Below are 114,113 nucleotides of genomic sequence, written 5' to 3'. Positions count from 1 at the left end.
CACGTCGCACACGTCGAGTCCCGGGTTGGAGGGCGTCTCGATCCACAGCAGGCGCGCCCCCTCCAGCAGTGCTGCCTGGGCGTCGCCGCCGGTCGGCGCCGTGCGTACCTCGATGCCGAACGCGCGCAGCTGCTCGTGCACCAGAGGCAGGGCCTGATAGCCGTCGTCGGGCATGACGACGACGTCCCCCGCCTTCAGCTGCGACATGAGCACGGCGGAGATCGCCGCCATGCCGGAGGCGAAGGTGACGGTCTCGACGGCCTCTCCGGGCGCCTCGAGCTCACCGATGGCCCGCTCCAGATGGGTCCAGGTCGGGTTCTCGTCGCGGCCGTAGGTGTAGGGGCCCGTCGGCTCACCGGGCAGATGGAAGTGAGCCGCGAAGACGGGCCCGGGCAGGGTCGGTTCGTACTTCACCGGTTCGGGCAGCCCCGCCCGTACCGCCGTGGTGCCGTCCCCCTGGGTCGTGCCTGTCATGCCGCTCGCTCCTCAAGTGCAGTTCTCACGGCGTCGAGCAGTGCCTTGCCCGCCGCCTCCACCATCTCCAGGCAGTCCTCGAAACCGTCCATGCCGCCGTAGTAAGGGTCGGGGACATCGAGGTCCTCCGGCTGCGCGGGGTCGTACGCGCGCAGCATCCGTACCTTGGCGGCGTCCGCCGGCGTCGGTGCCAGCCTCCGCAGCGCCCGCAGATGTCCTTCGTCCAGCGCGATGACCAAATCCAGGCCGTCGAACCACTCCGCCCGGAACTGCCGGGCGGAGTGGTTCGAGGGGTAGCCGTTCGCCTCCAGCACCGAGACGGTACGCGGGTCGGCGCCGTCCCCCTCGTGCCACCCACCGGTGCCGGCGCTGTCGACACGCACGACGGGGCCGAGCCCGGCGTCCTCGACGAAGGCGCGGAAGACCGCCTCGGCCATCGGCGACCGGCAGATGTTGCCCGTGCAGACGAAGCAGACGCGATAAGGGGAGTTCATGCGCCGATCAGTCCTTGTCGGGCAGGGCGAGGTTCAGCGCCCAGGAGACGACGGAGATGATCAGGCCGCCGAGCACCGCCGTCCAGAAGCCGTCGACGTGGAACCCGAGCTCCAGCGTGTCGGCGAGCCACGAGGTGAGGAGCAGCATCAGAGCGTTGATCACCAGGGTGATCAGACCGAGGGTGAGGATGAACAACGGCAGGGTCAGCAGCTTCACCACGGGCTTGACGACGAAGTTCACCAGGCCGAAGAGAAGGGCGACCAGGACCAGGGTCCAGGCCTTCTTGCCGGTGCTGTCACCGGTCAGTGTTATGTCCTGCAGCAACCACACGGCCACCCAGAGGGCACCGGCGTTCGCGATCGTCTTGACTAGGAAATTCATCATGTGTCTGATCGTGACAGACGTGATCGGACCGAGTGCAGGGGCGGGACAGGCATGAAGGCATTCCGGCTGGACGAACTCGAGGCGGAGCGCGCCGCGAACGACGGGGCATACCTGCAGTTCCTGCGGGAACGGAACATGTCGGTCGGCCTGTACGCGCTCGACGCCGGTGAGATCGACCCCCAGCTGCCCCACAAACAGGACGAGGTCTACTTCGTGGTCAGCGGCCGCGCGGCGATCACCGTGGGCATGGAGACCACGCAGGTCGGTCGCGGGAGCGTCGTCTACGTGCCGGCGGGGGTCCCGCACAAGTTCCACCACATCACCGAGGACCTGCGGGTCATGGTGGTCTTCTCTCCGCCTGAGAGCTGACGGCCGACCCTGCCGGTCCCTAGGGGTTCGGTCAGGGGAGTTCAAGGGCTCGCGGGCCCCGTTCCACGCTTCCGCCCGCCTAGCATCGAAGGCAGGCAAACCGGAGAAACGAGGTAGGGACGATGGCTGTGCGGGAGATGCTCACGGGGATGCCGTGGTGGGTGAAGTGGGTGGCGATCCCTGTGATCGCGCTGGTCGTGTTCGGTGGACTCATCGCGAGCGTCGTCGGGTTCGTGATCGGGCTGCTCTTCAAGCTGCTGGTCTTCGTCGCCCTCGTCGGCGGACTCGTCTTCGTCGTAAGGAAGTTCATGTCGTCAGCCGGCTCACGCGGTGACTGGTAGCCGCACGGCCCACCAGGGGTGCCGCCGTTAGCCCGGCCGGGGGAACGGCCGGGCAATCGGCGTACGCGGTCAGGCCCTCCCGTTTAATGTGGCTGCCCTCTGCCGCCCCTTGGGAACACCGGCGTTCCCAACAGCACCTGTAGGTGTCCCGGGGTCGATGCTTGTCGAGGGCTCGGGGCTGCGGCGGCCGCGCGGGGGCGGCCCCCTCGCGGGTGGGCGTGCTGCCCGCCACCATGCCTGGGGGTGACCTGTGGCCGGGACGACGAAAGCCGCTGCACCTACCCTGATCAGCTCCGTGCAGCGTGCCTTGAGACTGCTGGAAGCGGCCGGCGCACATCCGGACGGGGCTCCCGCGAAGCAGCTCGCACGCGAGGCCGGGATCCCTCTGCCGACCGCCTACCACCTGCTGCGGACCTTGACCCACGACGGCTACCTGCGGCGGCGGAGCGGTGTGTACACGCTCGGGGACGCCGTCGAACGTCTGGTCGGCGGTACGCCGGAGGATCGACGCACCACCCTCGAGGACTCCCTCGCGCACTGGCGGGACGCGATCGGTGTCCCCGTCTATTTCGCCGTCTACCGCGAGGGCGAGATCGACATCGTCGCGGTCTCCGACACGCCGTACGCCCCCGCCGTGCCCGAGTTGGCCGACTTCCGGGAGACCGGACACGCACATGCGCTGGGCCAGTGCCTGCTCGGACAACTCGACGAATCGTCCCGCCGCGACCACCTGAGCCGCCATCCCGTGCAGCCCGTGACGCCGTACACGGTGCGTGACGGGCGCACGATGCTCGAGCGACTCGCCGCGCGAGGGTCCATGGAGCCCGTCGTGGAACGGCAGGAATATGCACTCGGCACGGTCTGTGCCGCCATTCCGATCACTGTGGGTCGCCATGCCGCAACGATGGCCATTTCCCTCCCGTTGGACCAGGAGGCCAGGCTGCTTCCGGCAGTTGAGCAGTTGCGCAGCCGAATCGGTGGGCTGTTGGGGTCACTTGCCTTCTCTATCAGTATCTGAAATATCACTCCTTGTGATCTGCTAGGCCTTCGACCACGATGGCGTCAAGAGGGTCTAGGGGGATCGTTCCTGGTCGTTTCCTTCTGCTTTGTCGGTGCGGGTTCATTCATTGCTTCATCTGCTGCGGGGTATGTGATGTGCGAGTCGGTCCAGGCCGAGGTTCTGATGAGGTTCCTCGTCTCCGAGGAACTCTCCTTCCGGATTCCGGTGGGACTGGATTACGAGACAGGAGATCCGTATGCGGTGCGGATGACCTTCCACCTGCCCGGTGACGCGCCTGTGACCTGGGCATTCGGGCGGGAGCTGCTGCTCGACGGGATCAACGGGCCGAGCGGGGACGGTGATGTGCACATCGCGCCCGTGGGACCGGAAAGCCTGTCGGACGTCATGATCAGGCTTCGCGTCGGCGCGGATTCCGCACTGTTCAGGGCGGGAGCGGCGCCGCTGGTCGCCTTCCTCGACCGCACGGACAAGCTGTTGCCGATGGGGCAGGAGCTCACGCTGGGTGACCTTGAGCTCAGCCTGGAGGAAGCGCTCGGCCGCATCCTCGCCGAGGAGAACGCCGGCTGACGCGCCTGCCCCCGCCACACGCCGTCCGCTCACGCCTTGCGCCGCCGCCCCCTGCCCGTCCGCACCGGCGCCCCGTTCTCCTTGCCCGGCCCCGCCGGACCGGAGCGGTCCGCGGAGACCACCAGGGCGGCGAGGGCGGTGGTCACCGGCACCGACGCGACCAGGCCGATCGACCCCACCAGCGTCCGTACGATCTCCTCGGCCACCAACTCGCTGTTGGCTACGGTGCCCACGCTGGACTGCGCGATGGAGAAGAGCAGCAACAGCGGCAGAGCGGCGCCCGCATAGGCGAGCACCAGCGTGTTGACGACGGAAGCGATGTGGTCGCGGCCGATACGGATGGCCGAGCGGTAGAGCGCCCGGGGCCCCATGTCGGGGTCCGCCTGATGCAGCTCCCACACGGCCGAGGTCTGCGTCACCGTCACGTCGTCCAGAACGCCGAGCGAGCCGATGATGACGCCGGCCAGCAGCAGGCCGCTCATGTCGATCTCGGGATACAGGCCGTGGATCAGACCGGTGTTGTCGTCGGTGTTCCCACTGAGGCTGGCCCAGCCGATGAACAGTGAGCCGAGCAGCCCGATCAGCAGCAAGGAGATCAGTGTGCCGAGCACCGCGACGGAGGTCCGCGCGGTCACCCCGTGGCACAGGTAGAGCGCGATCAGCATGATGGCGCTCGCCCCGACCACGGCCACGACCAGGGGATTGGACCCCTGCAGAATCGCGGGCAGGATGAAGAGCGTCAACACGGCGAACGAGGCGGCGAGCGAGATCAGGGCCATGACGCCGCGCATCCGACCGACGAGCACCACGACGAGTGCGAAGATCCCGGCCAGCAGCGCCATGGGGAATCCCCGGTCGATGTCCGTCACCGAGTACTGGAGATCGCGGGGCGCGTCAGGGGCGTACGCGACGACCACACCCTGACCCTCCTTCAACTGCCGCGGCGCGTCCGGCTGGACGATCTCGACGAAGGTGCGGCCCTTGTCCTTGCCCGTGGTCACTTCGACGGTCGCCCTGGCGCACTGGCCCTGCTGCGAGTTGACCGCCTCGCGGCCCTCCGGCGTGGAGGTGTCGCCGGTCGGCGGGACCTGGGCGGCGTTGACGTCCTTGCAGTCGACCCTCTCGAGGGAGACCACCTCGCCCTGCTCCGTCTGGCGGTCGAAGCCGACACCGGTGCGCTCATGGCCGGGTGCGCCCCCCGGCCACAGTACGGCGAGCCCGACGAGGACAGCCGTCGCGAAGGGGATCAGAACAGCGGCGATGACCTTGCGAAGGTGCTTGGAGACTGGCGCGGCGGGCCCATGACTGTGCGCATGACTGTGGGCCTGGCCGTGCGGTTCTGGGGGCTGCGGCGATGAGGTCACGGACCGATCATCGCAAGAGCAGGAGGGGCCCTCTGTTCAGCGCGCCAGATATGACGCTAGCGTGGTGGCACCTTTGCACACGCGGGAGCTCGGAGCACCGGGCTGAGAGGGCGCTGACCTTCGTACATCCGTACGGGACAGCTGCGCCGACCGCCGAACCTGTTACCGGGTAATGCCGGCGTAGGGAGTAGGTCTCATGACCGTATCGGACGCACGCACGCCTGCCTCGGACCAGAACGACGAGGCCGAGAAGTCCATCGGCTGGCACAAGGGATACGTCGAGGGTTCGCGCCCCGACCTCCGTGTGCCGGTCCGCAAGGTGCACCTCACCAACGGCAAGGACGTGACCCTGTACGACACGTCCGGTCCGTACACCGACCCGAACGTCGAGACCGATGTACGCCGCGGCCTGCCGCCGCTGCGGGAGAACTGGATCATCGGCCGCGGCGACACCGAGGAGTACGCGGGGCGGCCGGTCAGGCCCGAGGACGACGGAATCAAGCACACATCGCCGCGCGGCGGGCTGCGCAACCTCGACGCGGTGTTCCCCGGCCGCCCGCGCCAGCCCCGCCGCGGACGTGACGGCCAGGCGGTCACCCAGCTCGCGTACGCCCGCCGGGGCGAGATCACGCCGGAGATGGAGTACGTCGCCATCCGCGAGAACGTCTCCCCCGAGGTGGTGCGGGAGGAGATCGCGGCCGGCCGGGCCGTTCTGCCGGCGAACGTGAACCACCCGGAGATCGAGCCGATGATCATCGGCAAGCGGTTCCTGGTGAAGGTCAACGCCAACATCGGCAACTCCGCGGTCACCTCCTCCATCGAGGAGGAGGTGGAGAAGATGACCTGGGCGACCCGCTGGGGCGCCGACACGGTCATGGACCTGTCCACGGGGCGCAACATCCACACCACCCGTGAGTGGGTGCTGCGCAACTCCCCCGTGCCGATCGGTACCGTGCCGCTGTACCAGGCACTGGAGAAGGTCGACGGCAAGGCCGAGGAGCTGACCTGGGACGTCTACAAGGACACCGTCATCGAACAGGCCGAGCAGGGCGTGGACTACATGACGGTCCACGCGGGGGTACTGCTGCGCTACGTGCCGCTGACGGCGCGCCGCAAGACCGGCATCGTCTCGCGCGGCGGCTCGATCATGGCGGCGTGGTGCCTCGCGCACCACAAGGAGTCCTTCCTGTACGAGCACTTCGAGGAGCTCTGCGAGATCCTCGCCGCGTACGACGTGACGTACTCCCTCGGTGACGGCCTGCGGCCCGGCTCGATCGCGGACGCCAACGACGAAGCGCAGTTCGCCGAGTTGAAGACGCTCGGGGAGCTCAACTCGATCGCCAAGCGTTTCAATGTTCAGACGATGATCGAAGGCCCCGGTCACGTCCCGATGCACAAGATCAAGGAGAACATCGACCTCCAGCAGGAGATCTGCGAGGAGGCGCCGTTCTACACCCTCGGTCCGCTCACCACCGATGTGGCCCCCGCCTACGACCACATCACCTCCGGCATCGGAGCGGCCATGATCGCCTGGTGGGGCACGGCCATGCTCTGCTACGTGACACCCAAGGAGCACTTGGGCCTTCCGAACCGTGACGACGTGAAGACCGGCGTCATCACCTACAAGATCGCCGCGCATGCGGCGGACCTCGCCAAGGGGCACCCGGGTGCCCAGGAGTGGGACGACGCACTCTCCGACGCGCGCTTCGAGTTCCGGTGGGAGGACCAGTTCAATCTGGCCCTCGACCCGGACACGGCCAGGGAGTTCCACGACGAGACGCTGCCGGCCGAACCGGCGAAGACCGCGCACTTCTGCTCGATGTGCGGTCCCAAGTTCTGCTCGATGAAGATCAGTAGAAGCATCACAGAGCGGTTCGCCCCGGATCTCGCCATGACCAGTGACGATGAGGTCGAAGCGGGCATGCTCGCCAAGTCGAAGGAGTTCGCGGAGGCCGGCCACCGCGTCTACCTGCCTATCGCGACCTGATCTTCTGACGTTCAGCGTCCCTCGGCATACGCTCCGGGGGACGCTGTCGTCTTTGAACCGCGCTGCGGCAGGACACACTCTGGTGGCACGAACCGGGCGGCGACCTCTTATGGGCCATTGTGACCGGCGCAGGCCGACGCGTTCGCGGGACCGGGGAGTCGCCGAGCTTCAGGGTCACCGTCCATGAACCGCCGATCAATTCAGGCACGACGAACGTGTTGGCTCGCCCCGATCGTTCAGCGAGTTTGGCCTGTTACCTCGCAAGTTCCGGTGCTCTGAGGACCCGTTCGGACTGCGGGCCTGCGCGCATCGGCTCCTTCAACGATGGGGCGGCTGTCGGCTCACTCCAGGATGGCGAGGTGGTCGGCGGCGCCCCCTCGCCACTCGATGAGGAACAGGGTCGCGTCGTCACTGGTGCTCCCGCCCCGTTCCTCCTTCAGGGCGTGGGAGAGCGAGCGCACCACCGCCCGCACTCCCTCCCCGGTCTGCTCGATGCGGTTGACCCCGTGGATGAGCTGTTCCTCGCCGAACTCCTCTCCGCCGGCTTCGTGCTCCTCGATCAGGCCGTCGGTGAAGCACAGCACCCGGTCGCCGCGCAGGAGCATCTCCTCGCTGACCTGGGGCTTCTCACCTCCGAAACCGACCGGGAAGGTGGTGGGGCCATCCAGCCGGCGCAGGACCTGGTGGTTGCGGATCAGCAGTGGTGCGGGGTGACCCGCGTTGACCCACTGCAGGTGGCCCGTTGCGATGTTCAGACGCATCATCTGCGCGGTGACGAAGTGTTCGGGGCCGAACTGCTCGGCGATGGCCCGGTCCATGAACGCATAGATCTCCGACAGGCCGATACCGGCCCGTCTGGAGTGCCGGTAGGCGCCGATGGCGACGGTGGCCATCGTGGCGGCGTTGAGGCCGTGGCCCATCGCATCGAGCACGGCCACGTGCAGGATGTCGTCGTTGAGTGCGTAGTCGAAGCTGTCGCCGGCGACGTTGTAGGCGGGCTCCAGGATTCCGGCCACCGCGACCTGGGGGACGGACATCGCCAGCGGCGGGAGCAGAGACCACTGGATCTCCGCGGCCACGCTCATGGGTTCACGGCGCCGGGTGAGGAAGAACTGGTCGGTGTAGCTGTGCTTGGTGACCAGCATGTCGGCGATCAGCCCGGCGAGCCTGCGCAGCAGACGCCGGTCGTCGTCATCGACGGTCACCAGGGTGAGGACCAACACTCCCACCTGGTCGCTGCCGTCCAGCAACGGCAGATACATCCGAACGCCATCGGCCTGCGGTACCTCGACAGGGGCCGCGTTCAGGAAGGCCATGCCGGCATGGGAGTCACCGATCGGCTCAGGCTCACCGACGCTCAGCCCCCTGCCCGGCAGCGGCATGAGCAGGAGCTGTGCATAGTCCTGCAGGAGGATCGAGATGTCCCGGCCACCGACCCGGGCCACCTCTTCCGCGATCAGCGGGGCGATCAGCTGCGGCGGCATCTCGTGTGCCCGGTCCAGCAGCACCCCCAACAGCCGCTCACCGAACCCCTCCGACCGGTCCACCCTGTCCTTGCCGGGCTGCCGATCGCCCTCCGCCATAGAAGCGCCCTTTCACGTCACCAGCCCTGCTTTCACGTTCGCCTGCCGCGCCGGCTGTCTCCAACGAGTGGGTCGCCCGGGGTAGCCGTGTGCTGGGCTTCGATGCCTTGCTGCCAGGATCCGCTCGATCACTACCGTCGCGTCGACCGTGCGCAACGGCCCCGGCGTTTTGCACACCGGGGCCGCTCATCCAGGCCGGTCGCACGTGAGAAGTGCGCCGACCCATGCACAATGCTATGCCTATGCCGTGTCTCCGGCATAAGGGACTCTTCAGGCAATGCATTCCTTCGTCGGGAAAGGCTCGGCGCCGTGTCGGCCGCGTTCCTCCTCATCGGCCTGAGCGGGATTCCGTGTTGCGTCAGCGTGACCATGCAGTCGACCGTGGTGAGCCCGTCGCCCGCGAGATACGCGCAGGCTGCGGCCAGGTCCTGCCTTTCCTCAGACTTCGTCCGTCTGTGTGCGGTCCTGCGCGGAGGGTCGACTGGTTTCCAGCCAGGGCTGTGCCCGCTTTGCCGTGTGCGTCGTGTCCACCGTGAGGTGGAGGCGGGTTCCGCCGTCGCTCCCCGCGGGGTAGCTGCGCTGTTCGGTGGCGGCGAAGCGTTGACGGAGTGCCTCTGCGACCTGACGGGCGGCCTCGGGGGATGCCGCGACGATCCGCACCTCGGCCCGCCCGTCCGAGGGGGGTTGTTCCGTTGGCTTCAAGTTGGCTTCTTTCATCGGGACGACGTGCCGGTGGACGGACGCTTGGCGCCACGCCCACCGGCACGGCCCCGGTCAGGAGACAGGTCAGGCGCCATCGGCGGCCCCGTCTCGGTGTTCGCCTTGAGTGGTGACGAGCGGGTTGGCGGGGACGGCGGGCGACCCGGCATGTTCTTCCGGTGTGGGGTATTCCGGCTCCGTCGGCCGATTCCCGGCAGGGCGTCGCCGTAGTGGAATGCTGCGATCCGTTCGTCGTGCCGGCCGTTGAGCCGATGGATGAGCAGCACCCCGATGATGATCATGGCGATGATCGCGGACACGGTGATGGCGATTTCCATGTCCTCACCTCCCTCGGGCGGAGCTTATGGATCCGGGCGGGTTCGGGTTCGGGTTCTCGGCCGCTCCTGAGGCGTGCCCGCCTTCGGTCTCCCACTCCTCTTCCCGGTCGAGCGACTCCCTCGCCTCACGGGAGGTGTTCTCGTTCGTCATCAGAGCGCTGGCGCTGGCGAGCCCGCCGGGGGTGGTTGCGGTGGCCATCAGCCGGGCGGCGGCAGCCGCGTCGGTCTCCGGCGGGATCACCAGTAGGTCCCAGCGGCCGGTGGTGTAGGAGAGGAGGATCAGCTTGTGCGGGTCCTGCTCGTCGGCGAACCAGCCCACGTGCACCGTATGCCCGGCCACGGGCACCTTGCGCGGGATCTTGGGCCAGTGGGTCGGGTTCACCGTGACACGCGTGATCCGGCCCCAGCGTGCGTCCAGCACGTCGATGAGAGCGGGGAGTTCACGGGAAAGATCGCGAGAGCGAGGCCACCAGGCACCATCCAGCAGACCTGGAACCGACCCCGTCGGGGTCAGAGACAGGCGGGCCGGTGGTGAGGTCACGCGCTCACTGATGGGCATACGGTCGATCGTCGCGGTCATGGCGCGGACCTGTCCCCGGGGCTTGTCTTTGACGTCCCGGTGTTAGTTGCCCGCCGAGAACGACACCGACCTGGGAGCCGGTGTGCGAAGTACTCCCGGTTTCTCCACTGTACTCCGGCCACGGTCGGGTGAACCCGCACCTGACCAGCGACTTCCATCGGAACCCGGGTGCGCATCCGCAGCGCCCGGGTAGGCCTGGGCGTGGGCTCACGGAGTACGTTGAAACCGGAAGGCGCGCCGACGTTGCCCCAGGCGATCAGCGAACGCTTACCGAGTCCCGCAGACGGGTGAGCCCACCATGTCCGACGCCGAAACCCCGCGTGAACCGAAGCTTCTGCCGGACGCGATCCACAAAGACGTCAAACCTGGAACCGCCCTCCTGCGGCTGGAGACGACACATGCCCGCGAGGGAATCCTCGACGGCGCATGGTGGCCGCGTTCCCGCGACATCGGTGCTGAGCTTCCCGTGCTGATCACCGCGTTGACCGAGCATCTCGGAGCTGTCACCCGCGTCGGTCTGGACGCCAGCGCCTGGGAGGAGCTACCGACACGTCTGATCATCGGCGACCGGGTCGTCCACATCGACTCCTTCCCGGTCGGCGACGACACCGTCCTCATTACCCGAGGCGATCGAGACCACTTCTCCCTGTTGGTGATCCCACCGGACACGACGCCCGACGCGGCACGCGCCGCGATGGCCAGAGCTGTCGGCGCCGACAACGCCACGGCCGAGCAGATCCTCATCGACACCGGCACCGGCGGGACACACCCGATCGTCATGGAGGACCCGCAGACGGGCCAGAACACCGCGACATGAGGCGATACGGATGGCTCTCTTTCTCCTACTGATCATCGTGGATGACCGAGGGACTGTTCTACCTGCTGATCATCGGGGTGATGCTGCTCGTCGCCGACCTCGTCTTCCTCCGCATACGCCTGGGCCGCCGGCGCGCAGGAAAGCGCCGCGTCCGGTAACCGGTGGCTGAAGGCTCCACGACAGGGCGGCGGACCTTGCCGTATCCGGACCGGCTGCGGTGCCCAAGTCCCGTATGCAGTACCGCGAGGGCCGCTGAGGGCCGGGAAGGGGTCGGCGGCGACGACCCGCTGACCAGCGACGCTGAGGCGCGGGCCGGGATGCCGGCGAAGTCGGCGGAGTTCGCGGCGCAGGACAACTGGCTGTACCCGCCGATTGCGGACTGATCTACGTATTCGACGTCGCGTCGGTGAGCGCCGTCCTGTTCCCCCTGGTGGTCTAAGCGTCTGCTGCTCGGCGGGAGGGTCCGCTGGCGCGCCGCCCCCGTTCCCGGTGCCGTGGCCACGGTGATCGGGCTGCTTGGCCTGCGGGTCTTCTCCAGTCTCGTCCATCAGTCCGGTCGGTGTTCCGGGCCGCCGAAGTCGGGGCTCGTGAAGTCCGGGCTGGTGAAGGTCGGCCGCTGCCCGGCGGTCGACCCCTCCGCCGGGCTGGAGAACTCCGGTCCGCTGAACCCGATCTTGGGGATCCGGCTGACCGGCCGCGGTGGTGCGGTGGACGCCGGATCGGCGCTCGGGTCGGCAAGGGCTGCCCGCAGGAACGGCAGGATGCCACGCTCCAGGAGGGCGTGGCGCCAGGCTTCCTTCGCTCTGGAAACCTCGTCCGGCAACTCTCCGGCGGGCACCTCTTCCGCCACTTGGGCGGCACCGTTGCGCAGGGCCGTCAGGAGCAGCCCCACCGCGGCGACCAGGATGGCGGCGGCCGTGAGGGCGCCGAAGAACCACCCGGCCGTCAGCAGGGCGTCGGCGAACGACGGCGTAGGGCTGAGCATCTTCAGGATGTAGCCGACGAGCAGGAAGATCGCCGCGGCCGTCCCGGCGAGGACGGGGGCGAGCACCGCGATGACGGCGGCGAAGCCGGCGCCGCCGCCGTCGGCGCTCTGCCCGACGGCGGGGGACAGCACGGAGCCGCTTGCCGAGGCGGCCGCCGACGTGCGCATCTCCCGGCGCACTTTCACGTAATGCTCGTACTCGGCAGCGGCGGAGGCCGCTATCAGTGCCGTCGCGTTGAGCGCCATGGTGCGCAACTGTTCGGCGTTGAGGCGTAGTCCCACGGCTGCGAGGTCAGGGCGTTCATGGGCGTTGCGCAGTGCTTCGTCGAGGACCCGCTGGTACTCGGCGCGGTCCTCGTTCAGCAGGTGCGGAGCGCTTTTCATGTGCATCCCCCGATGCTCCGTAGGGCCGGACGGCCCGTATGACGGGCGGTCGAGCGGAAACGGAGGAGAGTCTGCTACGGATACGCCGATGGTAGAGCGGTTACGGCACAGGGTGACAGGGGGTTTCCGTAAATCGCCCGCCGCAGTCGGCTCAGTCCGTCAGGGGGAGCTGCTGGACAAGAAGCTTTCCGGCCATGGTCACGCCGCCGTCCATGGCGATGGCGAGCCCGTCCGCGTAGACGTGCGGACCCTCGACCACCGGGCGGTCGCCGTCCTCGCCGTCCTCGGTGCCCACCTCGCCCAGCAGGTACGGGATGGGGCTGTGACCATGGACGATGCGCCGGCCGCCATAGGCGGAGAGCAGCTCGCGCGCCGCCTGCGGTCCGCCCTCGTCGCGGAAGGCGAAGCGCTTGGTGAACTTGCGGAACAGGTCCCAGCATTCGTCCGCGTCGCCCCGGGTGAGGACCGCGTGCACGGTGTCGTTGACGTCCGCGATGGTGGATCCGTAATCGAGGTACGCGGTCGTGTCGGAGTGCAGCAGGAGGTGGCTGTCCTCCTCGACGATCGCGTCGAGCCTGGCCATCCACTGCAGATGGACCTCCTGCAGCCGGTCCATGTCCGTCTTCTGGCCGCCGTTGAGGAGCCACGCGGCCTGGAAGGTGGCGGTGCCGGCACCGGAGTTGACGGGCGTGTCCCCGAAGCGTTTGGCGCCGATCAGCAGCAGTTCGTGGTTGCCCATCAGGGCCTTGCAGTAGCCGCCGGCAGCGGCGGCCTCCGCGGAAAGGCGCATGACCAGGTCGATGACGCCGATCCCGTCGGGACCGCGGTCGGTGAAGTCGCCGAGGAACCACAGCCGGGCGTTGCCCGCGGCCCAGTGACCTTCGGTGTCGATGAGGCCCTTCGCCGCCAGGGCGGCGACGAGCTCGTCGAGGTAGCCGTGGACGTCGCCGACGACGTACAGCGGGCCCCGACCGTCGGGAGCGGGCGCCTCGTCCGGGTCGACATGGATCTGCACGGTGTCGCCCGGGCCGCCGCGGCCGATGACGGGAAGGTCGCGCGCGGTGGGGGTGTAGCCCTCCGGCGGTTCACCCTCGGGGAAGGCGTTGCCAGGATGGCCCGAATGGATCGGGTCCGCTGTGTGTGACTGCACGGGAACCTGCGCGTACGGCGGTACGCGGAAATCGCGCAACGTCGCCGTCCGGACCACGGGTCCTTGACCGGCCCCCTGAGTCATCGACCCCTCCACCACCGTCGCGCCGCCGTTCACCTCTCGGCCCAGCCTGGTCGGGGTGGTCCGCGGTGTCGTTCGCCCATCATAGGAATGAGCCAGGCGGTGTGTGACGCACCAGGGGTGGTGAAATCCTTGCGCACCCCTGGTTCGCAGGTTGTTTCGTCCCAATTGGGAAGGTCCAGTCCTTTGTGGGGACGGTTCAGTTCTTCGAGGGAGACCGTGGTGGGCTCACGGTTGTCCGCGGAGGACGGCGCTGCGACGAGGTCCTGACGATCAGTTCGGTCGGTATCACCTGCTCGACCGGCCGGTCCTCGTCGATTCCCTCGATCGCGTCGATCAGCAACTGGACGACCGCCGTGCCGATTCTGCGCGGCTTGAGCGAGAGCGTGGTGATCGGGGGCTCCGTGGTGGCGTACACGGTGGACTCGCTGCAGCACACGAGGAGCAGATCGTCGGGGACGCGCAGGCCGTACCTGCGGGCGGCGGCCAGCAGATCGGTGCCGTTGGGGTCGAAGAGCCCGTACACGGCGTCGGGCCGGTCCGGCCGGGCGAGCAGCCGGTCGGCGGCGACGGCGCCGGCGCACGGATCGTGCGCGGGGTAGGACTCGTAGACGGGGTCCTGGCCGACGCGTTCGCACCAGTTGAGGTAGGCGGTCGTGGACAGCCGGGTGTACGTGTCGGTGGTCGTGCCGGTCAGCAGGCCGATGCGGCGGGCCCCGGCGGCGGCGAGATGGTCGAGCAGATCGAGTACGGCGGCTTCGTGGTCGTTGTCCACCCAGGCGGTGACCGGGAGGGTGCCTGCGGGGCGGCCGTCGGAGACGACGGGCAGTCCTTGGCGTACCAGCTCGGTGACGACCGGGTCGTGGTCGGAGGGGTCGATGACGACCGTGCCGTCGAGGGCGACGTTCGACCAGACGTCGTGTCGTGAGGTGGCGGGCAGAATGACGAGTGCGTAGCCGCGGGCGAGCGCGGCCGAGGTCGCGGCTCTGGCCATCTCGGCGAAGTACGCGAACTCCGTGAAGGTGAAAGGTTCATCCCCGTACGTCGTCACGGTCAGGCCGATTAAGCCCGACTTTCCGGTACGGAGGGTGCGGGCCGCGGCGGAAGGGCGGTAGCCCAGCCGGTCTGCGACCTCGCGGACGTGTCGGCGGGTGGCGTCCGGGAGCCGGCCCTTGCCGTTGAGGGCGTCGGAGACGGTCGTGATGGAGACCCCGGCCGCGGCGGCCACGTCCCTGATGCCTGCCCGGCCTTGCCTACCGCTCCGGCGGGATGTGTCCGTCCGGCTCACCTGATGCTTCCCTGCTGCTGTCATGGCGTGCCGATAGTAGGGCTCGCGCAGGTGGGACGGCCGGTCGCATATGCGCACGTTGACAGGCACGTTTCTGCATGATCATTTAGAGTCGACTCCCTTGGAAAGTGCGGGAGTTGAAGGTCAGCACAATGGAGTGTCGGGTGCCAGGCCGCCGGGGCCTGGCGAAGGCTCCATGTCTCGAAGAGGTCTCAACTCATCACTACGGGGGATGCGCGCCACGGCGCGAGCCACCGGCGCGCGCCACGGTCGCGAGCGCTCCCCCCGGATCGGTCCTCGGAAAGCCCACCCCGAGAGGTTCGCGAGGTTCCGTGCCTCCGGCCATTCGCAGCGGAGGTGAATCCTCATAAGGTGAGCAGTATTGGTTGAGTACCGATGTGCACGGACGGTCGAGGAGGACCTGCGGTGAGCGAGACGAGCCCCAAGCTGCGCGCCGAGCTGGACGGCATCCCCACATACAAGCCGGGCAGGCCCGCGGCGGCCGGCGGCCCGGTCGCCTACAAGCTGTCCTCCAACGAGAACCCGTATCCGCCGCTGCCCGGCGTGATGGAGAGCGCGATCGCCGCGGCGCAGAACTTCAACCGCTACCCCGACATGGCCTGCACCGGGCTGATGAATGAGCTCGCGGACCGGTTCGGCGTGCCGGTGACCCACCTGGCGACGGGCACCGGCTCCGTCGGTGTGGCGCAGTCGCTGCTGCAGTCCACCTCCGGACCCGGCGACGAAGTGATCTACGCCTGGCGCTCCTTCGAGGCGTACCCGATCATCACGCAGATCAGCGGAGCGACCTCCGTGCAGGTCCCGCTGACCGAGGGGGAGGTGCACGACCTCGACGCCATGGCGGAGGCGATCACCGACCGGACCCGCCTCATCTTCGTCTGCAACCCGAACAACCCGACCGGCACCGTCGTGCGGCGGGCCGAGCTGGAGCGGTTCCTGGACCGCGTGCCCTCGGACGTACTGGTGGTGCTCGACGAGGCGTACCGGGAGTTCATCCGCGACGCCGACGTCCCCGACGGACTCGAGATCTACCGTGAGCGGCCGAACGTCGCGGTGCTGCGCACCTTCTCCAAGGCGTACGGGCTGGCGGGGCTGCGGGTCGGCTTCGCGGTCGCCCATGAGCCGGTGGCCGCGGCGCTGCGCAAGACGGCGGTCCCCTTCGGTGTCAGCCAGCTCGCGCAGGACGCGGCGGTGGCCTCGCTCCGCGCCGAGGACGAGCTGCTGGGGCGGGTCGGCAGCCTGGTCACGGAGCGGGCCCGGGTGCACCATGCCCTGGTCGAGCAGGGCTGGACGGTGCCCGAGACGCAGGCGAACTTCGTCTGGATGCGCCTCGGCGACCGCACGCTCGAGTTCGCCGCCGCGTGCGAGAAGGCCGGCGTGGTCGTCCGGCCGTTCGCGGGCGAGGGTGTGCGCGTGACCATCGGTGAGTGCGAGGCGAACGATGTGTTTCTGCACACGGCGGAGATGTTCCGCAAGGACTCCTGACGCCGGGCCGCCCGACGCCCCTGGAGGGCGGCAGGCGGTCTGACCAGGCAAGATCTTCGGGCCCCCGCGAGCGCTCTGCTCGCGGGGGTTCTCTGCGCAAGGGGCACCCCCGGTCAAAGTGTCCGAATGGCTGTGCGCAATAATGCTTGTGAATGTGAACGCGTTCACAAGCGCGTCCCGGTTGCTCCCGGAATCAGCCGAAGGGAGGGGACGGCTCCCGCTGTGACCACGGCGACGTAAGGAGAGACGACGTGGACCTCGCTCTGGCGCCAGAGACCTTGGCGCGATGGCAGTTCGGCATCACCACCGTCTACCACTTCCTGTTCGTCCCCCTCACGATCTCGCTCGCGGCACTCACCGCCGGCCTGCAGACCGCATGGGTGCGCACGGGTAAGGAGAAGTACCTCAGGGCCACCAAGTTCTGGGGAAAGCTCTTCCTGATCAACATCGCCATGGGCGTCGTCACGGGCATCGTCCAGGAGTTCCAGTTCGGGATGAACTGGTCCGACTACTCGCGCTTCGTCGGTGACGTCTTCGGTGCCCCGCTCGCCTTCGAGGCGCTGATCGCCTTCTTCTTCGAGTCCACGTTCATCGGTCTGTGGATCTTCGGCTGGGACAAGCTGCCGCAGAAGATCCACCTGGCCTGCATCTGGATGGTCTCGATCGGCACGGTCCTCTCCGCCTACTTCATCCTGGCGGCCAACTCCTGGATGCAGCACCCGGTCGGCTACCGGATCAACGAGGAGCGCGGACGGGCCGAGCTCACCGACTTCTGGCTGGTCCTGACCCAGAACACCGCGCTCACCCAGTTCTTCCACACCATGACGGCGGCCTTCCTCGTCGGAGGCGCCTTCATGGCGGGCATATCGGCCTTCCACCTGGCGCGCCGGAAGCACATCCCCGTCATGAGGTCGTCCCTGCGGGTGGGCCTGGTCACGGTCGCGGTCGCCGGTCTGATGACCGCTGTCAGCGGTGACCTGCTGGGCAAGGTCATGTACGAGCAGCAGCCCATGAAGATGGCGGCTGCCGAAGCCCTCTGGGACGGCGAGGCACCCGCGCCGTTCTCGGTCTTCGCCTACGGCGACGTCGACGAGGGCCACAACAAGGTGGCGGTCGAGATCCCGGGCCTGCTGTCCTTCCTCGCGCACAGCGACTTCGACTCCCACGTCCCCGGCATCAACGACGTCAACGAGCAGCTCCAGGAGACGTACGGGCCCGGCGACTACCGGCCCAACATCCCGGTGGCCTACTGGGGCTTCCGCTGGATGATCGGCTTCGGCATGGCCTCGCTCACCATCGGGATGATCGGGCTCTGGCTGACCCGCAGAAAGTTCCTGCTGCCCGCCGCGTTGCGCACGGGCGAGGACGAGGTCCCAAATCTGGTGCTCTTCAGGAACAAGGCGCTCAGCCCTCGTCTGGGCCGGTGGTACTGGCTCATCGCGCTGTGGACGATGGCCTTCCCCCTGATCGCCAACTCCTGGGGCTGGATCTTCACCGAGATGGGCAGGCAGCCGTGGGTCGTCTACGGCGTGCTGCGTACGCGCGACGCGGTCTCCCCCGGTGTCTCCCAGGGTGAGGTTCTCATCTCGATGACCGTCTTCACCCTGCTCTACGCCGTGCTCGCGGTGATCGAGGTCAGGCTGCTCGTGAAGTACGTCAAGGCCGGGCCGCCCGAACTCACCGAGGCCGACCTGACCCCACCCACCAAGATCGGCGGCGACGACCGTGACGCCGACCGGCCGATGGCCTTCTCGTACTGAGTCCGCTGAGGAGCTGCTGAGGCATGGAACTCCACAACGTCTGGTTCATACTCATCGCCGTCCTGTGGATCGGCTACTTCTTCCTGGAGGGCTTCGACTTCGGGATCGGTGTCCTCACCAAGCTGCTGGCGAGGGACCGCACCGAGCGCCGTGTGCTGATCAACACCATCGGCCCGGTCTGGGACGGCAACGAGGTCTGGCTGCTCACAGCGGGCGGTGCCACGTTCGCCGCGTTCCCCGAGTGGTACGCCACCCTCTTCTCGGGCTTCTATCTGCCACTGCTGCTGATCCTCGTCTGCCTGATCGTGCGAGGCGTCGCGTTCGAGTACCGGCACAAGCGGGCGGAGGAGCGCTGGCAGACCAACTGGGAGCACGCGATCTTCTGGACCTCGTTGCTGCCGGCCTTCCTGTGGGGCGTCGCCTTCGGGAACATCACGCGTGGCGTGAAGATCGACGAGAACAAGGAGTACGTCGGCGGTCTCCTCGACCTCCTCAACCCGTACGCGCTGCTCGGCGGGTTGGTGACGCTCACGCTGTTCACCTTCCACGGCGCGGTCTTCGCGGCGCTGAAGACGGTGGGGGACATCAGGACCCGCGCCAGGGCACTGGCCGTGAAGCTGGGGGTGCTCACCATGGTCCCGGCGCTCGGCTTCCTGCTGTGGACCCAGGCGGCGCGCGGGGACGGCAAGAGCCTGGTGGCACTGATCGTGGCGGTGCTGGCGCTGGCCGTAGCGGTCCTCGCGGTGAAGGCGGGCCGGGAGGGCTGGTCGTTCGCCCTCTCGGGCGTGACCATCGCCACCTCGGTGGCGATGCTGTTCCTGGCGCTCTTCCCTGACGTGATGCCTTCCTCCCTCGACGAGGCGTGGAGCCTGACCGTCACCAATGCCTCGTCCAGCCCGTACACCCTCAAGATCATGACGTGGTGCGCGGCTATTGCTGCCCCCCTGGTGGTGCTCTATCAGGGGTGGACCTACTGGGTGTTCCGCAAGCGGATCGGCACCCAGCACATCGCCGATGCGCACTAGCGGGGGATGTTTCACGTGAAACCGATCGACCCGCGGCTGCTTCGGTACGCGCACGCGACCCGCCGCTTCCTGGCCGCAGTAGTGGTGCTCGGGATCGCCGGAGCGGTCCTGGTCATCGCCCAGGCGATGCTCGTCGCCGAGGTGGTGGTGGGAGCGTTCCAGCGAGGGCTGTCCGTCTCGGAGCTGGGCACACCGCTGGCGCTGCTGGCGGCGGTGGCGGTCGGACGTGCGGCCGTTTCCTGGCTGACCGAGCTGGCCGCCCACCGCGCGAGCGCCGCCGTGAAGTCCGAGCTCCGGCGCCGGCTCCTGGAGCGGGCCGCCGAGCTGGGGCCCGGCCGGCTGAGCGGGCAGAACACGGGATCGCTCGTCGCGCTGGCGACACGAGGCGTCGATGCGCTGGACGACTACTTCTCGCGCTACCTGCCCCAACTGGGGCTCGCGGTCGTGGTGCCGGTCGCCGTGCTCGCCCGGATCGTGACGGAGGACTGGGTCTCGGCCGCGATCATCGTGGTGACGCTGCCGCTGATCCCGGCCTTCATGGTGCTGATCGGCTGGGCGACCCAGTCGAGCATGGACCGCCAGTGGCGGCTGCTGTCCCGGCTCTCCGGCCACTTCCTGGACGTGGTCGCGGGGCTGCCGACACTGAAGGTGTTCGGACGGGCAAAGGCGCAGGCCGAGTCCATCCGGGCCATCACCACCCAGTACCGCCGGGCGACCATGCGGACACTGCGGATCGCCTTCCTGTCGTCCTTCGCGCTGGAGCTGCTGTCGACGCTGTCGGTTGCCCTGGTGGCCGTCGGGATCGGTATGCGGCTGGTCCACGGCGATCTGGATCTGTACACGGGACTGGTGATCCTCATCCTCGCGCCGGAGGCGTATCTGCCGATCCGGCAGGTGGGGGCCCAGTTCCACGCCGCCGCAGAGGGACTCTCCGCGGCGGAGGAGATCTTCGACGTGCTCGAGACCGCACCGCGGCGGTCCGGCGGAGCTCCCGTCCCGGCCGCACTCCGGCTGGAGGTAGACGGGGTGACGGTTCGCCACCAAGGCCGTGGCGAAGCATCGTTGTGCCGTACGTCGCTCGTGGTCGAGCCGGGTGAGACGGTCGCCATTGTCGGGGAGAGCGGCGTCGGAAAATCCACCCTGCTCGACGTGCTGCTGGGCTTCGTGGACCCGGCAGAAGGGCGCGTACGCGTCGGTGGCACGGATCTGGCCGATCTGGACATGGAGGGGTGGAGGCGGCAGATCGCGTGGGTTCCCCAGCTGCCGTACCTCTTCGCCGGAACGATCGCGGAGAACGTGCGGCTCGCGAGGCCGGACGCGGACGACGCGGCCGTCATGGGGGCGCTGCGGGAGGCGGGGGCCTACGAATTCGTCGCCGCCCTTCCCCAAGGGGCGGACACGCTGATCGGCGAGGACGGTGCCGGTCTCTCCGCCGGCCAGCGGCAACGGCTGGCGCTGGCAAGGGCCTTCCTCGCGGACAGGCCGCTGCTGCTGCTCGACGAGCCGACGGCCGCGCTGGACGGGGCCACGGAGGAAGGCATCGTCGAGGCGGTGGGGCGGCTGGCCGAGGGGCGGACCGTGCTGCTCGTCGTACACCGCCCGGCGCTCCTGGCGGTGGCGGACCGGGTCGTCACACTCTCCCGGCCGGCAGCCCCGCAGGACGCGGAACCCGGTGCACCGGCGGTGCCGGCCGGCAGGGGGGCGGCGGCATCGAGTGCGGCTGATCCGACGTCGTCGGAAGGTCCGGCCCCGGCCCGGGCTCCGGGCACGCAGGCACGTCAGCCGCTGGTACGCGTACGGGAGGCCGCGCGTCACCTGCGCGGACGGCTCGTACTGGCCCTGCTGCTGGGCAGTCTCGCTCTCGGCTCGGCGGTCGGGCTCATGGCCGTGTCGGGATGGCTCATCTCCCGTGCGTCCGAACAGCCTCCGGTGCTTCACCTGATGGTGGCCGTGACGGCCACCCGGGCCTTCGGCATCGGTCGGGCCGTCTTCCGCTACGCGGAGCGGCTCGTGTCCCACGACGCCGTACTGCGGATGCTGGCCGAGATGCGCGTCGCGGTGTACCGCAGGCTCGAACGGATCGCGCCCGCCGGACTCGGCCGGACCAGGCGCGGTGACCTGCTGTCCCGGCTCGTCGCCGACGTGGACGCGCTGCAGGACTACTGGCTGCGATGGCTGCTGCCTGCCGGAACGGCCGTAATGGTCGGCGCGGGATCGGTCGGTTTCACCACCTGGCTGCTGCCCGAGGCCGGCCTGGTCCTCGCCGTCGGGCTGCTCGTGGCCGGAGTGGGCGTCCCGCTGATCAGCGGAACGATCGCCCGGCGTGCCGAACGGCAACTCGCCCCGGCCCGCGGCCTACTGGCGACCAGGGTCGTCGATCTGCTGCGGGGAACGGCCGAACTGACCGTCGCCGGCGCGTTGCCGCGGCGTCTCTCGGCGGCGCGCGACGCCGACCGGGCACTGACCCGCATCGCGGCACGCCAGTCCGCCGCCACCGCGCTCGGAGGTGGGCTCTCCGCCCTCGTCTGCTCCCTGACCGTGGTGGGTGCCGCACTCGTCGGTGTACAGGCGGTGGTGGCGGGGCGTCTCGACGGGACCAGCCTGGCGGTCGTCGTGCTCACACCGCTTGCCGCCTTCGAAGCGGTCTCCGTCCTGCCTGTCGCGGTGCAGTACCGGCGGCGGGTCGCACGCAGCGCGGAACGGGTGTACGAGGTCATCGACACGCCCGTTCCCGTACGGGAGCCCGCCGAGCCGGCCGCCCCGCCCGCCACGGCCTTCCCGCTGGAGCTCCGCGGGATCGGCGCCCGGTACGCGGGCCGGCGGCGGGACGCGCTGAGCGGGTTCGACCTGACGCTGACCCCCGGGAAGCGCGTCGCCGTCGTCGGTGTCTCCGGTTCGGGGAAGACGACGCTCGCGCAGGTGCTGCTCCGGTTCCTGGACGCCGGATCGGGGACGTACACCCTCGGCGGTGTGCCCGCCGGTGAGATGGAAGGCGACGCCGTGCGGCGGTTCGTGGGGCTGTGCGCCCAGGACGCCCACCTCTTCGACAGTTCCGTACGCGAGAACCTCAGGCTCGCCCGCCCCGACGCGACGGAGGAGGAGCTGAGGAGAGCGCTCGACGACGCCCGCCTGCTGGAGTGGGTCGATGCCCTCCCCGACGGACTCGACACCCTCGTCGGAGAGCACGGCGCCCGGCTCTCCGGAGGTCAGCGTCAGAGGCTGGCCCTGGCGCGGGCGCTCCTCGCCGCCTTCCCCGTACTCGTACTGGACGAGCCCGCCGAGCATCTCGACCTGGCGACGGCCGACGCGCTCACCGCCGACCTGCTGGCGGCGACGGAAAGGCACGCGACGCGTCCGGGAGGCATCCAAGGGGCGACAGCCGCCCCGGCCGAGGACGGGACGGGGCCGGCGGCCGCCACCGCGACGGCGCCGGCGGCCGTACTCATCACCCATCGGCTGCGCGGCCTGGAGGCAGTCGACGAGATCGTGGTGCTGGAGTCCGGACGTGCGGTGCAGCGAGGGACGTACGAGGACCTTGCCGCGATCGAAGGACCGCTGCGGACGATGCTCGAACGCGAGCAGGCCACCGACCGGATCGGTACCCGACTTTCTCTGTCAAATAGGACTAATTAGTCTCGGGTCATGACCGCCTCCGAACCGCAGGGCCCATCCGATGCCGCGGCCCGGGAGGCCCCTGTCCGTCCGGTGCTGTCCGCGGAGGTCACCGCCCGGGTGCCGCAGCTCCTGGCGGCCATGCGGTCGGTCGGCACCGGATTGGAACTGCACGGGACGCTCGACCGGATCTGCCGGACCGCCGCCGGGCTGGCGGACGCCCGCTACGCGGCGATCGGCGTCTTCGACGCGCAGGGGCAGGGCCTCGCCGACTTCGTGACGTGCGGCGTGGACGAGGAGGTGGCGCGGCGCATCGGGCACCGGCCCGACGGCCGGCGAGGGCTGCTGGGCGCGCTGGTCCGCGAGCCCGCACCGGTACGGCTCACCGACCTGACGGCCGACCCCAGGGCCACCGGATTTCCCCCCGGCCATCCGCCGATGCGGTCCTTCATCGGGGTACCCATCCGCGTCGGGGACGAGATCTTCGGCAATCTGTACCTGACGGAGAAGGCCGACGGAGGCTCGTTCGACATCGACGACCTCCACATGGTCAGACTGCTCGCCGCCGAGGCGGGGATCGCGATCGGCAACGCCCGGCTGTACGAGGCGGCCCGCCGGCGCGAGCGGTGGATCGACGGGTCGGTGGCCGTCACCACCGCGCTGCTCTCGGGAAGCGACGCGGACGACGCGCTCTCCGTCGTCGCCGAACAGGCGCGCCACCTCGCCGACTCGGCCGCGGGCATCGTGCTGCTGACCACCCAGGACGGCGGTCTCGAGGTCGTCGCCGTCTCCGCGGACCGGCCCGCCGCCTCGCTCGGCGTGGTGATCCCCGCGGACAGCCCCGTCGTGGCCAAGCTCCTCGCGGGCCAGGCCGTGTTCGCCACGGACGCGGCCACCGACCCACGGATGCTCACCAGAGTGGCCCACCGGTACGGACCGAGCATGATGCTGCCGCTGCAGAGCGGCGGACGCGTGCTCGGCGCGCTCGCCACACCGCGGGAGGCCGGAGCGCCCCCGTTCACCGAGGCCGAGCGCACGCTCGCCACCCGGTTCGCCTCGCAGGCCGCGCTGGCCCTGATGATGGCGGAGGCCCAGCGGGACCGGGAGCGGCTGGCGGTGCTCGAGGACCGGGACCGGATCGCCCGCGATCTGCACGACCTCGTCATCCAGCGGCTCTTCGCCACCGGCATGATGCTCGAGAGCGCACAACGCGGGTCCGCCGATCCCGCGGTGCACGACGGAATCGGCAGGGCCGTCGACGAGCTCGACGTGACCATCCAGGAGATCCGGACCGCTGTCTTCGCCCTCCAGCAGGGGGCGGCGGAAGCACCGTCGGGCCTGCGCACCCGCGTGATGCGGGAGATCAACATGGCGGCCGTGCCGCTGGGTTTCCGGCCTGGCCACAGCTTCGTCGGACCCGTCGACCGGGCGGTCGGCGAACTGACCGGGAAGAACCTGGTGGCCGCGCTGCGGGAGGCGCTCTCCAACGCCTTCCGCCATGCGCGTGCCTCCCGTATCGAGGTCGTCGTCGACGCGACCGTGCGGTTCCCCGACGGCACTGATGGCGTACGCCTGACGGTGGCCGACGACGGCGTCGGAATGCCGCCCGGCGGCAGGCGCAGCGGACTGCGCAACCTCGCGCGGCGGGCGGAATCCCTCGGCGGATCGAGCCGCTGCGGCCCCGGCATCGGCCATGACGGGGCCGGAACCACCGTCACGTGGGAGGCGCCGCTGCGTCCCGCGCCGACCGGACAGCTCCGGCCACCGCCGACCGGCGCCTGACCGGGGCCTGGTCCTGGCCTGGGACGGCCGGGCCTGGGTTCCCGGCCTTGGGTCCACCCGGGTCCGGCCCGGACTTGGACGTTCGTGTTCCTGCGCGGTCGTGGACCCGCCGGGGCCTGGGCCTGACCGCTCCGACCAGGCCTGGTCCCGCCTTGTGCCGACCGGAGCGGACACGGGCCTGAACCCGTGTGGGTCGACCCGACAGTCCTGGCCCCGGCCTGGTCCGGCCTTGGACCGACCTGGGTCCGACACGGGCCTGAACCCGTGGGGCGACCCGGCGAGGGCGACTGGTCATAAGCCGGGCTTGGTCCCGGCCTTGGATCGACCTGCGTCCGACAGGGTCCGGACCCACCTGTGCCGGGCCGGCGAGGACGGACCGGTCATGCGCCGGGCCTGGACCGAAACAAGGGACGCCTGTCCGGCGCTGCGCCGTACCGGGTCGGACCGTCCCCGTCCGGCCTGACCCCACGGGAGGGGCCGCGCCCCGGTTGTCGCCCGTGTTGCGGCTGTGACTGGGCCAGCCGGCCGTACGACACCGGTCCGGTCCCCGGTATCCCGCCCTTTCCGGGTGACGATCCGTCAATGAGCTCGAGACACCGCGACCGGTTTCTGATCGTCCCGGTGATGCTGTGCACGCTCCTCGGCACGCCGGCATCCGCAGCCGTGGCGACGCCCGACGGCCCGGCGCCACCGGTAGGCGCCGAAGTGGCACGGCTGTTCACGGAGGCGGCCAAGGCGACGGAGCAGTACGAACAGGGCAGGCGCGCCGCAGAGCGGCAGCGCGCCACGGCTGATCGGCTCGAGGACAGGGTCACCCGACAACGGGAGCGGCTCGGCGTCATCCACGACGCCATCGGCGCCGTCGCCCGGGAGCAGTACCGCACCGGCGGTTCCCTCGCCCACGCCGGCCGTCTCCTGCTCGCCGGCGACCCGGATGCGCTGCTGCGTGGCTACCGGATCGCCGCCCGGGCCGAGAAGGCCGTCAGCCGGCTCTTGGACCGTGAGCGGACGGCGGAGCGCGATCTCGTCGCCGCGGAGACGAGCGCCCGTGCCGCGTGGCAGAACCTCGACGCGCGCAACGCGCGGCTGGCAGCCGTCAAGCGCGGCATCGAGACGAAGCTGGAGTCCGCGCAGTGGCAGCTCCAGGCAGAGGCGGACCGCAGCGTGGCGGCGGGCAGGTGTGCCGGGGCCGTGCGCATCGAGCAGCCGGGCAGGGCACCGCGGGGCCCCGACTGGGTGGCACCCGTGGAGAACTACGCGCTGTCCGCCGGTTTCGGCGGCGCCGGCGAGCGATGGGCAAGCCGGCACACGGGCCAGGACTTCGCCGTCGACATCGGCGCTCCGGTGCGGTCGGTCGGTGCCGGACGGGTGGCCTCGGTGTCGTGCGGCGGGGCCTTCGGCATCGAGGTGCTGGTGCAGCATTCCGACGGCTACTACTCGCAGTACGCGCACCTGGCGGGGGTCACCGTCGACCAGGGCCAGCGGGTGGACACCGGCCAGTGGATCGGTCAGGCGGGTACGACGGGAAATTCGACGGGGCCGCACCTGCACTTCGAGGTGCGGCTCACGCCGTATCTGGGGTCCGGTGTGGATCCGGCCGTCTGGCTGCGCGAGCGCGGTGTGATCCTCTGACGGGAGTCGCGCACGACGTCCGCGTCCGCTCGGCACACCGCCGGGGGCGGCACGGCAGGGACCGTGTCAGAGCTGCTCCGAGCGCCGGGCAAGGATCTCCTCGATGACCACCGCGACACCGTCGTCGTTGTTGGCGACCGTGCGCCCGGAGGCGGCCGCGAGCACGTCGGGATGCGCGTTGCCCATGGCGTAGGAGGTCCCGGCCCAGGTCAGCATCTCCACGTCGTTCGGCATGTCACCGAACGCCACCACCTCGTCGGAGGAGATGCCCCGCTGTGCGCAGCACAGCGCCAGGGTGCTGGCCTTGCTCACGCCCGGTCCGCTGACCTCCAGGAGCGCGGTCGGGCTGGAGCGGGTGAACGACGCGACGCCACCCGCTGCCGTACGGGCCAGGGTGAGGAAGCCGTCCGGGAGGAGCTCCGGATGGTGGGCGAGCAGCTTGAGCACGGGGGCGCCCTCGCCCGGCTCCTCCTCGTGGAGCAACTTCTCCGCGGGGGCGATGGTCGCCCCGGGGTCGAGATGGAAGGGCGGATAGTCGGGCTCGTAGTGGATGCCCGTGGTCAGCTCGACCGCGAAGGACGTGCCGGGGGCGGTCGTGCGCAGCGTCCGCACCACTTCCAGGGCCGCGGCCCGGGGCAGGTCGCGGACCTCCAGCATCTTGCCGCCGGCATGCAGGTCGACCACCGCGGCGCCGTTCGCGCAGATGGCGAGACCGTGGCCGTGGACGTGGGCGCTGACGACGTCCATCCAGCGGGCGGGCCTGCCGGTGACGAAGAAGACCTCGATCCCTGCCTCCTCGGCGGCCGCGAGTGCGGCGATCGTACGGTCGGAGACCGACTTGTCGTCACGCAGCAGCGTGCCGTCGAGGTCGGTGGCGATCAGCCGGGGTGTGGTGGCGGGCAGGCGGCGGGGATCGGTAGCTGAGGTCACCGATCCATTCTCCCGTACCGGGTGCACGGGCGTGCGAGAGGGCGCACATTTGAGTGGACATCGGCAAACCGGTCCGGCCGCGTAGGCTCGGGGGCATGCGTCTGAGCACTGTGATACTCCCCGTCCGCCCCTGGCGGAGCGGTGGCCGTGACGAGTGGCTGCGCGCCGAGCAGCTCGGCTTCCACACCGCGTACACCTACGATCACCTTTCGTGGCGGACCTTCCGTGACGGTCCCTGGTACGGAGCCGTTCCGACGCTGACCGCCGCTGCCGCGGCGACCGAGCGGCTGCGCCTCGGAACGCTGGTCACCTCGCCGAACTTCCGGCATCCGGTGACCCTGGCGAAGGATCTGATCTCGCTGGACGACGTCTCGGACGGGCGGATCACCCTGGGGATCGGTGCGGGCGGAACGGGCTTCGACGCCACCGCCCTGGGGCAGGAGGCGTGGACGCCGCGGGAGCGGGCGGACCGCTTCGCCGAGTTCGTGCCGCTGCTCGACCGGCTGCTGACCGAGGGCTCCGTGACGCACGAGGGCGCCTTCTACTCGGCGGTGGAGGCCAGGAACATCCCCGGGTGCGTGCAGCGGCCCCGGCTGCCGTTCGCGATCGCCGCGACCGGTCCGCGCGGGCTGAAACTCGCGGCACGGTACGGGCAGGCATGGGTGACCACGGGAGACCCGAAGCTGTTCGAGACGGGCACCCCCGAGCAGTCCCTGGAAGCCATCGGCGGCCAGATCGACAAGCTCGCCAAGGCATGTGCCGACACCGGCAGGAACGTGGCGGAGCTGGACAAGATCCTGCTCACCGGCTTCACCCCCGACCGCGGGCGTCCGCTCGAGTCGCTGGACGCGTTCGTGGACTTCGCGGGCAAGCACATCGAGCTCGGGTTCACCGAGATCGTCGTCCACGCCCCGATCCCCGACTCGGACTTCGCCGCCGACCAGGCGGTCTTCGAGCGGATCGCGACGGAGGCGCCGGCCCAGCTGGGCGGCTGACGCGGGCGTGGGCGCCGCTGCCCTCAGGGGCGCCGGGCGTCGGGGAAGCGGATGTACCGGGGCGGTACGGAAGCGGTGAGCCAGACGCCGTTGGCGCTCACCCGGAAGACATGGCCGGCCCGGTGCATCTCTCCCGCGTGGACGGAGAGGACGACGGGGCGGCCGCGCCGGGCGCCCACCCGGGTCGCCGTTTCCCGGTCGGGCGAGAGGTGCACGTCGTGGCGGGCCATGGGCAGCAGGCCGTCCGCGCGGATCGCGTCCAGGTTGCGGGAGACGGTCCCGTGGTACAGGTACTCCGGCGGCTCCGCGGCGGGCAGGTCGAGATCGACGGCGACGGTGTGGCCCTGATTGGCGCGGATCATCGGGCCGTCGATGGTGAAGCGGCGTTTGTCGTTGACGGCGACGACATGTTCGAGCTCGGCACGGGTGAAACGGAAGCCGTGCTCGGACGCGGCCCGCATCAGCTCGTCGATCTCCACCCAGCCGTTGGCGTCAAGGGTGATGCCGATCCGGTCCGGTTGGTGACGCAGATGCTTCGAGAGGTACTTCGACACCTTGACGGTGCGTCTCTCGTCGGGCGGCTCTGACCCGCTTGTCTCAGATGTGGGGTTCATGTCGCCAGCGTGCCCGTTGGGATGTCGCTGACGCCACTGAGAAAATTTCGGCACCGAGGTTTGATCCACAACCAACTCCACTTATCCACAAGGTAATTGGCGGTTCTGTGGACAACGGGCGTGACGTTTCAGTCCATTTGGCCAACCTGCCCCTCCCTTGGGTGATTTGACGCCAATATGTCCAATGTTCTGTTGTGCAGCTCCCGTTCGGTGGCCGCGTGCACGAAGGCCGCAGCGTCGGCCGCGCCAACCAACCGCCGAACGGCCTGCATCGTGTCGGCCGGGAGGGCGACTGTCGTGTGCTCCTCCACCTTCGGCGGCGCGTCGGCCATGAGGTGCTGCCGGAGGTGGCGAGTGGCGAAAGTCCGCATGGCGCGCCCGAGTTCGGCGTCGATCGTCTGCTGGGCGAGAGGGCGCAGCCGCCGCACCAGCGCCGCTGCCTCCGTCGCATCGGCGTCGGTCGGCGGACCGTGCTCCAGGAACCGCGCGAAGACGTGTTCCGTCGTGAACTCCAGGAACCTGGAGGCGATGTGCTCGACCTGTTGCCGAACCTCCTTGAGATGCCCGGATATTGCGGTCAGCGGAACGCCCGCCGCGTGCAACTCGGCAGCGACAGCCAGTTCTTGGGGACTGGGCACGAGGAATTCATCCTCGTTGCCGGGAACCGGTTCCAGTACGCCGAGCGCCACCGCTTCCGCGAGAGCGTTCTCGTCCGGAACCCCGCCGAACCGTCGCTCCAGCTCCGCGCGGGAGATCCGCGCGACTTCCTCGTCGGTCCACGGACCCTGCACCTCGGCCACCAGACCGAGCACTCCGCCGAGACCGCGACCGGTGTCCCAGGCCTCGAGAAGCTCCTTGATGGAGGCCAGTGTGTAGCCCCGGTCGAGGAGGTCCGAGATCTGGTGCAGGCGGTCGAGGTGCGCGGGGCCGTACACGTTGGAACGGCCCCGGCGCTCCGGCCTGGGCAGCAGCCCGCGGTCCTGGTAGGCGCGGATGGTCCGGACCGTGGCCCCGCTCCGGTGCGCCAGGTCCTCGATCCGGTATTCGGCTGCTGACTGTTCCGGCAAACCCGCTCCCTCAACTACGGCCGACGGCAAGTATCAAAGCCGCGGCCTGATTCTGGCGAACGCGCGCAGCAGCCCCGGCGAGACGCGTGACAGCAGACGAGCGCCACGGGCCTCCGGGGTGACCGGCACGACGGCCTGGTTCCGCACCACCGCACGCAGGATGGCCTCCGCGACCTTCTCCGGAGGGTAGTTGCGCAGCCCGTACAGCCGAGCGGTCTTCTGCTGCCGCCGCTTCTCCTCCCTCTCGTCCACCCCCGCGAAGCGGGCGGTGGCGGTGATGTCGGTGTTGACGATCCCGGGACAGACCGCGGTGACTCCGATGTCCCGGCCGGCCAGTTCGGCGCGCAGGCACTCACTGAGCATCAGCACCGCGGCCTTCGAGGTGCTGTACGCGGGCAGCGCCCTGGACGGCAGATAGGCGGCGGCGGAGGCGGTGTTGACTATGTGACCACCCTGGCCGCGCTCGGCCATCTGACAGCCGAAGATCCGGCAACCGTGGATCACTCCCCACAAGTTGACGTCCAGGACCCTCTTCCAGTCGTCGGAGCTCGTGTCAAGGAAGGGGCCGGAGAGCCCGATCCCGGCGTTGTTGACCAGCACATCGACGGTGCCGTACTCGGCGGCCACCTTCTCGGCCAACTCCTCCATGGCATGTTCGTCGCTGACGTCCACCACCTCGGCCCAGGCGTCCGGGGCGCCCCTGAGCAGGCACGTCTCCGCCGTTCCGGCCGCTCCTGCGGCGTCCCGGTCCGCGGCCACGACGCGTGCCCCGGCCGCCGCGAAGGCGAGGGCCGTGGCCCGGCCGATGCCGCTGGCGGCCCCGGTCACCAGGACCAGCCGGCCGGCGAAGTGTTCCGCGTACGGGCCCGTTACCGGCGCCTGCCTCTGCTGCCTGCCGGGCCCCCCGGCTCCTTCCTCGTGCGCCTCGACGAAGTCGGCGATCCATGCGGCGAGTTGATCGGGTCGCGTCCGGGGCACCCAGTGCTTGGCCACGAGCGAGCGGCGGGTCAACCGCGGTACCCATTCGTCGAGATCGTCGTACAGCCGCTCGGAGAGGAACGCGTCGCCGGTCGGAGTGATCAGCTGGACCGGGGCGTGGGCGTGGGCGTCGGCGCGTGGACGGCGCAGCCGCGCGCGGACGTTGTCGCGGTAGAGCCAGGCGCCGCGTGCGGCGTCCTGCGGCAGTGACGCCGTCGGGTAGTCGCCCGCGGGCACCTTCTCGACCCGCTGCAGAATCCCCGGCCAGTACTTGCCCAGCGGGCCGCGCCAGGCGAGCTCGGGCAGTACCGGAGTGTGCAGCAGGTACACGTACCAGGACTTGGCACCCTGGCCGAGCAGCTGTCCGACCCTCCTGGGGGTCGGACGGACCGTCCGCCGTTTGATCCAGTGGCCGAAGTGGTCCAGGGACGGGCCCGACATGGAGGTGAAGGAAGCGATACGGCCCTCGGTGCGCCCGACCGTGACGAACTCCCACGCCTGGACGGATCCCCAGTCGTGTCCCACCAGGTGCACGGGCCGGTCCGGGCTCACGGCGTCGGCGACCGCCAGGAAGTCGTCCGTCAGCTTCTCCAGGGTGAACCCGCCGCGCAACGGGACCGGGGCCGTGGAGCGGCCGTGTCCACGGACGTCGTACAGCACCACATGGAAGCGCTCGGCGAGGCGGGTCGCGACCTCCGACCAGACCTCCTTGCTGTCGGGATAGCCGTGGACGAGCACCACGGTCGGCCGTGACGTGTCGCCGAGCTCGGCGACGCACAGCTCGATCCCTCCCGTACTGATCCGGCGCTCACGCGCCGTCGGCAGTCCTCGCACGCTCAACGTTCCTCTCGTCGGCACAGCCTCCGCACCCGGGCATCGTCCGGCCGGAAAGGCGCCCCGCCAGGGGCGGAGCCGTGACCGCCTCGCGGTCGACGGACCCACGGATCCCCCTGCCGCCGTCCGTCCTCCCGGTGGCACGCGCCGTAACCTGCCACTGATGAATGTGACAATGCCTCACGGCTGCGTCAAGGGGCGTGCGGCTCCTGTGGAAAACCCCCAGCACCGGCTCCCGGCCCCGAGAAGCGCGTCCACCAAGGTCGGACAGCCCCTACGGGCCTGTACCTCTTGAGTCGGAGACGGATAGAGCCGCGAGGCTGACGTCAGACGTGCCGTACGCCACTACCTTCGAAACGTGACTGTGATCGCGACCGAAAGCCTGAGCAAGCGGTTCCCCAGGGTGACCGCGCTTGACCGGCTCTCCTTGGACATCGGCCCCGGTGTGACCGGCCTGGTGGGCGCCAACGGAGCCGGCAAGTCCACGTTGATCAAGATCCTGCTGGGTCTGTCCCCCGCCACGGAGGGCCGTGCCGCCGTGCTCGGCCTGGACGTCGCCACCGACGGCGCCCGTATCCGCGAGCAGGTGGGCTACATGCCCGAGCACGACTGCCTGCCGCCGGACGTCTCCGCCACGGAGTTCGTCGTCCACATGGCGCGCATGTCCGGCCTCCCCCCGACCGCCGCACGAGAACGCACCGCGGACACGCTGCGCCACGTCGGCCTGTACGAGGAGCGGTACCGCCCCATCGGCGGTTACTCGACCGGCATGAAGCAGCGGGTGAAGCTCGCGCAGGCCCTCGTCCACGACCCGAAGCTGGTCCTGCTCGACGAGCCGACCAACGGTCTCGACCCGGTCGGCCGCGACGAGATGCTGGGCCTGATCCGGCGCGTCCACACCGACTTCGGCATCTCGGTCCTGGTCACCTCCCATCTCCTCGGAGAGCTCGAGCGCACCTGCGACCATGTCGTCGTCGTCGACGGCGGCACCCTGCTGCGCTCCAGCTCCACCAAGGAGTTCACGCAGACGACGACCACCCTCGCGGTCGAGGTCACCGACTCCGACGCACACCCCGACGGCACGGCCGCGCTCCGTGCTGCCCTCACCACAGCCGGGCTCAAGCTGCACGACCGCACGGAGGACGGGCTGCCCGGCGCCGGCCACATCCTCCTGCTCGAGGCGGCCGGCGAGGAGACGTACGACACCGTGCGCGACGCCGTCGCCGAGCTCGGCCTCGGCCTCGTGCGCATGGAACAGCGACGCCACCACATCGCGGAGGTCTTCCGCCCTGAGGCCGCCAAGGCCATGGAGGTGCAGGCCTGATGAGCACCCAGACCCACGGCGGCCAGGTCCCCGGCGCGACGCGGATCCACAACATCGGATACCGCAACTACGACGGCCCCCGCCTCGGCCGCGCCTACGCGCGCCGCTCCCTCTACTCGCAGTCGCTGCGCGGCGCCTTCGGTCTCGGCCGCTCGGCCAAGTCCAAGGTGCTGCCGATGATCCTGCTCGGCATCATGTGCATGGTCGCGGCGATCATCGTGGCGGTGGCCGTCGCCACCCCCAACATGTCCGACCTGCCACTGAAGTACACGCGGTACGCGATCATCATGCAGGCGCTGATCGCGCTGTTCCTGGCCTCGCAGGCGCCGCAGTCCGTCTCCCGCGATCTGCGTTTCAAATCCGTACCGCTGTACTTCTCACGGCCGATCGAGCGCGTCGACTACGTCCTCGCCAAGTACGCCGCCATGGCCTCCGCCGTCTTCGTGCTCACCGCCGCACCGCTGGTGATCCTCTACGCGGGCGCGCTGCTGGCGGAGTTCGACTTCGCCGACCAGACGAAGGGCTTCGCGCAGGGACTGGTCTCCGTGGCTGTGCTCTCCGTCCTCTTCGGCGGGATCGGGCTCGTGCTCGCCGCGTTCACCCCCCGCCGCGGCTTCGGCGTCGCCGCCGTGATCGCGACGCTCACGATCACCTACGGCGCGGTCTCCACCGTTCAGGCCATCGCCTGGGAGACGGGCTCCGCCGGTGTGATCCAGTGGCTGGGCCTGTTCTCACCGGTCACGCTCATCGACGGGCTGCAGACCGCCTTCCTCGGCGCGACCTCCGCCTTTCCCGGCGGCGAGGGACCCGGCGCCGGCGTCGGAGTCGTCTACCTGCTCGTCGTCCTCGCGCTCATCGCCGGTTCGTACGGCGTCCTCATGCGCCGCTACCGAAAGGTCGGGCTGTGAGCTCGGAACCGTCGCCCGCCACCACCCTTCCTAGGAATGCGCTGCGCCCATGAGCACTCTTCGCATCGACAACACCTCGCGGTGGTTCGGCAACGTCGTCGCCGTCAACGACGTGACGATGACCATCGGCCCCGGTGTCACCGGCCTCCTCGGCCCCAACGGCGCGGGAAAGTCCACCCTCATCAACATGATGGGCGGCTTCCTCGCCCCCTCGAACGGCACCGTCACCCTCGACGGGACGCAGATCTGGCGGAACGAGTCCGTGTACCGGCACATCGGGGTCGTCCCGGAGCGGGAGGCGATGTACGACTTCCTCACCGGCCGTGAGTTCGTGGTCGCCAACGCCGAACTGCACGGCCTGGGCGCGAAGGAGGCCCAAAGGGCGCTCGCCACGGTCGAGATGGAGTACGCGCAGGACCGCAAGGTCTCCACGTACAGCAAGGGCATGCGTCAGCGGGTGAAGATGGCTTCCGCCCTGGTGCACGACCCGTCGGTACTGCTGCTCGACGAACCGTTCAACGGCATGGACCCGCGCCAGCGGATGCAGCTGATGGATCTGCTGCGGCGGATGGGCGCCGAGGGCCGCACCGTTCTGTTCTCCTCGCACATCCTGGAGGAGGTGGAGCAACTCGCCTCGCACATCGAGGTGATCGTCGCCGGACGCCACGCGGCCAGCGGTGACTTCCGCCGTATCCGCCGGCTGATGACGGACCGGCCGCACCGCTACCTGGTGCGCTCCAGCGACGACCGGGCGCTCGCGGCCGCCCTGATCGCCGACCCGTCGACCGCCGGGATCGAGGTCGACCTGGCAGAGGGCGCGCTGCGCATCCAGGCGGTCGACTTCGGCCGGTTCACCGAGCTCCTTCCGAAGGTCGCCCGCGAGCACTCCATCCGGCTGCTGACGGTCTCGCCCTCCGACGAGTCCCTCGAGTCGGTCTTCTCCTACCTCGTAGCGGCCTGAAAGGAGCTGTGACGGACATGTACAACCCCACAGTCGCCCGGCTCACCTATCGGGCCGTCCTCGGCAGGCGCCGAGCCGCGATCCTGTTCGTGCTCCCCGGACTGCTGCTGCTCATCGCGGCCGCCGTACGGGGCTTCAACGGGGCGGACGACCAGGTCGCCGCAGACGTTCTCGGCGGGTTCGCCATCGCCACGATGGTGCCGCTGATCGGTGTCATCGCCGGTACGGGGTCGATCGGCCCCGAGATCGACGACGGCTCGATCGTCTACCTGCTCGCCAAGCCGGTGAAGCGGCCCACGATCATCTTCACCAAGCTCATCGTCGCGATCGCCGTGACGATGGCCTTCTCTGCGGTGCCCACGTTCATCGCAGGCTTCATCCTGAACGGCAACGGCCAGCAGGTGGCCATCGCCTACACCGTGGCGGCCCTGGTGGCGTCGATCGCCTACAGCGCGCTCTTCCTGCTGCTGGGAACGGTGAGCCGGCACGCGGTGGTCATCGGACTCGTCTATGCCCTGGTGTGGGAGACCCTCTTCGGCAGCCTGGTGCCCGGCGCCCGGACGCTGAGCGTCCAGCAGTGGTCGCTGGCGCTCGCCGAGAAGATCGGCGGCGAAGGGCTGATCGGCTCCGACGTGGGCCTGCCCGCGGCGGTGGCGCTGCTGGCGGGCGTCACGGTGGCCGCGACCTGGTACGCGGGCCAGAAGCTGCGGGTGCTCAAGCTCGCCGGCGAGGAGTGACCGCGATCGATCCCGGCCCCGGCCCCTGCCCTTCCGGCGGGGGTCGAGGCATATCGCGTAACTGTACGGTTATCGGCTCGTTGCCCACCGTGCGTGGAGGCAACTGGAGTTCGTGACGTCGAGAGTTCGTGAAGTCGGGGATTGCCGGTGCCGAGGCGGCGTTCTCGCCCGGGCCGGTCATTGAGTGGGATGCACCGTGAGCCGACCTCCGCTCCTGGGCCCGGAGAGAGGGCCGTCCCTGACGGTTTCACGTACGGAAGGCATACCCATGCCGACGGAAGTTGCTCTGCTCGAGTCGCGCGCGATGCGCGTCGAGCACGCGGGGCGGATCGAGGCGCTGGACAAGGTGAAGGCCCTCGGCCTGCTGCCCGACAGCATTCATGTATCCACAGAGGGCGTCGCGCGCTACTTCGAAGTATCCACAGAGGTCATCAGGCAGGTGACGTCACGGCATCGCGAGGAGCTCACAGAGAACGGAATGCAGGTGCTGCGCGGCTCTGACCTGCGCGAATATCAGAGTGACAAGATGTCACTCTCATCCGAGGGCGGAGCGAAAAGTTATCCACAGCGCCGCTCCAGCCTCACCCTCTTCACCCGCCGGACGGTGCTCAACGTCGCGATGCTGCTGCGTGACAGTGACATCGCGCGCCGCGTCCGCACCCACCTCCTCGACGCCGAGGAGTCCCTGCGTGAGGGCTACGCCTCGCTCGACCGGCGGGTCACCGCAGTCGAGCAGTGCCTGGCCGGGGTCGGCACGGCCCTACAGGAACTGGGTCCGGTGCTCCACCGGATGTCGGAGCGGCTCGACCGGCTCGACCACCGGCTCGACGCCACCAACCGGGTCGTCGCCGCGATGAGCAACCGGCTGTGCGAGCTGTCCGACGACATGGCCCGGATGGACGCCAGGATGGACGACTTCGCCCGTCAGCTGCGGGATCTTCGTCGTCGCCGGCACCGCTGATTAATCGGTGGCGCCGGACCGGCCGGCCCGGCACAGTTGTGGGGCCGGGACAGCACATCTGTGCGACCGGCGCCACCGACCGGGAGAGGAGCGCGGCGATGACCGAGGGTTCGAGCCCGAGTCCGTCGTGCTCCCGTCGAGGCGGCATCCGGCAGGCGGCGGAGTAGTCATCACACTCCGCACGGCCGCCGGGCGGCCGCCTCGGGGCGGCCGCTTCGAGCGCGCATCCGCGCGGGCCGCCCCCTCCCGGACACTCAGCCGGCGAGCAGATGCTCCAGCACCACCGCGATGCCGTCGTTGTCGTTCGACGCGGTGATCTCGTGGGCCACGGCCTTCAGTTCGTCATGCGCGTTCGCCATCGCCACACCGTGCGCCGCCCAGCCGAACATCGGGATGTCGTTCGGCATGTCACCGAAGGCGATGGTGTCCGCCGCACGCAGTCCCAGCCGCCGGGCGGCCAGCGACAGGCCGGTGGCCTTGCTCAGCCCCAGCGGCAGGATCTCCACGACACCCGCGCCGGCCATGACCACGTCCACCAGATTCCCGACCGTCGCCCTGGCTGCCTTCGCCAGTTCGTCGTCGCCGAGCGTCGGGTGCTGTATGTAGACCTTGTTCAGCGGTGCTGCCCACAGGTCGGCGGGGTCGTGCATGGGCACGTAGGGCAGGGGGCCCTCCAGCACCCGGTAGCCGGAGCCGACCAGCACGTCGCCCTCGAGGCCGTCGCGGCTCGCGGCGAGCAGCAGCGGCCCCACCTCGGCCTCGAGCTTGGACAGGGCGAGCCCGGCCAGCTGCCGGTCGAGCGTCACGGAGGTCAGCAGCCGGTGCTCGCCGGCGTGGTAGACCTGCGCCCCCTGCCCGCAGACCGCCAGACCGTCGTACCCGAGGTCGTCGAGGATGTGCCGGGTCCACGGCACCGCCCGACCGGTGACGATGATGTGCGCGGCGCCCGCCTCTGTGACCGCGGCGAGCGCGTCGCGCGTGCGCTGCGAGACCGTGTCGTCGCTACGCAGCAGCGTTCCGTCGAGATCGGTGGCGACGAGCTTGTACGGGAAGGGGGCGGGGCTCACTTGGAGATCGGCTCCAGCAGTTCGCGTCCACCGAGATACGGGCGCAGCACCTCGGGAACGCGCACGGAACCGTCGGCCAACTGGTGGTTCTCGAGGATCGCCACGATGGTGCGCGGCACGGCGCACAGCGTTCCGTTCAGCGTCGCCAGCGGCTGCACCTTCTTGCCTTCGCGCATACGCACGGAGAGGCGGCGCGCCTGGAAGCCGTCGCAGTTCGAGGCGGAGGTCAGCTCGCGGTACTTGCCCTGAGTCGGGATCCACGCCTCGCAGTCGAACTTGCGCGACGCGGACGCGCCCAGGTCACCGGTCGCCACGTCGATCACCTGGAACGGCAGCTCCAGGGCGGTCAGCCACTGCTTCTCCCAGTCCAGCAGCCGCTTGTGCTCGGCCTCGGCGTCCTCCGGCGCGACGTACGAGAACATCTCGACCTTGTCGAACTGGTGGACGCGGAAGATGCCGCGGGTGTCCTTGCCGTAGGTGCCGGCCTCCCGGCGGAAGCAGGGCGAGAAGCCCGCGTACCGCAGCGGCAGCTTGTCGGCGTCGAGGATCTCGTCCATGTGGTACGCGGCGAGCGGTACTTCGGACGTGCCGACCAGGTAGTAGTCGTCCTTCTCCAGGTGGTACACGTTCTCCGAGGCCTGGCCGAGGAACCCGGTGCCCTCCATGGCGCGCGGGCGGACCAGCGCGGGCGTGAGCATCGGGATGAAGCCGGCCTCCGTGGCCTGCGCGATCGCCGCGTTGACGAGGGCGAGCTCGAGAAGCGCGCCCACACCCGTGAGGTAGTAGAAGCGCGAGCCGGACACCTTGGCACCGCGCTCGACGTCGATGGCGCCGAGCGCCTCGCCGAGCTCCAGGTGGTCCTTGGGGGTGAAGCCCTCCGCGCCGAAGTCGCGGATCGTGCCGTGCGTCTCGAGGACGACGAAGTCCTCCTCGCCGCCTACCGGGACGTCCTCGTGGACGAGGTTGCCGAGCCGGAGCAGCAGGCGGCGGGTCTCTTCCTCGGCGTCGTTCTGCTCGGCCTCTGCGGCCTTGACGTCGCTCTTGAGCTGCTCGGCCTTCTTGAGCAGTTCGGCACGCTCGTCCGGGGTGGCCTTGGGGATCAGCTTGCCGAGCGACTTCTGCTCGGAGCGCAGCTCGTCGAAGCGGAGGCCCGAGGACCTTCGCCGCTCGTCGGCGGAGAGCAGGGCGTCGACGAGGCCGACGTCCTCTCCACGGGCGCGCTGGGAGGCGCGGACACGGTCAGGGTCCTCACGGAGCAGGCGAAGGTCAATCACCCCACCAGGCTACCGGTGTCGACTCGCCCCACCCCACCCGATATCTAAGTGCGTGTCGCTTTGCCCGGATTGTGAGCAGTTGCCAGAATTGATAAAGGTGCGGCGAAAACGAATCCGGCAGCGTCAAACAATCGAGGCTCTTTCGTTGAAAGGGTGCGTGGGGGTGCTTCCCGCTTTGACCCCGCGCTCCCGGCGGCCGCTCCCGGAGGGGCTTGTCCACAGGGATGCACCGGCCCGTAAAGTTATCCACAGCCTGTGTGCATGATCTGTGGATTACGGAAGTGATCATTCCGGCGGTCGTCTGCGGGGCCGGGAATTCCCATCTCAAACCGGCCTCACGCACTCATTCGGGTGGGAATTCCTCGCCCCAAAGAGTTGATCAATGGAATTTGGGTGACAGGGGCCGACCTGGTGCTCTGTGGACGGAAGTGGGCGGGTCGGCCGATTTGTCGACCCTGTGACGTTCTGTTGTCGACTTGTCCCCAGGTCGAGAAGCGTGCCTGTGGACAAGTTCTGTGGACAACGAAAATCTGCAGGTAGGACCAGCCGCTTCACGGGCAGGACGCTTCAGGCGCGGCCGTCCTGGCAGCGCGCCAGCCAGTCCGACGCGGCCGTGAACTCCACGTCCGATGTGCCGGCACGCAGCGGTCGTACGTCGTCCGCCGTCACACCGGCCCTCGGATAGGAACCGAGGAAGCGCACCTTGGGACAGATCCGCTTCAGCCCCATCAAGGCCTCGCCCACCCGCCGGTCCGCGATATGGCCTTCCGCGTCGACCGCGAAGCAGTAGTTGCCGATGCCGGCGCCCGTCGGCCGGGACTGGATCAGCATCAGATTGACCCCGCGTACCGCGAACTCCTGAAGCAGTTCCAGCAGCGCACCGGGGTGGTCGTCGCCCAGCCAGATGACGACGGACGTCTTGTCGGCACCCGTCGGCGCCGAGGGCCTCGCCGGCCGCCCCACGAGGACGAAGCGCGTCTCCGCGTTCTCCGCGTCGTGGATCTCGCTGACCAAGGGCTCCAGCCCGTACGTGGCCGCCGCGAACTCGCCGGCGAAGGCGGCGTCGTAGCGGCCTTCCTGCACCAGCCGGGCGCCGTCGGCGTTCGAGGCGGCCGACTCCCACAACGCGTCGGGGAGGTTGTTGCGCAGCCAGTTCCGCACCTGCGGCTGCGCGACGGGGTGGCCGGTCACCGTCTTCACCTCGGAGAGCTTCGTGCCCGGCCGCACCAGCAGCGCGAAGGCGATGGGCAGCAGCACCTCGCGGTAGATCATCAGCGGCTCGCCCGAGGCCAGCTCGTCGAGCGTGGCGGTGACGCCGCCCTCCACGGAGTTCTCGATCGGTACGAGAGCGGCCGCCGCCTCCCCGGCCCGTACGGCGTCGAGCGCGGCGGGGACGGAGACCATCGGGACGAGTTCCCTGGTCGCGGCTTCCGGGAGAGTACGCAGGGCGGCTTCGGTGAAGGTGCCCTCGGGACCGAGATATGTGAAGCGCGTGGCCGACATACCGTCACCCTAATGGGCCGCGGAACCGCTCCTCACGTCTCCAGCAACCGCTGCCCCACGTACTCGCCCCTCTTCGGCGCCGCCGGCACGGCGAACAGTCCGCTCGCCTCGTGCCGGATGAACGCCGACAGGGCATCGCCCCGGTCCAGCTTGCGCTGCACCGGCACGAAGCCGCGCAGCGGGTCGGCCTGCCAGCAGATGAAGAGCAGCCCGGCGTCGGGGGTCCCGTCCGGGCCGATCCCGTCGTGGAAGGAGAAGGGCCGGCGCAGCATCGCGGCGCCGCCGTTCTGCTCCGGCGCGGAGATACGGGCGTGCGCGTTCTCCGGCACGACCAGCTTTCCGTCGGGCCCGGTCTCGTCGAGGGCGAGTTCCGTGGTCTCCGTGCCGCCGGTCAGCGGGGCGCCGTCCGACTTCCGCCGTCCGATGACCCGCTCCTGCTGGTGGAGCGAGAGCTTCTCCCAGTCGTCGAGCAGCATCCGGATGCGGCGCACCACGGCGTACGACCCGCCGTCCAGCCACGGATGGTCGCTGCCGGACGGTACGAAGAGCCGCTGCTCGAAGTCGGGTTCCGACGGCTTGGGGTTTCCGGTGCCGTCGACCTGTCCCATCAGATTGCGGGCGGTCATCGGCTGCGTGGTCGCGCCGGGCGAACGGTTGAAGCCGTTCATCTGCCAGCGCACCCGGGCCGCCGCACCCGCCGCCTTCTGGATCGCGCGCAACGCGTGGAAGGCGACGAGAGCGTCGTTGGCCCCGATCTGCGCCCAGAGATCGCCGTTGGAACGTCCCGCGTCCAACTGGTCCGAGGAGAACGCCGGCAGCGGGTCGAGACCCGGCGGCCGCTGCGCCACCAGGGACGTTCGGTCGAAGAAGGAGCGGCCGAACCCGAAGGTGACGGTCAGCGAGGACGGTCCCGCGTCCAGCGCGACCCCCGTGTCGCCGTCGCCGGCGGGCCGGCCGGCCATCAGGTCGGCGGCCAGGGCCGACCAGCGCCGCATCAGCGCCGCGGCCTCCTTGCGCCCGGCACCGGGCGCAAGGTCGAAGGCGACCAGATGACCGTGCGCCTGCTGTGGTTCGGTGATGCCCGCCTGGTGCGGGCGGTCGTGGAAGGCGATGCCCGTGGACCCGACCGTGGCGAGCGCCGTGGGGCTCTCCTCGGCCACGGCGTACGCCGCGGCGCCGCCCGCCGCGCCCAGCAGGAGACCGGTCGCACCGACGGCGCCCGCCGTGCCGAGCAGTCGTCGTCTGGAGATGCCGTCGTGGCCGGAGGAGGCGCCGCTCGCGGGAGTCAGGGGTGTCACGGTGGTTCAGCCGATCTTGATGTTCTTGTCGATGGTCGTCTGGTCGATGTCCGAGGTCCGCACGGTCACCTTGACCTGCCATTCGCCCGGCATCGGGATCTGGACGGCGCTCGCGGTCCAGTGTCCCGCGGTGATGCGGTCCGGGGTGATGGGCAGCGGGCCGATCTCCTTGGCCTTCAGGGTGAAGGAGATCTTCACCTCCGGGGCGTCCAGGGCCTTGCCGTCCGGCGACTCGATCCACACGTGCATGTCGTTGGCGCCGGAGAGCGCCGGGTCCAGGCTGAGGCGCACCGTTCCCTTGCCGCTGGGGCCGCCCGTGTCGAACGGCATCCTGACCTCTGTCGGCCCCGCCGGAGCGGCGGGCGCGGCCTGTGCGGCGCCGGCCTTGGCGGTCTCCTCCGTACGGCCCGGCTCGGTGGAGGTGAGCACGGTCGTCACAGCGAGCAGGACCACCGCGACGCCTGTTTCCGCCAGCACGGAACGGCGCAGTCCGGAACGCTCGTGGTCGGCGTCCCGGTTCCGCTTGCGCTCGGCCGTCGCCACGGCGGCCCTCTGCCGGGCGAGTTGGGCCTCGCGCGCGGGATCGGCGGACGCGCCCGCGTCCTCGTCCTTCTCCGCTGTCTCTTCGGCCTCCGCGATCCCGGACACCTGCTCGGCCTCCGTGACGTCGGCGAGCCGCGCCGTCCAGCGCCGGGAGATCCACGCGACGCCGACCATGACGGCGACGAGTCCCACCTTGAGCAGCAGCAGTTGCCCGTACGTCGTCCCGGTCAGCGCCGACCACGAGCCAACCTGCCGCCACGACTGGTACAGCCCGGTCGCGGCCAGCACCACGACGCCGGTGAAGGCGACGGTGGAGAACCGCCGGACCGCGCGGCGTTCCACCGCCGCCGACCGGTAGAGAGCGGTCAGCAGCGTGGCGAGGCCGCCGAGCCAGACGGCGACGGCCAGCAGGTGCAGCACGTCGACGGGCATCGCGACGGCCGACTGGATCCCGGTCGACGCGTGCTCGGACAGCGCCCAGGTCGCGGCGATGCCGGCCGCGACGACCGTGCCGCCGATGGCGAGCCCGAAGCTCAGGTCCTTCTTCTCGGCCCCGTCCTCGCGCTTCGCGAACGCGCCGAAGAGGACGGCCACGAACAGGGCGGCCGCCCCGAGGAGCAGCAGCCGTGAGACGAGAGCCGCCCCGGTCTTGGTCTCGAGAACCGCGGGCAGCGCCCCGAGATCGAGGACGTCGCCGAGGCTGCCGGAGGCGGTGTAAGGCCCTCGCAGCAGCAGCATGGCGAGGGTGGACGCCGTCATGGCCACCCAGCCGTGCACGACCAGGCGCTGCACCGGCCGTACCGCCGCACCGCGCTGCCAGCACAGCAGCACGAAGGCCGCACCGCCGGCGAGCAGGACGAAACCGGCGTACGCGACGTAGCGTGCGACGCCGTACAGGAAGCCGACGATCCCGCCGCCGGCCTGCTCGTCGGGCAGCGCGACCGTGGTGCTGGAAGGAGCGCCGATGGAGAAGGTGAAGGCTCCGGAGACCGGATGGCTGTCGGCGGAGACGGCTTTCCAGGCGACGGTATACGTGCCGTCGGGCAGGCCGGCGTGGAGATCGACACCGTAGGCGACGGTGCCCCCGGTGCCGAGATCGCGGACCTTGGCGGTGTCGGCGCGCTTGCCGCTCGGCTCCAGGACCCGGATCGAGTCGTCGCCCATGGCGATCTGTTCGGAGAAGGTCAGGGTGACCTCCTTCGGCGCGGTGGCCACCACCGCCCCGTCCTTCGGGTTGCTCCCGGTCAGCGCGGCGTGGGCCGCCGCTGGGCTCGCGCCGGCCAGCAGCGCGCCGAGAACCGTGCCCACCAGCACGGTCACCGCGAGCAGCACCCGGACCGGGAACCGTCCGAAGCGCGGGGCGGTGGCTGTCATCATCTGATCAGTCCCTCGATGCTCAGTGCTTCTGCGGGTTGTGGGTGGTCTCCTTCACGGGGAGCTCGACCTTGATCGGGTCCGACTTCTCGAAGTGCAGCTCGACGGAGACCTTCCCGCCCTGCTTCGGCTGCTGCTTGAGGGCCATGAACATGATGTGGTTGCCACCACGTTCGAGGTCGAGCTCGCCGCCGGCCGGGATGTCGAAGGACTTCACCTCCCGCATCCTCTGGTTCTTCGTCTCGTGGATCGTGACGTCGTCGGAGATGGTGCTGGTGACCGAGGTGAGCTTGTCCGCGCTGCCGCCGTCGTTCTCGACGGTCAGGAATCCGGCGGCCATGTCACCGACGGGCTGCGGCACGAAGCCGCCACTGACCTTCAACTCGGGCCCGCTGTCGGACGAGCAGCCCGCGAGGGCCAGGCCCACGCCCAGCCCGACGGCGGCGACGGCGGTACGGACGCGTCGGGTCACGGCTTCTCGCCCTTGATCAGCTTCGGCAGGTCCGCCGCCCATTCGTCCGCCGTGGTGTCCTCGCCGTACAGCACGTAGCCCTGGTCCGTCTTCGGGGAGAAGGCGACGACCTGGGCGCCGTGCATGGACACGACGGTGCCGTTCTTCTCCTTCTTCGGGGCGTCGATGCCGATGCCGATCTGACGCGCTCCCGCCTGGATGGTCGGGAAGTCGCCGGTCAGTCCGATGAAGGACGGGTCACCCGCGCTGGGCAGCCATTTGGCGAGCTCGGCCGCGGTGTCCCGCTCCGGGTCGGTGGTGATGAAGACGACCTGGAGCTTGTCCTGGTCTGCCTTGGGCAGCTGCTTCTTGGCGATGGAGAGGTTGCTCATCGTCAGGGGGCAGACGTCGGGGCAGTGTGTGTAGCCGAAGTAGATCAGCGTCGGCCGGCCCTTGGTCCGCTCGCGCAGGTCGAACTTCTTGCCGCTGGTGTCGGTCAGCACGAGATCGGGCTTGGTGTACGGCTGCGTGAGCACCGTCGCGGCCTTCGTCTTCGCTTCCGCGGAGACCTGACTGACGGGGCTGTCGTCACCGGAGTCGTTCTGGGTGACGGCGACGCCCGCCGCCACGGCGAACGCGGCCGTGACGGCGAGCGCCGCGACCAGCGGCGCTCGCCGGCTGCGGCGGGGCTCCCCGTCGCTCTTGGGGTTGTGCATGGGGTTCTCTTTCAAAGCGGTTCGGTACGGGGCCGGTCAGGCCGAGCGGCGGCGTCCGGCGAGCACGCCGAAGGCCACGCCCGCGGCGCCGACGAGAATGCCGACGACACCCAGGATGCGGGCGGTGGAGTCACTGCTGTCGGCGGAGGTGGAAGCGGAGGACGTGGCGTCCTTCTCCTCGTGGTCCGAGGCCTTGGCGTCGTCCCCGGCGGCGGCACCGGTCGCGCCCGCGCCGTGGTGGTCGTCGCCGGCTGCCGACAACTTGAGGACGGGAGCGGGGGCCTCGGGCTCCTCGCCACCCTCCACCGGCTCCTCGATCCAGCGCACGACCTCCTTGTTGTCGTACGTCTGGATGGCCTTGAACACCATCTGGTCGGCGTCCTCGGGCAGCGGGCCGAGGGAGAGCGGGAACTGCTGGAACTGGCCCGGTCCGATCTTGCCGCCGTCGGCGGTCCAGGTGACCTTGGTGACGGCTTCGGTGATCTGCTTGCCGTGCACCTCGAGGGGCTTGTCCAGCTTCGACTTGTCGACGGTGACCTTCCAGCCCTGCACGGGCTGCGGCATCACGGACGACAGGGGGTGCTCGGCCGGCAGGTTGATCTCGACCTTCACGGTCGAGGCGTTGTCGCGCTCGTTCGGCACCTTGACGTTGACGACCGCGTAACCGCCCTTGGCGGCCTCGCCCTGCGGCTGGACGCCGACGTGCGCGAAGGCGGCGCCGGAGAACATCAGCACCGAGGTGGCGGCGACGGCGGACGCGGCGGCGATACGGGAAACGTTCATGACAGAAAGCTCCGCGGTGGAGAGAAGTGAGGTGTGCCGGCAACGCGCGGGTGTGCGCGGGCACCGCGGCACCACTCCCGTCGAGGGGCCGCGTCAGGCGCTGAGGACGAATACGGGCGGCGGCCCGCGCCTGATCACCGTGTGCTGGAGTTCCTGACCCGCAGCGGGCAGGGGAGGTCCGTCCACCGGCGGCACGAGGCCCGGCCCGGCGCCCGGTGTCTGCTGAAGACCGGCCCGCAGGGCGCGCACCAGGACCATCGCGGCCCGCAACGGGCGCAACCACGCGATCTGCACGATCTCGTGGGCCGAGTCTGCCGACAGCCGGATCAGCCGTGACAGCGCCGCGTCGCCGCGGCGCATCAGCAGTCCGGTCGCGACGGCCGCCAGCAGGTGCCCGAGCAGCATGGGCAGCGAGGGCAGCAGTTCCGGCGTGGCCACCGCCTGGGCGGTGTGCGTGTGTGCCGTGTGGGCGGCCGGATCGATGCCCGCCATGGTGACGATGCGGCGGGCTTCCGCGGGGCTCATGGCGGAGGCCCCCGCTCCGCACACCAGCTTCGCCGCCAGTCTCATCAGGGCGTCGTCGGCCGTCGGCGCCAGCCGCAGATGACCCTGGCCGGTGGCGAAGAGCGTGTGCAGGGCGAGCTGCCCGGCGGTGAGCACTCCGGCGATGGCGGGCAGCGAACGCTCCCTGCCGGTGAACGGCAGGACGACGACGAAGACCCCGATGAGGCCGAGGGCCAAAGTCCACAGGGGGACCGCCCGGCAGGCGGCGAGCACATGTCCCGTCCCGGACAGCACGACGCAGACCGCGGTGAACACCGCGGCCCTCAGCAGCCGCAGACCGGCTCCGGCGCGTGCTTGGCGTATGGACGACATGGCCGGCTCATCATCGCACTGCGGTGCCGACGCCCGTAGGGCAGGTCCGGAAGATCCCCTTTGCCGACATACACCGGTGGGCGCGGAACGCGCATCCGCCGAATGAGGGCCGTCAGCACGACGATGTGCTTACGCAGCGTGCCTTGGGGCAATACGTATCGGTATGTCGAGCCGCGGCCAGGAGGCTGGAGCATGAGCATCTGGTGGTCCCTCCATTTGCGGCGCGAGGCTGCGAGCGTGCCGCTCGCACGGCGTCTGTTGCTGGGCACCATGGAGACCGCTGGCGTCGATCCGGACATCTCCTACGACTTGTCGGTCGCGCTGACCGAGGCATGCGCCAACGCCGTCGAGCACGGCGGCGACCGGGACACCGACGAAGCGTCGGGGGACTACCGCGTGACGGCCTACCTGGACGGCGAGAAGTGCCGCATCGAGGTGGCCGATTCGGGCCCGGGCTTTCCCGTCGGCGGCGCCACCCTGCGTGGCCACAGCGCCGCGCCTGCCCCTGGCCATGCCGAGAGTGGCCGAGGTCTGTGCCTGATCGAGCAGCTCGCCGATCATGTCCACGTCCGCAACAGGCCCGGGCGCGGTGCCGTGGTCAGCTTCGACAAGATCCTCAAATGGCGTGAGGGCGCGCTGCTCGGCGTGTCATGAGCAGCGCGCCCTCACCCGGGGGTTTGCGGTCGGATCAGCTCTGCTGGAGCGAGGCCATCCAGGCCTCCACCTCGTCCGCCTGACGCGGCAGCGCGGCGGAGAGGTTCCTGTTGCCGTCCTCGGTGACGAGGATGTCGTCCTCGATGCGGACGCCGATGCCGCGGTACTCCTCGGGCACGGTCAGGTCGTCGGCCTGGAAGTACAGACCGGGCTCGACGGTGAGGCACATGCCCGGCTCGAGGGTGCCGTCGACGTACGCCTCCGTGCGCGCGGCGGCGCAGTCGTGGACGTCCATGCCGAGCATGTGGCCGGTGCCGTGGAGCGTCCAGCGCCGCTGCAGGCCCAGTTCGATCACCCGCTCGACGGGGCCCTCGACCAGACCCCACTCGACGAGCTTCTCGGCGAGCACCCGCTGCGAGGCGTCGTGGAAGTCGCGGTACTTGGCGCCGGGCCTGACGGCCGCGATACCGGCCTCCTGGGCCTCGTACACGGCGTCGTAGATCTTGCGCTGGATCTCGGTGTACCGGCCGCTGATGGGCAGCGTGCGGGTGACGTCCGCGGTGTAGAGCGTGTGGGTCTCCACGCCGGCGTCGAGCAGCAGCAGGTCGCCGGAGCGGACGGGGCCGTCGTTGCGCACCCAGTGCAGGGTGGTCGCGTGCGGGCCGGCGGCGCAGATCGAGCCGTAGCCGACGTCGTTGCCCTCGACCCGGGCGCGCAGGAAGAAGGTGCCCTCGATGTAGCGCTCGCTGGTGGCCTGAGCCTTGTCGAGGACCTTGACGACGTCCTCGAAGCCGCGGGCGGTGGAGTCGCACGCCTTCTGGAGCTCGCCGATCTCGAAGTCGTCCTTGACGGCGCGGGCTTCCGAGAGGAAGACGCGCAGCTCCTCGTCGCGCTCCTTGGTGACCTTGTCGGTCAGAGCGGCCTCGATGGAGGCGTCGTGGCCACGGACGACCCGTACCGGACCGGTGGCCTCGCTCAGCTTGGCGGCCAGCTCCCGGACATCCTCGGCGGGAATGCCCAGCAGCTGCTCGGCCTCCGCGAGGGAGTGGCGGCGGCCGACCCACAGCTCGCCCTGGCCCGACAGCCAGAACTCGCCGTTCTCACGGTTGGAGCGCGGCAGGAGGTAGATCGTGGCGACGTGGCCCTCGCCCCTGGGCTCCAGCACCAGGACGCCGTCCTCGGTCTGGTCGCCGGTCAGGTACGCGTACTCGGTCGAGGCGCGGAAGCTGTACTCGGTGTCGTTCGAGCGGGTCTTCAGGTTGCCCGCGGGGACGACCAGTCGCTCGCCCGGGAACCGTGCCGAGAGTGCGGAACGGCGGGCCGCGGTGTGCGCGGCCTGGGCGATGGGCTCGAGACCGTGCAGTTCGGTGTCGGCCCAGCCGGTGGTCATGTTCTCGGCCAGCTCGTCGGACACGCCCGGGTACAGGCCGTTCTTGCGCTGCTTGATCGGCTGCTCCTCGCCCTCCGCGCCTGCTGCGTCCGCAGCAAGATCGGTTTCCGCCGGGGTGAGCTCCTCAGCCACGTCTGCCTCCTGGGCTTGTCGGCCTTGACCGTTTACGACACCTTGCCCCCTCCGCCGGGTCGGCGAGGGGACGCTTCCATCGTATGTGTGACCGGAAGAGGCCGGAAAGCGTGTGAGAAATCAGTCAAATCGGGCAACGAGCAGGACGATGTCCTCCCCGTCGCCGGTGCTGCCCGGTCCGTCGGGGAGCACCGCCCCGAGGACGTGGTCGGCGATCGCCGCAGGGTCGCCGCGCAGCGCTCGCGGAACGCCCGCCGCGGCGGCGTGGAGCCGGGCGAAGGCGCGGTCCATGGGGTCGCCGGCGCGCCGCAGCAGTCCGTCCGTGTACAGCAGCACCGTTTCTCCCGGCTGGAGGCGGAGTTCGACGCTCGGCGCCTCCCAGCAGGCGAGCATTCCCAGCGGAGCCGACAGCGACGTCTCGACGAACTCGGTGCGCCGGTCGCCGATCACCAGTGGTGGCGTGTGCCCGGCGCCGGCCAGCACGATCTTTCGCTCGGCGGGTTCGGCGTAGGCGAAGAGAGCGGTCGCCGTGCGCGCGGGCTCGGTGAGACGCAGCAGCAGTTCGAGGTCGGAGAGGACCGCGACCGGATCCTCACCCTCCATCACCGCGTACGCCCGCAGAGAGGCCCGCAGCCTGCCCATCGCGGCGAGCGCGCTGGGACCGCAGCCGCTGACCGAGCCGACCGCGAGTCCGAGGGCTCCCTCCGGCAGCGGCAGCGCGTCGTACCAGTCGCCGCCGCCGCGAGGGCCGCTGTGATGCCGGGCGGCGAGCTGGACGCCGGGCACCCGGGGCAGTCTGCTGGGCAGCAACTCCTCGGCGACGGTCGCGACGGTCGCACGCGCCTGTTCCAGTTCGAGCAGGCGGGCCAGGTGGTCGGTGGCGGAGCGCATGTAGAGCCCGACCAGGTGGCACTGGCGCTCGACGGGTGCGGCCGGTTCGTCGTAGAGCCAGACGGCCGCGCCGAGTGTGCCGGAATCCTCTGTCGCCAGCGGCACTGTGTAACTGGCCGCATAGCCGAGGCGGACGGCGACCTCGCGGTGCAGGGGGTGGAGCGAGTCGTCGCCGAGCAGGTCGGGATGGGCGACGGGCCCCGGGACACCGGAGCGGCCGCTTTCGAGGATGCGGCCGTACGCCGTCGCGCCGCGCGGGACCGTCTCGATGTGGCCGAGGTCGGAGCGGCTGAGTCCGAGGCCCCTTGCGAGGCCGGGCCCGCGGTCGTCGTCGAGCGGGCTGTCGCGGGCGGCGTCCCGGCGCGGTTCGAGGGCGACCAGGCCGCGGCGGGCTCCGACGAGTGCGGCGCCCGCGCCGAGCAGTTCCTCGAGTGCGTCGTCGAGGGTGCCGGTTCTGATCAGCCGCTCGGTGAGTTCGTGGAGTGTGGTGAGGTCCGAGACCCAGCCGGCCAGGCGGTCCTGAAGCACCGCTCCGGCCGCGGGGGGCGCGGCGGGGACGGGGGGCAGGGTTGAGGGAGTGTGCGCGGGGGCAGGAACAGTTGAGTCGATTCCAGCCACTTTCGGCAGGTGAGGGGCGCTCATGGCAGCCGGCTTTCCGGCAGGTGCGTTTCGCTCAATAGCATCGCAAACCCCCATGTCATTCTGCGCCGCTATCAGTGCATCCACATCTACACGCACACGTAAGGTGATGTCCAGCACTGTCCCGGTGGGATTGGTGGTGTCCGGGCGATATGGGCGTACCCGTTAACTTGGCCGAAAAATGCACCCGATGGCGGCCGATTGAGGTCGACTGAGGGCGTTCGGCAGGGGGTCCCCCAGGGCGAAGGCCCGGGGGGAAAGCGTCATTGCAAGCGTGCTGGGTACGTAAACGGTGATGACCAGGGGCAGTTGAAAGCGCCCCGGAACCTGGCCGCGGGCCCCGGCGTCCTAACAGCCGGAGGCCGCGCCTCATCCCCGAGTGGCGGGGAAGAAGTACAGCGGGACAGCAAGCGCCAGGCGCGCGCCACCCCTCGCCACACGTTTAATGGACTACAGCCCACGTTCGGCCCTCGGGCGACGATCCTGTCGCCGGCGAAACCGGGGGCCCGCCCATGCCGGCGGCAAGGGGCGATGACGCCGATCAGTACGCGCACTTGTACGCACAGTAATGAGCTGCACACAGATGTGATGTGGACCCCGGCGTTCAACGGAAAGGAACGAGCGCTCATGCGCGAGATCCTCGGAAGGCGACGCAGGCTCCGGTACCGGCGCAAGAAGGGGCCTGATCAGCTTGAAGCGGCGCTGACCTTCGCCGCCGAGTGGCAATGGCCCGTGCTCCCCGGTGCAGGACTGAAATCGGCCGGTGGCGACCGGTCCGAGGGCCGTGGCAGAAACGGCGGCGACCGCGGGTGCGCCTGCCCCGATCCGGAGTGCGTCGTCCCCGGCGCCCACCCCTTCGATCCCGGCCTCCTCGCCGCGACCACCGACGAGCGGATGATCCGCTGGTGGTGGACCAACCGGCCGACCGCCCCGATCATGCTGGCCACCGGTGGCCCGTCCCGGGCCGCGGGCTCCGGCGAAGGCCGCGCGCCCTGTGCCGTGAGCCTTCCCGCGGTGGCCGCAGCGCGTGCGCTGTCGGTGCTGGACCGGATGGACATGCGACTGGGACCGGTGGTCGCCACCCCCACCCGCTGGTCGTTGCTCGTGGCCCCTTACACCCTGGAGCAACTCGGCGAGCTGCTCTTCGTCAAGGACTGCGTGCCCAGTTCACTGCGCTTCCACGGCAGTGGCGGCTATCTGGTGCTGCCCCCCTCGGAGACCGGAACCGGTCAGGTGCGGTGGGAGCGGGCGCCGCTTCCCGGTTCAGCGGCACCGTGGCTGCCCGACGTCGAGGCGGTCGTGGACGCTCTTGTCGAGGCGAGCGCGAGCAGTGCGCCCGGCAGCGGGCTCTATCCGCCGGAGGCGGGAGAGGGCAGCCGGCTCACGTACTGAACACCGGCAGCCGGCTCACCTACTGGAACACCGGCCCGCCTGCGCGGTCACGAACGGGCCGCGCAGGCGGCCGCCACGGCTGCCACGTCGGGCCCGGCTCGCACTGCCGCGTCGGGCCCGGCTCGTCACTCGTACGGGTAAGAGGTGGGCCGAACCGGCACGGACATGGGCGCGCGGCGGCCGGGTGGTCTCGGTCCGCCGATATCTTCGGGCAGTCGTGTCCGAACCTCCGCAGTCGGCTGGTGGCCCATGAATCTCCGCATGTTCGGGCTCGCCGCCGTGGTGGTGACGGCCACGCTGGTACCGATCGTCGCGTCGGCCGGACCGGCGGGGCCGCGACCGGCGAACGGAACGGGAACTGCCCCTGCCGACGACGCGAAGGACCGGCGAGCGACCGCACCCGGTCTGCTGTCGGGGCTCGAGGCGTCCGATGGCGACGACATGGGAGCGGCCGGCGCCGCCGGCGCCAGGGACGAGCCTGCCGAGGCCGCGGCGTCGGGGCGCGAAGAGACCGGCGGCGACGATGACGCGGTCCCGCGGACGGACTCCCGATGTGGGCCGGAACTCGCCTCTGCCGGCGGCGTCGAGGCGCAGACCTGTGTGCTCACGCGGGGCGGCCGGACCTGGGGCCGCACCTATTACCGCAATGCGACCGGTGAGGAATTGACGTCCGTACTCGCTCTGATGGCACCGGACGGACGCACTGTGCAGACCAACTGCAAGGTCGAGGCGGGCGATGAGCCACGTACGTGTGAAACTCCTCGTGAGCCTTCGGTCGGCAGCGCTTCCGACTACCGGGCGATCGCCGAGTTCGCCGTTCACGACGGAACGGGAGACGGGCCGCTGCTGCTCCGCTCCGGGAGCAACTCCCAAGAGTTCACGGGCCGTTGAGACGCCGGAGGCGTCCGGGAAATGGAAACGCCCGATCGCTGGCGACGGGGGATGCACCAGCGACCGGGCTTCTAGAACGGTAACAAGAGATCTGCGGTTCGCAAATTCGATCTCTCGTATTCGGACAGGGATTTACCTTCCGAATGAGTGACTTGTGACAGGTGTCACCCGGTGCGCACCGGTAATCGTCACTCTCAGCTGAGCGTCACCTGGCGGTTGGTGAGACCGCCGCGCGCCCGGCGTTCCTCGGCGGTGAGCGGGGCGTCGCTCTCCAGCGCGGCGGCCAGCCGCTCGGCGAACTCGGCGGCGGGCTTCTCGCAGTCCTCGGCGCCCATCGTGGTCGGCAGGTCCCACACCGGAACCATCAGCCCGTGCGCCCGGAAGGAGCCCACCAGACGGGTCCCTTCACCCAGCGACGAGGTGCCGGCCGCGTGCAGCCTGGCCAGTGCGTCGAGCAGCTGCTCCTCGGGGTGCGGCATGACCCAGCGGAGGTGGTTCTTCTCCGGGGTCTCGCACCAGTAGGCGGCGTCGACGCCCGAGAGCTTCACTGTCGGGATCGCTGCGGCGTTGGCGCGTTCGAGGGAGGCGGCCACCTCGGGGGAGGCCTGCTCGGCCGAGGCCGGGACCCAGAACTCGAAACCGGAGTGGACGGTCGGCTCGAAAGCGGCGTCCGGGTCGAGCAGGTCCTGCAGCCGCACGCCGTCGGCCGGTGCGGTGGCGGCGGTGACCGGGGTGCCGGGCTGGGCGGTGAGCGCCCGCTGGAGCGTTCCGGCGAGGTCGCGGCTGAGATCGCCGGAGGGGGTGTCGTTCTGCAGGCCGAGGAGGACGGAGCCGTCGTCGCGCCGCAGGGCCGGCCATGCCATGGGCAGTACCGTCGCGAGCGTCACGGAGGGCACGCCCTCGGGAAGGCCGCCCTTCAGGGTGAGTTCGACGGTCGCGGCGGGCACCAGCTCACGCAGGGCCACCCAGTCGCACTCTCCCGGCAGCCCCTCGAAGGGGCGCTGGACCAGCTCCGTCACGGCGTGGGACGCAGCCCGGCCGTGACATGCCTTGTAGCGGCGGCCGGAGCCGCAGGGGCAGGGCTCGCGGGCTCCCACCACCGGAACCGGCTCGTCGACGCCTGCGGTGCGGGCCCCGTTCCTGAGCTGAGGCTTCGTCGCCTTCGTCTGGGGGCGCTTCTTGGCCATGGTGTGGCTTTCTCCCGATTGCGGCGGTGCTGTGTCGGGCGCGAGCCTAGCCGTACGCCGCCTCCGTGGGGGAGCAGCGGGGCGAGGCGCCCCGGAAGTCCACGCCGCGGAGGTCGTCGAAGTCGCCGTTGCCGCCCAAGTTGACGAAGCTCCCGGAGCTTCCGATGGCGATGGGCCTGCCGGAGCCGTAGGTCACCGGAGCCGAAGGAGCCTTTGAAGCTGCCGGGCCGCCGACCCTTTGCCGCTGCCGGCTCCGCTGGAACTGCTCGAACGGCCGGCGTTGCCGGAACCGCAGAAGCCGTACCGGCGCGGCGCGTTCGCTCCGGCACCGGCACCGGCTGCGGGCCTCCCCCGGCCCGGCTCGCTCCGACGCGTGGACGGGCCGAAAGCCCTGCGGGAAGACGTCAGTCGAGATCGTCGAAAGCGTCCGCGAAGTCGAACGCGGGACCGCCGACGCGCGTAGCGAAATCCTCGCGGCGGTGCCCTTCCGTGACGATCACCCAGACGGTGACCTCACCGGCCGCGCTGTCACGCACTCCCCACTCCTGCGCCAGCGCCGTGATGATGTTGAGCCCGCGGCCACCCCGTGCGGTGACCGAGGGCGTGGCCGGAACAGGGCGGGTCGGACCGCCTCCGTCCGTCACCTCGACCGTGAGCCGCCCCGCCTTGTCGACACGCCACGCGGCCCGTACGTCACCGTCTCCCGCGTCCCCGTTCCCCAACGGCCTGCCGTGCCGGCAGGCGTTGCTCAGCAGCTCGGAAAGGATCAGCACTGCGTCGTCGACGACCGTTTCCGGAACACCACTGCGGTTCAGCTGTTCGCGCATCCTGTGTCGCGCCTCACCCACGCCCGCAGGGCCATGGGGTACGGCCATGCTCGACGACGTGGGCACCTCCTGTGCCACCACAAACGCCACCCCCGAGACCTCCTTTGCCCCACGCCACGGTGTGAATGCCCCAATGGACTGGACCGGAAACCGGCCAAGGGTGGAGCAGTGACGTACTCGACACGATCGCTTACGCGCCGAACGCGCCGGTGCACTCCCCGCGAGGCGCTCCGAAGGCCGAGGTCCCGAGGCCGGGCGAGCCGGATCAGAGGCGGCCCAGCTGTTCGAGCACCTGCTTGGGGCGGTTGGTGATGATGGCCTCCACGCCGAGCCGCGCACAGAGCTCGACGTCCTCCGGCTCGTTGACGGTCCAGACATGGACGGGGTGGCCCGCGCGGTGCAGCCTGGCGACGTAGCTCGGGTGGTTGCGTACGACGCGAATGCCCGGACCGGCGATCCGCGCACCGGCGGGCAGTCGTCCGTCGCGCATCCGCGGGGTCATGAACTGCATCAGGTACACGGTGGGGAGCGTCGGCGCGGCTGCGGAGATCCGGCTCAGGGAGCGGGCCGAGAAGCTCATGACCCGGACCGCGGAGTCGGTGGGCGACGCCGGCGCGGCCAGCCCGAACCGTCCAAGCAACTGGAGCAGCCGCTCCTCCACCTGTCCCGCCCAGCGTGTGGGGTGCTTGGTCTCGATGGCCAGCTCGACACGGCGTCCCGCGTCCGCCACCAGTTCCAGCAGCCGCTCCAGCGTGAGCACGGAGGTGAGGGACGGGTCCTTCCAGTCGGGGCTCTCCGCCGCGTCCTTCCACGAACCGAAGTCGAGCGCCGCGAGATCCGCGAGCTCCAGGGCCGAGACCGCACCCCGCCCGTTGGACGTGCGGTTCACCCGGCGGTCGTGGACGCACACCAGATGACCGTCGGCGGTGAGCCGTACATCGCACTCGAGGGCGTCCGCGCCGTCCTCGATCGCCTTCCGGTAGGCGGCCAGGGTGTGCTCGGGGGCGTCTTCGGAGGCACCGCGGTGTGCGACGACCTGAATGCTGTGCTGCCGTGCTTGGGTCACCGCGTCATGGTGTCATCGCCGCGGGGTAGGCGGCGTGCAGGGTGTCGGACAACGTCCGGCACCCTGTGGACGCGGTCGGCGAGGAGAGGCGGTCCGTCGGGGAGGACCCGAGGGAATGACCCGACGGAACGACCCCGGAGGGCGCCGTGGAAGTGCGCCCTTATTGTCGGAAGTAAAGGATTGCCGGAATACACACAGGTCCTGCTTACAGTGGCCTGACGTGCAGTGGTAAAAGCTGGCCGCGGACACTTGCACAGCGGAAGTCATGACGTGACGTACTGCCGGCCCGTGCGGACCCCGCCGCTCGCCGGAGACCGACGTGGAACCTGAGGAGAAAGAGCTGTGAGCACCGAGAACGAGGGCAACGCGGTCCCTGCCGCCCCGTCCGTACCTCCTGTGCCGGGCGCCGCTCCCGAGGGATCGACGTCTCCCGGGCCCGGAGAGGGGCCGCAGGACGCGGCACACGGGTCCGCCGGTTCCCCCTCTGCTTCTGTCCCCTCCCATTCCGCCCCGCCCGCCCATGAGCCGGCGGCCTCCGCGGAGCAGCCCGGGCACGCCCCGCGGCCCGAGCCCGCGGCGGCACCGGCCCACGGCCACGGCGGGGAGACACCTGCTCCTCCGGCCGCCGCTCCCGCGGGCGCGCAGCAGGCCGGCGCGGACTGGCCCCCGCCGCCGCCCACGCTCCCCTCTTACGGGGGCGGCAGCGGCGGCGGACCCGCCTGGGGTGCGCCGGTCCCGGCGCACGAGCCCCGGCGCCGGCGTGCGGGCGGGCTGGCGGCGGGGGTGCTCGCCGCGGCGCTCGTCGCCGGTGGTGTCGGCGGTGGCATCGGCTATTGGGCGGCCGAGCGCGCCGACGGCAGCTCCAGCTCCACCACGGTCTCCGCGGCCAGCCCGCAGGACCTCAAGCGCGACCCGGGGACGGTCGCCGCGGTCGCCGCGAACGCGCTGCCCAGCGTGGTCACCATCGAAGCCAAGTCGGGCGGCGGCGGTATCGAAGGCTCCGAGGGTGAGGGCGAGGGCGGAACGGGAACCGGCTTCGTCTACGACAAGGAGGGCCACATCCTCACCAACAACCATGTTGTCGCCTCCGCGGCCGAGGGCGGCACCCTGTCGGCGATCTTCTCCAACGGCAAGAAGTACGACGCCGAGGTCGTCGGCCGGGCGCAGGGCTACGACGTGGCCGTCCTCAAGCTGAAGAACGCCCCCTCCGGCGTCGACCCGCTGGCTCTCGGCGACTCGGAGAAGGTCGCGGTCGGCGACTCGACCATCGCCATCGGCGCCCCCTTCGGGCTGTCGAACACCGTCACCACCGGAATCATCAGCGCGAAGAACCGGCCGGTCGCGTCCGGCGACGGGTCGAGCGGCAACAACTCCTACATGAGCGCGCTGCAGACCGACGCGTCCATCAACCCGGGCAACTCCGGCGGCCCCCTGCTGGACTCGCGCGGCGCGGTCATCGGCATCAACTCGGCCATCCAGTCGGCGGGCAACGGCGGCTTCGGCCAGACCCAGGCCGGCTCGATCGGCCTCGGGTTCGCCATCCCGATCAACCAGGCCAAGACCGTCGCCGAGCAGCTGATCAAGACGGGCCAGCCGGTCTACCCGGTCATCGGCGCGACGGTCGACATGTCGGACCAGGGCTCCGGCGCCCGGATCACCGAGGAGGGCTCCGGCGGCACCCCGGCGGTGACCCCGGACGGACCGGCGGCGAAGGCCGGGCTCAAGCCGGGCGACGTCATCACCACGTTCAACGGCAAGCCGATCGACAGCGGCCCCACCCTGATCAGCGAGATCTGGACCAAGAAGCCGGGTGACAAGGTCACGATGACCTACGAACGCGACGGAGAGTCCCACAAGGTGGAGCTGGTTCTGGGCGAACGCAAGGGCGACAGCTGACCCCGCTCGGCCCGAACCTCCCACCGTCCTCGGAACGCTGCTGCGCCCGGGGACGCGGGCCCGGTAGTCTGTAGCCGCTCCGCAGCAGGTGAGGCGGGGCGTGGGTGGGTTGCCCGAGCGGCCTAAGGGAACGGTCTTGAAAACCGTCGTGGCGCAAGTCACCGTGGGTTCAAATCCCACACCCACCGCTTGCAGGTCAGCTTAGTTGCTGGTCAGAAGGGGTGCTCCGGTCGCCGGAGCACCCCTTTCGCGTTCGGGCTGTCTCACCCTTTCTCGCCCGTATCCCAGTTCTGACCAGTGCGTATGGGCCATCTGTGGGCCAGGATCAGGAGTCGAGCGCGCGGGAGATCAGGTCGTTGGAGTGCTGCTGACCTCCCTTGAGGATCTTCGCGTAGAAGCGGTACAGCACTGCGATGCTGTGGCCAGCGCGCGCGGCGACCTCTGCGGGGTCCACCCCTGATTTGATCCAGAGGGAGACGCCGGCGTGCCGGAGTGAGTACGGCACAGCGGCCAGTTCCGATTTCACCTCACGGGGCGACAGCACCGCCTTCCGCGCTCTCTCCCAGATGTCGCAGTACTCGGTGGAAGGGACACGACCTCCCCGCGCAGCCCGGAACAATCGGCCGTCGTCAGCCGTGCCGTATCGCGTGATGTGCTCACGGAGCAGATGCACGAGTACGGGCGGGATGGGCACGGTCCGCGTCGCACCGCGCTTACGCCTCTTCAGGCCGCGTTTCTCGTACGACGTGCCGTCATCCGTCCACCCGCTGCCCACTTCGGGACGGCTCTCTCCGAGCAGCAGTTCGCCCCACTCCTTCACGGACTCAGGTGAGTTGGGTGGCAGGGTGCAGTCCGATTCCGTGAGCGCGACGATCTCACCAGGGCGCATGGCTGCGTAGTAGAGGCACCCGAAGAACGCGTGCAGGTGTTGTCCGCGCGGCCCAGAATCGCGGACGGCTCCTAGTAGAGACCTCGCCAGACTCGGATCCGGTACGTACCGGAAGTCGATTTCGTCATCGTTCTCGGGTGGCGTCCAGTCCACACGGGGAAGCGGATTGGACGCGAGTAGCCCTTTCTCCTCGACTGTGTAGCGCAGCACGTTGCTCAGGACCATGCGCTTGCGCCGCGCCGTGTTCTCCGCGGCCTTCCCTCCGTCCAAACGGAGGGAGAGAGCTTCCAAGGCTGGACGGAGAAGGGCGGGATCATGTAGATCCTTTGCTGCTCCGAAGCAGATCACCACCCCGGTGACGCTCGCCGATGTCCCGAACATGGCGGCGGCATTCGCAACGAACGTGACGATCGGCGTGCGCTCAGTCAGCGCGCTCGATGACGTGCAGTTCCCGCATGACCACCCCGTGCTCGCAGCGCTGCGTGACGCCTACGCCGGTATCCCCGGCGAGCGTCTGTAGGCCGTGCCGCCGTCCTTCACCAGGGGCGGCGACTCACGACAGAGGTAGCCCATGCCACTCGTTACGAAATGGACCGGACGTGAGGTCAAGGCCCTGCGCGAAGCTGTGCGCATGAGCCTCATGGAGTTCGCCGAGAAGCTGGGAGTATCCGACCGCATCGTCTCCCGGTGGGAGGCGGACGGCGAGCAAGCCTCCCTGCGCATGGTGAACCAAGCGGCCTTGGATACCTTGCTCGCTAAGGCTGACCAGGATGCCCAGGGCCGGTTCGTCGGCATCCTGGCGGCGGACGACGTCCCCGCTCACGCAGTCATCGAACCCGACGAAGACCAGACGAGCAGCGGCGAGTACGTGAAGCATCCCGGTGACGGCAAGCTCATGGCGCATGTCCCTGAAGGAATCTTCCTGTCGGGAGAGGACGACGAACCCGTGTGGGTCGACGAATTCCACATAGACACTTTCCCGACGACCAACGCCGACTATGCACGATTCTGCGCGGCCACTCGGCACCCCACGCCTGAGCACTGGGAGAACGGCCGATGCCCTCGTGAGCTGTACGACCACCCCGTGGTGCACGTGACTTGGCGAGACGCGCACGCGTACGCAACGTGGGCGGGGAAGTCGCTGCCAACAGCCGAACAGTGGGAGAAAGCGGCGCGAGGCACCTCCGGCCGTACTTTCCCGTGGGGTGACCAGAAGACTGCCGCAAAGTGCAACGTCCGAGAGACCGGCGTGGAGCGCACAACGTCCGTGTCCCGGTACCACAGCGGAGTCTCGTCCTACGGGGTCTACGACATGGTGGGCAACGTGTGGGAGTGGCTCGCAACCGCGACAACGCCCGGTCGCTACGAACTCCGAGGAAGCGCGTTCACGAGCCCTCTGTTCCGGGGAGTACCTGCCATCCCCAACGATGCCAGCGACACGATGCACGATGATGACACCGGGTTCCGCTGTGTGGCGACGCCGCCGCAGATGAGTTCCCGCAAGGGGTGAAGGAATCTACAGCCCGCAGTATCAGGTGTAGTCGACCGAGTAGGCGATCGTTGCTTGGAATTTCAGAATGTCGTCACCACCCGTACTAGTGCTGTCCAGCGTAAATACTTTCTCTGGTATGCGTTCATTCCCTTCACCTAGCGGGAAGTGAAGCGGTTGCACGCTAGGTACTGTGGCGGCGGTGTCGCTTACATCGTTTACGGATCCCTCGTCATCTTCCCACGCCGTTACGCGTACGGTGACCTCCTTACGCGCATTCGGTGGGTTTATCTTGATCTCCGTAGTAGCCGGAGCGATCGGGGGAGCGAAGGAATTGCTAGCCATTGGATTCCAGCGCAGTTTCTTCTTCTGTTCGGCACCCGTGTCATCTTTGACTCGTAGCCAGAAATCCGCCTCTCCGAACGTTTCGGAATCACTGTCCTCGAAGCAGTACAGCCGGTCTATACGGGCGCGCACAACGCGATCCAGTAGCTTGATCTTTTCCGGTGTCGCCGCCGGGGCGCTACCAGTCTTGGACCAGAGCACGTCCCAGTTTCCGGCACCGTCCCAGACGAGGATCGTGTAGAACACCTCTTCGCCGCTCAGTAGCGGTGCATGATCGGTAGTTCCTGGGTCGGTCAACTCGTCCATAACCGACACGCGGTGAATCACGTCGGACTCCAGTGAAACAGCACTAGCCAACACGTCCGCAGCATGGAAGCGTGGAAATTGGGCTCCCCCTACAAGCTCGGGTGCATTGGCTCCGAGCTGAACGCGAGCCATGGTGCCCGTACTGGTCGCGAACGCGAACGATACAAACGTTCCGCCAGGCTTTATGTCGACCATAGGCTTCTCAGCGCACGCAGTGAGGTAATTTTTGCGGCCCACTCTATCCAGTACGGGCATGTCGAGCTTACCTAGCACGGGGCCATTGGGTCCATCGCTCTCGCGCCTCAAACGGGCCTGGTACAGCGATCCCTTTGGCACGGCCTTGGTCACGGGAGTGGTGGATGTGAACAGCCCACCCTTGCTATAAGCCGGTGCACTGCTAAATCCGTTTACGATTCTCTCCCAGAGCCTGTATTGAACCGGTGCCCCACTCGGGTCGACGATGAACCGAACTCCACCTGCCTGACCTATATCTTCCCCGGCACCATTGTCTGGCACGAGATTCGCCATGATGTTCTCCTTTGTAGCAGCCAGATAGCTACCACCCGGCCGCTACCTTAGATTGCGGCTTCAACTGAGGAATCTGCTATCTGGGGCCCGGAGACAGTTCCGGCTGTATGTACAGGCCAGCGTGGCTGTATGCGCAGGAACAGCATCTGAAATAAGGCTACTTCAGGACGGAGGGCTCCGCATCTGCTGCCGACCGCAGCAGAGCTTTCTCCAAGCTTTCCTTTGAGGCTGGCCGCATGGGCGATTGACGTGGGCCACGTGTTCGAGTGCGTTCCGTCAGTGCGCTTCAGAGGGACGGCAAGGGACCCTGCGGTGCCCGTGGGCCATGTGTGGGCCAACAGTACCCTCGCGGCAGTCGAAACTGCTCCTGACCAGGACGCATACACTGCACGCTTGACGCTCTTGAAAACCGTCGTGGCGCGAGTCACCGTGGGTTCAAATCCCACACCCACCGCTTGCAGGTCAGAGAAGTAGCAGGCCAGAGGGCGCGGCTCCGAATCGGAGCCGCGCCCTCTGCGTTCCCCTCTGATCCTGCGCCGACGAGACCGGCCGGTGGTGGCGGCTGAAGCGGTAGCGGAATCGCCGGCACGCCACGCGATGCCGGGACGCTTCCGGGCAGGCCGCGGTCAGCGGATGCCGCGGTTCGACGTGAGGCGGTCGGCGGAGGCGATCGTGGCGCGGGCCTCGCGTTCAGTGAGGCCTGCCCGGACCGCCGCGTCGGTGAGGGCTTCCGTCAGGGAGTCGCCGAGGCCGTTCTCGTAAGCACGGCATGCCGCCCAGAACAGTCGGGTGTTCCGCTGCCCCTCCTGCGCCGCTAGTACGAACTGGACCAGGCCGTGCCCTTGACCGTGGGGTGAACCGGCGGTGGAACGCGTGCGCGCCGGGGGCGTGATCAGGCGCAGGAGCGCGCGCGGGCACGGCGCCGGCGCGAGGTGGGCCGTACCAGGGGCGATGCGATACGCGCCGTTGGCGGTGACCGAGCCGGGGCCGACGAGATAGCCGCCCGTGCCGCGGACGTCTATGCCGGGGGCGAGCCGGCTCGCCGAGTTGGGGACGACGGTGTCGGGCGGCCCGGTCAGCCAGAGGTGACGACCGCCGCTCGGCGTGAGGACGGTGACCGTCTCCGGGATGGTGAACAGGTGGCGCAGCGCCAGGTGCTGCAGTTCCGCCATCGAGTCGGTCGAGGACTTGACGTCGAGATCGATGCCGATCAGGTGGTGCGGCGGACGACCGCAGGCGATGCCGTAGCCGGTGGCCCAGGGCGCGGCCGCGAAGAGGGCGCGTACGGCAGCGGGGTCGGTGGTGGCGTCGTGGACCCCATGGCCGGGGAGACCGCATTCGCCCCGGCACAGGACCGGTTGCGGGTCGCCGCGGTGGGGGGAGCGCAGGGCGGGGAGCTTCGTCGCGGACAGGGGGATGACGGGGAGCCCGCGCTCGGCGGCGGAGAGGGCGTGGGCGAGGGCCAGGGTGGCGGTCTGCCGGTCGGTGATGGCCATGGATCCATTTTCGTACAGACGTTCGAAGAAGGGAAGGAGGAGGTATGGCACAAAAGTTGCCGAATCGTATCGCCTCTTGGGGCGCCCGCCCCTGAAGCGGCGGTGCCAATCGGTCGATCTTCGGGCACGAAGAGGGTTTATCGACAAGTCCTCACGCTTGCGAGCGAACCGCACCTACCGGGGCGATTGGTGGTGGATCACTTGGGCAATTCTGATCTTGCGACGTCGTGATCGAGTCGGGAGCGGCAGGCCAACCGCCCTGGAATCCGAAGCACTTGTGCAGTTCCGGTACATGGAGGAAATGACATGGCAAGCATCCGTTCCACCCGCGTTCTCGCCGCAGCGGCCGCCCTGCCTCTCACCGTCGCGCTCCTCGGTGGGGTGGCCCACGCCGACAACGGCGGCTTCGGGGGCGACGGGTCGAACGTGTCGGTGGCGACCATCGCCGGCAGCGGCGTCGGGGGCGCCAACTTCGGCAACTCGTCCACCACTCAACAGGTCGCGACCGGATGGGGGGCGAGTAATCAAAGCAATACCGCCGGCGCCAACGGGCTGGGCTTCACGGTCATCGACCAGGACAACGTCACCGTGAATTTCTCGCCTCTTTGGTGACGGCCGGCCCGAGGGGAGCGTGAGCTGGGGGGCGACGACCGTCTGGGCGGCGGCGCTTGGGGGTGCCGTCGTGCAGATGGGCTCGAGATGGGGCGTGACGGCCCGCGAGCGTGGGGACGTATCCGGGCCGTCCGGCCATATGACCTTGACAGGAAAGGAGAGCTGACGGACAGTCAGATTCGGTGGTTGGCATGAATGAGGGTGGCCGGCGGAGCGCAGGGAGGAGGCAGCGGGCCATCACGGGCCGCGCAGCTCAGCACCTCGGGGCGGGGGTGAGTGAGGTGCAGCCGGGGATCGTGGCGACGATGCGACTCGCACGAAGGAGGGGGAGAGGTGACCGACGGTCTGTACGCACGGCTGAAGACGTACGAAGGGCGGGGCGCCACCCTCTCCGGCGTGGGCAAGGACCTGGTCAACGAGCCGATGATCAGGCATTGGTGCGAAGCGATGGGGGACAGGCACCCTGCCTACGCCGGGCCGGACGCCGTCGCTCCGCCGACGATGCTCCAGGCATGGACGATGGGCGGCCTGTCGGGACACACGGGCCGAAACGCGGCGCATGACGAGCTGTTCGAGCTGCTCGACGAGGCCGGGTGCACCTCGGTGGTGGCCACGGACTGCGAGCAGGAGTATCTGCGGCCGTTACGTCCGGGCGACCGGATCACCTTCGATTCGGTGATCGAGTCCGTGTCCGAGCACAAGACGACCAAGCTCGGTACCGGCTACTTCATCACCACGCGGATGGACGTGCGGGCAGGAGGGGAGCCGGCAGGGAGGCACCGCTTCCGGATCCTGAAGTACGCACCCAGGAACCGGCAACCGAAGGAAGGCCGGCCGCGTCCGGTGATCAACAGGGACAATGCCGGCTTCTGGGAGGGCGTGGCAGACCGCCGGCTGCTGATTCAGCGCTGCGGCGGATGCGGAAAGCCGCGGTTTCCCTGGTTGCCGGGATGCGGTGCCTGTGGCTCTCCGCACTGGGACACGCTGGAGGCTTGCGGCTCGGGAAGCGTCTTCTCCTATGTGGTCATGCACCACCCGCCGTTCCCGGCGTTCGACCCGCCGTACGCGGTGGGGCTGATCGAGCTGGCCGAGGGTGTGCGGATGGTCAGCAGCATCGTGGGTGTGCCCCCCGACAAGGTGCGCATCGGTATGCCGGTGGAGCTCGAATTCCTCGGTGTAGGTGGGGAGTACGAGCTTCCCGTCTTCCGCGGCGTGCCGGGTGCGTCGGCCGACACGGACTCCGCGAAGCAGGAAGTATCTCCGGAGATGGCCCCGGACCCGGTGGCCGCCCCCGGTCCGGCCCTTGCCCAAGACCCCCGCCCGGCCCCCGCCCAAGACCTCCGCCCGGTCGCCGACACAGACCCGGGCCCCGCTCCGCACCCCGCTCCGGGCCTCGCCCCGGACACCGCTCCAGCCTCCGCCACCCGCCCGGATACGCTCCCTGCCCTGCGGGTCGGCGCGGCCCTGCCTTCGCTGGCCGTTCCCGTCACCCGCACGTTGATCGTCGCGGGGGCCATCGCCTCACGCGACTTCCAGGATGTGCACCACGACGCGGAGATCGCGAAGGAGAAGGGGTCGCCGGACATCTTCATGAACATCCTGACGACCAACGGCCTGGTCGGTCGGTACATCACCGACTCCTTCGGAAGCCGCGCCGTCCTGCGGAAGGTGTCCATACGGCTCGGCGCCCCCAACCATCCCGGAGACACGATGGTGCTCAGCGGCGCGATCGGCGCGTTCGACGGAACGACCGCCGAGGTGCGGGTCGTCGGCGCCAACAGTCTCGGCAACCACGTCACCGGCACGGTGACGGTGACGATTCCGGAGGCCGCCGCATGAGCATCCGTGAGAAGGACGCCCTCGGCGGACGGGCGGCCGTCGTCGGTATCGGGGCGACGGAATTCTCGAAGAACTCCGGCCGCAGCGAGCTGAGGCTAGCCGCCGAGGCCGTGCGCGCCGCGCTGGACGACGCCGGTCTCTCCCCCGCGGATGTCGACGGCATGGTGACCTTCACGATGGACACCAACCCGGAGATCACGGTCGCGCAGGCCGCCGGCATCGGAGAGCTCTCGTTCTTCTCGCGGGTCCATTACGGCGGCGGCGCGGCCTGTGCGACCCTGCAGCAGGCGGCACTGGCGGTTGCCGCGGGCATCGCGGAGGTCGTCGTCTGCTACCGGGCGTTCAACGAGCGTTCCGGACGGCGCTTCGGCTCCGGCGTGCAGCACAGGGAGCCGACCGCGGAAGGTGCCGCGCTCGGCTGGAATCTCCCGTTCGGGCTGCTCACGCCCGCATCCTGGGTGGCGATGGCCGCCCAGCGATATCTGTACGCCTACGGGCTGACACCGGAGGCGTTCGGCCATGTCGCCGTCACCGGCCGCCGTCACGCGGCCACCAACCCGGCCGCTTACTTCTACGGCCGCCCCATCACCCTGGAGGATCACGCCGCCTCCCGCTGGACGGTCGAGCCCCTGCGGCTGCTGGACTGCTGCCAGGAGACCGACGGCGGCCAGGCGATCGTCGTCACCGGCCTCGAGCGGGCACGCGACCTGCGGCGGCCGCCGGCGGTGATCCTCGCCGCCGCCCAGGGCGCGGGCAGAGCCCAGGAGCAGATGACGAGCTTCTACCGCGACGACCTCACCGGCCTCCCCGAGATGGGCGTCGTCGCCCGGCAGTTGTGGCGGACCTCGGGGCTCGCCCCGAGGGACATCGACGTGGGGATCGTCTACGACCACTTCACACCGTTCGTTCTCATGCAGCTCGAGGAGTTCGGCTTCTGCAAGTCCGGAGAGGGGGCCGCGTTCGTGGCCTCGGACGTCCTGCCGCTCAACACGCATGGAGGGCAGCTGGGAGAGGCGTATCTGCACGGGATGAACGGCATCGCAGAGGCGGTCAGACAGCTTCGCGGCACGGCGGTGAACCAGATACCCGGTGCGGCCAGGGCTCTGGTCACCGCGGGCACGGGCGTACCCACCTCGGGACTCGTTCTCGGGGCCGACGGTGAGTAGCCCCTGAGGGTGTCCTCCACCTTCAGGAGGTGGAGCCCGAGGCGCCCCTACAACCTGAGGGGGACAACGCTTCGGGACCTGGGGCCGATCCGCGACGGCGGGGTGCGCTCCTAGCGTTGAGTCATGACCACGCCAGTCTGTACGAGCGCTTCCAAGGCCGCCGCGCCGGTGCCGTCGTACACGCCCTACGCCTCGTTCTCTTCGTACGTGCAGGCGAGGGGGCCCGTGCTGCTGCGCACCGCCCGCTCACTGACGTCGAACGTGAGCGACGCAGAGGATCTGCTGCAGACGGCGCTGACCAAGACGTACGTCGCCTGGGAGCGGATCGAGGACCACCGGGCGCTCGACGGCTACGTCCGCCGGGCTCTGCTGAACACGCGGACGTCGCAGTGGCGCAAGCGCAAGGTGGACGAGTTCGTCTGCGAGGAGCTGCCCGAGCCGGCGACGGTTCCCCTCACCGACCCGGCCGAGCAGCAGGTGCTGCACGACGCGATGTGGCGCGCGGTGATGAAGCTGCCGGACCGGCAGCGAGCGATGGTCGTGCTCCGCTACTACGAGGACCTGAGCGAAGCGCAGACGGCGGAGGTGCTCGGGGTGTCGATCGGTACGGTCAAGAGTGCCGTGTCCCGGGCGCTGGGGAAGCTCCGCGAGGATCCGGAGCTGTCACCGGTCCGCTGACGAGCGGTCCCTGCCGACTCCCGCACGGCGGCACCCTCCGCGGCAGGTGCCCTCCCGCTCCCCCGCATCCTCCGCCTCCCGCACCCCTGGCCGCCCGGCTCTGGTCGGCTCGTGTGCGCTGTTGTGCGGTGCTGCGCGGTGATGTACGACGATTCATTACCTCCGGGTAGTGACATACCGCGTGGTATGTGCGCAGAATCTTCCCACCTTTTCTGCCACGTAGCGCAACGCGCCCACCGGGAGGACGCCGTGCTGAGCACCATGCAGGACGTACCGCTGACTGTGACCCGCATCCTCCAGCATGGGATGACGATCCACGGGAAATCGCAGATCACCACCTGGACCGGGGAGCCCGAGCCGCAGCGGCGCAGTTTCGCGGAGGCAGGCCGACGGGCCACCCAGCTGGCCAACGCCCTGCGCGACGAGCTCGGCATCGACGGTGACCAGAGAGTCGCCACCCTCATGTGGAACAACGCCGAGCATGTGGAGGCGTACTTCGCGATCCCCTCCATGGGCGCCGTCCTCCACACGCTCAACCTGCGGCTGCCCGCCGAGCAGCTGGTCTGGATCGTCAACCACGCCGCCGACCGCGCCGTGATCGTCAACGGCTCGCTCCTGCCGCTGCTGGCGCCGCTGCTGCCGCATCTGCCGACGATCGAGCACATCGTCGTCTCCGGCCCGGGCGACCGTTCCCTCCTCGCCGACACGGAGGCGCAGGTCCACGAGTACGAGGAGCTGATCGCCGGCCGCCCGACCACGTACGACTGGCCCGAGCTGGACGAGCGGGCCGCAGCGGCCATGTGCTACACCTCCGGCACGACGGGCGACCCCAAGGGCGTCGTCTACTCCCACCGCTCGATCTACCTGCACTCCATGCAGGTCAACATGGCCGAGTCGATGGGTCTGACCGACAAGGACACGACCCTGGTGGTCGTCCCGCAGTTCCATGTGAACGCCTGGGGACTCCCGCACGCGACGTTCATGACCGGCATCAACATGCTGATGCCGGACCGTTTCCTCCAGCCCGCCCCGCTCGCCGAGATGATCGAGCGGGAGAAGCCCCAGCACGCCGCGGCGGTCCCGACGATCTGGCAGGGCCTGCTCGCGGAGGTGACCGCGAACCCCCGCGACCTGAGCTCCATGACGCAGGTCACCATCGGCGGCGCCGCCTGTCCGCCCTCCCTCATGGAGGCGTACGACAAGCTCGGCGTCCGGCTCTGTCAGGCCTGGGGCATGACGGAGACCTCCCCGCTCGGCACCATGGCCCACCCGCCGGCCGGTCTTACCGCCGAGGAGGAGTGGCCGTACCGCATCACGCAGGGCCGCTTCCCGGCCGGCGTCGAGGGGCGGCTGGTCGGCCCCGGCGGCGACATCCTGCCGTGGGACGGCGAGTCGGCCGGTGAGCTGGAGGTGCGCGGCGCCTGGATAGCGGGTGCGTACTACGGCGGTGCGGGCGGCGAGGACTTCCGGCCCGAGGACAAGTTCAGCGAGGACGGCTGGCTGAAGACCGGCGACGTCGGCGTGATCAGCCCCGACGGCTTCCTGACCCTGACCGACCGGGCCAAGGACGTCATCAAGTCGGGCGGCGAGTGGATCTCCAGCGTCGAGCTCGAGAACGCCCTCATGGCACACCCGGAGGTGGCGGAGGCGGCGGTCGTCGCCGTACCGGACGACAAGTGGGGCGAGCGGCCGCTGGCGACCGTGGTGCTGAAGGAGGGGTCGACCGCGGACTACGAGACGCTCAAGACGTTCCTCGCCGGGAAGATCGCCAAGTGGCAGCTCCCGGAGCGCTGGGCGGTGGTCCCGGCGGTGCCGAAGACCAGCGTGGGCAAGTTCGACAAGAAGGTCATCCGCCGGCAGTACGCGGACGGTGAGCTCGACGTCTCCGAGCTGTAGGAAATGGCGCTGCCGGCCACGGCACTGTAGAAACGCGGCGCTGAAGAACGGAGCCGTAGGACATGGCGCTGCAGGCTATGGAGCTGTAGGACACCCGGGCCGCGGGACACAGAGGTCCAGGCTCGGAGACGTAGTCGCTCCGGCAGTGCGCGTACCAGCGGGAACTGAGGGGCCGGCGGTCGAGACCGCCGGCCCTTTCGCGTCGGTCGGCGCCGATTCAGTTGGTGCCGATCTTCGCCAGCAGGTCCACGATGCGCGCCTGGACCTCGTTGCTCGTCGAGCGTTCCGCGAGGAAGAGCACCGTCTCCCCCGAGGACAGCCGCGGCAGCTCCGCCGGGTCGAGGCCGGCGGAGGTGTAGACGACCAGCGGGGTGCGGTTCAACTGGCCGTTCGCGCGCAGCCAGTCGATGATCCCGGCACGCCGGCGACGCACCTGCATCAGGTCCATCACCACCAGGTTCGGCCGCATCTGGGTGGCGAGGGTGACGGCGTCCGCGTCGGCGCCGGCCCGTGCCACCTGCATGCCGCGCCGCTCCAGCGTCGACGTCAGCGCGAGCGCGATCTCCTCGTGCTCCTCGATCAGCAGCACCCGCGACGGGTGCTGCTCACTGTCCCTGGGTGCCAGTGCCTTGAGCAGTACGGCGGGATCGGCGCCGTACGCGGCCTCCCGCGTCGCCTGCCCGAGACCCGCCGTCACCAGCACCGGAACCTCGGCGGCCACGGCGGCCTGGCGCAGCGACTGCAGCGCGGTCCGGGTGATCGGCCCGGTGAGGGGGTCCACGAACAGGGCGGCCGGGAACGCCGCGATCTGCGCGTCGACCTCCTCACGCGAGTGGACGACGACGGGCCGGTAGCCACGATCGCTCAGCGCCTGCTGGGTGGAGACGTCGGGTGCCGGCCACACCAGCAGCCGACGGGGGTTGTCCAGCGGCTCCGGGGGCAGTTCGTCGTCGACGGGCTGCGGCTGCGGCTGGTTGGCGACCTCGACCGCGCCTCCGGGCCCGTCAAGCGGCTCCGGGCCCTCCGCGCCTTCGTCGGGTGCCCCTATCGCGTAGGACCGCCCCTCGGAGCGGTTGTCCGCGCGGTCGGCGGGGAGCCGGGGACCGGTTTGCGGTACGCCGGGAGGAACGGGGGCGGGCACCGGCGCCGCGGTGGGCTGCGGATGGGGCCGGGCGGCGAGTTCGGGCTGCTCACTGTCCGGACGAGTGCCGAGCTTCCTGCGGCGGCCCGATCCGAGCGTCTGGTTCTGCTGCTGGGTGAGGTGCTGGGCGAACGGCACGCCCTGGCCCAGGGTGCGCACGCTGAACGCGCGCCCCTGCGTGGAGTCGGCGGGTACCGGCTGCTCCTCGGGGAGGGGCTGGGCGACCCGCGCGGCCGCAGGCCGAGGGGCCTGGGCCGACGGCAGCGGTCCGGCCTGCCGGGCGTTCCCCTCCTGGTCCCGCTGCCCCGCTTCGTCCTGCGGCTGAGCCGGTGCGACGGGCGGCAGGGGCAGCGATACGGAACCGGTGTCGGACGCCTGCACGGGTGCGGCGAAGCCCTGACCGACGGACGGGTGCCCGGCTGCGGCGGGCGGTTCGGTGGCGGAGACCCCGCCCGTGCCGACCCCCTCCGTGCCGCCGACCGAAGGGCCACCGACGGAAGGGTCACCGACGGAAGGACCACCGACCGAAGGACCGCCGGCTGAAGCGCCTGAAGCGCCGTCGCCGGAAGGACCGTCGGCAGAGCCGCCGGGGAGTGCGGCTTCCTGCCCCCACACGGCCTGACCGGCCGCCGTGGGCCCGGCCGGAACCTCACCGGGAACCTGGGCCTGCGGCGGCGGGGTCGGCTGCCCCTCGTTACGGGCCCGCCTGCGCCCGGTCGGCGCCGGGTGCTGCTGCGGAGGCGTGTGGTGCGCGGTGTCCGGAGCCGCCGCCACGGCATCGTGCCGCTCAGCCGCGGGGCCCTCGGGCCTGACCTCTCCGGCAGGGATCCGGTCCGCTTCCGCCGGCGGCAGGGCGAACGCGCTGCGCGGTGCCGCGCTCTCGGGCTCGGCCGGTGCCGCTGCCAGCGCTCGCCTGGCGCGTCGGCCGCTGGGCTGCGGCGCCTGCCGGGTCGGTTCGGCGCCCGCCGGTGAGGGCAGGCCGCTCTCGACGGCCCTCCGCGCGCGCCGCCCCGAGGGCGCCGTCTGCATGCCGTGGGGGTCGACCGGTACACCTTGCGGCGGGACGGTCTCCCCGCGCGCCGCACGTCCGCCCGCGCCTTCGGCGGCGGTCACCACGGAGCCCTCCGCGGGCCGCACGGCCACGGCCGCGTTCTCGGCGGGGCTGGGGCGACCACGCCGCCGCCCGGTCCCCCCGCTGCCGCCCTGGCCCTCGGCCGGTCCCTCGATGCTGTTCCGGGCGGCTCCCTCACCCGTGTCCTGGACGGGGATGCGCCCGGCGTCCGGCTGCGCCGCCCGGCGCCGCCCGGTCGGCTGCGTCGCGGCCACCGGGTCCTCCATGGCCACGGGGCTCTCCAGGAACGCGTCCGTGGAGGCCCGCCGGGCCCGTCGGCGTCCGCCGCCACCGGTGGTCGTGTTCCCCGAAGCCATGACGGGCCCGGACGGCCCGGACGACTGCTGCGCCGGCAGCGCGGGCAGCTGGGCCGCGGCAGGGGCGGGCGGGGCGACGGTCCCCGCGCCCTCGCCCAGCGGCACCTCCAGCACGTACGCGCTGCCGCTCATCCCCGGCACCTCGTGCGTCTGCAGCACACCGCCGTGCGCCCGTACGATCCCGCGCACGATCGGCTCGTGCACCGGGTCGCCCCCGGCGAACGGCCCTCGCACCTCGATCCGTACGACGTCACCGCGCTGGGCGGCCGCGACGACGACGGTCGAGTCCACGTAGCCGCCACCGGGAGGGAGCTTGGCCTTGCCGGTCGAGTCGACACCCGCGACGTCCGCCACCAGGTGCGCGAGCGCCGTGGCCAGCCGTGTCCCGTCGACCTCTGCCTCGATCGGCGGCGCGTGCACCGCGAACTGGGCGCGTCCGGGGCCGATGAGCTCGATCGCGCCCTCGACACCGGCCGCGACGACCGCGTCGAGCAGGACGTTGGCCTTCGTCAGCTGCTCCGCGCCGGTGTCGAGGCGCTGGTAGCCGAGGACGTTGTCGACGAGCGTGGTCATCCGGGCGTAGCCGGCGGCCAGGTGGTGCAGGATCTGGTTCGCCTCCGGCCACAGCTGTCCGGCCGGGTCGGCCGCCAGCGTGCCCAGTTCGGTGCGCAGTTCCTCCAGCGGGCCGCGCAGCGACTCCCCGAGCACCGCGGTCAGCTGTGCGTGCCGGGCGGCCAGCTCCGCGTACCGGTCGGAGCCGGCTTCCAGTTCGGCCGTGTAGCGGTCGGCCTTGTCGGCGAGCTCGGCCTCGTACTGCTCGACCTTGTCCGCCAGCTCGGCCTCGTAGCGCTCGGTGGTGGCGGTGAGTTCCGCCGTGAGCCGCTCCGTCGTCTCCGCCAGCTCGGCGGCGTGCTTCTCGGCCTGCTCCTCGTAAGGCCGCCGGTCGGTGAACGTCATCACCGCGCCGACCAGCTGGTCCCCGTCGCGCACCGGCGCCGTCGTCAGGTCGACGGCGACCTTGGAGCCGTTCTTCGCCCACAGCACCTGGCCGCGCACCCGGTGCTTGCGCCCGGACTTGAGGGTGTCGGCGAGCGGCGACTCCTCGTACGGGAACGGCTCGCCGTCCGCGCGCGAGTGCAGGATCAGCGGGTGCAGCTCCTGGCCGCCGAGGTCGCTGGCGCGGAACCCGAGGATCTGGGCGGCGGCCGGGTTGACCAGCACGACCCGTCCGTCGGTGTCGGTGCCCACGACGCCCTCGGAGGCCGCCCGGAGGATCATCTCGGTCTGCCGCTGCGAACGCGCCAGCTCCGCCTCGGTGTCGACGGTGCCCGACAGATCGCGGACGACGAGCATCAGCAGCTCGTCGCCGGTGTACGCGTTGAAGGAGTCGTACGCCTCGCGCCCGTCCTCCAGGCTCGCGCTGGTCACCTCGACGGGGAACTCGCCGCCGTCCGTACGCCGCGCGATCATGCGGGTGGGCTTGGTGCGCCCCCGCTGGTCGGCGGAGTCGGGCCGGCGCATCGACCCGGGGATCAGCCGCGAGTCGAACTCGGGCAGCAGATCGAGGAGACCCCGTCCGACCAGAGCGGTCCCCGGGGTCTCGAAAAGCTCGAGGGCGATGGTGTTGGCGTTGACGACCGTGCCGTTGGCATTGACGAGCACGAGCCCGTCCGGAAGGGCGTCGAGTATGGCTGCGAGGCGAGCAGCGCCTCGGGATGGCCTGCTGCTCACGACGACGGTTCCTCCCTGACCTACTGCGTATTGCGGACGGCCGGTCCCATAGTGCCCCTCGGGCCTCGGCCTGTCACTGAAGGGAGTCTAAGGGCACCGGCCGGGGCCCGGACGGCGGATGAGGGGGAGCTCTCACCAAGGTTGTGTGCACATGACGTACGCCGTCGGCCTATGACCTGGTGTTCGGCAGCACCGGCTCGAGTGTCTGCCACCGCGAGATCTCGCAGCCGTTGCTCCGATCGAAGGTGGCGTCCACCTGTCGCCCCTGCCAGGTACCGGTGACCCGCGCCGTGGCCGGCCCGCCGAACTGCTGGGTGCACATCTGGTCCTCGGCCACCGGGGCGAACGGGTCCTGCTGCTCCCGCGCGAGCTCCTCGAGGCGGCTGCACGCCGACTCGGCGGAGGGGTGGGTCCCGCCGGCCGGTCCGCACTCGAGCTCGTACCTGCCGTCCGTCCGGGTGTTCCCGGTCGCGGAGACGATCACTGTCAGCCGGTCGGGCTGCTCGGGAGCGGGTCTCTCCAGCAGCGGCAGGGGCAGCGGCGGCGGCGAGAGTACGACCGCCCCGGCGGCGGGCACGGCCGCTGCCAGGGTGGCGACGGACGCGGTTGCGGTGAGGACAAGGCGGCGCAGCATGGGGCCTCCTGAAGATTCACGGGTACGGCCGGGGGCCACGACAGGCCCCGGCATGTCTAACGCTGCTCACGCCACGGCGTTGCGCAACCGCAAGCGCTTTGCCCTGCGGGCCCAGGGGCTAGTACCGTGGACGGCGATTGGTGACACGCCCCTGGACTGTGTCATCATCTGCACGCACCACTCGCGCCCGCGTGAGTGTGCTGGAGGCGTCGCCTAGTCCGGTCTATGGCGCCGCACTGCTAATGCGGTTTGGGTCTTAAAGCCCATCGAGGGTTCAAATCCCTCCGCCTCCGCCAGTTGATCACCGAAGCCCCGGCCACACGGCCGGGGCTTCGGTCGTTCCCGGGGGCCGGCTCGCACGGGCAGGGCGCCGGTCGTCCCGGGGGCCGGTCGACACGGCCGGGCTTGGGTCGCCCCAGGGCCGTGTACGTACACCCGTTCAGGTGTTTTCGCAGGTCAGACGGGGTGCGGCTAATGGATTTCGCGTCGCGGCGCAGGTCATGTAATGTTGTTCCCGCAACGCCGACCAGGCAGAAAAGCCCGGGAAGCACAAGCACTCGTAGCTTAACGGATAGAGCATCTGACTACGGATCAGAAGGTTGCAGGTTCGAATCCTGCCGAGTGCACAGCAGGCCAGAGGCCCCCGGAGATGATCCGGGGGCCTCTCGCGTTGGCGCGTACAGCAGCGAAGTACAGCAACCGTGCCCACTGCTGTCAGCCGGTTCCGCCCATCGCGTCGGACAGCTTGCCGATCGCGGCCCGTACAGCTTCTTCGCTCGCTTCGGCGTAGACCTCCATCGTCATGGCGATCTGCGAGTGCCGCAGGATGCGCTGTGCCACCTTCGGGTGGACCTTGAGGGCGACCAGGAGCGAACTGCACGTGTGCCGGGTGTTCCGGAGCGGGGTGGCCCGCAGACCGGCGCGGCGAGCCCGAAGGGCGAACATGCGGGTGAGGTTGCCCGGCTCGATCGGGGTGCCGTACTTCGTGGTGAAGATCAGTCCGTGAGTGTCCTGCCAGAGATCCCCGGCGGCCTTCCAGTCGCCGAGCTGCTGGGCGCGGCGCATCCGCAGGGCCTTGAGGCAGAGTGCCGGCAGAGGAAGGAAGTCGTCGGAGTCCTCGGTCTTGGTCTCCCGGTGGAGGATCTGACGCCCGGCGCGCTGGATCTGGTGATCGACGTACAGCTCGCCGGTTTCGAAGTCGACGGACTTCCACGTCAGGCCCAACACCTCCCCGCGGCGCAGCCCGAGGCAGAGCACGAGCACCCAGGCCGCGAAGAGGTGGTCATCACGGGCAGCGGCGTCGGTAAGGAACTGGCCCGCCTCGGCGACCGACCAGGGCTTGACCCGGCGGCGGCGAGGCTTGGGCACCTTTACCAGGGAGGCGACGTTCTTGCTGATCTCTTCCTCGGCGATCGCATGGGTGAGCGCGGCCCGCAGCGCATCGCGGGAACCCTGGATCACTCGCCGGGATGGGTGTGACTCGCAGCAGTCCCCGACCGCGCAGCACTTGCGGCGGTTGGGCTCCCGCTTCGCGTCCTTGCCCTGGGCGCAGCACTGGCAGACGGTCGCCAGTTTGGTCAGCCACTCGCGCACGTCCCGGACGGTCAGTTTGTCCAGCCGCTTCGCACCGAGGTACGGGCCGATGTAGAGCCGTACGTACCCCTCATACGAGACGTACGACAGCGGGGCGAGGTTGGGCTTCACGATCGAGTCCAGCCAGTAGGCGAGGAAGGAGGCGAGCGTCCGGTGCGCGGTCTGCACCGGACCCTGCTTCGCTTCGGCGTGGAGCTTGAGCCACTTGTCGTGGACCTCTTCGCGGGTCTTGCCGTAGGCGTACTTCCGGGCCCGCTTGCCGTCCGGCTTGGTGACCCAGACGTAGGCCGCATAGCCGTTCTTGTAGGGGTAGATGGAGCCCTCGCCGTTGCCGCGCTTGCCGCTCATGCCGCCCACCCTTCGGCGTCGGCGGTGACGCGCTGGACGTACTCGTCGACCCAAGTCGGGAGGATGCGACGGTTACGGCCGACCTTCACCGAGCGGATTTCCCCGGTGAGCACGAGCATCTTGGTCTTGGACAGGCCGAAGCCGAGCATGTCAGCGACCTCGGCTGTGGTGTGCCACTTGCGCTCGATCACGGTGGCGGTCATGGGGTGATTGCTCCTTCCGAGTTGTCGGTTGTGAGTGCGGCGGCGAGCCATTCCTCGGCGCGGCCGAGGCCGGTTCCGGCGAAGGTCCAGTGCGCGAGAACGAGCGTGGTCTCGTCGTCGCCCTGGTCGGCCGGAACGGCGTTGTGCTCTTCGCGGGCGACGGCGGCTTGGAGGCGGCGCCATTCGGCGCGGGCGGTGCGGAGTGCGCCGAGGGTGGTGGAGTAGCGGCGGGTTTTGGTGGAGAAGTGGCCGCGGAAGCCGAGCATGTGGGCCCAGGCGCGGAGTCGGAGATCTTCGAGGCCACAACCCGCGCCCGTGCGCCGTCGCCATCGGTTTGGGCAGTCACGACCTGGGCGTCGCCGAGGTGACCGCTGAGCTCTACAGGAACGGCATGGCGCCCCTGGTCGTCTTCACCGGAGCCACGAGCCGGACGACCCGCGAGCGGATGCCGCGGGGGGAGGCCGAGCACTACCGTGAGCGCGCCATCCAGCTGGGCGTTCCCAGCGACGCGATCCTCGTCGAGCCGCAGGCCCGGAACACCGGGGAGAACATCCGCTTCTCACGCGCGCTGCTCGAGGAGCAAGGCGTCCCGGTGTCTTCCGTATTGCTGGTGAGCAAGCCGTACGAGGAGCGTCGGGCTTACGCCACGGCGCGCAAGCTGTGGCCGGACGTCGAGTTCGTCAGTGCGTCAGCATCCATGACCTTGGCGGACTACATCGACTCGATCAGCGACGCCCGCCTCGTCGTTGACATGCTGGTTGGAGCGCTTCAGCGCCTGCTGATCTATCCCGCTCAGGGCTTCATGATCAGCCAGGAGGTTCCCCGGGACGTCCAGGATGCCTACGAGCGCTTGTGTGCCCAGGGGTTCACGAGTCGGCTCATCCCTGATGCCTCTCAGGCGGAGTGAGTAAAAACCTTCTCTACGGGTTCAAGGCGGCTCGCTCCGCTCGCCGCGCGCGGCCCCGGCTCCAGCGCCGGGCCCCGACGCTCCTGTCTCCGCCCCGCTCCGGGCCCCGGCTCCGCCGGCCGCGCGGCTGAAGCGAGCACACCTGATGCTGTGGACGGTAGCCCGCTGTGGCTGGGGCCGGTCGGCTCCACGGCTTTAGACAGCCACCATGGGGCGAGCCTCGAAGATCATGGCCCCAACGTCGTGCTTTAACGGGCAGGTCCACAGACTGCCCGACTCGCCGGAAGCTTACGGGGCCATGATCTCTCGCCCCATGGCAGCTCCCGCCCAAAGCCGCTCCGCCAACCGCGGTACTCTGTGCCGCCCCAGGGACCTACACGATCAACAGGTCCGCAGATCACAGAATGCGAGAGCGCCGTGCGGGCACTGAGAGGGCTCTTTAGAACACTCAAGAGCACCCACCACGCACCCGACGATGAGGCGTTTGCAGGAAACGCAGCCTGCGAGTGCTCGCCGAGCTGGCCAGGACTGGAGACCACGGCCAATGGCTACGTGATCCGTGCGGTGCCGTCGTCCCACTACAGCATCATGACGAACCCGGAGATCGGGACGTTCGCCGCGCGATGCACTGGGTGCCATGCCAGATACCCCGACCCGTGGGTATTGGACGACACTGAGCCGATGCCCTACGCCTGGGCGCGTGAGTCTGACGAGCCGACTTGTCAAGAGCGCCCGGATACCTGACATCAGCGCCTGACAGCAACGAGTGCGAACAACCCCGGTCCACCATGAACCCGAACGGCCGAGCTGCCGAGGAATGGCCCCGTTGTGCTCACGTCGGGCGGCCCCCGTGACTGACCTGCCAAAGATGAGGTCAGACCTTAAAGCCGGGCCAGCGTCGTCCTTACCAGATGGACGGCGCCTCGTCGGCTTGACTCGCCCATCGAGACGCCATGACCTGAGTTGCGCGTGAACAAGATATGACCGAACGTTAAGGATGTGCGTTTCCAACTCTTTGGACCTGCGCACTGCGAGGGGTACTTTCTTGACGCAGGCACCCGTCCGCTCGGGCAGCGAACCGAAAGGTGCTCATAACCCGAACCAGCGCTGTTAGCGGCGTGTTCCACATGCTGCCATACGGCACTGGAAAGTCATCCAACGGAGGCTGGCATGGCATCCAGGATTGTCAAAATTCAAGCATTCCCCCCATTCGCGGATCAGTTCATCCGGCACCACAACTTCGAAGCAGAACTGAACGTTGAGGACCCCGCAAAGTTCAATGACTTCCGCTTCGAACTCGTGAAGAAAAAGACAAACTCGCAGACGACAGTGAGGTTCAAGTCGGTGAGTCATCCGAACCGTTTCCTTCGGCATCGCGACTTCCGGCTGCTACTCGAGCAACCCGCGAGCGGCTCGGATCAACTATTTGTGAATGACTCCACGTTCATTCTCGAGACGGGATTGGCTGGCGACCCGGACGAGACCTGGGTGTCATTCCGGTCGGTCAACTTCGATGATCGCTGGATCCGGCATTCAAACTTCCATTTGTTCGTCGATCCGGTAAACGACCAGAATGCCCGTCGAGACGCCACTTTCATGATGGTGGATGTCTGAGCTGGCAAGCGCGTCTGTCGCGCTGCGTGGTGACCCAGGCGACATCCCTGGTGGCACTGGGCCGATCGACCGGACGAGCCCATGGATCTCTGCCGTTCTTCTGGGATGACCCGACGACCAGTCGCCCGTCACGTTGGTTTCGAAGTCTCGAAGGACTCGTACAGCAACGCGCCGACTGCGGTACAGCACAGAAGTACAGCAACCACAGCAACCGACCATGGACGACAGGCCCTCTCAGGGACCTCACGACGGCCTCTATGCCCCCAGGTGACCGATCTCTGTAGAGCTACGGATCAGAAGGTTGCAGGTTCGAATCCTGCCGAGTGCACAGCAGGCGGGAGGCCCCGGACGACAAGTCCGTGGCCTCTCGCGTTGGGGCATGCAGCAGCGAAGTGCGGCAACCGCGCCGACTGCTGTCGGCCGGTCCGGCTCATCGCGTCGGCCAGCCTGCCGATCGCGGCCCGTACCGCTTCCTCGCTCGTTTCGGCGCAGACGTCCGTCGTCATGACCATCTGCGAGTGCCGCGGGATGTGCCGTGCCACCTCCGAATGGACATTGAGGGCGACCGGAAGCGAACCGTGCCGGGTTTTCCGGAGCGGGGTGTGATCAGCATCAGCCAAGACGCATGGATCAGACGCCGACGCCGACGCCCGACGCTGGCGAGAGGCCGCTGCCTCGGATGAACCGAGTGCGACGGCGGATGACGGGGGAAACGCATTTGGTGTGATCAGCCCTGATGCGCTCGAGTATCCACTTCAAATCAGTAATGGTCACGGGGAGTTGACGTTGAGTAAGGCAGCACGGGGGATCACGGCCGGAGTGGTGCTGATGGCCGTACTGACGGCATGTGGTGGTTCTGACGACGGTCTGGATGCCTTCCGTGGGGACGGCGGCAAGCCCCCGGTCACGCTGACGCCGGACATGGTCCGCACCGCCCTCCCCAGCAAGGCGAGCGCCCCCAAGGGCTTCGAGGGCGACGACATCGAGGTCGAGGTCGGCGACGAGGCAGTCGAGGCGTGCACCGACTCGACCGAGTCCAACTGCGGCGGGCTGATCAGCATGGGCGCCACCGACTTCGACACGGACGACAGCGGCCGGGGCGACAGCTCCGACTTCGACGGTGAGGTCGCCTTCGGCATCCTGGCCTTCCAGAGCCCGGACGACGCCAGTGCCACGTACAAGGCCCTGGTCACCGAGGAGCGCGGCAAGGCGGAGGAGGACGGGAAGAAGGTGAAGCCGTTGGAGATCGACGCGGGCGCCGAGGAGACCGGGGCCTTCGAGGACGCGGACGGCGAGACCTTGGTCATGATGCGGATCGGCAGCGTGGTCGCCGTGGTGAACGGCGACGGCACCTTCGTTGAGAAGCCGAACTACAACGACCTCGCGAAGCTCCAGATCGACCGGCTGAAGAAGACCGCCCAGGGCATGAACCCCGACGCGTGATCCGCTGAGCCTCCAAGCTCCGGCCCGGCCGCGTATGCAGCCACAGACCCCGTGTCGGTAGCACTCGCGGGGCTGTTGCGCCGGCACGGTCGCGTGTCACCGGCTGTCGATAAGGTCGTCACCGGGCCCTGAATCGGACGGCGCGCACGCCTGTGGTTTCGAGAAGATCGCAGGTTCACATCCTGCCGAGTGCGCAGCAGGCGAGAGGCCTCCGGAGGGATCCGGAGGCCTCTCGCGTGGGCGGTGCGAAGCGGTGGTCGTCGTACAGGGGAGGCGAGAGCGACCGGCGTTCGCCCTATGGAGGTGGGTATGGGCTGGCGGTGTGCCGGGCTCGGCTGGCCGAGTGGTGCCCGGGTGTGCGTGCTGCGGTGGGAGGGCGGCCGGGTCAGTCCGCTCGTCATCGGCAAGAGCCTCGGCTTCCGGGCGGAGGGCGTCCGCCGCTGTGTCGGTGCGCGGGGGAACGCGTGCCCCATGGCCGCCGTGGTGTCCGGCCGGGCGACCCAGGCGCGGTGCCCGGACTGCGCGCGGCTGGACCGGGCGCATTCGGTCGCCGCCGACGCCGTGCCCGACGATCCCCGTACGTACCGGGTGTACCTGGCCTGGTTCGGGCCGGGCATGGTGAAGGTCGGGATCACGGCGGAGGAACGCGGCCCGGCGCGGCTGCTCGAGCAGGGGGCCGTGGTGTTCGCGTGGCTGGGGCGGGGCCCGCTGATGGCGGCGCGGCGCACGGAGGAGCTGCTGCGGGCGGCGCTGGGTGTGCCGGACCGGATCGCGTACGCGCGCAAGCGTGCCGTGCGGGCGGCGTTGCCGGGGCCGGACGAGCGGGTTGCGGAAGTGGCCGCACTGCACCGGCGGGCGCTGGCGCTGCCGGGGTGGGCGGAGTCGCTGGAGCCGATCGCGTTCGAGGCGGTGGACCACGTCGGTGTGTTCGGGCTCGACGGTCTGCCCGCCGCCGACGCGGTGGTGCGCGAACTGGTGGACGGCGGGGCGGTCGGGGGACGGCTGATCGCCGTGGCCGGGCCGGATCTGCACCTGCGGACGGTGAGGGACGGGATCGTCGTGGTCGACACCCGGCTGATGACCGGCTGGGACCTGGTCGGTGCCGGGGAGGGCGAGGCGCTGAGTGTGCCCACGGTCGGCGTGCGGGAGGACGGCGTGCAGGACGGCCTGTTCTGACGGGCGGGACGGGACTGCCACGACGTCCTCGGATCCGGGGCCCGCGGAGGCTTGCCGAAGCTCATCGGATCCCATCGGATCTCTTCGAGTCCCTTCGGTGATCGATCTGGACGCCGGCCCGACCGGGACGGAAGGTGGTTGCCATGAGCATCGAATCCGCGGAGGACGCGGCGGCTGAGGTACGGCGGTTCTGGCAGGGGCTGGGGCTGCCGGGACTCGTGGACGTGCACACGCATTTCATGCCGGAGTCTGTACTGCGGAAAGTGTGGGCCTACTTCGACGCCGTCGGTCCGATGACCGGCATGGAGTGGCCCATCACCTATCGGCACGAGGAGGAGGAACGGGTCGCGCTGCTGAGGGAGTTCGGCGTACGTGCCTTCACCTCGATGCTCTATCCGCACAAGCCCGGGATGGCGGCCTGGCTCAACGGCTGGGCGGCCGACTTCGCGGCGAGGACGCCGGACTGCGTGCACACGGCGACGTTCTTTCCCGAGGAGGGCGTGGACCGTTATGTACGGGAGGCGGTCGACGGCGGGGCGCGGATCTTCAAGTCCCATCTGCAGGTGGGGGCGTACGACCCGGGTGACCCGCTGCTGGATCCGGTCTGGGGGCTGCTCGCGGAGGCGCGGGTGCCCGTCGTGATGCACTGCGGCTCCGGTCCCGCCCCCGGTAAGCACACCGGGCCTGAGCCGGTAGGGCGGATGCTGGCGCGCCATCCCCGGCTGCGGCTGGTGGTGGCGCACATGGGTATGCCCGAGTACGGCGACTTCCTGGACCTGGCCGAGCGCTACGCGGAGGTCCGGCTGGACACGACGATGGCGTTCACGGACTTCAGCGAGGCCTTCGCGCCCTTCCCGGAGGGGGAACGGGCGCGGCTGGCGGACCTGGGGGACCGGATCGTGCTGGGTACGGACTTCCCGAACATCCCGTATCCGTATGCGCACCAGCTACGGGCGCTGGAGCGGCTCGGGCTCGGCGACGACTGGCTGCGTGCCGTCTGCCACGACAACGGCGCTCGGCTGCTTCTCGGAAGCGCGTAGAGCCCTCGCGGGGAACCGCGGGTACCGCGGGGACCGTGGCGCTCTCGGAGATCAGGGGCCGCGGAGGACCCGGCTCACGCGAAGCACGGTCCGACGGGAGCCCCGGCGCGCCGGCCGAGGCTCGGCGGCACCTGCCCACGAGAGGCCCGGGCCTACGAGGCCCGGGCCCATCGGACGCCCAGGCCTACCGGAGGCCCGGGCCCTACGCCCACCGGAATAGCGGGGAACGCCAAGGGCCTGCCGATGCCCTCCTCGACATCGGCAGGCCCTGCTGCGGCCCGGGGCTGCGACCTGTCAGAAGGTCAGGCCCCAGGAGTCGATGTAGCCGGTGTCACCGCTGTAGACGTCCGTCACCCGGAGCTTCCAGGTGCCGTTCGCCGCGACGCCGGAGGCGTCGACGGTGTAGGTGGTGATGACGTTGTCCGCGCTGTCGCTGGAGGAGGCGGCCTTCAGCTGGGCGGCGGCACCGTTCGGGGCGACGAGCTCGATGCGCAGGTCACCGCGGTAGGTGTGCTTGATGTCGACGGCGATCTCGAGGTCGGCCGGGGCGTTGCCGCTGATGCCGGTCACCGCGAGGGAGGAGGTGACCGGGGTGTTGGTGTCCGGGATGCTCACGTTGGCGGCGTTGGTGAACACGCTGCCGGCGGGCGGCTGCGGGTCGGTGCCGCCGGACGCGCCGAGCGTACGGGCCGCGTCGGCGAGGCCCGCGCCGCAGCCGCCGGAGCAGGTGCCGGGCAGCGTACGGGCGTTGGTCCTGATCGCGGACTCGATCTGGGCGGGCGTCATCGACGGGCTCGCCTGGTTCATCAGCGCCGCGAGGCCGGCGACGTGCGGGGCGGCCATGCTGGTGCCCTGGTAGGCCGTGTAGGTCTCGCTGCCGACGCTGCGGGTGCCGGTGTTGAGCGTCGACCAGATGCCGTTGGCGGAGCTGAGCGCGGTCTCGCCGCCGGGGGCGGTGACGTCGACGACGGTGCCGTAGTTGGAGTAGGACGCCCGGTTGCCCTCGCGGTCGGAGGCCGCGACGGTGATGACGTTGTTGCAGCTCGCCGGGTTGAAGTTGGCCGCGTTGGCGTTGCTGTTGCCGGCCGCCACGACGACGGTCGTGCCGCGGCTCACCGCGCCGTTGATGGCGCTCTGGGTGCCGGCGTCGCAGGCGCCGCCGCCGCCGAGGCTCATGTTGATGACGTCGGCGGGGTTCGGGTTGGCGGGGACGCCCTGCACCGAACCGCCGGACGACCAGGTGATGGCGTCGATGATGTCGGCCGTGGTGCCGCCGCACTTGCCGAGCACACGGACGGGCTGGACGGTCGCGTTGTACGCGATACCGGCGACGCCCTTGCCGTTGTGGGTGGTGGCGGCGATGGTGCCGGCGACGTGGGTGCCGTGCCAGGAGTTGTTGCTGTCGCGTGCCGGGACGGGCTGGCCGTTGGCGTCGGTGCCGCACTCGCCGCGGGCGACCCAGTCGCCGGGGTCGGCGGCGTTGCTGTCGCGGCCGCCGCCGTCGTTGGCCATGAACGTGTCGGAGACGAAGTCGTATCCGGCGATCATGTTGGCGGCGAGGTCGGAGTGGGCGACGTAGCCGGTGTCGATGACGGCGACCTTGACGCCGGAGCCGGTCGCCTTGTCCCACGCTCCGGGGACGTTCATGCCGGCGGTCGCCTCGAACAGGTCCCACTGGCGGCTGTACTCGGAGTCGTTCGGCGTCACTGCCGTGGCGTACATCCGCGTGTCCGGAACGACGTACGCGACGTCCGGGTCGGCGCGGAAGGCGGCCATGACGTCCTCGGAGTCCGTCTTGTCCAGCTCGGCGCCGAGGTCGACCAGGGCGGCTCCGGTGCCCAGGCGCCGGTCGAAGTCGAGGGACTCGCCGGCCTTGCGGCCCTTCGCCTCGGCGTCCTTGGTCGCCGCCTCGTCGGACTTCGCCTCCGCGGCCTGCGACTTGTAGCCGACGATGAGGCGCTCGACGGGCTGGGCAGCCGGGGCCGGCGAGGGCGCGGCCGGCGTGCCGGGTGTGCCCGGAGCGGGGAGGGGCGCGGCGATGGAGGTGGCGGCGCCGGCGCACAGCAGGGCGGTGGTGGTCACCGCGAGGAGGGATATGCGAAAGGGTCTGGAACCGTTCAAGGTGCTGCCTTTCAAGTTTGTTCCGGCATGCGGGAACCCGAGTGGGTGGTTCGGTTCATGACAAACCGGCCTGCGGCCGCGGCAGGGAAGCGGGGGGTTGACGTGACGGCCGGGTACACGGCGGGTTGGGGGCCCGCCGTGCGGGCACCGGCCGGCCGACGCGAGGTCAGCAGCTCCCCCGCCACAGATACGCGTCGGTCGGCCAGTGGCTGGAACCTACGGCCAGATCCCGGACACGCCTATACGGGTACCGGGCGCTACGGATACCTGATTAACCCCTGGCCGACCGGTGGTTCGCACCATTGGTCAGCGTTTGCGGCATCGGGTCCGCGGAGTTCACGGCACGCGTCTCCGCGAGGTCCTGCCGGGACTGTGTGCCGAGTTTGCGCATGGCCCTGGCGACGTGCTGCTCCACCGTGCGCGGCGAAAGATGCAAGGTCGTCGCGATCTCCCGGTTCGTCAGCCCGGTCGCCGCGAGTTCGGCGACCTCGCGCTCCCGGGGGGAGAGCTGGTCTCCGTACGAGGGCCTGCCCGGCGGCCGGACCTCCCTGGCGGGCTGATGGGAACGGAGCAGGGCGCGGGCGCGGGCGGCGTCCCATACGGCGCCGAGGTCCGAGAACTGCTGTGCGCAGGCGGTCAGTTCGGCGACGGCCTGTGTCTTGAAATCGTCGGCGTCGCGCGGCCGGGGGACGGCCGCCGCCTCGCCTGCTCCGGCAGCCCCGCCCACGTCCGTGCTCGCCTTGGCCGCTCCGTCCGGCGCCGTGCCGCCGGCCAACCCCGCCGCTCCCGCGACCAGGGCGCAGCGGGCGGCGGACTCGGTGGTCAGGGAATGGGCGTACGGCCGGGGCAGCGCCGCGTAGTCCGCCGCGGCCCGCCGGTAGAGGGGCACGGCTTCCGCCGCCCTGCCGTCGGTCTCCGCCAGCACGGCACGTGACCAGGTCAACGCCGCTGACGCCGCAGGGGAGTCCCGGCCGGTGATGCCGGCGGCGAAGTCGTCCACCATGGCCTGTGCCGCCGCCCGGTCACCCGCGCGGGCCGTGGCCTCCACGGCCCAGGGCGCCAGCTCCGCGGCCCACACCCACACGCCCTTGGCCGCCATGCCCGCCCATGCCTTCCTGGCCTCCGCGGCGGCGGCGGGCAACTCCTGGCGGGCCAGTGCGAGGCGGATCAGCGCGCCGGACGTCGCCGCGGCCAGCGGTGGAGCCGCGTGCTCGGGCGAGGGGCCGTCGGGACCGGACAGCCACGTCAGGGCGTTCCCCCACTCCCCCTGCGCCAGGGCCAGCAGCCCGCGGACCATGCGCGCGTCGGCGCAGATGACCGGCATGTCGGAGGTCGCGGTCACGAACGTCTCGCACCGCTCGGCGAGACCGGCCCACCGGCCGGTGAACCATTCCAGCAGCAGCCGGGCCCCGAGCGCCGTGTGCTGGGTGTACGGGGAGCCGCTCTTCGCGGACAGTTCGAGACCTTCGGTCAGAAGCTCCTCCGCCCGCTCGTGGTAGCCGAGCCACACCGCGGAGTCGGCCGCGTTGCACAGTCCCCGTGCCGCGTGCTGGCGGGTCCGCGGGTCCGGGTTGTCCGTGGGCAGTGCCCGTACCAGTTCCCACGCCTTCGGGTCGCCGCAACTCATGGCAAGGCCGGCCCGGTTGGCGGCCACGGCCGTGCGGACGCCTTCGTCGCCGCTGTCCGCCGCGGCCTCCGCCGCGCCTTCCAGCCATGCCCGGTGCACGTCGATGGAAGAGCCGGGCCAGTAGGGCATGGCCAGCGCCGACATCGCACGGGCGGACAGGTCGGGCCGGGCGTCACGCAGTTCGGCGGCGGCACGTTCCAGCTCACGCCAGCCCTGACCGCTCATGCCGACCTGGTTGCACAGCAGCAGCCCCAGATCGAGCCGTAGTTCGCCGCGCACGGTGGCGGGCAGGGCCTGGTCCTCGACGATCTGCCCCAGTACCTCGACGGTCTGGTCGGAGCGCAGGCCGAGGACCGCACTGCGGGCCAGCAGCGGTGCCAGCCTGGAGCGGGTCTGCGGCGGGACGGAGGGGGAGGCCAGCGTCTGTTCCAGCAGGCGGATGGCGTCCTGGTGCCGGCTCGCCTCCGCCGCCTCCCGCGCGGCGTGCTCCACCGCGCGCAGCCATCCCCGGACGCGTCCGCCGGCGTGGTGGTGGCGGGCCAGCGCCGTCCACGGGACGGGTTGTCTGCGCGCCAGTACGTCGGCCGCCCGCCCGTGCAGTTCCTGCCGTACGGGCCCCGGCAAGGACCCGTGCACGGCGACGGCCGCGAGCGGGACGGGCAGCCCGTAGCTGCCCTCCCCCGATTCCGTCAGTGCGGCGCCGGCGAGCGCGCTGAGCAGCGCCTCCCTGCCGAGGGCCGGTCCCAGCCCCGACACGGCGACGAGTTCGTCGCGGCTCACCGGCTCGCCCAGTACGGCGGCGGCCCACACGACGGGCCGGTGCTCCGGCGGCAGGGCGGCCGTCCGGCCGATACTCAGGTCGGCCAGCCGTACAGGCACGCCCGCGGCGTCCACGTCGGCGGCCGTGCACCGCTGCCGGGTGCTGTCGCGCAGCACCGCGAGCAGGTCGACGACGACCTGAGCCACTCCGCCGGAACGCTCGTGCAGCCGCGTCACCGCCTCCGCCGTGCAGCGTTCACCGAGGGCGGCCGTCGCGGCCTGCCGGACCTCCGCCTCCGTCCACGGCCGTATTCGGTGCCGCAGGACGGCCAGAGCGGACGGGTAGCGGGGCGGCGGGGCCCCAAGAGGAAGGCCGGGTGCGGCCAGTTCCTCGGGACGGTAGGCGATCACCGCGGCCAGTCCCGGCCGCGGCTGCTCCAGGAGCCGGTGGAGCCTGGCCAGTTCCTCACGGTCCGCGCGGTGCACGTCGTCCACGATCAGCAGGAGGGGCCGGTCCCCGGCCTGCTCGGTGGGCTCCGGCACGGTCCCGGCCTCGCCGGGCGTCCACCGCAGGCAGGCCGCTCCCGTGCCCTCGGCGAGTCCGGCCAGCTCTTCGGCGAGGCGGCTCTTGCCCGTACCGGCGGGGCCCTCCAGCAGCACGAGAACGGGCGCGGCGCTGTTCCCGGCGAGTGTCCGCCGCAGCCGTAGCCGCCAGAAGGATTCGTGTGCCGTGCCCACGCCGACCGCCTTCAGACTTCCGGTTCCGCTCCCTGTGCGACCCCCGGATGTTTCCGTTGACTCAGCCGCACCTTCTCAGGGAATTCACAGGTTCGGGAAAGAAGCCTCTCAGGGCAATGTCACAGCCTGATGAACATGACGACGACCTCGCCCCAGGGGCGCACCGAAATGCTCAGGCCGGACGGCAGCCCCGTGCGGGTGCTCGTCGTGGACGACGAGGCGCCGCTCAGCGAACTGCTGTCGATGGCCCTGCGCTACGAGGGCTGGGAGGTGCGCAGCGCCGGCGACGGCGCGGGTGCGGTGCGCACGGTGCGGGAGTTCCGTCCGGACGCCGTGGTGCTCGACATCATGCTGCCGGACATGGACGGGCTCGCCGTCCTCGGCCGGTTGCGGCGTGAGGTGCCGGACGTGCCCGTCCTGTTCCTGACGGCACGGGACGCCGTCGAGGACCGGATCGCGGGCCTCACGGCCGGCGGGGACGACTACGTGACCAAGCCGTTCTCGCTGGAGGAGGTCGTGGCACGGCTGCGCGGCCTGATCCGGCGGTCCGGCACGGCGGCGGTGCGCAGCGAGTCGCTGCTCGCGGTGGGGGACCTGACGCTCGACGAGGACAGCCACGAGGTGACCCGCGGCGGGCAGTCGATCCACCTGACCGCGACGGAGTTCGAGCTGCTGCGCTATCTGATGCGCAATCCGCGCCGTGTGCTGAGCAAGGCGCAGATCCTGGACCGGGTGTGGAGCTACGACTTCGGGGGACAGGCCAACGTCGTCGAGCTCTACATCTCCTATCTGCGGCGGAAGATCGACGCGGGCCGCCCGCCGATGATCCACACACGGCGCGGCGCGGGATATCTGATCAAGCCCGGTGAGTGAGGTGACACCGCGGCGGCCGTGGTCGCTGCGGGCACGGCTGGTGGTCACGGTGGACGGCGTCAGCTTCTACGACCTGACCAAATAGCGCTGTACAGCGTATGAGAAACCCTTGTACGGTGTACGGGTATCTTCCCGTACACCGTACAAGGAGCTTGAATGACGGCAACGACGACCGAGACCCGTAAGGCGGCCCCATCCGGAGGCCACCCGCAGCGCTGGCTGATCCTCGGCGTCATCTGTCTCGCCCAGCTCACCGTGCTGCTCGACAACACCGTCCTGTCCGTGGCGATCCCGTCCCTCACGAGGGAGCTCCACGCCTCGACGGCCGACATCCAGTGGATGATCAACGCCTATTCGCTGGTCCAGTCGGGCCTGCTGCTCACCGCGGGCAACGCGGCGGACCGGTACGGCCGCAGGAAGATGCTCGTCTCGGGCCTGGCCCTGTTCGGCATCGGCTCGCTCGCCGCCGGACTCGCCCAGACCTCCGGCCAGTTGATCGCGGCTCGCGCCGGCATGGGCGTGGGCGGGGCGCTGCTGATGACCACGACCCTCGCCGTCGTCGTGCAGGTCTTCGACGACAAGGAGCGGGTGAAGGCCATCGCTCTTTGGTCGACCGTCAGCTCTCTCGGCTTCGCGGCCGGACCGCTGATCGGCGGCGTGATGCTCGAGCACTTCTGGTGGGGCGCGATCTTCCTGATCAACATTCCCGTTGCCGTGATCGGCCTGGCGGCGGTGCTCGTGATGGTCCCGGAGTCCAAGAACCCGCAGGGCGACCGGCCCGATCTGCTCGGCGCGGTGCTGTCCACGATCGGTATGACGGCCGTCGTGTACGCGATCATCTCGGGCCCGGACCACGGCTGGACCTCCACCCAGGTCCTGGCGTCGGCCGCCCTCGGCGCGCTCTTCCTCGGTGCCTTCGTGGTCTGGGAGCTGCGGATCCCGTACCCGATGCTCGACATGCACTTCTTCCGCAACCAGCGCTTCATCGGCGCGGTCGCCGGCGCGATCCTGGTGGCGTTCGGCATGACCGGCTCGCTCTTCCTGCTTACCCAGCACCTCCAGTTCGTGCTCGGGTACGGAGCCCTGGACGCCGGTCTTCGTACGGCGCCGCTGGCGCTCACGGTCGTCGCGCTCAACCTGACGGGCATCGGGGCCCGGCTGCTGCGGATCTTCGGGACTCCGGTCACCATCGCCGTCGGCATGGCCCTGGTCTCCGGCGGCCTCGCCGCCATCGCGGTCCTCGGCGCCGACGGCTACAGCGGGATGCTGCTCGGCCTGGTCGTCATGGGCGCCGGAGTGGCCCTGTCCATGCCCGCGATGGCCAACGCGATCATGAGCGCCATACCGCCGGAGAAGGCGGGCGTGGGCGCGGGCATCAACGGCACCCTCGCCGAGTTCGGCAACGGCCTCGGCGTCGCCGTCCTGGGCGCCGTACTCAACTCCCGCTTCGTCGCTCTGGTGCCCGCGGCCGTCGGGGCGACCTCGCTGCCCGCCGCACTGGCGGCGGCGGACGGCGCCGGCGAGCGCGCTTCGATCTCGGAGGCGTTCGCCTCGGGGCTGGAGACGAGCCAGTTGGTGGGCGCGGTGGCGGTAATGGCCGGCGGTCTGCTGGCCGCGCTGCTGCTGCGGCGGGCGGAGCGGGCGGACGCTCCCGCGGCTGCGGCCTGACACCGCCGGGCGCCCACGGTGCTGTGCCGCACAGGGCACAGCACCGTGGCACAGCTCAGCGGCATAGCATCGGAGGCGGGCGGACCGGAGGCTTCCGGCACCGCCCGTCCGGCCGGGAAGAACCGAGAGGGTGTGCGATGGCGAGTACCACCGACCGCACGAAGAGCCCCATGCGGACCAGTGTCTGGCTGGAGGGCAAGGCCGACCGCGGGCGCAGGTCGGCACAGCCGGCCGGACTGGACCGCGACAAGATCATCGACGCCACGGTCCGGCTCCTGGACGCCGAGGGCGCGGCCCGCTTCTCCATGCGCAAGCTGGCCGCCGAACTGAACGTCACCGCGATGTCGGTCTACTGGTACGTCGACACCAAGGACGACCTGCTGGAGCTGGCCCTCGACGCGGTCTTCGGAACCGTGTCGCTGCCGGACACGGACGAGGACCCGAACGACTGGCGCGAGCAGCTCCGTGCCCTCGCCGCCGGGTACCGGGCACTGCTGGTCCGGCACCCGTGGGTGTCGCCGCTGATCGGGACGTACCTGAACATCGGTCCGCACTCGATGGCCTTCTCGCGGGCGGCCCAGCAGATCGTCCGCAACACCGGCCTGCCGCCCCACGGGCAGATGGGGGGCATCTCCGCGGTCTTCCAGTTCGTCTACGGATTCGGCACCATCGAGGGCCACTTCACCGAGCGCTGCGCGGCGGCAGGGCTCAGCCAGGACGAGTACTTCCGCCAGGCCATGGGGACGATCCGCGAACGGCCGGAGTACCGCGAGAAGTTCGCGCATGCCGACGAGCTGATGGAGGCGCGCGGCGGCGACACTGTGGAGGAGATGCGGGAGCGGGACTTCGGGTTCGCGCTCGATCTCCTCATCGCGGGTATCGAGGCGATGGTGGAGCGGTCGAAGGCGTAGCCCGCCGTTCCCGGACCCGTAAGGGCCGGCGGGCTCTCGTCGCGCCGGCCCCGGTCCTCGGCGACCGGCCGGGCCCCGGCGGTCCGGTCAGTCCTCGCCGAGCCGCGCCGGGAAGCCGCCCGTGGCGATGGGGCCCCACCGCTCCGGTGTGACACGGATGATCGACTTGCCCTGCTTCCGCATCGCCTCGCGGTACTCGTCCCAGTCCGGGTGCTCACCGGAGATGTTGCGGAAGTACTCGACGAGCGGCTCCACCGACGCGGGGGAGTCGATCACCTCCGCGGTGCCGTCGACCTGCACCCACGGCCCGTTCCAGTCGTCCGACAGGATGATCAGACTGACACGCGCGTCCCGCTTGGCGTTGCGCGTCTTCGCCCGCTCCGGATAGGTCGAGACGACGATCCGTCCCGAGTCGTCCACACCGCAGATGAGCGGCGAGCCCTGTGGAGAGCCGTCCGCACGGCGCGTCAGCAGGATCGCCCGGTGCCGCGGCCGTACGAATTCCAGCAACTGCTCGCGTTCCACCCTGGTGTTGGTGGCGATCTGTCGTGCCATGGCCGGCACCTTACGGGAGTTCGCCGCCCTGGACGGCCTGGATGTCCAGCTCCACCTTCAGAGTCGTCCCGATGGCGGAGATGCCCGTCTGCACCATCTGGTTGTAGTGCATGGCGAAGTCGTCGCGGTGCAGTTCCGCCGTGGCGCGGAAGGCGGCGCGCACCCCGCCCCACGGGTCGGGACCGGTGCCCAGGTAGCCGAGGTCGAGGTCGACCTCGCGGACGACACCGTGCAGCGACAGCTCGCCCCGCACCGTCCAGCGGTCGGGCCCGGCCGCAGCCAGGGCGGTGGACCTGTACGTGATCTCGGGGAAGCGCTCGGTGTCCAGGAAGTCCGGCGACCGCAGGTGCTTGTCCCGCAGCCCGTTGCCCGTGTCGATGGACGCGGCCGAGATCACCGCGTCGACCCGGGAACGCTCCACGTCCTCCGCGATCTCGATCCGTCCGCCGAACTCGGTGAAGCGGCCGCGCACGCTGGAGATCCCGAGGTGCTGCGCCGTGGCTGCCACCGACGAGTGCGCCGGGTCGAGCGACCAGGTGCCCGGCGGAGGAAGCTCCGCGCCGCCCTGCCGGGACAGCACCACTGTGCCCGCGTCCACCCGTCCGCTCGCCGTGACCAGCGCGGTCGACGCCACCGGCGCGTACCCGAGAGCCGTCACGATCACCGTGTACGGCCCGGCCGGCAGGTCGGTCGTGTCGCTCACCGTGCCGTCCGCGCCGGCCTGTGCCCGCAGCACCTGGGTGCCGGTCATGTCCGTCACGGTGACGACCGCGTGCTGGACGGCCCAGCCGTCGCGGGTCCGTACCTGTGCGCGAAGTCCCATACCCATCGATCCCGTTTCTGTGTCCGGCCCTCACGGCCGTGGAGAAGTGTTCGGGCCCCGGGCGGGGCGACCGGCCGTCCCCTGCCTGCCGCCCCGTCTCCGGGGCCCGTCTCCGCCGGGCGGGCGGCTCGTCTCCGCCGAGAACGAGGCGCCCGGGCCCGGGGGTCCTTTACTCGCCCGGGTGGGCGAGTGCGATGTCGTGACCGTCGACGCCGCGACCGGTCACGGTCAACTGGCCCGCCACCGGCGGGTATCCGGTCGCGATGACCGAGTACTCGCCCGCGTCCAGGTCCGCGAAGGCGTACGCCCCGTCGTCGCCGGTGGTCGCCGTGGCCACCACGTTCCCGGCGGCGTCCACGAGGGTCACCCGGGCGTCGGTCAGCGGCAGGCCCGCGGCCCCGCGGACCACGCCCCGCACGACCGCGCCGGCCCGGAGCGCCGCCTCGATCCGGGTCACGCCCTGACCGCCGATCTCCACGGGCAGCGCGAGCGGCCGGTAGCCGGGCGCGTTCACCGCGACGGTCACCGAGCCGGGCACGAGCTCGGCGAAGGCGAACTCGCCCTGCTCCGTGCTCGTCCCGGTGGCGAGCACATCGCCGCGCACATCTGTGACGACGACCATGGCTCCTTCGACGGGGCCGCCGCCGTCGGCCGCCCGCACCACTCCGCCGAGGCCGCTGGTCCCGGCGAGCAGGATGTCGAACACCAGCGGCTCACCCGTGACGTTCACCGTGGAGGCCTGCGGCTGGAAGCCGTCGGCCGAGGCGATCAGCACATACGATCCGGCGCCCGGCGCGTCCAGCGTGTAGCTGCCGTCCCCCTGGGCGACGGAGCGGCCGAGCTGCCGGCCGGCCGGCGAGATCAGCGTGACGGCTGCCCGGGGCACCGCGGCGCCCTCGGAACCGCGCACCACTCCGCCGACCGCGACACCGGAGGTGACTGGCTCGGTCGCGACGGCCTGCGCCGGGGCGGGGGCCGTGGCGACGGCGAGCGCCTCCGGTGCCTCGGAGGTGGTGACGGTGTCCTTCGCCTGCTTCGCCTCCGCGTCCGACGAGCTGCTCTTCAGAGCGACCTCCTTGATGAAGAGGGTCACCAGGAAGGCGACGAGCGCGAAGGGGGCGGAGTACAGGAAGATGTCGGCGACCCCGTGCCCGTACGCCGTCTCCATGACGGTGCGGATGGGGACCGGCAGCTTGTCCAGGTCGGGAATGCCGCCGCCACCCGTACCGCCGTGACCCAGCGCCTCGCCCTGCGGGCCGAGCTCGGCGAGCCCGTCCTTGACGTAGTGGGTGACCCGGGTGGCCATCACCGCGCCGAGCGCGGAGACGCCGATCGCGCCGCCGAGGGACCGGAAGAAGGTGACGACCGAGCTGGCCGCGCCGAGGTCCGACGGGTCGACCTGGTTTTGGGTGCAGAGCACCAGGTTCTGCATCATCATGCCGAGTCCGAGGCCCATCAGGACCATGAAGACCGCGATGTGCCAGTACTCGGTGTCGTAGCGGATGGTGCCCAGCAGACCGAGGCCCGCCGTCACCAGGGCGCCGCCCGCGACCAGCCAGGCCTTCCAGCGGCCGGTCTTGGTGATGATCTGGCCGGAGACCGTCGACGAGACGAAGAGTCCGCCGATCATAGGGATCGTCAGCACACCGGACATGGTCGGCGACTCGTCGCGCGCCAGCTGGAAGTACTGGCTGAAGAACACCGTGCCGGCGAACATGGCGACGCCGACGAAGAGCGAGGCCAGCGAGGCCAGCGTGATCGTGCGGTTGCGGAACAGCCGCAGCGGGATGATCGGTTCGCTCGCCTTCGACTCCACCAGGAGGAAGAGCGCGCCGAGCACCACGGAACCGCCGACCATCGCGCCGGACTGCCACGAGATCCAGTCGTACTTGTCACCGGCGAAGGTCACCCACACCAGCAGCAGCGAGACGGCGGCGCTGATGAAGAACGCGCCCGACCAGTCGACCTTCACCTGCCGCTTGACCACGGGGAGCTTGAGGGTCTTCTGCAGGACGAACAGGGCGATCAGCGCGAACGGCACGCCGACGTAGAAGCACCAGCGCCAGCCAAGCCACTCGGTGTCGGTGATGACGCCGCCGAGCAGCGGGCCGCCGACGGTCGCGACCGCGAAGACGGCACCGATGTATCCGCTGTAGCGGCCCCGCTCGCGGGGGGCGATCATCGCGGCCATGACGATCTGCGCGAGGGCGGACAGACCGCCGACGCCGATGCCCTGGATCACACGGCAGGCGATCAGCATGCCGGAGTTCTGCGAGAGTCCGGCGACGACCGAACCCAGGACGTAGATGAGCAGCGATATCTGGACCAGCAGCTTCTTGGAGAAGAGGTCCGAGAGCTTGCCCCACAGCGGGGTGGTCGCGGTCATCGCCAGCAGCGAGGCGGTGACGACCCAGGTGTAGGCGCTCTGGCCTCCGCCGAGGTCGGTGATGATCTCCGGTAGGGCGTTGGAGACGATCGTCGACGACAGGATGGCGACGAACATGCCGAGCAACAGCCCGGACAGCGCCTCCATGATCTGCCGGTGCGTCATCGGCGCCCCGCCGTCGGAGGCGGATCCACCGCCGTGCTTGGCGTGGCCGCCCCGCACACCGTTCGGTGTGGTCGTAGCCATGAACTTCCTTCTCTTCATACGGGTGTACGGGTGGCGTGGGCCCGGCAGTCCCCGACGGATTCGCGGAGGCGGGCCAGCATCGCGTTCAGCTGTCCGACTTCTTCGTCGGACCAGTCCTCGAGGTAGTGGGCGAACATGTCCGTGGTCCGGTGGCCGAGGTCGTCGAGCAGGTCCCTGCCCGCCGGCGTGAGCCGCAGGATGCGGGACCGCCGGTCCTCGGGATCGGGCGATCGCTCCAGCCAGCCGCGCTCAACCACATGGGCCACGTGCCGGCTGGTGACGGACATGTCGACGCCCATCAACTCGGCGAGGCGGCCCATCCGCATCTCGCCGTGCCGGCCGAGCAGTGACAGCACCGCGGCGGACCCGGAAGGGCACTCGGCGGGCAGTATCCGCGAGAGGACCCGTTTCACGGCCCCGACTGCGCTTATCTGCCGGGCCAGCTCCTCGTACTGACTCCGCTCGGCCAAGGCCCCTCCCACTTTTCGTTGCTTAGGGCAACAATAGAAGCCGTTGGTTGCTACAGGCAAATGAAAACGGGCCTGACCGGGTAAAGGAACCCAAAAGGCTTTGCATATGCGGAGTCATGGGCAGGCAATCTCCTTCTCGGAGCCCACCGGCCGCCCGCCCGGGGTTGGGGCCGCGGACGCCGTTCGCTAGGGTCCTGCCCCATGGCACACAACCCCCATGCTCCCCAAGGCCAGGGCCCCGAGGGCAACTACGACCCCGCGGGCAGCACTCAGATGTTCCGCGCCTTCGTGGACGAAGGTGCCCCGCAGGGCCGCGCGGCGGCGACGCCCGCGGCGACGTCCTCCTCGCGCGTCGGCCTCATCGTCGGCGTCGTCGCGGCGGTCGTCATCCTCGGCGCGGTCGCCTGGCTGGCCCTCGGCTAGAACCTGTCGGCCGGAACCCGTCCGGGCCGGAACCAGAACCTGTCCGGGCCGGACGGGTTCCGGATCGGGCGGGCCCGGTCACTTCCATGTCGCGGTGACGTCCTGGGTCTCGATGTGCATGCCCAGGGGCACCCGCCAGGCGTCCACGCAGACGGTGTACGCCTGCTTCCGCACGGCTCCGGGCGCGATCGGCGCGGGCAGCGGCCCGCTGGACTCGCGCGTGCCCCAGTCGACACCGAGCGCGCCGATGATGTGGGTGGCGAAGGTGACGGTCCCGGACACGGCGGCGGTGCCGCCGGTGTTGCGGAACTCCACGGTGACCTTCTCGCACCAGCGCCGGTCGAGGGCCTCGCGGACGGGCTCGCCGAGCTGAAGCACGGCCGGGCCTGTGGGGTCCGGCGCCGGATCGGACGGGCCAGGCGCCGGCGCTGACGGTGTCCGGGTGGGTGAGGCGCCGGGCGTGCCGCCGGAGCCCGGGGTCTGCCGCGGTCCACCGCTTCCGGAAGGGCCGGCGCCGCTCCTACCGCTCGCGGATGTGCCGCCAGGGCCGCTCGGCGCCTGATCACTGCCGCCCTCCGGGCCTGCGGCCGGCCCGCCGGTACCCTTTCGGGGTGCCTTCCCGGCCGCGCCCGTGGTCGCGTCGCCGGCGGGCTCTTCGCTCCCGTCCAGCGGGGCGAGCGAGACCTTGCCCTTCGGCGGCACGGCAGCGGTGGGCGCACGGTCCGGTCCTGAGCCGGCGGCGCCGAGGGCAACCTCCCCCTCGCCGCTGCTGCCGCACGCGGTCAGCGCTCCGCCGAGGCAGAGCGCCAACGCCACGATCCCTGAACCGGTTCGCCGTCGCATCGCGCCAGTGTGACTGACGGCCCGTCAGGAAGGAAGCTTCCGGAAAACCTCTTCGAGACGGGCCCCGAGCGGACGGAGCCCGGCTCGTCAGTCGGCGATCAGCCCTTCCCGCAGCTGTGCCAGCGTGCGGGTCAGCAGACGCGAGACGTGCATCTGTGAGATGCCGACCTCCTCGCCGATCTGCGACTGGGTCATGTTGGCGAAGAAGCGCAGCATGATGATCTGCCGCTCCCGGGGCGGCAGTTTGGCCAGCAGCGGCTTGAGGGACTCGCGGTACTCGACACCTTCCAGCGCCGAGTCCTCGTAGCCGAGGCGGTCCGCGAGCGAGCCTTCGCCGCCGTCGTCCTCGGGCGAGGGCGAGTCGAGCGAAGAGGCCGTATAGGCGTTGCCCACGGCGAGGCCGTCGACGACGTCCTCCTCCGACACACCCAGTACCGCGGCCAGTTCGGGAACGGTCGGGGAGCGGTCCAGCTTCTGGGCGAGCTCGTCGCTCGCCTTGGTGAGTGCGAGGCGCAGCTCCTGGAGCCGGCGAGGGACCCGCACGGACCACGAGGTGTCACGGAAGAAGCGCTTGATCTCGCCCACGACCGTCGGCATCGCGAAGGTGGGGAATTCCACGCCCCGCTCGCAGTCGAAGCGGTCGATCGCCTTGATCAGGCCGATCGTGCCGACCTGGACGATGTCCTCCATCGGTTCGTTGCGGCTGCGGAACCGCGCCGCTGCGTACCGCACGAGCGGGAGGTTGAGCTCGATGAGGGTGTCGCGCACGTAGGTGCGCTCCGGGCTGTCGTCGGCCGCGCCCTCGCTGTCCAGGGTGCGAAGCCGCAGGAACAGGGAACGGGAGAGAGTGCGGGTGTCGATGGCTTCCGAGCTGCTGGGCACGACGGGTGCGGGCGCGCTTGGAGCGCGAGTGAGCACCTTCGAGCTGCCCTGTTCTACGGACATGCCACCCCCTTGAGGTCGCGGACGGTCGCGGTGGCCGCGACCGTCTGAGGAACGCAGCCTCCACCTGAATACCGGCGGCGAGGCTGCGGCAAACGCGGTTCCAGCAGAATGTCACATGTCGGCAACACGCTGTAGTGACATGTCGACAAGTATCGCGCGAAAATGCCCAGTAAACAGGGGGTGTACGGCTTTTGAGCCGCCGTCAGCGGCTCAGAGGTGCTCTACCCGTTCGAGCTACGCTTCGATCCTGTTTGCGGAACGAAGTCGAGCGAAACTTCTCGCCAGCAGTCGCGACACGTGCATCTGGGAGACGCCCAGTTCCTGACTGATCTGCGACTGTGTCAGGTTGCTGTAGTAGCGGAGCATCAGGATCCGCTGTTCCCGCTCCGGCAGCTGGACGAGGAGATGCCGCACCAGGTCGCGGTGTTCGACGCCGGCCAGCGCCGGGTCCTCGTAGCCGAGCCGGTCCAGCAGCCCCGGCATGCCGTCGCCCTCCTGGGCCGCTTCGAGCGATGTCGCGTGGTACGAACGGCCGGCCTCGATGCAGGCCAGCACCTCGTCCTCGCCGATCTTCAGCCGCTCGGCGATCTCCGCGGTCGTGGGGGAGCGCCCGTGGGCGGTCGTCAGGTCCTCGGTGGCCCCGTTCACCTGCACCCACAGCTCGTGGAGGCGCCGCGGCACGTGCACGGTCCGCACGTTGTCGCGGAAGTACCGCTTGATCTCTCCCACCACCGTGGGCATCGCGAACGTCGGGAACTGCACGCCGCGGTCAGGGTCGAACCGGTCGATGGCGTTGATCAGCCCGATCGTGCCGACCTGGACCACGTCCTCCATCGGCTCGTTGCGGCTGCGGAACCGGGCCGCGGCGTACCGCACGAGCGGGAGGTTGGCCTCGATGAGCGCGGCGCGCACCCTGGAGTGCTCCGCGGTCCCCGCCTGGAGTCCCTTGAGGCGGCCGAACAGCACCTGGGTCAGAGCCCGGGTGTCCGCACCGCGCCTCTGCGGCCTCGCGGCAGGGGCGGTGTCGTCCGGCCTCTCGTTCTGAGGTGGCACCTGAGGCGCAGTACTGGCCGACACGGTCAAGCCACCCCTTTGCGGTCATTTTCGGTCAACTCATCCGTCAAAAGCGGTCATAGCATCACAAGACATGTCCACTGTGTGCAAGCACCCGATAACGCCGTGTTGACGTCCTGCTGGGACGGAAAACCGACGAGCCCCCCGCCCTGGAGGGCGAGGGGCTCGTGGAGGGGCCTTCAGAACTCGTAGTCGGCGATCACCCACGTGGCGAACTCGCGCCACTGTCCGGCGGCCGCCTGATGGGCCGGATGCTCGATGTACCGCTTCAGCGCGTCCTTGTCGGCCACGGCCGAGTTGATGGCGAAGTCGTAGGCGATGGGCCGGTCCGTGATGTTCCAGGCGCACTCCCAGAACTCCAGCTCCGGTACGACGCCGTCCAGCTCCTGGAAGGCCTTCACTCCGGCGGCGACGCGGGGCTCGTCGCGCTCGACGCCCTCGTTGAGCTTGAAGAGGACCAGATGGCGGATCACGGGGCACTCCCTGGTTGGCCGGCAGGCGGGGGCCTGTCCGGCGGATCTTGGCCGGGGACCGCGATGCCTGGCGCGGCCCTAGTTGACGAGCTCGGTCATGAACTCTCCGACGCCCTGCGCGGCGCTCGAAATGCCCTCGAACCCTACCCCCACCAGGTCGGCCGCCCGGTCGGGGGAGTTGATGATCGTGTACAGGATGAAGACGACCACGATGTACACGGCTATCTTCTTGGCTTGCACCATCGGCCCCTGTCTCCCCTGCTGTCCTGCCCCGGCGACGCGTCGCGTGAGTCTAGCCGAGCGCATTCGGACAGATTTTCCACGGCCAAGAGCCTGTTCCTCGCGCCCTTTCAGGCGCGCGGCCGGGCGGAGCGCGAGCCGCGGAGCCGCTCACCGGACCCTGGCCGTGGTGCCCCCGATCGCGCCCACCGGGCCGGCCCGGACCGGCGTCCGCCGGAGCTTCGCCTCGGCGCGCCCTGCGTGCAGGCGTCGGATCCTCAGCGGTTTCAGCGGTGCCTGGAGATCCCTCTGAGGGCCGCGGCGTACGGCCGGAAGGCCGGGGACGTACCGAGAGGTCCGCGGCCACGACGAAGGCCCCGGTGCCATGCACCGGGGCCTTCGACAAGAGCGGTAGCGGAGGGATTTGAACCCTCGGTGACTTGCGCCACACTCGCTTTCGAGGCGAGCTCCTTCGGCCGCTCGGACACGCTACCGGGAGAGAGCTTAGCCCAAGGTGGGCCGTGCTCTGAAATCGGTTATGGGCAAGCGTCCGCCGAGCCCGTTCCCGACTGCCGGCGGGCACGGTTCAGCGGTCGCCCGGCCGGTCCCTGAAGAACGCCGTGAGCTGCTTCGAGCACTCCTCGCCCAGCACTCCGCTCACGACCTCGGGCCGGTGGTTGAGCCGGCGGTCCCGTACGACGTCCCACAGGGAGCCCGCCGCGCCGGCCTTGTCGTCGCGCGCCCCGTAGACCACGCGAGCCACCCGCGACTGCACGATCGCGCCGGCGCACATCGTGCACGGCTCCAACGTCACGACGAGCGTGCAGCCGGTCAGCCGCCACTCGCCGAGGACGACGGCGGCCCTGCGGATCGCCAGCACCTCGGCGTGCGCGGTCGGATCGCCCGTCGCCTCGCGCTCGTTGTGCCCGACGGCGAGGATCGTGCCGTCCCCGGAGAGCAGCACGGCGCCTACCGGCACGTCGCCGCCCTGCTCCGCGCGGTCCGCCTCGCCGAGGGCGAGGCGCATCGACGCCTCCCACGGACCGCGCACAGGGTCGTTCCACAGCACCGGTTCCGGCGTACGGTCCGGTGCCTGTTCGTCTGCCGGGCGGGGCACTAGCGCACGGTCTCCAGTACCTCGCCGGCGCCGAGCGCGTCCGCGATCTCCGACAGCGCGTCCGTCTCCAGCGCCAGCAGTTCCTTTTCGGACAGCCCGAGATCGGCGAGGATCTCGCGGTCGCCGGCCGGACCCGTCGGGACGGACTCGCCGGCCTGGGCGGGCAGGTCCACCGTGTCGGCCCCGTCCTCCTCCGGTTCTCCGTCCTCCGTACCGTCGAGGTCCAGCGCGTCGAGGTCGGCGGCAGGGTCCTCGTCGTCCCCGCCGAGCAGTTCGTTGGTGAGGATCTCCCCATAGGAGGAGCGTGCGGCAGCGGCCGCGTCCGAGACGAAGATCCGAGGGTCCTCCTCGCCCTCGACCCGGAGGATGCCGAACCAGGCGTCCTCCTGCTCGATGAAGACGAGGACCGTGTCCTCGTCCACCGAGGCTTCGCGGGCCAGGTCGGTCAGATCCGACAGGGTCTCCACATCGTCGAGCTCTGTGTCGCTCGCTTCCCACCCGTCATGAGTGCGCGCGAGCAGTGCGGCGAAGTACACCGTGACTCTCCCACTGATCAGAGGTGTGACGACCGGCGGCGCGTTCTGCGTTCGTGCCCCGCCCACTCGGAATCGTGGCAGAAAGAGGCGCGTTGCGAGAGGTCTTCCGTCGTTGCGTCGGCCATCAGTTCTTAAGGGGCTCGTGGGACGGTCTACCAGCGGAAGGTCCGCATGCGCATCTGCCGGCGCATCCGGGCCGCTCGGGCGCGTCGCGGCTGGACACGGTCGCGCAGCGCTTTGGCCTCGTTCAGTTCGCGCAGGAATTGGGCGCGTCGTCTGCGGCGCTCCCCGTCGGTCGCGTTCTCCTGCTCCGGCTCCGGCTCCGGCTCGGTCTCCGGCATCGGCCACACCACCCCACGGCTGTCTCCGTACTCCCCCGGGACCTGTCCGCGGGCACTTCCTCGGCCCCGCGGCCTGGGGAGACACCTCTCCACCTTCCCTCCGGAACCGTCCTTGATGCGAGTGCGGGCTACTGTTGACGCCATGCGGATCCACGTCGTCGACCACCCGCTGGTGGCGCACAAACTCACAACGCTGCGCGACAGGCGCACCGACTCCCCTACCTTCCGGCGGCTCGCCGACGAGCTGGTCACCCTGCTCGCCTACGAGGCCACCCGGGACGTGCGCACGGAGCAGGTCGACATCGAGACCCCGGTGACCCGGACGACCGGTGTGAAGCTGTCCAGCCCGAAGCCGCTCGTCGTGCCGATCCTGCGGGCCGGCCTGGGCATGCTCGACGGCATGGTCCGGCTGCTGCCGACCGCCGAGGTGGGCTTCCTGGGGATGATCCGCAACGAGGAGACGCTCGAGGCATCGACGTACGCGACGCGCATGCCGGAGGACCTCTCCGGGCGCCAGGTGTACGTGCTGGACCCGATGCTGGCGACGGGCGGGACGCTGGTCGCCGCGATCCGTGAGCTGATCAAGCGTGGCGCGGACGATGTGACCGCGGTCGTGCTTCTCGCGGCGCCGGAGGGCGTCGAGGTGATGGAGCGTGAGCTGGCGGGCACGCCGGTGACCGTCGTGACCGCCTCCGTCGACGAGCGTCTGAACGAGAACGGGTACATCGTGCCCGGCCTCGGTGACGCGGGTGACCGCATGTACGGGACGGCCGAGTAGCGGTCCGTAAGTGGTGCGGCCGACCGCGCCGCGGGACACGGGAAGGGCCGGAGGGTTCCGGCCCTTCCGTCGTCCCCGGGGCGCTCCCTAGCACTTGCCGGAAGGCGCCGGCTTCGGCTGCGACAGGGCCGCGAGGGCGACGTCCGCGCTCGCCTTGGCGTCGAGGGTCTTGAACGCGGTGCCGATGATGAAGTCGACGTCCGCGGTCGTGCGGGTGTCGGTCTTCGCCTGGAAGCCCCGCACCTGGGTGCCGAGCACCCGGAAGGCGCCGCTCTGTGCGGTGGACGCCCCGAGCAGTACGGCGGTGCCGGGGACCTTCTTGTCGTAGGCAGCCGGCGCGTTCGCCACCTTGCCGATCTTGAAGCCACGTTTCTTCAGTTCGTCGGCCGTCGACTTGGCGAGACCGGCGCGCGGCGTCGCGTTGTAGACGTTCACCGTGATCTGGCGCGGCAGCGGCGGCGGGGGCGCTGCGGAGGGGGACGGGGCGGGCTTGCACCGCGTGCCGCCCCCGCTCGCGGAGGTCTTGGTGCCGCCGCCCGTGAACGCGTCGATGAGCTGCACCGTCCCCCAGCCGGCGAGGCCCAGCGCGACCACCGCGGCGACAGCCGCGAGGACGATCCTGCGGCGGTTCCGGGGGCGTCGCATTCGTGGGTACTTGTCGCCCGTGATGCGGTACTTTCCGCCCATGCCCGGGGGAGTCAGCATGCTCATGGGCGCAGCGTAATGCGGTGTGGTGGCCGTGCCTACTAAACGATCAGTTGATTGCGTCCGTACGGTGTCGAAAGGGCCCCGAAAGGATCAGCCGCAGACCGTGGCGGGCCGCCCTCGGGGCGCCGCCGGCCGTCGCCGCGGCCCCGGGGAAGCGCCGGTCCGCTCAGCCCAGCTCGAGCACGCGGGCGTGCAGGACCTGACGCTGCTGAAGGGCCGCGCGCACGGCGCGGTGCAGGCCGTCCTCCAGATAGAGGTCGCCCTGCCACTTCACGACGTGGGCGAAGAGGTCCCCGTAGAACGTCGAGTCCTCTGCGAGCAGCGTCTCGAGATCCAGCTGTCCCTTGGTGGTCACGAGCTGATCGAGGCGGACCGGGCGCGGCGCGACATCCGCCCACTGCCGGGTGCTTTCCCGGCCGTGGTCGGGATACGGCCGCCCGTTACCGATGCGCTTGAAGATCACACGGAAAGCCTACCGGTCAAGAGGCTCATGGCGCAGCAACGGAACCGCGGTGCGATCCGATCAATACTTTGCAAACCGGGAGAATGGGGTCTCCCGCTGCTCTTTCCCGTCGGCTCGGGGCAGCGTCCATGGTGTCCTCGCGGCCACCATGGGGTTGTTCCGAGGCCGGTCATCGCCTTTGGTGCAGGGCGCGGCGGGGCCCGGTCGATCCCGCGGACCGTGCGGCTGATTCGCTCGAACGGGGGGCGGCCTCACGCGGACCTCCGAGCGCCCAAGGACGCGCCGGAAGGTCTCGCGGCCTTCTACGGGGACGGCGCGCCGCGGGCGATGAGCCCGCGGCGCGCCGCGACCGTCGGCGGCCCGGTGCCCGTCGTGGGCGGAGCGGCCGGTGTGACGTTCGGTGTTACTCGGTCACTTCGTGGTCGTGACCGTCGTGGAGGCCGCCGCCGCTGCCGGCGTCACCGTCCGTCGGGACGGTCGTGACCGGCTTGCGCAGCGAGCTGATGTCGTGGGCGTAGGTGCCCACGGCGTTGGCGATGATGCCGATGTTGACGGCGAACGCCTTCATGTTGATGTTGCTGATGTCGTCGCCCGCGGCGTGGTAGTTCACGTCGTACGCGATGCCCGCGGAACCGCCGAACTTCTTCGCCTGCGCCTCGGTCTTGATCCCCTCCGCGCCGGTGAAGGTGCCGCCGGACGGGATGCCCACCTCGATGAACGGCCCGTAGTCGGAGCGGCCGGTGAAGTCGGTGCCCTCGTGCGGGGTGCCCCGCTTGTCGAGGAACTCGTTGATGTCGCGCTCGAGCTGCGCGGAGCCCGCCGGGCCGGCTCCCGAGCCGACGCCGTCGGAGTTGTCGCCGTCGTAGACGAAGAGTCCGTAGTTCGGCGACGCGATCATGTCGAAGTTGAGGTAGAGCTTGACCTCCTTCTTCCCCAGGCTGCTGAGGTTCGCGACGTAGTGCTCGGAGCCGAGCAGTCCGTTCTCCTCGGCCGACCACCAGGCGAAGCGCACCTTGTTGGTGGGCTGCTTCTCCCGCTTGGCGAGCTCCTCCGCGACCTCGAGCAGACCGGCGGAGCCGGAGCCGTTGTCGTTGATGCCGGGGCCGGCGGTCACCGAGTCGAGGTGGGCGCCGAGCATCACCGTGTTGGCGGCGTTGCCCCGGCGGGTCTCCGCGATCACGTTGTTGGTGCTGCGCTTCTCCTGGAGCTCGCGGACCTCGAAGGAGACCTCCAGCGGGCCCTTGGCGAGGTCGGCGGCGAGCTTCTCGCCGTCGGCCTGCGTGATGCCTCCGGTCGGGATCTTCGCGGAGGCCTGGTCGCCCAGGGTTCCGGAGAGGCTGCCCTCGGTGTTGTTGTAGACGATGGCGCCGACCGCGCCGGCGGCGGCCGCGGCGGCCTGCTTGTCGGCGAAGCTGCATCCGCCGCGCTTGATCAGCGCGATCTTGCCGGTGAAGGTGTCCGACGCGTAGTCGGCCGCCTCGCAGCCCGTCGTGTCGTCCACGGGCACCGCCGCCACAGCGGCCTTGATGCCTCCAACAGGAGTGGACTTGGTGTACGTCATGGCCGCGATGTCGACGTCACGCGGCGTCGGTGAGACGACGGAGAGCTTCTCGGCGAGCGTCTCCGTGTAGATGAAGTCGAAGCGCTGGTACGAGACGTCGTACCCGTACTTCTTCATCTGCTGGTACACGTACGCGGCGGAGGCGTCGTGACCGAGCGAACCGGCGGCGCGGTGGCCGCCCGTGCTGTCCGCTATCTGCTGGAACTTCTCAAGGTGCTCGAAGGCGTCGTCCGCGGACGCCTTCTGGACCAGCTTCCGTGCCAGCTTCGACGCGTCCATGGCCGCCCGGTCGCCCGGGTCCTGACGCTGCGCAGCGGACGGGGAGGCGGATGCCAGCAGGAGCGGGGTTGCGAGTGCGGCAGCGGCCACGGTGGCCACGGCTCTGCGATGGGTTGCCTTCACAGAGGTCCTTCCCGATGTGTACGAGGGTTGAGGGGAAGTTAGCGATCTCTGTCGCCCCTGTGAACACTTGTGCCGTAACTCATGGCGCATTTCCCCCCATCAGCACACGGAAGCGCTTCATCCACTTCAACTCCCGGTACTTCAGGGCTTCCTGGGTGACTTCGTCGACTTGGCGGACTTGGCCGTCTTCGTCGCCTTCAGGGTCCTGGCGGTCTGCGTGGCCTTGGCTGCCTTGGCGGCGGCCTTCTTCTCCTGCTTGTACGCCCGCACCCTGGCGAGCGACTCGGGGCCGGTGATGTCGGCGGCCGACCGGTACGAGTCCTTCTCGCCGTACGCGCCGGCGGCCTCCCGCCAGCCCTCGGGACGTACGCCGTACTGCTTGCCGAGGAGGGCCAGGAAGATCTGCGCCTTCTGTTCGCCGAAGCCGGGCAGCGCCTTCAGCCTCGCCAGCAGGTCCGCACCGTCGGCCGCGGTCGTCCAGACGGCGCTCGCGTCGCCGCCGTACTCGTCGACGAGGAACCGGCACAGCTCCTGAACCCGTTTGGCCATGGACGCCGGGTAGCGGTGGACCGCCGGCTTCTCCCGCAGCAGTTCGGTGAAGGCGTCCGGGTCGTAGGCGGCGATCTCGGCGGCGTCGAGATCGTCGGTGCCCAGGCGCTGTGCCACCGTGTACGGGCCGGTGAACGCCCACTCCATGGGGATCTGCTGGTCGAGGAGCATCCCGATCAGGGCGGCGAGCGGGCTGCGGCCGAGGAGCTCGTCGGCCTCCGGTTGCTGGGCGAGGTGAATCGTGGCGTCCATGCCCTGATGATCACCCGGCGGCCGGTGCGCCGCCAGCGAAGCGCCGGGCGGCGCCGGGGCTGTGCCGGCGGGGCCGCGCGGGTGTCACGGGCTCAGCCGGGCGGCCCTGGCCCGGAGATAGCGGGCTTCCGGGATGCTCAGCGTCAGGGCGGCCGCAGAGCGGTAGGCGGCGCGCGCGGCGTCGACGTCGCCGGCCTTCTCCAGCAGGTGCGCCCTTACGGACTCGAGCCGGTGGTTGCCGCTCAGCCTGTCCTCCAGGCGAGCCACTTCGGCCAGACCGGCCCGTGGTCCGTGCACCATCGCCGTCGCCACCGTCCGGCCGAGCTCGGCCATCGCTTCGGGAGTGCGGGCGACGAGAAGGTCGTACAGGGCGAGGATCTGCGGCCAGTCGGTCTCGTCGGCGCTCGGAGCCTCGTCGTGCAACGCGGCGATCGCCGCCTGCAGTTGGTACGGGCCCGCCGGGCCCTGTGCCAGCGCCTCCTCCACCAGTCGGGTGCCCTCGGCGATCGCCGCGCGGTCCCAGCGCGTGCGGTCCTGCTCGTCGAGCGGGATCAGCTCTCCGTGCGGGCCGGTGCGGGCGGCGCTGCGGGCGTCTGTGAGCAGCATCAGCGCCAGCAGCCCGGTCACCGCACCGTCCGCCGGCAGCAGGCGTCGCACGGCGCGGACCAGGCGGATCGCCTCCGCCGCCAGGTCGCCGCGGTGCAGATCACGGCCGGAGGTCGCCGTGTACCCCTCGTTGAAGATCAGGTAGAGCACCTGAAGTACGGCGGCGAGCCGGGCGTCCCGGTCCCCCGGTCCCGGCTGCCGGAACGGCAGACCTCGTATCCGCTGCTTCGCCCGGCTGATCCGCTGCGCCATGGTGGCCTCCGGCACCAGGTGGGCCCGGGCGATCTCGGCGGTCGTCAGACCGCCGACGGCCCGCAGGGTCAGGGCGATCTGCGCGGGCGGGCTGAGCTCGGGATGGCAGCACAGGAAGAGCAGGGTGAGCGTGTCGTCCTCGGACGGTGCGCGTGCCTCACCGGGCGGTGGCCCGGTGAAGGCGTCCCGCGGGGCGAGCCGGCCGGCTGTCTCCTCTCGGCGCCGCCTGGCCTCCTCGCTGCGCAGGAGGTCCGTCAGGCGGCGGGAGGCGACCCTGATCAGCCAGCCGCGCGGATTGTCCGGTACGCCGCAGTCCGGCCACTGCTGCGCCGCCGCCAGCAGCGCTTCCTGAACGGCGTCCTCGGCCAGGTCGAAGTGGCCGTACCGGCGCACCAGCGCGCCGAGGACCTGCGGCGCGTGCAGGCGCAGCAGGTCCTCGACCCGGCGGGGATCAGCAGACATCGCCTCCGCCGTCCATGATCTGCCGGATCACCACGGGGTATTCGGTGGTGCCTTCGGGGACCGGGCACTGGGTGATGCGGGACGCGATCTCCGTCACGCGGTCCAGGCTCTCGCACTCCAGGACCCAGTACCCGGCGAGCACCTCCTTCGTCTCGCCGTACGGCCCGTCCGTCACCACCGGCCGCCCGTCCTTGCCGGACAGGACGTGCCGGGCCTGCGCCGGCGCTGCCAGGCCCTGCCCGTCGACGAGCTCGCCGGACTCGGCGAGGTCGTCGTTGACGCTCTGCATGAACGAGAACATCGCCTGCATGTCCTTCTCGTTCCAGGCCGGGGCGTGCTCGGAGCCGTTGCCGCTCATCGCCTCGTAGTCCGCCTGCGTGCCCTGAATCATCACCAGGTACTTCATGACTCGCTCCTTGTGGCCGGTCGGTCGCCCCTCCGGGCAACTCTCACAGGAGACGTCGGAGACGTCGGGGCGTTCTCGACACGACGCGGCAGATTTTTTCGCGGGCGGGGCAGAGCGGCCCGTGAGCGCGGACAGATGTGCGACGCCGGCCCCGGGAGCGTGTCCTGGGACCGGCGTCGGCCGGAACTTTCCGGCCCTGCTGTCGGACGGAGGTCAGTTGGCGTCGACCAGGTCGTGCGCAGGCACCTTCACCGTGCGGGCGCCCGGCTTGCCGCCCAGCACGACCTTGCGGAGCGCGCTGTTGTTGTTGAGGTCGGTCTCCTGGAGCCGCTTCTCGGGGTTGGCCAGCACCTGGATGTAGTAGGTGCCGTTGGGAAGGTCGGTGATGTCGAAGGACTGGCCGGGCAGATCCTGGGTGTACGTGTCGCCGGAGCCGACATCCAGCACCTCACGGACGGAGATCGAGTTCTCCTGGCCGCACGCGGTGGACAGGTCGGTGTTCTCCGGGTGCCAGTTGGCGTTCTTCACCGTGTAGTCGACGGCGTCGGTGTTGGCCAGGCAGAAGGCCTCCTTGCCGCTGCGCACCGCTTCCTTCTGGTCGGCCTTGAGCAGCCGGTAGCTGGCGAAGTCGGTGAAGTGCCAGTGCTCGTGTCCGGGCCGCGGGTCCCATTCCATGGTGCCGGTCGGGGCGTAGCCGACCTGCTTGCCGGCGGCGTCGTAGAAGTACTGATAGGCGTCCATCAGCTTCTTGCCGGGGGAGCGGAAGCCGTCCACCACCAGTTGCGCGGGGCCCGCGTTCCACACGTTGGCGCTGAACGCCAGGTAGTCCTTACCGGGGACGTCGTCCCCGCCGTCGCTGATCTGGATGCCGTAGGCCGGCAGCGACCGCAGGTCGGGCTTCGGCACGTCGGGCACGGACGCCTTGCCGGTCGGCCGGTTGGCGTTGGGCGTCAGCGCGGGGGCCTTCCTGGAGCCGTCGGTCCGCCCGGTCCCGTCACCCGCCTGCGCGGCCTTGAGGGCGGCCTTCTTGAGGGCCCACGGCACGGCCGGAGGAGCGGGTGGGTAGGGCCCGTGGCCCACGTTGTACGACGACCCCGCGCCGCTCGTGGGGGCCGCGGGCGCCTCAGGACGCATGGCGTTGTGGCCCGAGTGACCGGAGTGACCGGCCGCGTGGCCCGCGTGCTCCTTGGCCGCGGAGGCGCGCGTGCCCTCCTCCCAGCTGCGTTCCCGCACGGTCACGCTGATCGTCTGCGGCTTGTCCGCGATGCCGAACAGGTCCCGGTAGCGCTTCGCCACGGACACCTTCGCGGTGTACTTGCCGGCCGGCAGGGCGACCGGGGCCGAGTAGAAGCCGGAGTACGTGTTGGACGCCCAGCCGTTCTCCACCCCCCACACAGAGCCGAGCGTGAAGGGATTCGTGGGACAGCTCTGCGGATACTTCGACTTCGCCGGGGCGTCGGGACGGACGCGGCCGGAGGCGTTGTTCGGGCAGAACGCCTCGTCCTTGGTCACAACGGTCTTGCCGGCCGCGTCGGTGACCGTGATCCGGACGAAGCCGGGAAGCCCGGAGAAGTCCTTCACGAGTCCCGCGGGCAGGGTCTTGGTCCTGGGCGCCTTGTTCCCCTGCCGGATGATCTGCGTGGCGACGACCGGGTCCTTGTAGGACTTACGGGTCACCTTGAGCTCGAGGGGGCCGTCCTCGGCGGTGAGGTACGTCCCGAGGTCGAGGTAGACGCCGGGATCTTCCTTCCAGGAGTCGAGGGTCACCGACGTGGAGGCGGCGATCAGACTGAACTTCGGCTTGCTCTGTGCCTTCCGCGCGTCGGGTGCTGCCGCGACGACGCCGGCGGTGACGGCGATCGCCGCGCCCGCGGCGATCGCGGGGCGCCACAGGCGGGCATGGTGGGATCTGGTCATCAATCCTCATATCCGAGTGCCTGACGGGACATGGATCAACAGCCCGCTCGCACAACCGGCCGCGCTCGTCGGAACGACGCGGCCCCCCGTCGCGAAGCTGTGTCCCGCCTGTGAGAGTCCAAGGACGGCCCTGTCGGTTGTCTGGGGTCCCCCAGCTCGCGGAGGGTTGGCCGGAACCATGCCCTTTTCGCCGGATCCGGCCGACCTGACCCCGTTCCCGCCCGCCGGACTCCCGGCCCGTGCTAGGTCGCCGGGTGCAGGCCGCCCTCCGGCGCGGGAAGTACGGCGCGTTCCGCCGCTCCGCGACGGAAACGTCGAAGGGCCCCACCGCGAACGGTGGGGCCCTTCGACATCGTGCCCGGTGAGGCACTGGCGGAGGATACGAGATTCGAACTCGTGAGGGGTTGCCCCCAACACGCTTTCCAAGCGTGCGCCCTAGGCCACTAGGCGAATCCTCCGCCGCAAACAATACAAGACGTTGAGGAGTGCTCGCGAACACCTTCCCGATCTTCCTCTCGGGGGTCATGACCACTCCCCGGCATCGGGTAGCCTGGGTGCAGCCCCTCACGTGGCGCTATCTGACTGAACTCCCCCAGGGCCGGAAGGCAGCAAGGGTAGGTCGGCTCTGGCGGGTGCGTGGGGGGCGCTTGCGTTCCCGGGGATCCGGGGCGGCTCCGGTTGTCGGTGGGCCCCGATAACCTCGTAGGTGTGTCGTCCCTTGCGCTGTACCGCCGCTACCGCCCCGAGTCGTTCGCAGAGGTCATCGGTCAGGAGCATGTCACTGACCCGCTCCAGCAGGCCCTGCGCAACAACCGGGTCAATCACGCGTACCTGTTCAGCGGGCCGCGCGGCTGCGGAAAGACGACCAGCGCCCGCATCCTCGCCCGCTGCCTGAACTGCGAGCAGGGACCGACGCCGACCCCCTGCGGGGAGTGCCAATCCTGCCGGGACCTGGCGCGCACCGGGCCCGGATCCATCGACGTCATCGAGATCGACGCCGCTTCGCACGGTGGTGTGGACGACGCGCGTGAGCTGCGCGAGAAGGCCTTCTTCGGCCCCGCGAGCAGCCGGTACAAGATCTACATCATCGACGAGGCCCACATGGTCACCCCCGCGGGGTTCAACGCCCTGCTGAAGGTGGTCGAGGAGCCCCCGGAGCATCTGAAGTTCATCTTCGCGACCACCGAGCCCGAGAAGGTCATCGGCACCATCCGGTCGCGTACGCACCACTACCCGTTCCGGCTGGTCCCGCCCGGGACGCTCCGGGCGTATCTGGCGGAGGTCTGCGGCCGGGAGGGCATCCCGGTGGAGGACGGCGTTCTCCCGCTGGTCGTGCGGGCAGGCGCGGGCTCGGTGCGTGACTCCATGTCCGTCATGGACCAGCTGCTCGCCGGCGCCGCGGACGACGGTGTGACATATGCCATGGCGACGGCCCTGCTCGGCTACACGGACGGTTCGCTGCTCGACTCCGTCGTCGACGCGTTCGCGGCGGGCGACGGAGCCGCCGCCTTCGAGGTCGTGGACCGCGTCATCGAGGGCGGGAACGATCCGCGCCGGTTCGTCGCGGACCTGCTGGAGCGGCTGCGCGACCTGGTGATCCTCGCCGCGGTGCCGGACGCCGGCACCAAGGGACTGATCGACGCCCCGGCGGACGTGGTCGAGCGGATGCAGGCGCAGGCCGCCGTGTTCGGCGCCGCCGAGCTCAGCAGGGCCGCGGACCTGGTCAACACCGGCCTGACCGAGATGCGGGGAGCCACGTCGCCGCGGCTGCAACTGGAGCTGATCTGCGCCCGGGTGCTGCTGCCGGCGGCGTTCGACGACGAGCGGTCGGTGCGGGCCCGGCTGGACCGCCTGGAGCGCGGGGCGTCGTTCTCGCCCGGCGGCCAGGGCCCCGCCATGGGATACGTGCCCGGGCCGGACGCCCAGGCGCACGCGCCCGTGTCGCCGGGTGCCGGACCCGCCGCCGCCCGTGCCGCGGCGCGCGGTGACGCGGCTCCCACGGTTCCCGCGCCGGCCCCGACCCCGGCGCCCGAGCCGGTCGCGCCGCCCATCGGACAGCAGCCGCCCCAGCAGCCCCCGCGACAGGAGCCGCACCAGCAGCCCCAGCCCGCCGCGTCCCGCCCGGGTGCCTGGCCGGGGACCGCGGGCCCGGGCGGTACCGGCTCCGCGGCCGGGACCGTGGAGCCGGCCCGCCGGCCCGGCGGCTGGCCCACGGCCTCCGCCCCCGGCCAGGGCGCGCCGCAGCCTGCGGCTCCCACCCCGGCCCCCGCTCCCGCGCAGGCGCCCCCGGCGGCGCCCGGTCCTGGCCTCGCGCAGGGTGCCGGTCAGGTGCGAAACATGTGGCCCGAGATCCTGGAGGCCGTCAAGAACCGCCGTCGCTTCACCTGGATCCTGCTCAGCCAGAACGCACAGGTCACCGGCTTCGACGGCACGACCCTCCAGCTGGGCTTCATCAACGCCGGTGCCAGGGACAACTTCGCGAGCAGCGGCAGCGAGGAGGTCCTGAAGCAGGCCCTGGCCGAGCAGTTCAACGTGCAGTGGAAGGTCGAGGCGATCGTCGACCCGTCCGGCGGTTCCGGCGGCCCGGGCGGATCCGCTCCTCCGTCGGGCGGCCCCGGCGGCTACGGCAGCCAGGGCGGCTACGGCCAGGGCAGGCCGCAGCCCGCCGCCCCGGCCTCCCCGCCCGCGCCGGCCCCCGCCGCGCCTGCGCCGCAGTACGACCGGGCCCCGTCGCAGCCGTCGCACCAGGCCTCCGCGGCTCCCGCGCCGCAGTCCTCGCCGGAGCCGCCCCGTCCGTCGGAGCAGTACGCACCGCCCCCTGTGTCCATTGAGGACGACGTTCCGGAGGCGGACGATCCGGACCTGGTGGACTCCGCGCTGTCGGGCCACGACCTCATCGTGCGCGAGCTCGGTGCCACGGTCGTGGAGGAATATACGAACGAGTAGCGGCCTCGCCCTCGGAGGCCCGTACGACAGGCAGGGGCGTCCGGCGGTTAGGCTGACTGCCGTGAAGGTCCTCGTCATCGGCGGCGGCGCCCGCGAACATGCCCTGTGCCGCTCTCTGTCCCTCGATCCCGACGTCACCGCTCTGCACTGCGCGCCCGGAAACGCCGGTATCGCGGAGGTCGCCGAGCTCCACCCGGTCGACCAGATGGACGGCGCGGCCGTCGCGGAGCTCGCCACCGGGCTCGGAGCCGGGCTCGTCGTCGTCGGCCCCGAGGCTCCCCTCGTCGCCGGTGTCGCCGACGCCGTGCGCCGGGCGGGCATCCCCTGCTTCGGCCCCTCCAAGGAGGCGGCGGAGCTGGAGGGCTCCAAGGCGTTCGCCAAGGACGTGATGGCCGCCGCGGGAGTGCCGACGGCGCGCAGCTACGTCTGCACGACCCCGGAGGAGATCGACGAGGCGCTCGACGCCTTCGGAGCCCCGTACGTCGTCAAGGACGACGGCCTGGCGGCCGGCAAGGGTGTCGTCGTCACCGACGACGTCGCCGCCGCCCGCGAGCACGCGCTGGCCTGCGGCCGGGTCGTGATCGAGGAGTTCCTCGACGGTCCCGAGGTGTCCCTGTTCGCCATCACCGACGGCGTGACGGTCCTCCCCCTCCAGCCCGCGCAGGACTTCAAGCGCGCCCTCGACGACGACGAGGGACCCAACACGGGCGGCATGGGTGCCTACTCGCCGCTGCCCTGGGCCGACCCGAAGCTGGTCGACGAGGTCATGGCGAGCGTGCTCCAGCCGACCGTGGACGAGCTGCGCCGCCGTGGCACGCCGTTCTCCGGCCTGCTGTACGCGGGGCTGGCGATCACCTCGCGCGGTGTGCGGGTGATCGAGTTCAACGCCCGCTTCGGCGACCCCGAGACGCAGGTCGTCCTGGCCCGTCTCAAGACGCCGCTGGCGCGTGTCCTGCTCCATGCCGCGAAGGGCACGCTGGACACCGAGCCCCCGCTCACCTGGCGCGACGACGCGGCCGTGACCGTCGTCGTCGCCTCGCACAACTATCCGGGCACCCCGCGCACCGGCGACCCGATCGAGGGCCTCGATGCCGTCGCGGCCGAGGACGCGCCCCACGCGTACGTGCTGCACGCAGGTACGAAGCGGGACGGCGACGCGGTCGTGAGCGCGGGCGGCCGGGTGCTGTCGGTCACGGCGACCGGCAAGGACCTCACCGAGGCCCGTGAGCGGGCCTACCGGGCCGTGGGCAGGATCCGCCTCGACGGGTCGCAGCACCGCACGGACATCGCCCGCAAGGCCGCCGAGGCCCGTCCCGGCGCCTGAGCCGGCCCGTCCGCGCCGTGGCGCACCCGGCCCGCCCGCCCTCGCGCAGATCCGGCCGCGTGCGCCCTGGCGCAGGCCGCACGCGGCCCGGCAACGGCCGCCCTCGCCCGTCGGCCCGGACCGACCGCGTGCGGCCCGGCAAGGCCGCCGGTGACACTTCGCACCGCCGTACGACGCCCGCCCGGACATTCCGTCCGGGCGGGCGATCCTTTACCCAAAGCCATTCCATCGAGTGACGGCTTCCCTATCCGGATGACGGCCGCCAAAGCCCCAACTATGGTGCGGCGCAAGCATTCCGGCACTTGGCCCACCGGCATTGCGATGTCAGTGGGCGATGCCACAGTGGGGGAGTGACCAACACCGTCGCAGGGCAGAGGGGGTGAGGTCCGGCCGTGTCCGGTACCGGTATCGGTGAGTCGATGGGCGCCAGGGGCGCGCGTGCCAAGGCACTGGC

100 protein-coding genes, 5 tRNA genes, 1 other RNA gene and 1 pseudogene (2 of these 107 cut by a window edge) are annotated in these 114,113 nt (G+C 70.1%); 46 read left to right on the top strand and 61 right to left on the bottom strand.

Annotated elements, in window-relative coordinates; all coding sequences use genetic code 11:
• The 3 genes in view from ACTMTU_RS11045 to ACTMTU_RS11035 are tightly spaced (at most 7 nt apart) and all read right to left on the bottom strand, a layout consistent with a single transcriptional unit that may run on beyond the window.
• On the bottom strand, positions 1-474 hold the 5' portion of the coding sequence (locus ACTMTU_RS11045) for a cystathionine gamma-lyase (RefSeq protein WP_441263305.1). 693 nt of this gene lie to the left of the window's left edge; the window shows 474 of its 1,167 coding nt (coding positions 1-474); its start codon is at positions 472-474; its stop codon lies beyond the left edge, outside the window.
• On the bottom strand, positions 471-968 hold the full coding sequence (locus tag ACTMTU_RS11040) for a low molecular weight protein-tyrosine-phosphatase (protein WP_441263304.1): 498 nt from the start codon (positions 966-968) through the stop codon (positions 471-473). The genes ACTMTU_RS11045 and ACTMTU_RS11040 overlap by 4 nt, the downstream gene beginning before the upstream one ends.
• A 7-nt stretch (positions 969-975) precedes the next feature.
• Entirely contained in the window at positions 976-1,353 is a 378-nt protein-coding gene (locus ACTMTU_RS11035; protein WP_441263303.1) for a phage holin family protein, read from the bottom strand.
• 51 nt (positions 1,354-1,404) lie between these two features.
• On the opposite strand from ACTMTU_RS11035, the gene ACTMTU_RS11030 reads away from it, so the two are divergent.
• The 4 genes from ACTMTU_RS11030 (at position 1,405) to ACTMTU_RS11015 (ending at position 3,651) form a co-directional block, all read left to right on the top strand.
• Positions 1,405-1,722, top strand: a complete 318-nt coding sequence (locus ACTMTU_RS11030; protein ID WP_441263302.1) for a cupin domain-containing protein — start codon at positions 1,405-1,407, stop codon at positions 1,720-1,722.
• A 128-nt stretch (positions 1,723-1,850) separates the two neighbouring features.
• On the top strand, positions 1,851-2,063 hold the full coding sequence (locus tag ACTMTU_RS11025) for a DUF5326 family protein (protein WP_441263702.1): 213 nt from the start codon (positions 1,851-1,853) through the stop codon (positions 2,061-2,063).
• 250 nt (positions 2,064-2,313) lie between these two features.
• Positions 2,314-3,081 (top strand): IclR family transcriptional regulator, encoded by a 768-nt coding sequence (locus ACTMTU_RS11020; RefSeq protein ID WP_441263301.1) that lies wholly within the window; start codon positions 2,314-2,316, stop codon positions 3,079-3,081.
• 135 nt (positions 3,082-3,216) lie between these two features.
• Positions 3,217-3,651, top strand: coding sequence for an SsgA family sporulation/cell division regulator (locus tag ACTMTU_RS11015; RefSeq protein ID WP_441263300.1), 435 nt, complete (start codon positions 3,217-3,219; stop codon positions 3,649-3,651).
• A 29-nt stretch (positions 3,652-3,680) separates the two neighbouring features.
• On the opposite strand, the gene ACTMTU_RS11010 is transcribed toward ACTMTU_RS11015, so the two are convergent.
• Entirely contained in the window at positions 3,681-5,015 is a 1,335-nt protein-coding gene (locus ACTMTU_RS11010; protein WP_441263299.1) for a YibE/F family protein, read from the bottom strand.
• Positions 5,016-5,211: 196 nt separating this feature from the next.
• Here ACTMTU_RS11010 and thiC point away from each other — a divergent pair, with 196 nt between their 5' ends.
• Positions 5,212-7,002, top strand: a complete 1,791-nt coding sequence (gene thiC, locus ACTMTU_RS11005) for a phosphomethylpyrimidine synthase ThiC (RefSeq protein ID WP_441263298.1) — start codon at positions 5,212-5,214, stop codon at positions 7,000-7,002.
• Between the two features lie 341 nt (positions 7,003-7,343).
• On the opposite strand, the gene ACTMTU_RS11000 is transcribed toward thiC, so the two are convergent.
• The 4 genes from ACTMTU_RS11000 to ACTMTU_RS10985 all read right to left on the bottom strand — a co-directional run bounded on the left by ACTMTU_RS11000 (position 7,344) and on the right by ACTMTU_RS10985 (position 10,202).
• Positions 7,344-8,585, bottom strand: coding sequence for a PP2C family protein-serine/threonine phosphatase (locus ACTMTU_RS11000; protein WP_441263297.1), 1,242 nt, complete (start codon positions 8,583-8,585; stop codon positions 7,344-7,346).
• A gap of 438 nt (positions 8,586-9,023) precedes the next feature.
• Positions 9,024-9,302, bottom strand: coding sequence for a hypothetical protein (locus ACTMTU_RS10995; RefSeq protein ID WP_441263296.1), 279 nt, complete (start codon positions 9,300-9,302; stop codon positions 9,024-9,026).
• Positions 9,299-9,622 carry a hypothetical protein gene (locus ACTMTU_RS10990; protein WP_441263295.1) on the bottom strand — a complete coding sequence of 108 codons (324 nt, stop codon included), beginning with the start codon at positions 9,620-9,622 and terminating at the stop codon, positions 9,299-9,301. The genes ACTMTU_RS10995 and ACTMTU_RS10990 overlap by 4 nt, the downstream gene beginning before the upstream one ends.
• 4 nt (positions 9,623-9,626) lie before the next feature.
• Complete coding sequence (locus tag ACTMTU_RS10985) at positions 9,627-10,202, bottom strand: DUF5994 family protein (protein ID WP_441263294.1); 576 nt, start codon at positions 10,200-10,202, stop codon at positions 9,627-9,629.
• A gap of 298 nt (positions 10,203-10,500) precedes the next feature.
• Between ACTMTU_RS10985 and ACTMTU_RS10980 the strand changes: the two genes are divergently transcribed.
• A complete protein-coding gene (locus ACTMTU_RS10980; RefSeq protein ID WP_441263293.1) occupies positions 10,501-11,019 on the top strand; it encodes a DUF5994 family protein in 519 nt (172 codons plus the stop codon).
• Positions 11,020-11,566: 547 nt separating this feature from the next.
• Here the strand turns inward: ACTMTU_RS10980 and ACTMTU_RS10975 are convergent.
• The 3 genes from ACTMTU_RS10975 to ACTMTU_RS10965 form a co-directional block, all read right to left on the bottom strand.
• Entirely contained in the window at positions 11,567-12,394 is an 828-nt protein-coding gene (locus tag ACTMTU_RS10975; protein WP_441263292.1) for a hypothetical protein, read from the bottom strand.
• Between the two features lie 145 nt (positions 12,395-12,539).
• Entirely contained in the window at positions 12,540-13,637 is a 1,098-nt protein-coding gene (locus ACTMTU_RS10970) for a metallophosphoesterase (protein WP_441263701.1), read from the bottom strand.
• A 181-nt stretch (positions 13,638-13,818) separates the two neighbouring features.
• A complete protein-coding gene (locus ACTMTU_RS10965) occupies positions 13,819-14,931 on the bottom strand; it encodes a LacI family DNA-binding transcriptional regulator (protein ID WP_364587152.1) in 1,113 nt (370 codons plus the stop codon).
• Positions 14,932-15,333: 402 nt separating this feature from the next.
• Here ACTMTU_RS10965 and hisC point away from each other — a divergent pair, with 402 nt between their 5' ends.
• From hisC to ACTMTU_RS10935, 6 genes are all read left to right on the top strand, one after another.
• Positions 15,334-16,413, top strand: coding sequence for a histidinol-phosphate transaminase (hisC, locus tag ACTMTU_RS10960; RefSeq protein WP_441263291.1), 1,080 nt, complete (start codon positions 15,334-15,336; stop codon positions 16,411-16,413).
• A gap of 251 nt (positions 16,414-16,664) precedes the next feature.
• Positions 16,665-18,173 carry a cytochrome ubiquinol oxidase subunit I gene (locus ACTMTU_RS10955; RefSeq protein WP_441263290.1) on the top strand — a complete coding sequence of 503 codons (1,509 nt, stop codon included), beginning with the start codon at positions 16,665-16,667 and terminating at the stop codon, positions 18,171-18,173.
• Positions 18,174-18,196: 23 nt separating this feature from the next.
• The gene (gene cydB / locus ACTMTU_RS10950; RefSeq protein ID WP_441263289.1) at positions 18,197-19,198 is read left to right on the top strand and encodes a cytochrome d ubiquinol oxidase subunit II; all 1,002 of its coding nucleotides are present in this window, start codon (positions 18,197-18,199) and stop codon (positions 19,196-19,198) included.
• Positions 19,199-19,204: 6 nt separating this feature from the next.
• Complete coding sequence (gene cydD, locus ACTMTU_RS10945; RefSeq protein ID WP_441263288.1) at positions 19,205-22,831, top strand: thiol reductant ABC exporter subunit CydD; 3,627 nt, start codon at positions 19,205-19,207, stop codon at positions 22,829-22,831.
• A 9-nt stretch (positions 22,832-22,840) separates the two neighbouring features.
• Positions 22,841-24,592, top strand: a complete 1,752-nt coding sequence (locus ACTMTU_RS10940) for a sensor histidine kinase (protein WP_441263287.1) — start codon at positions 22,841-22,843, stop codon at positions 24,590-24,592.
• Between the two features lie 582 nt (positions 24,593-25,174).
• The gene (locus ACTMTU_RS10935) at positions 25,175-26,224 is read left to right on the top strand and encodes a M23 family metallopeptidase (protein WP_441263286.1); all 1,050 of its coding nucleotides are present in this window, start codon (positions 25,175-25,177) and stop codon (positions 26,222-26,224) included.
• Positions 26,225-26,290: 66 nt separating this feature from the next.
• On the opposite strand, the gene ACTMTU_RS10930 is transcribed toward ACTMTU_RS10935, so the two are convergent.
• Positions 26,291-27,154: a Cof-type HAD-IIB family hydrolase gene (locus ACTMTU_RS10930; RefSeq protein ID WP_441263285.1), complete on the bottom strand. Its 864-nt coding sequence runs from the start codon at positions 27,152-27,154 to the stop codon at positions 26,291-26,293.
• 95 nt (positions 27,155-27,249) lie between these two features.
• On the opposite strand from ACTMTU_RS10930, the gene ACTMTU_RS10925 reads away from it, so the two are divergent.
• Positions 27,250-28,149 carry an LLM class flavin-dependent oxidoreductase gene (locus ACTMTU_RS10925; RefSeq protein ID WP_441263284.1) on the top strand — a complete coding sequence of 300 codons (900 nt, stop codon included), beginning with the start codon at positions 27,250-27,252 and terminating at the stop codon, positions 28,147-28,149.
• Positions 28,150-28,172: 23 nt separating this feature from the next.
• Here ACTMTU_RS10925 and ACTMTU_RS10920 read toward each other — a convergent pair whose 3' ends face one another.
• The 3 genes from ACTMTU_RS10920 to ACTMTU_RS10910 all read right to left on the bottom strand — a co-directional run bounded on the left by ACTMTU_RS10920 (position 28,173) and on the right by ACTMTU_RS10910 (position 31,648).
• The gene (locus ACTMTU_RS10920) at positions 28,173-28,763 is read right to left on the bottom strand and encodes an RNA 2'-phosphotransferase (RefSeq protein ID WP_441263283.1); all 591 of its coding nucleotides are present in this window, start codon (positions 28,761-28,763) and stop codon (positions 28,173-28,175) included.
• Between the two features lie 128 nt (positions 28,764-28,891).
• Positions 28,892-29,830: a MerR family transcriptional regulator gene (locus ACTMTU_RS10915; protein WP_441263282.1), complete on the bottom strand. Its 939-nt coding sequence runs from the start codon at positions 29,828-29,830 to the stop codon at positions 28,892-28,894.
• A 33-nt stretch (positions 29,831-29,863) separates the two neighbouring features.
• Positions 29,864-31,648, bottom strand: coding sequence for an SDR family oxidoreductase (locus tag ACTMTU_RS10910; protein ID WP_441263281.1), 1,785 nt, complete (start codon positions 31,646-31,648; stop codon positions 29,864-29,866).
• A 358-nt stretch (positions 31,649-32,006) separates the two neighbouring features.
• Here ACTMTU_RS10910 and ACTMTU_RS10905 point away from each other — a divergent pair, with 358 nt between their 5' ends.
• The 5 genes from ACTMTU_RS10905 to ACTMTU_RS10885 all read left to right on the top strand — a co-directional run bounded on the left by ACTMTU_RS10905 (position 32,007) and on the right by ACTMTU_RS10885 (position 36,533).
• Positions 32,007-32,966 carry an ABC transporter ATP-binding protein gene (locus tag ACTMTU_RS10905; protein WP_441263700.1) on the top strand — a complete coding sequence of 320 codons (960 nt, stop codon included), beginning with the start codon at positions 32,007-32,009 and terminating at the stop codon, positions 32,964-32,966.
• Positions 32,966-33,874 carry an ABC transporter permease gene (locus ACTMTU_RS10900; protein ID WP_441263280.1) on the top strand — a complete coding sequence of 303 codons (909 nt, stop codon included), beginning with the start codon at positions 32,966-32,968 and terminating at the stop codon, positions 33,872-33,874. Before ACTMTU_RS10905 ends, ACTMTU_RS10900 begins: the two co-directional genes overlap by 1 nt.
• A 49-nt stretch (positions 33,875-33,923) precedes the next feature.
• A complete protein-coding gene (locus ACTMTU_RS10895; protein WP_441263279.1) occupies positions 33,924-34,835 on the top strand; it encodes an ABC transporter ATP-binding protein in 912 nt (303 codons plus the stop codon).
• A 17-nt stretch (positions 34,836-34,852) separates the two neighbouring features.
• Positions 34,853-35,572, top strand: a complete 720-nt coding sequence (locus ACTMTU_RS10890; protein WP_159689993.1) for an ABC transporter permease — start codon at positions 34,853-34,855, stop codon at positions 35,570-35,572.
• Between the two features lie 268 nt (positions 35,573-35,840).
• A complete protein-coding gene (locus tag ACTMTU_RS10885; protein WP_441263278.1) occupies positions 35,841-36,533 on the top strand; it encodes a hypothetical protein in 693 nt (230 codons plus the stop codon).
• Between the two features lie 254 nt (positions 36,534-36,787).
• Here ACTMTU_RS10885 and ACTMTU_RS10880 read toward each other — a convergent pair whose 3' ends face one another.
• The 9 genes from ACTMTU_RS10880 to ACTMTU_RS10840 all read right to left on the bottom strand — a co-directional run bounded on the left by ACTMTU_RS10880 (position 36,788) and on the right by ACTMTU_RS10840 (position 46,418).
• Entirely contained in the window at positions 36,788-37,600 is an 813-nt protein-coding gene (locus ACTMTU_RS10880) for an HAD family hydrolase (protein WP_441263277.1), read from the bottom strand.
• A complete protein-coding gene (gene serS / locus ACTMTU_RS10875; protein ID WP_441263276.1) occupies positions 37,597-38,874 on the bottom strand; it encodes a serine--tRNA ligase in 1,278 nt (425 codons plus the stop codon). The genes ACTMTU_RS10880 and serS overlap by 4 nt, the downstream gene beginning before the upstream one ends.
• Positions 38,875-39,441: 567 nt before the next feature.
• Positions 39,442-40,377, bottom strand: coding sequence for a prephenate dehydratase (gene pheA / locus ACTMTU_RS10870; RefSeq protein WP_441263275.1), 936 nt, complete (start codon positions 40,375-40,377; stop codon positions 39,442-39,444).
• A gap of 32 nt (positions 40,378-40,409) precedes the next feature.
• Positions 40,410-41,675, bottom strand: a complete 1,266-nt coding sequence (efeB, locus tag ACTMTU_RS10865; RefSeq protein WP_441263274.1) for an iron uptake transporter deferrochelatase/peroxidase subunit — start codon at positions 41,673-41,675, stop codon at positions 40,410-40,412.
• Positions 41,676-41,681: 6 nt separating this feature from the next.
• Positions 41,682-43,592 carry a copper resistance CopC/CopD family protein gene (locus tag ACTMTU_RS10860; protein WP_441263699.1) on the bottom strand — a complete coding sequence of 637 codons (1,911 nt, stop codon included), beginning with the start codon at positions 43,590-43,592 and terminating at the stop codon, positions 41,682-41,684.
• 22 nt (positions 43,593-43,614) lie between these two features.
• Entirely contained in the window at positions 43,615-44,106 is a 492-nt protein-coding gene (locus tag ACTMTU_RS10855) for a copper chaperone PCu(A)C (RefSeq protein WP_441263273.1), read from the bottom strand.
• Entirely contained in the window at positions 44,061-44,759 is a 699-nt protein-coding gene (locus tag ACTMTU_RS10850) for an SCO family protein (RefSeq protein WP_441263272.1), read from the bottom strand. Before ACTMTU_RS10850 ends, ACTMTU_RS10855 begins: the two co-directional genes overlap by 46 nt.
• Before the next feature lie 36 nt (positions 44,760-44,795).
• Complete coding sequence (locus ACTMTU_RS10845; RefSeq protein ID WP_441263271.1) at positions 44,796-45,542, bottom strand: YcnI family copper-binding membrane protein; 747 nt, start codon at positions 45,540-45,542, stop codon at positions 44,796-44,798.
• 93 nt (positions 45,543-45,635) lie between these two features.
• Positions 45,636-46,418, bottom strand: a complete 783-nt coding sequence (locus ACTMTU_RS10840) for a hypothetical protein (RefSeq protein ID WP_441263270.1) — start codon at positions 46,416-46,418, stop codon at positions 45,636-45,638.
• A 192-nt stretch (positions 46,419-46,610) separates the two neighbouring features.
• On the opposite strand from ACTMTU_RS10840, the gene ACTMTU_RS10835 reads away from it, so the two are divergent.
• On the top strand, positions 46,611-47,072 hold the full coding sequence (locus ACTMTU_RS10835) for an ATP-binding protein (RefSeq protein ID WP_441263269.1): 462 nt from the start codon (positions 46,611-46,613) through the stop codon (positions 47,070-47,072).
• Positions 47,073-47,106: 34 nt separating this feature from the next.
• Here the strand turns inward: ACTMTU_RS10835 and ACTMTU_RS10830 are convergent, their stop codons facing one another.
• Positions 47,107-48,594 carry an aminopeptidase P family protein gene (locus ACTMTU_RS10830; protein ID WP_441263268.1) on the bottom strand — a complete coding sequence of 496 codons (1,488 nt, stop codon included), beginning with the start codon at positions 48,592-48,594 and terminating at the stop codon, positions 47,107-47,109.
• Positions 48,595-48,714: 120 nt separating this feature from the next.
• Positions 48,715-50,244 carry a PP2C family protein-serine/threonine phosphatase gene (locus tag ACTMTU_RS10825; RefSeq protein ID WP_441263267.1) on the bottom strand — a complete coding sequence of 510 codons (1,530 nt, stop codon included), beginning with the start codon at positions 50,242-50,244 and terminating at the stop codon, positions 48,715-48,717.
• 507 nt (positions 50,245-50,751) lie between these two features.
• Here ACTMTU_RS10825 and ACTMTU_RS10820 point away from each other — a divergent pair.
• Together ACTMTU_RS10820 and ACTMTU_RS10815 are read left to right on the top strand one after the other, a co-directional pair.
• On the top strand, positions 50,752-51,516 hold the full coding sequence (locus ACTMTU_RS10820) for a bifunctional DNA primase/polymerase (RefSeq protein ID WP_441263266.1): 765 nt from the start codon (positions 50,752-50,754) through the stop codon (positions 51,514-51,516).
• Positions 51,517-51,765: 249 nt separating this feature from the next.
• Positions 51,766-52,407, top strand: a complete 642-nt coding sequence (locus tag ACTMTU_RS10815; RefSeq protein ID WP_441263265.1) for a hypothetical protein — start codon at positions 51,766-51,768, stop codon at positions 52,405-52,407.
• Positions 52,408-52,601: 194 nt separating this feature from the next.
• Here the strand turns inward: ACTMTU_RS10815 and ACTMTU_RS10810 are convergent, their stop codons facing one another.
• From ACTMTU_RS10810 to ACTMTU_RS10795, 4 genes are all read right to left on the bottom strand, one after another.
• Positions 52,602-53,594, bottom strand: a complete 993-nt coding sequence (locus tag ACTMTU_RS10810) for a DUF5926 family protein (protein ID WP_441263264.1) — start codon at positions 53,592-53,594, stop codon at positions 52,602-52,604.
• A gap of 46 nt (positions 53,595-53,640) precedes the next feature.
• Positions 53,641-53,790: a hypothetical protein gene (locus ACTMTU_RS10805; protein ID WP_441263263.1), complete on the bottom strand. Its 150-nt coding sequence runs from the start codon at positions 53,788-53,790 to the stop codon at positions 53,641-53,643.
• Between the two features lie 208 nt (positions 53,791-53,998).
• Complete coding sequence (locus ACTMTU_RS10800) at positions 53,999-54,556, bottom strand: ATP-binding protein (protein ID WP_189474335.1); 558 nt, start codon at positions 54,554-54,556, stop codon at positions 53,999-54,001.
• A 130-nt stretch (positions 54,557-54,686) separates the two neighbouring features.
• Entirely contained in the window at positions 54,687-55,487 is an 801-nt protein-coding gene (locus ACTMTU_RS10795) for a glycerophosphodiester phosphodiesterase (protein ID WP_159690034.1), read from the bottom strand.
• A gap of 342 nt (positions 55,488-55,829) precedes the next feature.
• Here ACTMTU_RS10795 and ACTMTU_RS10790 point away from each other — a divergent pair, with 342 nt between their 5' ends.
• Positions 55,830-57,383 (top strand): S1C family serine protease, encoded by a 1,554-nt coding sequence (locus tag ACTMTU_RS10790; protein WP_441263262.1) that lies wholly within the window; start codon positions 55,830-55,832, stop codon positions 57,381-57,383.
• A 103-nt stretch (positions 57,384-57,486) separates the two neighbouring features.
• Positions 57,487-57,571, top strand: a tRNA-Ser gene (locus tag ACTMTU_RS10785).
• A gap of 137 nt (positions 57,572-57,708) precedes the next feature.
• Here the strand turns inward: ACTMTU_RS10785 and ACTMTU_RS10780 are convergent.
• A complete protein-coding gene (locus ACTMTU_RS10780; RefSeq protein WP_441263261.1) occupies positions 57,709-58,563 on the bottom strand; it encodes a tyrosine-type recombinase/integrase in 855 nt (284 codons plus the stop codon).
• Between the two features lie 64 nt (positions 58,564-58,627).
• On the opposite strand from ACTMTU_RS10780, the gene ACTMTU_RS10775 reads away from it, so the two are divergent.
• Together ACTMTU_RS10775 and ACTMTU_RS10770 are read left to right on the top strand one after the other, a co-directional pair.
• Entirely contained in the window at positions 58,628-58,792 is a 165-nt protein-coding gene (locus ACTMTU_RS10775) for a hypothetical protein (RefSeq protein ID WP_441263260.1), read from the top strand.
• A 51-nt stretch (positions 58,793-58,843) separates the two neighbouring features.
• The gene (locus ACTMTU_RS10770) at positions 58,844-59,782 is read left to right on the top strand and encodes an SUMF1/EgtB/PvdO family nonheme iron enzyme (protein ID WP_441263259.1); all 939 of its coding nucleotides are present in this window, start codon (positions 58,844-58,846) and stop codon (positions 59,780-59,782) included.
• Between the two features lie 21 nt (positions 59,783-59,803).
• On the opposite strand, the gene ACTMTU_RS10765 is transcribed toward ACTMTU_RS10770, so the two are convergent.
• Both ACTMTU_RS10765 and ACTMTU_RS10760 read right to left on the bottom strand, forming a co-directional pair.
• The gene (locus tag ACTMTU_RS10765) at positions 59,804-60,940 is read right to left on the bottom strand and encodes a hypothetical protein (RefSeq protein WP_441263258.1); all 1,137 of its coding nucleotides are present in this window, start codon (positions 60,938-60,940) and stop codon (positions 59,804-59,806) included.
• A gap of 626 nt (positions 60,941-61,566) precedes the next feature.
• Positions 61,567-62,436, bottom strand: a complete 870-nt coding sequence (locus tag ACTMTU_RS10760) for a bifunctional DNA primase/polymerase (protein WP_441263257.1) — start codon at positions 62,434-62,436, stop codon at positions 61,567-61,569.
• 306 nt (positions 62,437-62,742) lie between these two features.
• Here ACTMTU_RS10760 and ACTMTU_RS10755 point away from each other — a divergent pair, with 306 nt between their 5' ends.
• The 5 genes from ACTMTU_RS10755 (at position 62,743) to ACTMTU_RS10735 (ending at position 68,627) form a co-directional block, all read left to right on the top strand.
• Positions 62,743-63,048: a hypothetical protein gene (locus ACTMTU_RS10755; RefSeq protein ID WP_441263256.1), complete on the top strand. Its 306-nt coding sequence runs from the start codon at positions 62,743-62,745 to the stop codon at positions 63,046-63,048.
• A gap of 333 nt (positions 63,049-63,381) precedes the next feature.
• A complete protein-coding gene (locus ACTMTU_RS10750) occupies positions 63,382-64,887 on the top strand; it encodes an OB-fold domain-containing protein (protein ID WP_441263255.1) in 1,506 nt (501 codons plus the stop codon).
• The gene (locus tag ACTMTU_RS10745) at positions 64,884-66,053 is read left to right on the top strand and encodes a lipid-transfer protein (RefSeq protein WP_441263254.1); all 1,170 of its coding nucleotides are present in this window, start codon (positions 64,884-64,886) and stop codon (positions 66,051-66,053) included. Before ACTMTU_RS10750 ends, ACTMTU_RS10745 begins: the two co-directional genes overlap by 4 nt.
• A gap of 123 nt (positions 66,054-66,176) precedes the next feature.
• Complete coding sequence (locus tag ACTMTU_RS10740; RefSeq protein WP_441263253.1) at positions 66,177-66,731, top strand: SigE family RNA polymerase sigma factor; 555 nt, start codon at positions 66,177-66,179, stop codon at positions 66,729-66,731.
• Between the two features lie 249 nt (positions 66,732-66,980).
• Positions 66,981-68,627: a long-chain fatty acid--CoA ligase gene (locus ACTMTU_RS10735; RefSeq protein ID WP_441263252.1), complete on the top strand. Its 1,647-nt coding sequence runs from the start codon at positions 66,981-66,983 to the stop codon at positions 68,625-68,627.
• A 217-nt stretch (positions 68,628-68,844) separates the two neighbouring features.
• On the opposite strand, the gene ACTMTU_RS10730 is transcribed toward ACTMTU_RS10735, so the two are convergent.
• Together ACTMTU_RS10730 and ACTMTU_RS10725 are read right to left on the bottom strand one after the other, a co-directional pair.
• A complete protein-coding gene (locus ACTMTU_RS10730; RefSeq protein WP_441263251.1) occupies positions 68,845-72,927 on the bottom strand; it encodes a PAS domain-containing protein in 4,083 nt (1,360 codons plus the stop codon).
• Between the two features lie 169 nt (positions 72,928-73,096).
• Positions 73,097-73,561 (bottom strand): SSI family serine proteinase inhibitor, encoded by a 465-nt coding sequence (locus tag ACTMTU_RS10725; protein WP_441263250.1) that lies wholly within the window; start codon positions 73,559-73,561, stop codon positions 73,097-73,099.
• A gap of 202 nt (positions 73,562-73,763) precedes the next feature.
• Here ACTMTU_RS10725 and ACTMTU_RS10720 point away from each other — a divergent pair.
• Together ACTMTU_RS10720 and ACTMTU_RS10715 are read left to right on the top strand one after the other, a co-directional pair.
• A tRNA-Ser gene (locus ACTMTU_RS10720) sits at positions 73,764-73,857 on the top strand.
• Positions 73,858-74,114: 257 nt separating this feature from the next.
• Positions 74,115-74,187 (top strand) — tRNA-Arg (locus tag ACTMTU_RS10715).
• Between the two features lie 88 nt (positions 74,188-74,275).
• On the opposite strand, the gene ACTMTU_RS10710 is transcribed toward ACTMTU_RS10715, so the two are convergent.
• The 3 genes and pseudogenes from ACTMTU_RS10710 to ACTMTU_RS10700 form a co-directional block, all read right to left on the bottom strand.
• Complete coding sequence (locus ACTMTU_RS10710; RefSeq protein ID WP_441263249.1) at positions 74,276-75,511, bottom strand: site-specific integrase; 1,236 nt, start codon at positions 75,509-75,511, stop codon at positions 74,276-74,278.
• Positions 75,499-75,705 carry an excisionase family DNA-binding protein gene (locus ACTMTU_RS10705; RefSeq protein WP_441263248.1) on the bottom strand — a complete coding sequence of 69 codons (207 nt, stop codon included), beginning with the start codon at positions 75,703-75,705 and terminating at the stop codon, positions 75,499-75,501. Before ACTMTU_RS10705 ends, ACTMTU_RS10710 begins: the two co-directional genes overlap by 13 nt.
• Positions 75,702-76,019, bottom strand: a pseudogene (locus tag ACTMTU_RS10700) (replication initiator); the annotation flags it as partial. The gene ACTMTU_RS10705 and the pseudogene ACTMTU_RS10700, both read right to left, overlap by 4 nt.
• Positions 76,020-76,039: 20 nt before the next feature.
• On the opposite strand from ACTMTU_RS10700, the gene ACTMTU_RS10695 reads away from it, so the two are divergent.
• The 5 genes from ACTMTU_RS10695 (at position 76,040) to ACTMTU_RS10675 (ending at position 81,885) form a co-directional block, all read left to right on the top strand.
• Complete coding sequence (locus ACTMTU_RS10695; protein ID WP_441263247.1) at positions 76,040-76,612, top strand: YdcF family protein; 573 nt, start codon at positions 76,040-76,042, stop codon at positions 76,610-76,612.
• A 1,170-nt stretch (positions 76,613-77,782) separates the two neighbouring features.
• Positions 77,783-78,226, top strand: a complete 444-nt coding sequence (locus tag ACTMTU_RS10690; protein ID WP_441263246.1) for an AbfB domain-containing protein — start codon at positions 77,783-77,785, stop codon at positions 78,224-78,226.
• 786 nt (positions 78,227-79,012) lie between these two features.
• The gene (locus ACTMTU_RS10685) at positions 79,013-79,669 is read left to right on the top strand and encodes a hypothetical protein (RefSeq protein ID WP_441263245.1); all 657 of its coding nucleotides are present in this window, start codon (positions 79,013-79,015) and stop codon (positions 79,667-79,669) included.
• 309 nt (positions 79,670-79,978) lie between these two features.
• Entirely contained in the window at positions 79,979-80,845 is an 867-nt protein-coding gene (locus ACTMTU_RS10680; protein WP_441263244.1) for a DUF2797 domain-containing protein, read from the top strand.
• A gap of 143 nt (positions 80,846-80,988) precedes the next feature.
• Entirely contained in the window at positions 80,989-81,885 is an 897-nt protein-coding gene (locus ACTMTU_RS10675; protein WP_441263243.1) for an amidohydrolase family protein, read from the top strand.
• A 294-nt stretch (positions 81,886-82,179) separates the two neighbouring features.
• Here ACTMTU_RS10675 and ACTMTU_RS10670 read toward each other — a convergent pair whose 3' ends face one another.
• Positions 82,180-83,967 carry a S8 family serine peptidase gene (locus ACTMTU_RS10670; protein ID WP_441263242.1) on the bottom strand — a complete coding sequence of 596 codons (1,788 nt, stop codon included), beginning with the start codon at positions 83,965-83,967 and terminating at the stop codon, positions 82,180-82,182.
• Between the two features lie 310 nt (positions 83,968-84,277).
• Positions 84,278-87,130, bottom strand: a complete 2,853-nt coding sequence (locus tag ACTMTU_RS10665) for a LuxR C-terminal-related transcriptional regulator (RefSeq protein WP_441263241.1) — start codon at positions 87,128-87,130, stop codon at positions 84,278-84,280.
• A gap of 135 nt (positions 87,131-87,265) precedes the next feature.
• On the opposite strand from ACTMTU_RS10665, the gene ACTMTU_RS10660 reads away from it, so the two are divergent.
• From ACTMTU_RS10660 to ACTMTU_RS10650, 3 genes are all read left to right on the top strand, one after another.
• The gene (locus ACTMTU_RS10660) at positions 87,266-88,003 is read left to right on the top strand and encodes a response regulator transcription factor (RefSeq protein WP_441263240.1); all 738 of its coding nucleotides are present in this window, start codon (positions 87,266-87,268) and stop codon (positions 88,001-88,003) included.
• A gap of 156 nt (positions 88,004-88,159) precedes the next feature.
• Positions 88,160-89,671 (top strand): MFS transporter, encoded by a 1,512-nt coding sequence (locus tag ACTMTU_RS10655; RefSeq protein WP_441263239.1) that lies wholly within the window; start codon positions 88,160-88,162, stop codon positions 89,669-89,671.
• A 137-nt stretch (positions 89,672-89,808) separates the two neighbouring features.
• Positions 89,809-90,582 (top strand): TetR/AcrR family transcriptional regulator, encoded by a 774-nt coding sequence (locus ACTMTU_RS10650; RefSeq protein WP_441263238.1) that lies wholly within the window; start codon positions 89,809-89,811, stop codon positions 90,580-90,582.
• 87 nt (positions 90,583-90,669) lie between these two features.
• Here the strand turns inward: ACTMTU_RS10650 and ACTMTU_RS10645 are convergent, their stop codons facing one another.
• From ACTMTU_RS10645 to ACTMTU_RS10630, 4 genes are all read right to left on the bottom strand, one after another.
• Complete coding sequence (locus ACTMTU_RS10645; protein WP_441263237.1) at positions 90,670-91,137, bottom strand: PPOX class F420-dependent oxidoreductase; 468 nt, start codon at positions 91,135-91,137, stop codon at positions 90,670-90,672.
• Positions 91,138-91,147: 10 nt separating this feature from the next.
• Positions 91,148-91,960, bottom strand: a complete 813-nt coding sequence (locus tag ACTMTU_RS10640) for a YceI family protein (RefSeq protein ID WP_441263236.1) — start codon at positions 91,958-91,960, stop codon at positions 91,148-91,150.
• Positions 91,961-92,129: 169 nt separating this feature from the next.
• Positions 92,130-94,592 carry an MFS transporter gene (locus ACTMTU_RS10635; RefSeq protein WP_441263235.1) on the bottom strand — a complete coding sequence of 821 codons (2,463 nt, stop codon included), beginning with the start codon at positions 94,590-94,592 and terminating at the stop codon, positions 92,130-92,132.
• A 14-nt stretch (positions 94,593-94,606) separates the two neighbouring features.
• Positions 94,607-95,062, bottom strand: a complete 456-nt coding sequence (locus ACTMTU_RS10630; RefSeq protein WP_441263234.1) for a MarR family winged helix-turn-helix transcriptional regulator — start codon at positions 95,060-95,062, stop codon at positions 94,607-94,609.
• 201 nt (positions 95,063-95,263) lie between these two features.
• Between ACTMTU_RS10630 and ACTMTU_RS10625 the strand changes: the two genes are divergently transcribed.
• Positions 95,264-95,485, top strand: a complete 222-nt coding sequence (locus ACTMTU_RS10625) for a hypothetical protein (RefSeq protein ID WP_441263233.1) — start codon at positions 95,264-95,266, stop codon at positions 95,483-95,485.
• A 78-nt stretch (positions 95,486-95,563) separates the two neighbouring features.
• Here ACTMTU_RS10625 and ACTMTU_RS10620 read toward each other — a convergent pair whose 3' ends face one another.
• From ACTMTU_RS10620 to ACTMTU_RS10580, 9 genes are all read right to left on the bottom strand, one after another.
• Entirely contained in the window at positions 95,564-95,863 is a 300-nt protein-coding gene (locus ACTMTU_RS10620) for a hypothetical protein (protein ID WP_441263232.1), read from the bottom strand.
• Positions 95,864-96,415: 552 nt separating this feature from the next.
• On the bottom strand, positions 96,416-97,273 hold the full coding sequence (locus ACTMTU_RS10615) for an RNA polymerase sigma factor SigF (RefSeq protein WP_441263231.1): 858 nt from the start codon (positions 97,271-97,273) through the stop codon (positions 96,416-96,418).
• Between the two features lie 234 nt (positions 97,274-97,507).
• Entirely contained in the window at positions 97,508-98,350 is an 843-nt protein-coding gene (locus tag ACTMTU_RS10610) for an RNA polymerase sigma factor SigF (protein WP_037776580.1), read from the bottom strand.
• A gap of 176 nt (positions 98,351-98,526) precedes the next feature.
• The gene (locus tag ACTMTU_RS10605; protein WP_159690095.1) at positions 98,527-98,820 is read right to left on the bottom strand and encodes a Dabb family protein; all 294 of its coding nucleotides are present in this window, start codon (positions 98,818-98,820) and stop codon (positions 98,527-98,529) included.
• Between the two features lie 78 nt (positions 98,821-98,898).
• The gene (locus tag ACTMTU_RS10600) at positions 98,899-99,063 is read right to left on the bottom strand and encodes a hypothetical protein (RefSeq protein WP_182327695.1); all 165 of its coding nucleotides are present in this window, start codon (positions 99,061-99,063) and stop codon (positions 98,899-98,901) included.
• Positions 99,064-99,448: 385 nt separating this feature from the next.
• Positions 99,449-99,533, bottom strand: a tRNA-Ser gene (locus ACTMTU_RS10595).
• Between the two features lie 92 nt (positions 99,534-99,625).
• Positions 99,626-100,156: a tRNA adenosine(34) deaminase TadA gene (gene tadA, locus ACTMTU_RS10590; protein ID WP_441263230.1), complete on the bottom strand. Its 531-nt coding sequence runs from the start codon at positions 100,154-100,156 to the stop codon at positions 99,626-99,628.
• Positions 100,156-100,692, bottom strand: a complete 537-nt coding sequence (locus ACTMTU_RS10585; RefSeq protein ID WP_441263229.1) for a tRNA adenosine deaminase-associated protein — start codon at positions 100,690-100,692, stop codon at positions 100,156-100,158. The genes tadA and ACTMTU_RS10585 overlap by 1 nt, the downstream gene beginning before the upstream one ends.
• Before the next feature lie 152 nt (positions 100,693-100,844).
• Positions 100,845-101,033 carry a hypothetical protein gene (locus ACTMTU_RS10580; protein ID WP_441263228.1) on the bottom strand — a complete coding sequence of 63 codons (189 nt, stop codon included), beginning with the start codon at positions 101,031-101,033 and terminating at the stop codon, positions 100,845-100,847.
• Positions 101,034-101,175: 142 nt separating this feature from the next.
• On the opposite strand from ACTMTU_RS10580, the gene upp reads away from it, so the two are divergent.
• Positions 101,176-101,811: a uracil phosphoribosyltransferase gene (upp, locus tag ACTMTU_RS10575; RefSeq protein ID WP_441263227.1), complete on the top strand. Its 636-nt coding sequence runs from the start codon at positions 101,176-101,178 to the stop codon at positions 101,809-101,811.
• Positions 101,812-101,898: 87 nt separating this feature from the next.
• Here upp and ACTMTU_RS10570 read toward each other — a convergent pair whose 3' ends face one another.
• The 8 genes from ACTMTU_RS10570 to ACTMTU_RS10535 form a co-directional block, all read right to left on the bottom strand.
• Complete coding sequence (locus ACTMTU_RS10570; RefSeq protein WP_441263226.1) at positions 101,899-102,522, bottom strand: LytR C-terminal domain-containing protein; 624 nt, start codon at positions 102,520-102,522, stop codon at positions 101,899-101,901.
• A 163-nt stretch (positions 102,523-102,685) separates the two neighbouring features.
• Positions 102,686-102,982: a type II toxin-antitoxin system VapB family antitoxin gene (locus tag ACTMTU_RS10565; RefSeq protein ID WP_003955420.1), complete on the bottom strand. Its 297-nt coding sequence runs from the start codon at positions 102,980-102,982 to the stop codon at positions 102,686-102,688.
• A 403-nt stretch (positions 102,983-103,385) separates the two neighbouring features.
• Positions 103,386-104,921: a M28 family metallopeptidase gene (locus ACTMTU_RS10560; RefSeq protein ID WP_441263698.1), complete on the bottom strand. Its 1,536-nt coding sequence runs from the start codon at positions 104,919-104,921 to the stop codon at positions 103,386-103,388.
• A 165-nt stretch (positions 104,922-105,086) separates the two neighbouring features.
• The gene (locus tag ACTMTU_RS10555) at positions 105,087-105,746 is read right to left on the bottom strand and encodes an HhH-GPD-type base excision DNA repair protein (protein ID WP_441263225.1); all 660 of its coding nucleotides are present in this window, start codon (positions 105,744-105,746) and stop codon (positions 105,087-105,089) included.
• Positions 105,747-105,830: 84 nt separating this feature from the next.
• Positions 105,831-107,066, bottom strand: a complete 1,236-nt coding sequence (locus ACTMTU_RS10550; protein ID WP_441263224.1) for an RNA polymerase sigma factor — start codon at positions 107,064-107,066, stop codon at positions 105,831-105,833.
• Entirely contained in the window at positions 107,056-107,472 is a 417-nt protein-coding gene (locus ACTMTU_RS10545; RefSeq protein ID WP_441263223.1) for a YciI family protein, read from the bottom strand. The genes ACTMTU_RS10550 and ACTMTU_RS10545 overlap by 11 nt, the downstream gene beginning before the upstream one ends.
• A gap of 213 nt (positions 107,473-107,685) precedes the next feature.
• Positions 107,686-109,389 carry a lysyl oxidase family protein gene (locus ACTMTU_RS10540; RefSeq protein ID WP_441263222.1) on the bottom strand — a complete coding sequence of 568 codons (1,704 nt, stop codon included), beginning with the start codon at positions 109,387-109,389 and terminating at the stop codon, positions 107,686-107,688.
• 370 nt (positions 109,390-109,759) lie between these two features.
• A tRNA-Ser gene (locus ACTMTU_RS10535) sits at positions 109,760-109,847 on the bottom strand.
• A gap of 97 nt (positions 109,848-109,944) precedes the next feature.
• On the opposite strand from ACTMTU_RS10535, the gene ffs reads away from it, so the two are divergent.
• The 4 genes from ffs to ACTMTU_RS10515 all read left to right on the top strand — a co-directional run.
• Positions 109,945-110,043: signal recognition particle sRNA small type (gene ffs, locus ACTMTU_RS10530), an RNA gene on the top strand.
• A 54-nt stretch (positions 110,044-110,097) separates the two neighbouring features.
• Positions 110,098-112,335, top strand: coding sequence for a DNA polymerase III subunit gamma and tau (locus tag ACTMTU_RS10525; protein WP_441263221.1), 2,238 nt, complete (start codon positions 110,098-110,100; stop codon positions 112,333-112,335).
• Positions 112,336-112,396: 61 nt separating this feature from the next.
• Complete coding sequence (gene purD, locus ACTMTU_RS10520) at positions 112,397-113,659, top strand: phosphoribosylamine--glycine ligase (RefSeq protein ID WP_441263220.1); 1,263 nt, start codon at positions 112,397-112,399, stop codon at positions 113,657-113,659.
• A gap of 392 nt (positions 113,660-114,051) precedes the next feature.
• Positions 114,052-114,113, top strand: the beginning of a protein-coding gene (locus ACTMTU_RS10515; protein WP_441263219.1) for a hypothetical protein. 1,597 nt of this gene lie beyond the right edge of the window; 62 of the gene's 1,659 nt are visible here — the first part of the coding sequence; its start codon is at positions 114,052-114,054; its stop codon lies off the right edge, out of view.

The organism is Streptomyces sp. OZ13 (genome assembly GCF_052068155.1).
Classification (GTDB): domain Bacteria; phylum Actinomycetota; class Actinomycetes; order Streptomycetales; family Streptomycetaceae; genus Streptomyces.
The sequence above is the reverse complement of the archived record's forward strand: the minus strand, read 5'-3'. Positions and strand labels throughout refer to the sequence as shown.

What these genes read in the sequence shown, in the direction of transcription:
- ACTMTU_RS10600 (WP_182327695.1), bottom strand. Translation starts at nt 99,063, where the DNA reads ATGGTGCAAGCCAAGAAGATAGCCGTGTACATCGTGGTCGTCTTCATC.
- ACTMTU_RS10815 (WP_441263265.1), top strand. Translation starts at nt 51,766, where the DNA reads ATGAATCTCCGCATGTTCGGGCTCGCCGCCGTGGTGGTGACGGCCACG.
- ACTMTU_RS10645 (WP_441263237.1), bottom strand. Translation starts at nt 91,137, where the DNA reads ATGGCACGACAGATCGCCACCAACACCAGGGTGGAACGCGAGCAGTTG.
- ACTMTU_RS10545 (WP_441263223.1), bottom strand. Translation starts at nt 107,472, where the DNA reads ATGAAGTACCTGGTGATGATTCAGGGCACGCAGGCGGACTACGAGGCG.
- ACTMTU_RS10760 (WP_441263257.1), bottom strand. Translation starts at nt 62,436, where the DNA reads ATGGCCATCACCGACCGGCAGACCGCCACCCTGGCCCTCGCCCACGCC.
- ACTMTU_RS10850 (WP_441263272.1), bottom strand. Translation starts at nt 44,759, where the DNA reads ATGCACAACCCCAAGAGCGACGGGGAGCCCCGCCGCAGCCGGCGAGCG.
- ACTMTU_RS10890 (WP_159689993.1), top strand. Translation starts at nt 34,853, where the DNA reads ATGTACAACCCCACAGTCGCCCGGCTCACCTATCGGGCCGTCCTCGGC.
- ACTMTU_RS10920 (WP_441263283.1), bottom strand. Translation starts at nt 28,763, where the DNA reads ATGAACCCCACATCTGAGACAAGCGGGTCAGAGCCGCCCGACGAGAGA.
- ACTMTU_RS10640 (WP_441263236.1), bottom strand. Translation starts at nt 91,960, where the DNA reads ATGGGACTTCGCGCACAGGTACGGACCCGCGACGGCTGGGCCGTCCAG.
- ACTMTU_RS10765 (WP_441263258.1), bottom strand. Translation starts at nt 60,940, where the DNA reads ATGGCGAATCTCGTGCCAGACAATGGTGCCGGGGAAGATATAGGTCAG.
- ACTMTU_RS10745 (WP_441263254.1), top strand. Translation starts at nt 64,884, where the DNA reads ATGAGCATCCGTGAGAAGGACGCCCTCGGCGGACGGGCGGCCGTCGTC.
- ACTMTU_RS11030 (WP_441263302.1), top strand. Translation starts at nt 1,405, where the DNA reads ATGAAGGCATTCCGGCTGGACGAACTCGAGGCGGAGCGCGCCGCGAAC.
- ACTMTU_RS10655 (WP_441263239.1), top strand. Translation starts at nt 88,160, where the DNA reads ATGACGGCAACGACGACCGAGACCCGTAAGGCGGCCCCATCCGGAGGC.
- ACTMTU_RS10580 (WP_441263228.1), bottom strand. Translation starts at nt 101,033, where the DNA reads ATGCCGGAGACCGAGCCGGAGCCGGAGCCGGAGCAGGAGAACGCGACC.
- ACTMTU_RS11015 (WP_441263300.1), top strand. Translation starts at nt 3,217, where the DNA reads ATGTGCGAGTCGGTCCAGGCCGAGGTTCTGATGAGGTTCCTCGTCTCC.
- ACTMTU_RS10675 (WP_441263243.1), top strand. Translation starts at nt 80,989, where the DNA reads ATGAGCATCGAATCCGCGGAGGACGCGGCGGCTGAGGTACGGCGGTTC.
- ACTMTU_RS10635 (WP_441263235.1), bottom strand. Translation starts at nt 94,592, where the DNA reads ATGGCTACGACCACACCGAACGGTGTGCGGGGCGGCCACGCCAAGCAC.
- ACTMTU_RS10885 (WP_441263278.1), top strand. Translation starts at nt 35,841, where the DNA reads ATGCCGACGGAAGTTGCTCTGCTCGAGTCGCGCGCGATGCGCGTCGAG.
- ACTMTU_RS10840 (WP_441263270.1), bottom strand. Translation starts at nt 46,418, where the DNA reads ATGTCGTCCATACGCCAAGCACGCGCCGGAGCCGGTCTGCGGCTGCTG.
- ACTMTU_RS10770 (WP_441263259.1), top strand. Translation starts at nt 58,844, where the DNA reads ATGCCACTCGTTACGAAATGGACCGGACGTGAGGTCAAGGCCCTGCGC.
- ACTMTU_RS10995 (WP_441263296.1), bottom strand. Translation starts at nt 9,302, where the DNA reads ATGAAAGAAGCCAACTTGAAGCCAACGGAACAACCCCCCTCGGACGGG.
- ACTMTU_RS10550 (WP_441263224.1), bottom strand. Translation starts at nt 107,066, where the DNA reads ATGTCTGCTGATCCCCGCCGGGTCGAGGACCTGCTGCGCCTGCACGCG.
- thiC (WP_441263298.1), top strand. Translation starts at nt 5,212, where the DNA reads ATGACCGTATCGGACGCACGCACGCCTGCCTCGGACCAGAACGACGAG.
- cydB (WP_441263289.1), top strand. Translation starts at nt 18,197, where the DNA reads ATGGAACTCCACAACGTCTGGTTCATACTCATCGCCGTCCTGTGGATC.
- ACTMTU_RS11040 (WP_441263304.1), bottom strand. Translation starts at nt 968, where the DNA reads ATGAACTCCCCTTATCGCGTCTGCTTCGTCTGCACGGGCAACATCTGC.
- ACTMTU_RS10555 (WP_441263225.1), bottom strand. Translation starts at nt 105,746, where the DNA reads ATGGACGCCACGATTCACCTCGCCCAGCAACCGGAGGCCGACGAGCTC.
- pheA (WP_441263275.1), bottom strand. Translation starts at nt 40,377, where the DNA reads ATGTCGGCCACGCGCTTCACATATCTCGGTCCCGAGGGCACCTTCACC.
- ACTMTU_RS10820 (WP_441263266.1), top strand. Translation starts at nt 50,752, where the DNA reads ATGCGCGAGATCCTCGGAAGGCGACGCAGGCTCCGGTACCGGCGCAAG.
- ACTMTU_RS10835 (WP_441263269.1), top strand. Translation starts at nt 46,611, where the DNA reads ATGAGCATCTGGTGGTCCCTCCATTTGCGGCGCGAGGCTGCGAGCGTG.
- ACTMTU_RS10680 (WP_441263244.1), top strand. Translation starts at nt 79,979, where the DNA reads ATGGGCTGGCGGTGTGCCGGGCTCGGCTGGCCGAGTGGTGCCCGGGTG.
- ACTMTU_RS10705 (WP_441263248.1), bottom strand. Translation starts at nt 75,705, where the DNA reads ATGACCGCCACCGTGATCGAGCGCAAGTGGCACACCACAGCCGAGGTC.
- ACTMTU_RS11000 (WP_441263297.1), bottom strand. Translation starts at nt 8,585, where the DNA reads ATGGCGGAGGGCGATCGGCAGCCCGGCAAGGACAGGGTGGACCGGTCG.
- ACTMTU_RS10855 (WP_441263273.1), bottom strand. Translation starts at nt 44,106, where the DNA reads ATGGGCGGCGGACCTGCCGAAGCTGATCAAGGGCGAGAAGCCGTGACC.
- ACTMTU_RS10900 (WP_441263280.1), top strand. Translation starts at nt 32,966, where the DNA reads ATGAGCACCCAGACCCACGGCGGCCAGGTCCCCGGCGCGACGCGGATC.
- upp (WP_441263227.1), top strand. Translation starts at nt 101,176, where the DNA reads ATGCGGATCCACGTCGTCGACCACCCGCTGGTGGCGCACAAACTCACA.
- ACTMTU_RS10940 (WP_441263287.1), top strand. Translation starts at nt 22,841, where the DNA reads ATGACCGCCTCCGAACCGCAGGGCCCATCCGATGCCGCGGCCCGGGAG.
- ACTMTU_RS10975 (WP_441263292.1), bottom strand. Translation starts at nt 12,394, where the DNA reads ATGCACATGAAAAGCGCTCCGCACCTGCTGAACGAGGACCGCGCCGAG.
- cydD (WP_441263288.1), top strand. Translation starts at nt 19,205, where the DNA reads ATGTTTCACGTGAAACCGATCGACCCGCGGCTGCTTCGGTACGCGCAC.
- ACTMTU_RS10985 (WP_441263294.1), bottom strand. Translation starts at nt 10,202, where the DNA reads ATGACCGCGACGATCGACCGTATGCCCATCAGTGAGCGCGTGACCTCA.
- ACTMTU_RS10755 (WP_441263256.1), top strand. Translation starts at nt 62,743, where the DNA reads ATGGCAAGCATCCGTTCCACCCGCGTTCTCGCCGCAGCGGCCGCCCTG.
- ACTMTU_RS10740 (WP_441263253.1), top strand. Translation starts at nt 66,177, where the DNA reads ATGACCACGCCAGTCTGTACGAGCGCTTCCAAGGCCGCCGCGCCGGTG.
- ACTMTU_RS10990 (WP_441263295.1), bottom strand. Translation starts at nt 9,622, where the DNA reads ATGGAAATCGCCATCACCGTGTCCGCGATCATCGCCATGATCATCATC.
- ACTMTU_RS10925 (WP_441263284.1), top strand. Translation starts at nt 27,250, where the DNA reads ATGCGTCTGAGCACTGTGATACTCCCCGTCCGCCCCTGGCGGAGCGGT.
- ACTMTU_RS10690 (WP_441263246.1), top strand. Translation starts at nt 77,783, where the DNA reads ATGGCATCCAGGATTGTCAAAATTCAAGCATTCCCCCCATTCGCGGAT.
- ACTMTU_RS10570 (WP_441263226.1), bottom strand. Translation starts at nt 102,522, where the DNA reads ATGAGCATGCTGACTCCCCCGGGCATGGGCGGAAAGTACCGCATCACG.
- ACTMTU_RS10540 (WP_441263222.1), bottom strand. Translation starts at nt 109,389, where the DNA reads ATGACCAGATCCCACCATGCCCGCCTGTGGCGCCCCGCGATCGCCGCG.
- ACTMTU_RS10625 (WP_441263233.1), top strand. Translation starts at nt 95,264, where the DNA reads ATGGCACACAACCCCCATGCTCCCCAAGGCCAGGGCCCCGAGGGCAAC.
- ACTMTU_RS10895 (WP_441263279.1), top strand. Translation starts at nt 33,924, where the DNA reads ATGAGCACTCTTCGCATCGACAACACCTCGCGGTGGTTCGGCAACGTC.
- ACTMTU_RS10650 (WP_441263238.1), top strand. Translation starts at nt 89,809, where the DNA reads ATGGCGAGTACCACCGACCGCACGAAGAGCCCCATGCGGACCAGTGTC.
- ACTMTU_RS10980 (WP_441263293.1), top strand. Translation starts at nt 10,501, where the DNA reads ATGTCCGACGCCGAAACCCCGCGTGAACCGAAGCTTCTGCCGGACGCG.
- ACTMTU_RS10935 (WP_441263286.1), top strand. Translation starts at nt 25,175, where the DNA reads ATGAGCTCGAGACACCGCGACCGGTTTCTGATCGTCCCGGTGATGCTG.
- ACTMTU_RS10660 (WP_441263240.1), top strand. Translation starts at nt 87,266, where the DNA reads ATGACGACGACCTCGCCCCAGGGGCGCACCGAAATGCTCAGGCCGGAC.
- ACTMTU_RS10965 (WP_364587152.1), bottom strand. Translation starts at nt 14,931, where the DNA reads ATGACAGCAGCAGGGAAGCATCAGGTGAGCCGGACGGACACATCCCGC.
- ACTMTU_RS10845 (WP_441263271.1), bottom strand. Translation starts at nt 45,542, where the DNA reads ATGAACGTTTCCCGTATCGCCGCCGCGTCCGCCGTCGCCGCCACCTCG.
- ACTMTU_RS11035 (WP_441263303.1), bottom strand. Translation starts at nt 1,353, where the DNA reads ATGATGAATTTCCTAGTCAAGACGATCGCGAACGCCGGTGCCCTCTGG.
- ACTMTU_RS10860 (WP_441263699.1), bottom strand. Translation starts at nt 43,592, where the DNA reads ATGACAGCCACCGCCCCGCGCTTCGGACGGTTCCCGGTCCGGGTGCTG.
- ACTMTU_RS10725 (WP_441263250.1), bottom strand. Translation starts at nt 73,561, where the DNA reads ATGCTGCGCCGCCTTGTCCTCACCGCAACCGCGTCCGTCGCCACCCTG.
- ACTMTU_RS10615 (WP_441263231.1), bottom strand. Translation starts at nt 97,273, where the DNA reads ATGTCCGTAGAACAGGGCAGCTCGAAGGTGCTCACTCGCGCTCCAAGC.
- ACTMTU_RS10810 (WP_441263264.1), bottom strand. Translation starts at nt 53,594, where the DNA reads ATGGCCAAGAAGCGCCCCCAGACGAAGGCGACGAAGCCTCAGCTCAGG.